Source organism: Candidatus Kuenenia stuttgartiensis (assembly GCF_900232105.1).
GTDB classification, from domain to species: domain Bacteria; phylum Planctomycetota; class Brocadiia; order Brocadiales; family Brocadiaceae; genus Kuenenia; species Kuenenia stuttgartiensis_A.
The window spans coordinates 4,323,487-4,406,153 of record NZ_LT934425.1; the positions used below are offsets into that span (position 1 = coordinate 4,323,487).

Here is an 82,667-nt window from a genome sequence, read left to right on the forward strand (position 1 = left end):
GAGAAGCACAGAGATTTGGTAGAGAGGAGAATTATCAAGGAAGAGCAAATACCGGTAGGGGAAAAGGTATATTCACTGTTTGAACCACACACAGAATGGTTGAGTAAAGGGAAGGCGAATAAGAGGGTGGAATTAGGCCACAATCTGGTGATAGCAAGTGACCAATGGGGGTTTATCGGATATCACCAAGTAGTGGAAAAAGAAGCAGATGTGGCGTTAATTCTGCCGTTAGCAGACAAGCTATTAAATTTGTTTGGTGAAGAAGAGATAGAAAGTATAAGTGCAGACAAGGGTTTTTACAAGAAGGAATACAAGGAACTGATAAGTCTTTATATACCGAAAGTGATCATACCGAAGAAAGGAAAAAGGGGGAGGGTAAGAAGGACAAAGGCACGGAATCTTCTGGAACGATTGAGGAAGTATGAGGGAGATGTGCTGAGGTTTATGGACAATAAAAATGTCCCATTTACGAACAATTTGGCAGAAAACGATATCAGGATGACGAAGGTTCAGCAGAAGATATCTGGCTGTTTTCGTTCTTTGGAATGAGCGAAAATTTTCTGCCGCATCCGGAGTTATCTCTCGACCTGTCGAAAGCAAGGGGTAAATTTGAGCCGGGCATTACAGATGCTATTCCGTGGCGAATTGCCTGATTTTGCTAGCTCGTAGCGACAGTGGGTGAAAATACGCTGAATAGATACGTTTCTTCATGTATTCTTTGTCTAATGTCTTCACCGTATCCCAGTCCAGCTTGAACTCCTTCGCCACATCCTTTACGGTCATAGTACGGCACTTCCGTCCTACAGAATAGGCAAATCGCTTAGTGTAAAAGGGATTGTCCGCAAGCCATTCCAGTTTTTCCCGCTTCACCTTTTTGCACTTCCGACATAATACTCGCCGCACCTCCACTTCCAGGTAAATCCGTGCATCTCCACAGGATAAATCCCGTACCAGACGCACCTTCTTGTCGTAATGACTCCAATGAATCTTTCCACAACACCCACATACCGTTTTTTTTGTGTCCGCTTAAGTCTAAATAACACGTGCCTTCGAGTCTCCAAATATCCCCTTAATTTCTGCTATCGGACTAAACCCGGGGAACCTGTATTCGTCCAGCAGTCGTCTCTTTTTTTCCATGCAAGTATCATACAGTTTTTTTTGCTCATAAAAAACTTCTTTTTCCCCTTATTTTATGCTATGTTGCAGTCAATTCATGACTCATTTTTACCCACTCACTTGCCTGAAGAGCCATATTAAGATGCGACCCCAAGTCTCCATTAGAGTTTTTACGTCTTTTTCCCTTTTCCGTCATTTCTGCTACGGCAACGTTTCATTAAAACATGGCAGAAATTACAAAAAAATCAGGAATGCATCCGTTGATGATATCAACCGTTCGTGGCGTTCAAAGAATGTTGGGTTTCGCTTTGCTTTCTCTTCGAGTCGTGCCTCATCCAACCTGGCTTAATATTTAAGATACGACCCCAAGTCTACCATTTTACCTGCCTGTGCGATGCATTTGACCCTAAATCACCTATTTTATGCAGATTGCCTCTTGATGTGATATGATAAAATGTGCCTTCAAATTCCAATCTCTGACTCTGTTTGCCTTTTTTACAAGGCATTTACAAGAGCTTCTTTTAATACCACCTTTATTTTAGGCTTTTTGATTTCCAGTATAAGCTCAATAACCTCTTTTATATTATGAATGGCCTCCTCTATTGTTTTTCCCTGAGTAAAACAATTTGAGTGTTCCTTGCACTGTGCAATGTAAAACTTTTCCCCCTTGGCTATGGTAACGGTAAATGTTTGCATTGGTATACCTCTTTTTTAGTTAATATGTCTTTTAAATTCTTCCCATTCAATTTGTATTTCTTTGGCGATAGCCCTTGCCGTATCGCGGTCAATTTCTTTGTGTCTGCCTACAGGGATATTTATTTCCCCATTTGTAAAAATAGTATGATTGCCGCCTTCCCGCAAAAATGTAAAACCATATTCCCTTAAAACTTTTATAATCTTTGACCGTTTATAACTCATAAAAAACAATCGCTGTCCCAATTTAACCTGATACATTTTCTTTTTTCTAATGCCATGCGCTTCAAACCAATGCACCTCAGCAAGACGTATAGTATCATCGGTCAAATGAACATGAACAATCCCTGTCAGGGGTTAACACAACGGCAACATTTCATTAAAACATGGCAGAAATTACAAAAAACCAGAAATGCATCCCTTTACATCAACCGTTCGTGGTATTCAAAGAATGTTGGGTTTCGCTTTGCTTTCTCTTCGAGTCGTACCTCAATCCAACTTGGCTTAATATTTAGGATGCGACCCCAAGTCCTCCCTGATTTCTGGCAATGCACATGATAGATTCATTGCTTTCGTTTGCAAAAAAGTAAATCCTCCTACCATTTATGTACAAGATTGTGTGCATTGATTTTCTTCTCCTAATCCGAAGAAAGCAGGGGAAAATATAGGGACACTTCCAATATTTATCCACCAGATTAAGCAAGAAATATGGGAAGTGTCCCCATAAGCGCTAACTTGTTTTAGGTATGCTCGAAGTATTTTGATATCTGTGTTTTTCGGATTCTTGTATTTTCTGCTAAAGAACAAGCAATGTCATTCCAGCACTTAAGAACTTCCTGTAATGATAACGCTGGTTCTATAGCCCGTTTTACTTGATTAGGCATAAAAGCAAATTCACGCCATTTGCTTTTAGTCTTCTTGCTTGACAATGAAGTATCCCCAGGGGGAAAAAGACGTAGCAAAATCTATTAGTTTTTCTGTCAAAAGAGCAACGAATAGTTTGCCATAAAGCCAAGCTTTTGAGCTATCATCATCGTATTTAGGTAAGTGTCCAAATTGTGCTATTTGTTTAAATCTTTTAAAGACCAGTTCAATTTGCCATCGAACTCGATACCATTCTAAGATATCAAAAGCGGTAAATTGATTTTCAGGAAACGTTGTGAATACTATTACGTACTTGGCATAAATAAGGGTCTCCGGTTTTAGTTCAATGCCCTTTTTGCTTGCATGTCTTTTAAGTTTTTTATGAGCTATTTTAATGGCTTCTTCTGTTTTGCGTATTATACAAAGACGACCTTTGACATATTCAGTATTATCAACGTTTGGAATAAAAACGTTCCATGATTTTATAGCAAGGGGTCTTTTTAAATATTGGATTTCTTTCAATAAAGGAAAGGGTTTCTTTTCTTCGCCGAATATCCGTAGAGATTGCGAATTAACTCTAACGCTAAGATAAGCGCCTTTCCTTGTTGCATGATGAATTCCTTGGCCAGTACAGTAACCTCTGTCAGCTATAATATAATCATCTTTTTTCATCGGAAACTGCCGAAAAGATTCTCCTGTGCCTTCTCCTTCAGTTCCCGTAAGTTTAAAGAAATCGCAAGATAATGAAGGAACCTCAATACTATAATGAATGCGCCAAAGACTTCCTGTTTTCCCAGGTTCCTTTACTGTTGTTGCATCAAATAAGCGAAGATGAAAATTATTCCGTTTATTAATTTGGAGGCCACGCTCACGGAATAAAGATAAACATAATTTATATAGCCATTCTTTGCTCTTTTTTAATCGCTTTAATAAGGCAACATCGGATAAATCTGCTAAGTTAGCACGCTTGGCTCGAACTACTGTTTCACGCAATGAATAGCCACATCCTAAATGAATTAATAATGTTCGAAGAAGCTTTTCTTCAGATTTATCCTTGCGCAAGCCTTTTAAAGCATTTGTATCAACGGCTAAACTTTTCCAATCGTTTGGGAAGAAAGTTCTTAGAAGATCCCAATCTTCTCTCATCATGGCTTTATCCTCCTATAGAGTGATTAGCGGGATAATTAATATAAAAATACCATGATGAATAAAATTTGTCAATAAAACAAGTTAGCGCTTATGGGAAGTGTCCCCTAATTCCCCTTCGGCTAATTAAATGACACAGCTAAGATGTTATTTATCAATGATTTTCGTTCTTATCTGTAACAAATAGCTTTATCAATATAATCATTGTTTTAATCTCCACTTCACACACCGTGGTAATATTTCGCTCAATGCGCTTTTCTGCCTTCTGTAGTAAAAACGCATATCTTCCATAACCTCCGTCTCTTTGTCAAGCTTGGTATAATTGCTCAAAATTTGAACATATTTTTAATGATAGATTTTACGGCATTTAGTTCTGCTTCTGCCAATGTTCCCAATGGTTTGATCACGTATTTTTTTTCGATTGTTGCCTGCTTACTAATTCTTATAAAGGATTCCACAAGAAGACCGCAACTTTTCCATTCAACGATTTTATAATCAGTCCCAGTGGTATATTCCTGTGTTGTTATTCTTGCTATGAGAATATCTTGATCCCCCGAATCGTATAAAATAAGGGCAGGCCTTTTAGAAATGTCCTGCAAGTCAGTATGGGGAAATCTCACAAGAATAATTTCGCCAAAGTTATAGGTTGTCATATATGGCATCCTTTTCCGAGTAACCTTTCAGGAACTGTGACATCGCAAAGTTATTCCACGCTGTTTCCTCATCATCAAGCAAAAGCATGATTCTTACCTTTGAATCAGGTTTCAGTTTATCCTTAAGACCTTTTGGAATAGACAAATGCCCATCAGGCAAAACCTCTGCATAATATTCATAAGCTTTCATGTTTTACACTCCTTAAATTTGATGATTAAAATAACATTTTCCCGCTCCGCAAATTGGCAATTATTCGCTCAATGCGTTTTTCTGCTCTTTGTCGTAAAAGACTAATGCAATCCAATACCTCGTTTTTTAAATGGTTAAGATGTGTGCATGTCAAGAATTGCTCGTGTAGTCGCACGAGGCTGTCAAAGTTTTTCATAAGCACATAATATACAAAGATAAGTATCGTGTCCCCCGGAATTCTAATTATAGTCAAAAGCATTTATTTTTAGAAAAACCTGTTTTTTTCTTGCATTTGAATTGTTTCTAGAGTATTAAATTCTGCATGAATCCATTTCTCAGTGAAAAAACCCGAATAGAATTTAAAAAAGCACATAAGAAAGAGCCTCATAGACGTCATGCCGACCGAATCAAAGCTATACTTCTTCTTGATTCAGGATGGAGTTATGAAGAAGTAGCAGAGGCGCTCTTGTTAGACGATCAAACAATCAGGAATTACGAAAAACTATACAAAGATAAAGGTTTTGACGGGCTTTTATCTGACAATTATGTTGGCTGTGTGCCAAAACTCACCTGCGAACAAGAAGAACAATTAAAAGATTATATCAGGAAAAACAACTATAGCGCGGCAAAAGAAATTGTTGAATAAGTGCCTTAATTGTATACTGAAGATTTTCTTGCCTTTCGTGAACCATCTTTCACCCCCCTGCGTATAAATTAACCACAATCTCTTCTTCCTATGTTATATACCAATATTTACCATCTCCCGAGACCTCTACCTCTTCAAGGGTGAACTTATCGCCTACGGCGGACTTTTAATCTTTTCTTATATACTCCATGGTATAATTATTACAACCAGGACATCCAACTTTCGGCATATAATTCTCATAATATTCATTGTTAAATTTCGCCATTCCAATTCCAGCATCCACTATTGCTTCATTCACCAACAGTTCTTTGTTACATACTGAACAGCGGTATTTGTACTCTTCGGGGAGTGGGCCGAATGGTTCCTCCATCCCCTTCTGGTTTGATAACCTTCTCTTCTTTCGGCTCATACTTACCTCGCATTATCTCTTCTATTTCATTATAGATTATTCCGTATTTCGGATGCCATATCACATTAAGTTCCATCTCTCTTCCGCAATGCTCACAAACAAACGGGTCTTGACCCGTACTTGCACGATATCTCTCCTGATAACTTTTTCGCCCGATTATCTTTACCGCGCCTACTACCTCTCTACCTATCCGTTTCAATGCTTCCCGAACTATTACTTTGATCTGCTCATATATCTTCGCCGCCTGCACTCCATAATATCGTATCCTTTTAAAACCCTTCGGCAATACATGCTGGATCATTCTACCTATAAACCGGTACACACTTACACGCTCCTTTTTCACTCTCTGCATCTCGTGAGACCTATAATGATACGTAACCCTTCTTCCATCATACTCATCTATGCGTCTCAATGATATGGGCGGACTTACTACATATTTCGCTACATATCTCGCTAAACTCTCATATCTCTCTGGTACCTCTCCTTTTTGGACATTCGCTACAAATCCTTCGGGATAACACCTGTAACACGCATCCACTATCTTCTCGATTTCTTCCGTATCCAGCTCTTTTCTCATCATCTCCAATAAATACCATTGCCACTTCTTATGCAGCATCTTATACGGTAAATAACTTAAATGCTCCCACCTCTGCCTTTCCTCATCAAGTCCGCCGCTACTTGCTATTATATGCAGATGGGGATTATACTGACCACTTCTACCGTGGGTCTGCAACACTACTATATACCCTCCCTTGAGTGGCCTTTTGCTCACTTTAGGCACTGTCCAAAAATAATTTGGTATTTTTATTAATTTAGTTAAGTGAAATTGTATAATTCCAATCTGGCAAGACACTGTGTTTGTTTATGTTTATTTCTTTCATTTGGTCATCAGTGATTTTGATTCCTTTTTGGTATTCTTTCTCGTTAAGAATGGTTTGTACGAGAAGACCCGCTGTTGTTGTAGTGCCAGCAATTAAACTTAGCATAACATCATAAGACCTCAAAGGATTCCCCTCCCAATTTTTACTGATAAAACTAAACAGACGATGTTCTACCGGATTCCATTTTGATGCTCCTGAGGGATAGTGGCAAATCCTGATGGAGAGTCCGTAAACTTTACAAATATTTTGATAAAGCGCATATTTCCACAACCGGGGACGAAATCCGTTGCTCCCTCCTGCGTCACAAAGAATAAGGAGTTCTTTTGCGCATGGATACCTCTTCCAACCAAATTCATCCAGCCAAATCTTAATTGACTCGACTGCAAATTCCGGTGTGTCATAGGACGTACCAACAATAACTGTCCCTAAATTAGTCAGCAATTCATAGATACCAAACGGACATCCAACACCAATTGCCTGAGAACGAAAATCATGGGCCAAAACTTCATTTACTATTTTTGTCCACGCCTTGCCCTCATTTCTGAAATTACCTATCAATTCCTTTTTCTTACTGTCAACACTGATTATTGGCTGACCAGAATCTTCAAAATACTTTTTTGTCTCATTAATAATTTCAAACTGTCTATTACGGTCCGGATGACGTGTCTCTGCTATCGTTTTGCGATTTACTCTCAGAGAATAATCCATGTCCTTAAGAAGCTTACTAACTGTTGTTGCACATACGCTTACACCTCTATCACCGCATTCTTTTTTTAGAGTACGTGTGCTTCTTCTCGTCCATATTTTTCCTTTACCCATTGGGTCTCCTGCAGTATCGCCCTCCATCAATTCTTCAAGAAGTTTTACCACATCAGTTTTTTTTTAATCGAAGAACGACCTGAACCAACCTTACGTATCCGTCCCGGTGTAATGTTCTTACTCGAAAGTTCCCGACGCCCCTTGGCAATTGTTTTTACATTTATGCCGGTTAGCTGTGAAAGTCTTAAATCGCCGCCATGTCCCAGTTTCATTGATTCTAAACCAAGATAAAGCCGTTTCTGCCTTTCATCAAGTATGGAAAGAAATGTCTGCAGGCAATCCGTAACCACTTCACTCCCAAAGCCGGGAATTAATACCTTTTCTTCCTTACAAGCACACAACATGATTGACTGTTTACGTCTGGCGAGTTGATCCGTACCTAACACCTTGGAGATATACAAATATTCTCCGGCAATCTGCTCGCGCAAGACCCTTCCAGATACCACTAATTGAGTCAGTGCATTAAAGACTCGCACATGTACCAGCGTTTGAAGCTCCGAGGCAAAATAACCTTCCTGGGATTTATTAATGATGGCCTCGAGAGTATCTACAAGACTTCCTTGTTGAGAAAAATATATTTGATTGAAACTCCAAATGCCATATTTATTATAGCTTGCAAGTTCATCCAGTGTATGATATTTGCCCGCATGGGAATAACTCGCACGATGTCCGAGCGATTTTAGCTTCCTGAAAACCGTTGCTTTTGAAGTCGTTCCCAAAGCTTCTCTGATACTGTCCAGAGTTAAAACGACATCCCTGCTGAATAGTCCCAAGAGCTTGCGATGAGAATACTTAGCTAAACGCATAATGACACCATTAGGATTAATACGCCGGATAAAATACCACTTAATCCTAATGTTATCATTATGGCTGGAGGGTGTCAATGCCTATATTTACTAGTTGTAACGGCTATTACCGTGACATACACAAAGACACTGCAACGATACTATTGGTACTATACAATACCATGTTATTTGTAGTCGCTCCCTTACTATAGTCGAATAAATCTGTTTTTCGAAAAACATTCTGGGTAGGGGCGAAGCATTTGCCTGCATATAAGCTAATCTTTACCCACAAATTTCAAGAGCACCGTAGTTGTACGGCCAATTGAGCTGAAGGCTAAGTGGTGTAAAGTTCGTAAGCAACTTCAATATCAGCCAAACGTGACATGCCTCGCCAAAGTACTTCACTTCCGGGATGGCCATCACCACGGCGACCCAGATGACCGCCAAGTTTACCTAAAAGCCGCACGGCATCATTGAGGCTTGGAGGTAAATCAGGAGGCTCCTTGACCTTGTTCGCAAAAGTTGTCAATGCTTTCCATTCAGAATCGCTGAAGTAGACAGTACAAGGGACATCAGGTGTTTCTTGTCCTAAAGTAGTCAGGTAATGGATACGCCAAGCTATAATCATATCAATGGCCAAAGCGTTGCATAGACGACGAGCACTCTCCAACTGCCGGGCCTCGACACGACAACCGCTCTTGATAATACGATGATAACACTCAATACCCCATCGGCGAGCATACCATTCCAAACGTTCGTAAGCATCTTTTTCTTGCTTAACCGCAACTGTGGTTAACAGCATCCATTCTAACCCATCAATTCCGATAGGCGGATTGACTTCCTGCGCCAGCACCGCCCACACCCTGACCGCAGGCATATTCTTTTTTAGCATAGGTGGGCGTAGCGTAACAGGCATCGCCGGTTGCTGTTCCAGTTTAGTCCACAAAAACTCGCATGATTCTTTATCATCAACAACCTTTCTATTGCGCGAACGTTCTGCACGGATCAGCAACTGAGCGCCATCAGGCGTATTATACTGCTCAGCGAATACCTCGTGAATATCGGCCTCACGATCTGCCACAACCACCAGCAAAGATTTGTTTCGACAGCGTTTCTGTACTTGCGATACTGCATGGTAACTCTCCACCCATTTCCAGCTTTCCTTCTCTTCGATAGGCTTCTTGTGTCGTTCATGTTTGCTGCCTATTCCGTCCCGCGCCCAGCATTGCACATTCAGAAGTCCCAAGGGTGTACCACTTTCAGTAAACGCCATCGTATCATGCACCATCAGTCCACGAACTTTTTCACTCTTAGTACCTATCGGCCCTAACCCCTGCGTATTCGGATGTGTGCTATAATTCAGAGTCGTAGTATCTTGCGCTACCAAAACCAAACTATTCTCCTTCACACGCTCTTCCGTGGCCTCATAATGAGCTTGCAATATCGCCTTCCAATCTACATTCTCATTGTCAAGGAATCGGTATGCAGCCTTAGTCGCACTGACTGAACCGCACGCCTGCGGAATGTTTGCCAAAGGTTTGTCATAAAACATACCTGTCATTTCTAAAAGTCTTGAGGTCAATCGTGCATCGCCCAATTTTGTTCCTCCAAGTTCCGCTTCTATCCAATCCCGAGGCTCTTTTTGTGCCACTCTTTGGCGAACATGTACTTTGCCATCGGCACAACAACACAACACCGCCTGCCATTTCTTTTGCAACGGCATAACATAAACGTCTTTGACCGTTGCACCTGTTCCTTTTCGTCCTCGACCTTCCGTGCCTCCTACATACTTCCAGTTAGCTGCCCGATAACAGCTTCCGGAAAACCGTCCTCGTTCCACATAGGTTTCTAAAAGTACAGGACGATATTTATACACTCTTTCCCAATCATCTACCAAACGTGTTTGGCATTTTGCCAATACATGCGATGCCAAACATTTTACTCTTACCGTAGGCGCTATTAAATACCGACTGTTATTGATAACAAACGTATGATTCCGCTTACGTGCTTCCTCCGTCCATCCTATCCACTCGTCGCGACTTTCCACCCGTCTGGCACAGGCACTATAACTTAGCCCTCCTATCCATCCGTAATATTCACTGCGTACAAGATACCGAAGTTGCGCCCCGCATAGGGGCCCACTTCCAAGATAATGATGCGCTTCTAACATGCTACGCCAAAGTTTCGAATGGAATCTCGTTGTAACCCGTATAATCTCTACGTCACCCAACTCCGCTAGCTCGCATGACACTTCCGCAATCGGAGGCGCCTCCGCAGGTTTATTGACTTTTTGAAATGCATAATGCTTGTTCACCTTTGGAAGATTGATCTCTTTACGACGATCCAATTCCAATAACGCCTTGCGACAACTCATCTCTTGCAAACGGCCCGCTTGATTCCTCCAGTCCATCCATTCGCATACCAGACGCGACAGTTTACGACGCGATAGACAGGGTTCCTTTTGGATAGTTTCTGATAAACGCTTTATTACATCATCTGAAAATATTCGACCTCCTACTCTAAGCATGTACACAGTGTAACATACGGTTAACACGGTGTCCAGCAAAAAATATGGGTCATCCCCAGCATATAAGAGAGAGACGTAAAATGCTGTACATACGCCAACCCCGCTATGTTGAAGGAGTTATACTGTACGCAGGCAAATGCTTCGCCCCCATTTTTCAAAAAGCCAAATTACCGCTAAGTTTATAAAACCAGATTTGTTTGACTATATAAAAATCATCCAGACATCTCTCCCCGCATGCCATGAATGCTCCTAACAATTTCTCTGAATTGTTATAAAATATTCTTCGCAACACCGACGGTACCGTTAATACTATATGCCGGTAGATTACTCCCTCATGTAACATCTTGCTTATTTGACTTATCCAATTATCTACATACACTTTACTACACCTTAAACAAAAACTGCTCTTACAACTCATCGGCACTACTCGTTTACCGCGTCCACAACTAAAACACAAATATTCCGTCAATCCCATCTTCTCTGGATCACCACAATTAAGCATCTTCTCCACTACTTCATCATAATAGGTGGTATCATACCTGGGAAACAACTTCTTAAAATTATCCCAATGATCAAAAAATATCTGCTTGAATATATTCCACCCTTGCCTCTGAATTATTTCCATAATCTGATTAGTATAACAACTGTCATATCTATCTACAATATAATATTTTACAACAATACATCCCCGCAAACCCGCATAATTAAAATGAAAATTCCTATACTATCAAGTTATTCGTTTAATTCGGTGCTGGTCCAAATCCTGCGGATTTCAATGCGGCCATGGCCTTTTTCAATTGTTTCGTGCTGAGGGGGGGAAAAGAACTGAGATTCAGTTCCTAGATGGCTTGTTTTATGGTTTTTTGATTATCTTTCACCGTGAATATATATTCTGCCTTTTTGTCTTCTACCAGATAACGGGCGGTTTCCTTTTGCGCATGTAAGGCATCGAAAGTAACGACACGGTCTTTTATGTCTAAATCATCAAACAATACCGGAACCATCGGTATTTCGTTTGTTTTGCAGTCTACCTGAGTTTGTGCGAGAACTATACCCTGTTTATGAAGAAAAGCGGCAAGCAAATGTACCTGTTTGCCGTCAGGCTGTCTTGCACCGCAAAGGGTTTTCCCGTCAACCGCAATGGGCAGGCTTTTATCACCTACAGATTGAAACCAACGCGAGAGGACTTTATCAACTGCTTCTGCATCCACCTGCTGTAAGAAACGCCTGATGGTAGGTTCACTCGGTGGTTCGTATCGTTTCGTTTTTGTATTATAACGGCAGGAGAGACGTTTTAGCATATTTTGCGGACAACGCTTTGCCCACTCTGCAATGGCGGCAAAGCTCCAGGCATTGCAGATGATAGCACAGATAGAAATTGCCAGGATAGAACGTTTCCTGTGGCGAACGCCTCTGGGCATGCGATGTTCAGGGATTTGCTGCAATAATTCGTCAAGAAATTCCGCATCTTTTAAAGATAATTTCATAGGCTTTGTCTCCTTTCTTAATTGTATGGTAAGATTAAGGTTGTTAAGTTGTTTTTGGACTTGTGCATTCAATGAGCGAACAAAGACCATCTTTGGCTTATTGTGCAGAAGATAGCCTTGTGATGATCTGGCAAAACCGGTTGAATGTCCTAAAAAAATCCATCCTGCGGCCTTATAGCAGACGCCTTTAAAAAAACGAGGATCGACAAAGGTCTCCACAAGCCAGATTGGATGCCCATAGACCTTAGTCCAGTCTTGTGATAAGCGCTTAAGGTTAAGAGAAAGAATACGGGAGGCAAGGTTTGGTACGTGTATCTGAGGAAGGATCAGGAAACGTGAGTTGTTTGCTATGAGTTTCAGTCGTTGCGATTTTAAAAATGGCGGCCATCCAATCCACTTATCGCGAACGGTACATTTTAATGCTGCGGCAGCCCAGCCGATCAAGGCAAGCCATTGTCCCTGTGATTCCGCTACGTAGCGAATTGATTCTCCTACGAGAGAATGAAATCCAAGGTAATGATGCTGGCGCATCAGTGTGTCCCAATTTGCCTGGTCGTTTTGTGAAACAGGACGAACGGTAATTGAATGAAGTAGTTCGTTGTGTGTGTTATCGATTGGTGTTGTATGCTGGTTCATGCCCTATAATATAAAATATTTTAGGGGGAATGTCCACGTTTTTTTACATATCTTTGTATATTATGTGCTTATGGAAAACTTTGACAGCGCCGTGGTCATTTATCCGAGGAGCTTTATAAAAAAGGATATGGAGTTTCTTACGAAACAATTCGAGTCATTCTTAAACAACTTGGGTATAGTCTTCAAGGTAATGATAAATCTTTGGAAGATTCTCATCCTGATCGTGATGCACAATTCAAGTATATCACCATGCAGGTAAAAAAGTTTTTAAAAGACAATCTTCCTGTTATTTCTGTTGACACTAAAAAGAAGGAATTGCTGGGAAACTATGCAAACAAAGGGCAAGAATGGCGGAAAAAAGGTTCTCCCCGAAAAGTTAATGGTCGAGATTTCCCTGATCCCAAAGGAAAAGAAATAGGCATCCCCTATGGCATCTATGATCAGGGTAAAATTTAGGAGTGGTCAATGTCGGATGCGATCATGATACCTCAGATTTTGCAGTACAAAGCATTCATAGGTGGTGGACTTATATGGGAAGAAAGATTTATCCTGATGCAAAAAAGCTGTTGATATGTGCAGATAGTGGTGGCAGTAACGGCTATAGAGTTCGCCTATGGAAAATCAAACTACAAGAATTTGCAAATAAATCAGGCATGGAAATTACAGTATGCCATTTTCCTAAAGGAACAATTAAATGGAACAAAATGGAACATAGACTTTTTTCTCATATTAGCATGAATTGGAAAGGTCATCCGCTGACCAGCCATGATGTTATGGTTAATTTAATTGGCGCAACAAAAACAAAAACCGGATTGAAGGTTGGAGTTAAAATTGACAAAAGGAAATATCCAACAGGGATAAAGGTTTCCGATCAGGAAATGGAAAAGATTAATATTGGAAAGCATAATTTCCATGGAGATTGGAATTATACAATTTCAAAAAATTGAGTCATTCACACCTTGTTATCCCATGCCATAGTTGTAAAAGTTATTATCTGACAACCCCTAATTGTACATTGTAGCACAAGCATCCTGCTTGTGGCATTTTACCCTCAAACTGGATACTTGTGTTACTATTCTTTCTCTCCCCCTTCCTGTTAATGATATTTTTACAAAAAATCGGGAATGCTCCCGTACGAAGGTACGAAGTTACGAAGGTACGAAAGATGCACTTGTTTAGAATTTCAAATCATTTTATCATTAGAATTTGTTTCGGATTTCGGATTTCGGATTTCGTGTTTCACCGTTACCGTAAATTATTTTAACATATATCCTCATAGTCACTTAATCATTGTCTATATTTATATTTTTATTGCTCTGTATGTACGTGTTTGATACAATTGCAAAACTTTTTGTAAATAATGGCAGATGCGTTCTCTTTTTAGTATAGAAAAGGAGTTGTTGAGATGGGACTTTTTTTGGGAAAAATCATAGGTCTCTATGAAATTGTTTTGATTATTAGAATCGTACTTTCCTGGGTACCGCATAATCCCTATAACCAGGCAATACAGTTTTTGTATAAAATCACTGACCCCGTATTGAATCCGGTGCGCAGATACATTCCGACGTTCAGAGGCATTGACTTCTCCCCTATCGTGGTATTCATCGGATTAGGGATTGTTAAAAGAATTATTATGGAGATGTTTTGAGGGGTATGCATTATCCCTGTCCGGGAGACAGAGGTTTTAGGCAAACAAAAAGAGATTGAAACCACAGATTGTACCGGTTCATCGTCCAAAATCTGTGGAATCTGTAGTTTCAGTAATTTCTTCTAAAATCTGACTCCTTTGTTAAAGAGAAATTCTCTGTAAAGATATAAATATCCTCTAATTTCGCTTGGAATCTCACCCTCTTCTAATCAATCCTTCTGGAAAATAAACAAAGAATTTTTTTAAGATGTTACCTGACCTGAACAAACTGAAAGTGAAATACAGGGTAAGGCGTTAGACAGGGAAGATACATTCATCATTCGTTAAATGTCATACTATTTTGTGTTCTGTTTTTCTATGATAACCGCTCCAAAAAATAAAATTATTATTTTTGATGTTGACGGAGTCCTTTTCAGAGGACATTTTCTTCTTCATTTATCAAGACGTCTTGGTCTTTTACTTTCTATCCGCACGTTCTTGTTATGCATATTGTTCAACATCGGCAAATTACCCTTCCATACCTTTATAAAAAGGGTATACCGTTCCTTTCGCAATATTCCGCTTGAACAGGCAAGGAAAGTATACGAAGAGATACCTCTTATCCAGAATGCGAAAGAAACAATTGAAATATTGCGGGGGCATGGTTATTTGGTGTTTTTAATAAGCAGCGGTGTTCCTGATGTATTTGTTAAAGACCTTGCAGCAAGGGTATCTGCAAACAATGGATATGGTATTACCGTTGGCATTGACAACGGCGCATTAACAGGGGAAATATACGGACAGCTTATTATGCCCGAGGGAAAGGTAAACATCATTGAAAGTGAATTGCAACACTATGATCTTTCATGGCATGATGTAATTGTACTGGTAGATGACCGCAATAATTCAGACATTTTGCAAAAATCGAATATAGGCATAGGAGTAAACGCTCAGTATTCAATCCGCAGGCAGGCAGATTATTTAATTGATAACAACAACCTGTCTGAACTGTTGGATATTCTGGATATAGCAGATGCAAACACATACAAGGCCCTCTTTTCAGGGATGCGTAAACAATTTGAGCATTCATGGTACCAGGAAATACGCAGAAAACTTTTACACATCATAATTGCACTTGTACCTGTTTTTTCCCAATATATCTTTATAACCACCCTATCGGTGCTTTTTTCCATAGTAGTTTTCTATTTGATTTCAGAGTTTTTGAGGGTCAACGGGCTTTCTTTTCCCCTGTTAGGCCTTGTTACGAAATCAAGTATACGTAAACGGGAGGAACGCGGCATTGCTTTTGGACCTATCACCTTAATATTGGGCGCAGCTTTTTCCATATTGATTTTCCCAAAAGAAATAGCAAGCGCTGTTATATGGATCGTCGCCTTTTCCGATGCTGCCGCAACTCTGGTGGGGAAAAGTATCGGGAAAATCAGGATACCTTATAACAGGCAAAAAAGTGTAGAAGGGTCTTTGGCGGCGCTGGCTGTTGCCATAATTTGCGGATGCATCTTCCTTCCTATTGCGCCAGCCTTAATTGCCGCCTTTGTTGCATGCTTTATTGAATCATTACCGCTAAGGGCAGCAGATAATTTACTGATGCCTGTTGGCGCCGGATTGATATTATTGTGTTTTTGAAATCCTGAAACATACATCTATGTACATTAGAAAGCCCGAATTGGTTGCCCCTGCAGGCGATATGGAGAAACTTAAAACAGCCATTGAATATGGCGCTGACTCTGTATACATTGGCGCAGAAGGTTTTAATCTTCGGATGGGCGCGGAAAATCTTACTATGCAGGAAATTCGAAATGCCGTTGATTATGTTCATGAAAAAGAGAAAAAAATATACGTTGCGCTCAATATTTATGCACGGAATTATCATATTCGCCGCATTGTCTCTTGCGTGAAAGCACTTGCGGAGATACCGGTAGATGCGGTAATCGTGTCTGATCCGGGAATTTTATTAACGATAAAAGAAATAGCTCCTCACATAAAAATCCATCTTAGCACACAGGCAAACACCACAAACTTTAAATCACTCGAATTTTGGCGTCAACAAGGTATAAAAAGAGCCGTCCTTGCCCGTGAATTAACACTTGGAGAAATTGAAGAAATTATTGCCAATACCGCAGTAGAGACCGAAGTATTTGTACATGGTGCTATGTGTATGGCGTATTCAGGGCGTTGTTTATTAAGCAGCTATATGTCAAACCGGCATGCAAATTTAGGCGATTGTTCGCATTCCTGCCGTTGGAAATATGTGCTGAAGGAAGAAAACCGGCCTGGGGAAACATTTCCTATTATTCAGGATGAAACAGGCACTTACATTTTAAGTTCAAAGGATTTATGCATGCTTGAATATATTCCAGAATTAGTGTCCGCAGGTATTACTGCATGGAAGATTGAAGGACGCATGAAGAGCCAATACTATGTAGCCTCCGTAACAAGAATCTATCGCGAGGCATTGGACCGTTATTTTTCTGACCCTGAAAATTACGTAATTGATGAGCAATGGTTATCTGAACTGGAAAAGACGAGTCATCGTGAATTTGGCACCGGATTCTTTCTGGGATATCGTGAAAATAATCCGCAAGTCAGCCACCAGGACCATGCCTATATTAAAGAATATGAATTCCTGGGGATTATTAATAATGTATCTAATGATAACATCGCAGAAATATTAGTAAAAAATACCATTAAGGAAAATATCCCTATCGAAATAATGGGCAAGAAATTAAAGGACGATTTTGAAGAGCCGTACCTGAAGATGAGGAATGAATTGAATGAACCAATAAAAATAGCGAATGCCGGACAGAAAATATTCGCAAAATTATCGCAGCCCGTTCATAAATATTTTATACTAAGAAAATGTGGTTAATTTAAAATCTAAATCGTTCCCGTGGCGGCTGGAGTTCCCCCCCATGCCGCCTCTGAATTAAATGTAATATGATAGTAATCAACGTTTATTTTCTACATTTTTATTAAAAGAGAAAGAATATTAGAAATGAACCAAAAAATAGCCCTACTCCTTGTTTTATTAATAGTCTTTACTGGATGCAGCAGCAGTTCGAAAGAATATTTAAATAATCTATCGCCCTTTAAAAGCGAGGGGAAAACGCTCGAACCAAAGAAAGGCGCAAAGGTTACTGAGGCAGACAAATATGAACAAATATTTGTCTGTTCCGGAGACATTAACGTTGCCTATCAAAATATGGGGCAGGTGAGCCTTGGTGAGTATGGGTTTTCAGGGCATGATGTCCTGGCAAAAAAAATAAAAGAGAAGGCATTTCTGGTTGGAGTACAGGCGGTAATAAATGTGCAATATGATACAGGATACGCAAAAACCTACCGGTCTTACGGAGAACTTGGCGGCACTGATTATGGTGTAAATAAGACATCGTGGGTGAAGGGGACAGGCATTGTTCTTATAGAAAAACATGATCCCATTGGTTTAATTGTATGCAGCCTGACCAGGGAAAACAAAGAATGGTTTCGGTTTAAACCTAGTCAAAGCGGCGTTCTGGTTGTCAGCGTTCTTGAAGGAAGTGTTGCTGCAAAAGCGGGGATTAAAACGGAGGATCTCATTATGGACTGGAACGGAGAAAAAATTACGACGAAAAAACAATTTGCCATGTTAACGGAAACTTCCGCCAACAAAGAAGCAAAACTTACTATACTGCGTTCAGATGGCATTATTGTTGTTACTTTGCGTATTCCTGAACACGATTCTACCATTAATACTTCGCAGGTATCTGAACCATTGCGTAAGGAGATCGCTTCAACCCCGGTAACTGCCCCGCACAAACCGCCTATAAGAAAATCTGAATTAAAGTCCGCAGAGGTACACAATGAGATTGGCGACCTTTTACTGCGAAAGGGAATGTATCAGGAAGCAATGGAAGAATACAAAAAAGCTGTTGAAGCCGACCCATATAAAGCGCTCTCTCATTTTAATCTGAGCATCGCATATGAAAAGCTGGGTTTAAAAAGGGAAGCGGATGAGGAGTTTGCCCTTTATAAAAAATTAAAGGTGCAAAAAAATTGAATTGATATCATGAAATAAAAAATATGAAGAAATTACTGGTAAGTACTAATAACCATTTTTGTTGTAAAAAATATATGCCTTTCATTTTATTAAAAAGCATTTTTCTCTTTTTTTTAACGATATCCTCTTTTTGCCTGCTAAAAGAATCCTTTGGCGAGAATCTACTCAAAAATGGCGATTTTGAAACCGGCAATACTTCGGGCTGGATATGTTGGGAAACATTTCCATGGGACGGCGATGGCATTCCGGTGAAACATCCAGCAAGAGTAGATATTCATGTTCCGGGGACAATAGGAGTTCCCACACCACCGGCAATAAGCGGTTTATACGCTTTAACACAAGAGGTAACCGCTGAAGGAACAGCCCGCGGCGGTATTTATCAGGAACTGAATATCAATGCACATTCTACCTATGTGCTGACGGGTAGCATGGCATTCTACGGTGATAATATTGGAGATATTACTATTATAGGCTTACTTGACGGGCAGTGGAACCCTGTAAATACTTCAACCACTCCTTTTAAATTTTATATTGGCGGCGACACGGTTTCTTCATGGACTAAATTTTCACTCTCAATTATTCCGTCAAAAAATATTATTACCGTATTTACCGAAACATGCCAGGATTGGGGATATGGGTATGTGGCAGGCTGGTATGACAATCTCTCCTTACAATTTGTCTACGAAAACAGCAAACCTTTCTCATCGGAAAAAACTCCGCCAGAAGTCCAGAAGTAATAATAAAATCCAATCCAATCCAATCAGAAAATTCAATAGCATTTAACATCCTGAAATAAGACAATGAGTAATGATTAGTAACACTTTAGTTCTATGAAAAATAAAAAATGCTTGTTCCCATCACGGCGCTGTCAAAGTTTTCCATAAGCGCATAATATACAAAGATATGTAAAAAAACGTGGACATTCCCCCTAAAATATTTTATATTATAGGGCATGAACCAGCATACAACACCAATCGATAACACACACAATGAACTACTTTGTTCAATTACCGTTCGTCCTGTTTCACAAAACGACCAGGCAAATTGGGACATACTGATGCGCCAGCATCATTACCTTGGATTTCATTCTCTCGTAGGAGAATCAATTCGCTACGTAGCGGAATCACAGGGACAATGGCTTGCCTTGATCGGCTGGGCTGCCGCAGCATTAAAATGTACCGTTCGCGATAAGTGGATTGGATGGCCGCCATTTTTAAAATCGCAACGACTGAAACTCATAGCAAACAACTCACGTTTCCTGATCCTTCCTCAGATACACGTACCAAACCTTGCCTCCCGTATTCTTTCTCTTAACCTTAAGCGCTTATCACAAGACTGGACTAAGGTCTATGGGCATCCAATCTGGCTTGTGGAGACCTTTGTCGATCCTCGTTTTTTTAAAGGCGTCTGCTATAAGGCCGCAGGATGGATTTTTTTAGGACATTCAACCGGTTTTGCCAGATCATCACAAGGCTATCTTCTGCACAATAAGCCAAAGATGGTCTTTGTTCGCTCATTGAATGCACAAGTCCAAAAACAACTTAACAACCTTAATCTTACCATACAATTAAGAAAGGAGACAAAGCCTATGAAATTATCTTTAACACCGATTTTCACACACACATAAACCATCATAATACACCCCTTAAAGTCGTCTGTGTTTGAAGGCTGCAGAGCGATGAATTTATTTTGCCCTTACCTTGTAAACTTATATTACAAAATAGTCTATGCCTTGTATTTCATTACTTGCCTGTTAGTAGTAACAAATTACATTTTTAAATCAGGGCATTTTTGCATTATTCGGGAATTTCAGCAAATTTTGGGATTTTAGGGTGATAATATGATGAACAAAATGCTTGATTGATGATTATAAGTGTGCTACAATTCTGAATATTAACCAATTAGCAAGCGCAAATACCTCTCAAATAGAAGGTATTTGACGGTATTATCAGTATTCAGCAAGAATATTACAAATGCATAATCATCATAATAACACCCTAATACATGGCAAACTTAATCTAGTTTCATATTTCAATAATCCTGTTTCACAAAGACAAAAACAATATGAAGCAGTAAGGGCCATTGTAATTGACAAACAGGCAGTTGAGACTGTAGCAACAAAATTTGGTTACAAGCCAGGCACGGTTTATTCTTTAATGAGAGACGTTAATGCAGGGAAAATAGAACTTTTCCCTATCGTGCGAAAGGGCCCTAAAAAGAAAAGGACTACTTGTGATGTTCAGGATAAAATTATCAAATACAGGAAACAGGGACTATCGACAACCGACATCCATAGCCGCCTTGCGGAAGAGGAGATCAATATATCTGCAATCACAGTAGAACGTATTCTGAAAACCGCAGGGTTCGGCAAACTAAAACGCAGAACGAATAATGAACTTGGAAAAACTCTTAAAAACAAAATCATACCGGAACGTTCGGAACACCTGGATTTTGAGATACTCGAATATCTTAATGTGGATTGCCCCACGGCCGGGGTTTTCTTTTTTATCCCTTATATCATAGAATCCGGTATCCTTGATTTGTTGCAGGAATGTAAGTTGCCTGAATCAAGCGATATTGGATCGACGCAAGCCTGTCTTTCCATGTTACTGCTGAAATTAATAGGCGAGAGGAGGCTGACCCATATTTGTGCTTATGACCAGGAACCTGGCTTTGGAGTTTTTGCCGGATTAAACGTTCTTCCGAAGCCTACATACATGAACACCTATTCATGCCGTTGCTCTGAAACTCAGTTGATGAATTTGCAAAGCAAAGTTGTTTCGCTTTTCAGGAAAAAGTATCCGGACTTTTATAGTAGCGACTATATAAATCTTGATTTTCACTCGATCCCGCATTATGGGGATGAATCCGAAATGGAAAAGATCTGGTGTGGGTCTAAGGGTAAGACCATGAAAGGCGCTAATACCATCATTGCGTCTGATAGTAAAAGCAATGCAGTTTTATATACAAGAGCTGATATACTACGGCGCGAAGAGTCGCAAGAGGTTAAAAAGTTTGTAAGTTACTGGAAAAATATAAAAGGCAATGTTAGCGAAACACTTGTTTTTGATTGCAAGTTTACGGCTTACAATATCCTTGACGATCTTGAAAATGACAAGGTAAAGTTCATAACGCTTCGTAAACGTTATGCCGGCCTTGTGAAGGAAACATTGGTACTTCCAAAGGAGGTATGGAAAAAAGTTTATATTCCGGTTCCAAAGCGAAAGTATAAAAACGTCTCAGTTTATGAAAGCGAAGTCAGGCTTAAAGATTGTAAAAACATTTTCAGGCAAATAGTGGTGAAAGATCACGGACGGGAGAACCCTACATTTATTTTAACCAATAGCAAAGAGCTGTCCTTACAAAGGGTATTGGAAGTTTACGCTAAACGATGGCGGATAGAAAACAAAATAGCCGAACTGGTAATGTTTTTCAATCTGAACTCTCTGTCTTCACCTATTATGATCCGTATTCATTTTGACATTCTATGGACAATGATTGCTGATACCCTGTATCATCGATTCGCATGCGACCTGAGACGTTTTGAAAATAATCTTGCCCCTGCAATATTCAGGAAGTTTATTGATATGCCGGGGAGGGTCGTTTATGACGGTGGTAAGTTTTTTGTGAAAATAAGAAAAAGAGCACATACTCCGGTTTTGATGGAAGTAAAAAAATTACAAACTCCATTCGCTGTTCCATGGCTTGGAGGAAAATCTATTGAAATTGTCTGGACGGCATGATTAGGGTGTTTTTATGATGGTTTTCATGCCTGTGAAAATCGGTGTTAAAGACCTGTCCATAATTCAAATTCGGGACTTTTGTCATAGGGCAATTTCTAATACCTGTGCATCAGGATTATACCTCATATCATCGTCAACAGGTTCAAGATATAATTCAATGGCTTCTCTGATATTTTTTAACGCCTCTTCCTTCGTATTGCCCTCGCTTATATAGTCAAACAAATCAGATTTTCGAAATTTGCTCGCCAATAATTTGAAAATTTTCAGTTAAAAGAGTAGACAATTCATCTGTATACTCGTTAATATTTTTGAAAAAACTTAAACATTTGTTTTTAAACTTCTCATAAGTATCATAATACTTGTTATACAATATTTTTTTGCGAAAGAATTTCCATAATCTTTCAATGAGATTTAAATTGGGTGAATAGGAAGGGAGAAATTTGATCTTTATTCTCGAATTTGCAAGGTATTCTTTGACCAACTTAGACCTGTAATATTTAGCATTATCAGAGATTATGTAAATAGTACCGGCTTGAGCATACCTTGACTCTATTTCATGGAAAAGCTTTATTGTTGATTGAGCATTGATGCTTTCATCTTCCCGGATTGTTACTTCAAAGGTTTCTATGTCAATAGCCCCGTTTAAATTTATTCTTTTCCTGCCGGTATTAGAGGGTATTTCCTTCTTTTTGCCTTTCTCTATCCAGCAATATGCAGACGTAGAATTGTGCTGTGGATGAACTCCATCCATAAAAAGTATCTTATCTCCGGGGGCTTTCTCTTCTTTGAGTTGTTTGTATTTTTCGATAAATTCTTTTTGTTTTTCAGGGTTTGCTTTGCCTGGAACTATTGTAGTTTTCTTGTAAGTAAAGCCTAATCTATCGAGGGTATGTACCATTCCTTCGGGTGTATAGATTTTGCCTCATCCGCAGAATCTGTGGGTAAGTATTGGTTCCGGCAAATTACCAAGAGTATGATACAAGGCTGTTTGCAGGCATTCCAGAGATTTATAACCATAAGCCTTTCTCATAGTCAGTTTCGCCTTAAGGTTAAACCCCTCAACCGTACCGGAAGAAAGTCTGCCATCAGCCTTGAACCAGTTGAGAATGAGCTGCTTGTGATTGCGCAACATCTTTGCCACTTTTTTCATAGGTTCCAGGTTGGTTTTTAGGGTTCTCGTAATCCAGTTCTCGAGAAACCTGTCTGCATACGCCGGATACTTATACTCCCAAAAACGCTGAAAATCTTCACGCATTAAATATGCCTTTATTGAACTCAGGTTGATCTTAACTATCTGGCTTAACCGTACCGTTTGCTTTTCTGTCAAGTTCTCAGGCCTTTTCAACAGTAACCAACGGCTCTTTTCCAAAACATTGTCTGTGCCTTCATCCTTGAGCTTTTTGACCTCTTCCCTCCGTATCTGGTCTATGGCTTCATTGAATTTCTTCATGATGTGGAAACGGTCAAGAATATTAAGCGCCTGGGAAGCCTTCTTCGCTATCACCTTCAGGTACGGCGACCACATATCGCTGCAAACGAATTTGATTCTCAGACAACGTTCTCTACCTAACTCCATGAAAAACTTCAGCAGGGTCTTTGCCTTCCGCTCAGGGCCACTCCATAAAAGCCTTTTGGCATGCGAATCAAGCTGATATACAAGGGTTAAATACTTGTGGCCACTCCAGACTTGTATCTCGTCTATTCCTATTTCCGTTATATTCTCCAAGTCCCTGTGGGCAAGGCCGTAGGCAACTACAAACTGCACTGCCCTATACACACTGTCCCAACTGGACTTGAATATCTCGGCTGTCTCTTTCCAACTCAGGCGTTTAGCCCATCGAGACAGGAATACCTTGTATGTGGTGGTCATCTGCTCCTTACCTTCTGACCAGGGAATTCGCTCTACATGGATTCCGTCCACTGGACAGGCGGCGCGTCGCGGGGAATATCGGAAAAATACTTGAAACCCCCATAATGGCGGATACTCGTATAACCGGGACGGCTGTGTATCATACCCAGACGCTCTCTTCCCACATACTGAACATTCAGGCTTGGCATTTACCCTCGGCTTTATATCTGCTACTAATGCCTTTCTACCATTTATGACCTCGAAACTGACTGCTTTGTAAACAAATGACTTGAAATTCTCTACCGTATTTAATAATGTCTTTATCTGCATTGCCTCTCCTTTTGGGTTAAGATGCTTTCTTGATAAAAAACATCTTACTCCCTTTGGGATGGCAATGCACCTTTTCTCTTACTAATCCTTACTTATTACCCACAGATTCTGCGGACGAGCCTAGATTTTATTGAATGTCTGTTTTACATATTCAGCAATTTCTTTTGCCGCACTATAGTTGTTTTGCCTGATATGATCTTTTAATTGTTCTTCTTGTTCGCATGTGAGTTTTGGCACACAGCCAACATAATTGTCAGATAAAAGCCCGTCAAAACCTTTATCTTTGTATAGTTTTTCGTAATTCCTGATTGTTTGATCGTCTAACAAGAGCGCCTCTGCTACTTTTTCATAACTCCATCCTGAATCAAGAAGAAGTATAGCTTTGATTCGGTCGGCATGACGTCTATGAGGCTCTTTCTTATGTGCTTTTTTAAATTCTATTCGGGTTTTTTCACTGAGAAATGGATTCATGCAGAATTTAATACTCTAGAAACAATTCGAATGCAAGAAAAAAACAGATTTTTATAAAAATAAATGCTTTTTACTATACAACGGATGTTCACCCCAAGTCAAAAAACAAAAGTGCCGTAAAAGCCTTATATTTATTGACTTTTACGCCGAACAGCAAGCTTTTTTCTAGTGACTACCCGTATGTTCCGGCTTGGCAATACTTCTGGCAACTTTATCTGTAATGCCTCTAATAATTCATGTGATTGTTGCCGCGGACGCGGGATCTTCTGGCAACTAGCTTTTTGGCCTTTGATTGTTACTTCCATCGAACAAATGGTCGTCAATTGTGCGAGACCTTCCTCTACCGTCAAGTCAAAATTCTTCCACGCTCTGCGCAGCCTTCGAATTATCATGTACGCAAGCATTACCACAAACACATGTCCCCGTGTACTATCCTCCTTTCTTACATACACCGGACGAACCTCCAAATTCACCGTCTTACAGTCCCGAAACGCCTTCTCCACTTCCGTTAAATCCTTGTATCGTTCATGTACCAGATTGGTATCCGCCTCGTTCTCCTCAAGATCAGTCTTGATTGCGTAACAACCATCAAGGTATGATGCCTCCTTTAATGCTTCCTCAGCTCTCTCTATCTTTAGCGTCCTATCCTCTTCTTTTATCTGCACCCACCCATCAAGTTTCAATCTCGTTAGCCTTTCCCTTGTTGTTTCCAGGGCCTTCGATACTGACGACTTAGGATGTTCCTTCAGATAACTGTTCTTCTTCACGATGTATTTCTCTATACTCTGTAATTTTGATACACGGGTCTTTGACATCTCTTCCGCCCTTACCGGATTGCGCCTCAGAATATATCTAACCTCATCATCCTTTATCTCGCAGAGCTTTTCTTCGAACAATCCTAATTGCAGTATCCCTTTATTTATCAACGACTCTATCTGCGGCTTGGTTATCGCCGTTATGTAATGAAACCCTTCCGGTAAACTTTCGATTTGCACCGTCTTGATCATCCCACGATCTCCTACAATCGTTACATCTTTGCATCCAAACCGCTCTAATACCTTCTTTACCTGAGATTCAAAGGTCTTCGGATCCTGGGTGTTGCCCCTAAATACTTCTGTTGATACCGGCTCCCCGAATTCATCACAAAGCATACCGATCACTATCTGTTTTTTCCTCTTTTTGCCGTCACGATTATACCCGTACTCACCAAAATGATTCGACTTCCCCTCTAAATAACTGCTCGTCACGTCATACAAAAACAACTTCGGCTTATTGCCTCCTCGTCTTAACTCAAACAGCTTTCGCTCTATCTTTGCCTGATTCTCTGACAACCATGACAAATTATCGTACAGATTGTTCTCGTCAAACCCACGCTTCATATCCAGGACGTCACCCGCAGCATGTATCTGCGCCAGCCTTACTGCAGACAGTCTTGACCCCCGGCCTATTACCCTTGCCATTACTTGCCAAAGCGCCAGCTTTCCTTCAAAGTCCTTTCCCAATGCCTCTTCTATCCCTAATTCCTTTGCCACTTGGTACACGCTCCACGCTGCTCCCACAGACAAACCCTCATGGAGTTTCACCGATTCTGACAATGCGCCCAATGCACAGAGATCGTCTTTATGTGCGAGTGCAAGTCTTATCGCTTCAATCTCCAGGGGAGTGCAATTCGACAGATTCGCAATGGTGCGTTTCTTGACCTTCCCATCCTCACGGTACGATTCCCGCAGAAGGGTAGATCGATAGATTTTTTTACCGGATTTTGACTTGTTCTCTACAATATGCATGTCCACCATTGTACAGATAACAACCATTATCAGTCAAGTATATTGTCGGATAATAACAATATATTAGTGACTACATATTTATTAAAAATACAGCCTTAACAAACTATGTATTAAGCACTTATGCGTTTTGGCAGGGGTGAACATCCGATACAACCGGGAAGTGAAGGAACGATTGCCGTAAATCCCCCTTCATCACTTGGTTCTAAAATTACTTGAATTTTCATTTTTTTATCCCCCCCCAAATGTTTTTTAAATTAACCACGCATATTTCGTCCCATTATCACATTTGGATTGGCAAAAATCATCAATTCCTATCTTTTGCTTCGACGATATTAATTTCCTCATATGTCAATCCATACAGTCTGTAAACAATTTCATCTATCAACTTATCTATCGCCTTACTTCTTGTTTTTAACGGATGTTCACCCCTGCCAAAACGCATAAGTGCTTAATATATAGTTTGTTAAGGCTGTATTTTTAATAAATATGTAGTCACTAATATATTGTTATTATACGACAATATACTTGACGGATAATGGTTGTTATCTGTACAATGGTGGACATGCATATTGTAGAGAACAAGTCAAAATCCGGTAAAAAAATCTATCGATCTACCCTTCTGCGGGAATCGTACCGTGAGGATGGGAAGGTCAAGAAACGCACCATTGCGAATCTGTCGAATTGCACTCCCCTGGAGATTGAAGCGATAAGACTTGCACTCGCACATAAAGACGATCTCTGTGCATTGGGCGCATTGTCAGAATCGGTGAAACTCCATGAGGGTTTGTCTGTGGGAGCAGCGTGGAGCGTGTACCAAGTGGCAAAGGAATTAGGGATAGAAGAGGCATTGGGAAAGGACTTTGAAGGAAAGCTGGCGCTTTGGCAAGTAATGGCAAGGGTAATAGGCCGGGGGTCAAGACTGTCTGCAGTAAGGCTGGCGCAGATACATGCTGCGGGTGACGTCCTGGATATGAAGCGTGGGTTTGACGAGAACAATCTGTACGATAATTTGTCATGGTTGTCAGAGAATCAGGCAAAGATAGAGCGAAAGCTGTTTGAGTTAAGACGAGGAGGCAATAAGCCGAAGTTGTTTTTGTATGACGTGACGAGCAGTTATTTAGAGGGGAAGTCGAATCATTTTGGTGAGTACGGGTATAATCGTGACGGCAAAAAGAGGAAAAAACAGATAGTGATCGGTATGCTTTGTGATGAATCCGGGGAGCCGGTATCAACAGAAGTATTTAGGGGCAACACCCAGGATCCGAAGACCTTTGAATCTCAGGTAAAGAAGGTATTAGAGCGGTTTGGATGTAAAGATGTAACGATTGTAGGAGATCGTGGGATGATCAAGACGGTGCAAATCGAAAGTTTACCGGAAGGGTTTCATTACATAACGGCGATAACTAAGCCGCAGATAGAGTCGTTGATAAATAAAGGGATACTGCAATTAGGATTGTTCGAAGAAAAGCTCTGCGAGATAAAGGATGATGAGGTTCGATATATTCTGAGGCGCAATCCGGTAAGGGCGGAAGAGATGTCAAAGACCCGTGTATCAAAATTACAGAGTATAGAGAAATACATCGTGAAGAAGAACAGTTATCTGAAGGAACATCCTAAGTCGTCAGTATCGAAGGCCCTGGAAACAACAAGGGAAAGGCTAACGAGATTGAAACTTGATGGGTGGGTGCAGATAAAAGAAGAGGATAGGACGCTAAAGATAGAGAGAGCTGAGGAAGCATTAAAGGAGGCATCATACCTTGATGGTTGTTACGCAATCAAGACTGATCTTGAGGAGAACGAGGCGGATACCAATCTGGTACATGAACGATACAAGGATTTAACGGAAGTGGAGAAGGCGTTTCGGGACTGTAAGACGGTGAATTTGGAGGTTCGTCCGGTGTATGTAAGAAAGGAGGATAGTACACGGGGACATGTGTTTGTGGTAATGCTTGCGTACATGATAATTCGAAGGCTGCGCAGAGCGTGGAAGAATTTTGACTTGACGGTAGAGGAAGGTCTCGCACAATTGACGACCATTTGTTCGATGGAAGTAACAATCAAAGGCCAAAAAGCTAGTTGCCAGAAGATCCCGCGTCCGCGGCAACAATCACATGAATTATTAGAGGCATTACAGATAAAGTTGCCAGAAGTATTGCCAAGCCGGAACATACGGGTAGTCACTAGAAAAAAGCTTGCTGTTCGGCGTAAAAGTCAATAAATATAAGGCTTTTACGGCACTTTTGTTTTTTGACTTGGGGTGAACATCCGTTTTAATGGTTCGAGGATTGATATGTTTTTTGTGCAATGATTTTTAAGCAGTTCCTGGGTCTTTCGATCTGATGGGCCTGTAGATACCTTGTTTCTATTCTTCTTGAGATGTTCGAGGTGTCAATTAGAGGTTGGGCGAAGCACACCCAACAAAAAAAGGCATTGATGGATTCTATCCGCTTAACCCATCCTTACCACCCGGCTCAGCACGGCGTGCTTGTGTTCGCGTATGAGGTATTCGATGATATATCGTTGGAACTTCTTTCCCGGTCGTTCAAACATGATTGATCAGTTTTCCTGTCTATCCTCATCCTGTTCAACAAATATTTTAACTACGCGTCCGTTTTCGTAATAAACCAGTGGAGTATGCGTCTGTTTGGCTATTTCCCTTGCTCTTTTTGCCGCTCTTAGCAATGCAGCTTCTACATTCTCAAGGTCTTTGTCATGAATCTGTCTCTTTTTTCCATTCATCTCTTTTCTCCTTCTTCAAGCAGTTTTGGCGTTCTGCCTGAGTTGTCGTAAAGAATCCAGGTATCTACCAACTGCTTGTAAATGTGGTAAAAATTAAACCATCCCTTTCCAAACCGTCGTCTGATAATCTCTTCAGGCACATTATGGCCACCCTGCAAAACCCTCCCTTTTACCCGTTCAATGGCAATCTTTACATCATGAAGACTCAGAAATATCAACTTTACCGTGTATCCCCTCTTTTGCCATTCGGGTATCATTTGTGCATATATTTTACCGCTAAGTGTTGTTTCAAAGGCAAAGCCATCATTACGAAGCAGGTGCGTTTTAATTTCTTCATACATCAGCCTGCCCGCACGGAAAGCTGCATGTTCAGGGAAAAAAGGAGAAAGCCCTGCAGCTATCAAATCAGCATTAACAAAGATGGGACAGCCCGCCTCATTCGGCAGAAACTCTTTGGCAAACGTGGTCTTTCCTGCCCCGTTAGGTCCGGCAATGATAACGATATTCTTTTTTTTTACCATGTTGATCCTTTAAACCATTTTCGGTAATCCGTCGCTTTCCCGTTACACATTTGTGGATGATCGATTTACGATATTGTGCAAGTGTAGGGATTTTATTGCGGAAATTCTGGCGGAAATTCTGAGGACACCATACGTAATATTAGGAATCTTCACTTTTCTTTTGTGGTACCAGGCTTCTGCCGGCGTAGTATGCTCCTGGGACTACCACACGAGCGATCCTAGCTAGCGGGGAATCTTAACCGTTTTTCAACACTGAGTCAATAATTAAGTACGGTGTCCCCTGAATTAAATGATTTTCAAGCAGTTCCTGAGTCTTTCGATCTGATGGGTCTGTAGATACCTTGTTTCTATTCTTCTTGAGAAGTTCAGAGTTGATCAAAGATTAAGTAAGGCACTGTCCAAAAATAATTTGGTATTTTTATTAATTTAGTTAAGTGAAATTGTATAATTCCAATCTGGCAAGACACTGTGTTTGTTTATGTTTATTTCTTTCATTTGGTCATCAGTGATTTTGATTCCTTTTTGGTATTCTTTCTCGTTAAGAATGGTTTGTACGAGAAGACCCGCTGTTGTTGTAGTGCCAGCAATTAAACTTAGCATAACATCATAAGACCTCAAAGGATTCCCCTCCCAATTTTTACTGATAAAACTAAACAGACGATGTTCTACCGGATTCCATTTTGATGCTCCTGAGGGATAGTGGCAAATCCTGATGGAGAGTCCGTAAACTTTACAAATATTTTGATAAAGCGCATATTTCCACAACCGGGGACGAAATCCGTTGCTCCCTCCTGCGTCACAAAGAATAAGGAGTTCTTTTGCGCATGGATACCTCTTCCAACCAAATTCATCCAGCCAAATCTTAATTGACTCGACTGCAAATTCCGGTGTGTCATAGGACGTACCAACAATAACTGTCCCTAAATTAGTCAGCAATTCATAGATACCAAACGGACATCCAACACCAATTGCCTGAGAACGAAAATCATGGGCCAAAACTTCATTTACTATTTTTGTCCACGCCTTGCCCTCATTTCTGAAATTACCTATCAATTCCTTTTTCTTACTGTCAACACTGATTATTGGCTGACCAGAATCTTCAAAATACTTTTTTGTCTCATTAATAATTTCAAACTGTCTATTACGGTCCGGATGACGTGTCTCTGCTATCGTTTTGCGATTTACTCTCAGAGAATAATCCATGTCCTTAAGAAGCCTGCTAACTGTTGTTGCACATACGCTTACACCTCTATCACCGCATTCTTTTTTTAGAGTACGTGTGCTTCTTCTCGTCCATATTTTTCCTTTACCCATTGGGTCTCCTGCAGTATCGCCCTCCATCAATTCTTCAAGAAGTTTTACCACATCAGTTTTTTTTTAATCGAAGAACGACCTGCACCGACCTTACGTATCCGTCCCGGTGTAATGTTCTTACTCGAAAGTTCCCGACGCCCCTTGTCAATTGTTTTTACATTTATGCCGGTTAGCTGTGAAAGTCTTAAATCGCCGCCATGTCCCAGTTTCATTGATTCTAAACCAAGATAAAGCCGTTTCTGCCTTTCATCAAGTATGGAAAGAAATGTCTGCAGGCAATCCGTAACCACTTCACTCCCAAAGCCGGGAATTAATACCTTTTCTTCCTTACAAGCACACAACATGATTGACTGTTTACGTCTGGCGAGTTGATCCGTACCTAACACCTTGGAGATATACAAATATTCTCCGGCAATCTGCTCGCGCAAGACCCTTCCAGATACCACTAATTGAGTCAGTGCATTAAAGACTCGCACATGTACCAGCGTTTGAAGCTCCGAGGCAAAATAACCTTCCTGGGATTTATTAATGATGGCCTCGAGAGTATCTACAAGACTTCCTTGTTGAGAAAAATATATTTGATTGAAACTCCAAATGCCATATTTATTATAGCTTGCAAGTGTATCCAGTGTATGGTATTTGCCCGCATGGGAATAACTCGCACGATGTCCGAGCGATTTTAGCTTCCTGAAAACCGTTGCTTTTGAAGTCGTTCCCAAAGCTTCTTTGATACTGTCCAGAGTTAAAACGACATCCCTGCTGAATAGTCCCAAGAGCTTGCGATGAGAATACTTAGCTAAACGCATAATGATATCATTAGGATTAATACGCCGGATAAAATACCACTTAATCCTAATGTTATCATAATGGCTGGAGGGTGTCAATGCCTATATTTACTAGTTGTAACGGCTATTACCGTGACATACACAAAGACACTACAACGATACTATTGGTACTATACAATACCATGTTATTTGTGGTCGCTCCCTAAGTTAGTGAAGCCTGTCCTGAGTTTATCGAGGGGTGAAGCAGACCCATCAATCACATTTTCATTTATTTTGATGGGTTCGCGCCAATTAACCCATCCTTGATTGAGTTAATAATTAAGCATGGTGTCCCTTAATATCCTTATTAATAGATTGCCAATTGAAAAATGAAGGTCCCTGCTGACTCAAGAATTGTGTAGGGTCAAGGAATGGCGAGTTGCATTAGGTATCCCCTTGGCTGTTGCTGCCGTTTCCAGCTTTGTGCCCGTTTAGGTTCTCCATAGCACTTTTCCATCCCCTGCCACATCAAACCGTACGTGAGGCTTCGTCGTGAGCTCAGCCGAACGGTTTTCCCTCATACGGCTTCCCTGCTCCCTTCTCAGCAAGGCATTATACACCTATCGATATGGAGCAGCTTTCGGGTAGATATATCCCCTTACTCCACCGCTTCCAGCCGAAACCACTCAGTGCTTGTCAGTCTTCGCCTTGATGTATATCTTCCTCCTCAGTTCCTGCAGACTTATAGAAGCATTTGTCATTCTTCCCTGCCTCACCGCTAAAGAAAGATTTAGAATACAGCAGATCCCCTTCGCTCCGGCAAGGTTATGCTGTCCTTGCCATCTCCACTACTACGGGCTCATCCGCCACCCTCTTGCCTGTCAGTCTACTTCGCCCTTCGACTTATAAGGCTTACATTCGCTCCTGATATTTCTATCAGGGACAAGGAGGGTTTCCCCAGTTGATACTGCTCCCTTCTATCCGTGTCGCCGCTGATACCCCGCCACCGTTCTTTTACCTATTAGCCAGTTTAGGTGCGTGAATTCCGCCTTCGCCTACTATTGACAGGCTCGGCCAGTGGTTCCTGACTTTCACGAGGCTACCTCTACGTTCACGTACGTTACAACCCGGATATTCGCTCGCCGGCCTTACGCCGACTTTGTAGATGGGCTTCAGAAGGCAACGTTTCCATCACCCCCTGCCATCCAAGCTACATGGCTCCGGCTTTTACCACAACGGGACTTTCACCCGTTAGAAAACAGTACCCTTCCCTGGGCACGCCAATAGATTAGGTTTTACCCCAAATGTCTGATTTCATAACCCCATATATTCACTGCATCGAATTATACATTTTCTAAATTTTTTAATGCATCTTCTATTGAAACTTTTGCACTCTCTGCGTGTTTTTTAATTTCTTCGTAATAGGTATCCGCCTTACCTGTGCCTGAGTTTGAAAGTGCAAATTGTGCCTGACTATTTACCTTGTTTATATTTACATACGCCAGACAAATGGCATCAAACTTAGTTTTATCAATCTTAACTATTTCATATTTAAAACTATCCCACAAACTATTAGATAGTTGAATATAGAAAATACTACGATTGTCACCAGAAGTAATCTTTACTTCCTTTGTATCCTCACAATAAGCATCTAATATGGATTTATTCTCTTTTAATTCTGTTTTTATTGCAGATATACTATTTTGAAATGTTTTTTCTTGTTCAGCTTTACTCTCTAATTTGATGGAATAATAAATAGCTACCAATGTAATGCCACCGCCAATTAAAGCACTAATAATTGGTATTATGATGTTTTTAGACCAGTTCCATAAATCATATTTACCTGAGTATATATATGAAAGATATGATAAAAAACCTAAAATTAAAAGCGCGAAAATGGAAATTATTATGCATACTTTAGGTATATTTTTCATAATATGAACGGCTTGTGCCATGGCCTCCAGAGAGTTTCTTTTATAGTTTTTAAACATTGCGTAGACGACAAGGAGAAACATTGCAAATTGTTTTTTAGTAAAACATGATGCAAAATGTTCAAGAAATTTATTTAATAACGATATGTTTGTTCTGAAAATACTCAAATCCTTTGCTCCGGCAATTGATTGTGTAAGAAATTTACAAGTGCAATTAATACCGGAAGTAAAGGCTAAAATCAAAAGTAAATATTTGTCGCAAAGCATTGATAAGTCATAAGTTGTGGCCGACTCTACTTACAACTCAGAAATATTTTTCCAGACGTATTCTTTAACAAAGTAATGTTATTAACTTTCCTTGCAATCTGGCGGTTTGGATAACGCCTATATTGGCTGTAAAAACTTGAATATACGGCTAGAATGCCAGCTTTCCGGCAATCTGTAGGGGCGTATTGCAATACGCCCCCTGCTTTCAGTCGATTAAAATATACCCTTCCTGATTAAATATTTCAAGCCTTCCCTTATTTTTCTTGACAGCCTATCTCATGAGTGAAATAATCACTTACCCCACCAAACTAAGATAATTATTTATGGAGGATAAAGCACATAATAATGAACTTTTTAACGAAAATCTTTCATGTAATCACAATATTATGACAAATAAGATTATAGGGCAGGTAGAAAATGCCTTTATAAAAATAGGCTATAGCAAAAATCTGATACAGAAGGATTATAAATACGTTGATTTATTTTCCTCATGTACGCCTATTCGTACGGTAAATTATGCGCTATTTGGCCAGGAACCTTTTGATTACCGTTCTGCCTGCTTTGGTATCCAAATAGCAGCACCCAATCGTTCTACAGATGATGTAGCAAATGAATTAAAATCGCTTGGAGCGCCTCAGATTTTTATCATTAACAACGGCAAAACTGAACGATGGGCTATAACGGAAAGTGAACCTCTTCTTAAAGATAAGTATGAAACTGCCTGCCTGCCTAATGTCATTGCACAAAACTTGAGAGACTGGGAACCCCAAGCTATCATACGGGCAAAATCGGGATTTGCCCGACCGGGGCCCCGTCAGTTAGATTTTGTTGATATCGGATTACTTCCTGCCATAGACTACAAAGCTTCTCAAAAAATAGACCACTTGCTTCGGGCTGTACTTAATTATGCTGAAGAAGACTTTCATGAACGAGATTTACTATTTGATGCACCTGCGGTTTTTCAAGTTGTCTTTAGTCTTTTGGCTGCAAAAGTACTCAAAGATCGCAATATCTGCAATGCGAAAGGGATTGATTTTTCTATTCCACAAACGGCATTGCAGGCAATATATGAACATTACGGTTTTTCTTTAACTACACCGGCTTCAAAAATTCCAGAACTAACTCTTGAGTCAATATCACAAAAAATTGGGAAGATTTTCCCGCTGAATAATATATCAGTAGATACTCTTACATACATTTATGAAAATACATTTGTCTCTCAAAAAAGCCGTCAAGAACTTGGAATTCATAGTACCCCATCTTATGTTGCTGATTACATTCTTTCGCAAATTCCGATAGAGGATTTACAAAGAGAACAGTGGCACGTCACAGATCCTATGTGTGGGCATGGTATTTTTCTTATTGCAGCAATGAGAAGAATGAAAAGCCTATTGCCAGGAGATTGGGACAGTAAACAACGGCATACATTTTTCATTAAACATTTACATGGAATAGAGATTGACCCATTTTCCGTTGAAGTAGCCCGTATGTGCCTCATGTTAGCTGATTTTCCCGAATCAAATAGCTGGGATTTACAAAGACAAGATATATTTGCCGATAATATCCTCGAAAATAGTATGGCGAAAACTATGATACTTGTAGGCAACCCACCTTTTGAAAACATCAAGGGCAAAAGACCTGAAACCCCAAAACCAGCTGAGCTTTTACACAGAACGCTTCCGATTTTACCAAACAATGCATTAATTGGTTTGGTTTTACCACGTAGTTTTTTAGATGGTTCTGACTATAAAAACGAACGAACTGCCTTGCTCAGTAACTTTAAAATAATTTCCGTTACGTGTCTTCCTGACCGTGTCTTTTTATATTCTGATATGGAAACTACAGTTATTGTTGCCAGAAAACAGCAGGCACGAAAAAACTGGAATATGTTGTATAGAGAAGTTAGGGACAGCGAACGAGATGACTTTCAGATTCGACATGGTGTTACATGGGAAGACAATGTTCCACAATCTTACCTCAAAGACAAAATGCAAGGGCGTCTTGTTGTGCCATTGTTGCGTGAAATTTGGGAACGATTAGAAGGATATACACGTTTTGGTGAAATAGTTGATATAAGCATAGGCGTTCAATATAAACCAAATTTAGGAAAAGAAAGGTTATGTGAAATAATCCGTGATGTGCCTTTTCCTGGTTCAAAACCAGGCATTTCAAAAGTCACAAAAGGATTCATGCAATTCATTGCTGAAGATACAGTTTATATGTCGACAGACAAACAATATCGAAGATTTGAAACATCTACAGCTTGGGAACTACCGTGGGACAAACCAAAGGTTATAGTTCCTGCTTCGCGCATGTCCAGGGGACCGTGGCGATATGCAGCCGCATTAGACAAAAACGGTTGCATTGTAAGCCGAAGATTTTATAGCATTTGGCCAAAATCTAAAACCTTTGATGTTGCTATGTTAGCGACATTGCTGAATTCTCCAATTGCAGTAGCATTCATTTATGCCCATAGCTTTCAAAAGGATATTCCAAAAAGAGTATACACCGATATACCTATTCCCGAAATATCCATTGATACTAAACAAATTATTGATTATCTCGTGAATCATTATTTAAAAGTGTTAAGGAAAGATGAGACAGAAGCCAAGAAAACATTACTTCAGATAGACGCTGAGATACTAAAACTATATAAACTTCCTCCACGATTGGAACGTCAACTTTTAGATATTTTTTGGGGTCACCAACGCCCTGTACCCTTTGAATTTAAAGGCTACATCTCCCCAGAAATCAATGCATGGATTCCTCTTCATATTTACATATCAGAGCAATTTAATAATGCAACACCTGATAAAATTATGGAAAGAATTCCACTTATCCGTGATACTGAGTTTATAAATTATCTTAAAAAACTGGGAACAGAAGAATAAGTGAAACAGGATTACTATCTTCTTGATACAAATATTCTTGGATATCTTGCTGAATTAAAAGTAGGCGGAAATAGTCCTGAATGCAAAGCCTTAGAAAAACATTGGAATGGATTACCGCAACCACATAATACAAGAATTTTTTTATGTCCCATAACCATTGGCGAGGTCGAATATGGGCTTCGTGTCAGGTCTTATAATAGACCGGAACAGCATGAGCAAGCGCGTCAAATATTATCTTCATTTCCTGCTTTTGACATAAATATCAATATAGCACGTGACTGCTATGCCGACCTGCGTGCAAAACTCTTCGATAAATATGCCCCAAGAGATCGAAAAGGAAAAAGTTGTAAAAAGAGGATAAGAGAATGGCGTGATCCTACTACTGATAAGGAATTGCAAATGGATGAGAATGATCTTTGGATTGCTGCTGTAGCAATGGCGCACAATCTTGTGCTTGTGACCCACGATAAAATGAATGCAATAAAAAGCATAACAAGTTCGGATTTACGATTTGAAGATTGGCTAACGTAACGGTTATTGAAAGATTATCCTCCCTCTCCCAGAAATGCCTTATACAGTAAGGCAGGTGTGAATGCTGCTAATTCTGACTCTGTCTCATCCAGTAATCTTCTGCGTTTTTCTGCTTTTAATTTGCCAATAGCGCTATATACTACTATCCATCAATTTCTTGTTTTTTATGCGTGTTTTTCATGCCGCCATTTCCGTAAGTGCTTTAATATCAAGGGCTGAAGCGGTCATCAGTGAACAAGAGAACTTCTGGCCTTTCTCCGTCAAAACATAGCGGTTGGCCCTCGGAACTTTGCGGATTAGACCGTGTGCCCGCAGCATCTTTATCCGTCGGGTCGTTCGTCCGGAATATTTCTTTTGCTGATCCTTGCCGGATTGTTCGGATTCCCGGTAAAGCCACTTACGCAAATCATGGTTGCGGAATCCATTTATCGCGTTTTCGCCTTTGGACAGGAACATCAGCATCTGGTAATCATCCTGCTGCCAGGGATTCAAACCTCGATACCTCTTGCCCTCTTTGACAACCTTGTTACAAGCGCTGCTCACCACTTCTTTCAGTTTCTCCTCTACCTGAGCCGCCGCCAAAGCATCCCCATAACGATCATTGCATTGTTGGCTCACCTCACACCGTCGATGAAGATCGCTTACGCCCTTACGCATCTTCTGCCATGACGCCGGTTTGCCTTCATCATCATTGGGACTCCGAAAGACCTTAAAGTCCCGCGTATTATTGATCGTTGTCTCAATACGCAAGAGACTACCGCTCTTGTTATACATCTTCACTGAATTATAATTCACACTGTGCTTGACCCGTATACCTTCATAGCGTCTTCGATAGTCGCTGATAACCTCATCAGGGGCAGCGCCTGCAAGGTTACGCCTACCCAAATACTTCATCACCGAAGAACTGTCGCAAACCCGCATCGCATGATGAACAAACGATGGAAACAACTCCTCCAATGCCTCAACCGATTTAAACATGATGTCCGTCGCCCACTCCGTCTCATCCGCAGACCAGTAATACTCCGGTTCCAACGGACGAAGAATCTGCGACAATGCCGGGCAACTGCCCAACGCAAGCCCGTTCAGCAGCTTCGCCCAGTCAGTCTTAAGCTGCTCATGGAGCAGAACCTGCGCAGCCGCAATATCCTCTATACGCACAAAACAGTTGCCGTCCTTAACATAATCAATACCTTGCTTCTGAAGTTGCCGCTCCAGCCAATGACGACCATTGAGACAAATGAAAATATTAAACGGCGCCCAACTCTGGATACGAACATGACCAAAACCAAACACTGGATCGTTAAAATAATGATACACAAAGACACACTTGCGGGGCGCCATTACCAACTCGAGCTTCTTGCTGGCCTTGTTGCCCTTGACCATCGGCGCAATACAAGGCTCTACCACACTCAACAGGCAGATGGAACCTTCCGTAATCCTCTTATCCGCCGCGATCTGGCGAGCCAACTTCTCCTTATCAACACCGCTGCTCATCAAATACCGCACCTCGATACCCAAATCTTTCGCCCGCGATTCACAACTGTCTCGCACCTGTGCCGTAAGCCCATTGACCCAACCGGAAAAATCCTTAAGCAGAATTCTCGCTTGGTTCATGAATGTTCCCATCCCACGCTCACTGGCCAACCACCGCAATGTCCCGCGAAAACGAATCCTGTCCAGACCGCTTATTGCACCCACGATCCTGTCTCGATATAATTCCATCAACTTATTCATAAGTAGTGTCCTCCAAATTGTCTGATTACTATTTACGAGGATACTACTATACTTTATAATAAACTAAAAATCACCTTTTTGGTTGCGGCCAAAGGCTGCGCTAGCGTGAGTTTATCACGAAATAAGGTGTAAGACAAAGACATCAAGTTGCAATCCAATGATTTGTATCGGGTTGCGACTTTTTTTGTCTAAAAAATTATGTATACACTGAATAATACTATATTTATATTGCATTATATGCCTGTATATACTATTATACACGGAGTATTAATCTATTACGTATACACTAACAACTAATAGCCATGGCTACCATTCAATCTAAAAACTCCAGAGGTTATAAATATTGGTATATTGTCGAATCGCGGCGCGTTAACGGCAAGCCCAGGCCCATCGTCCTGGCCTATCTTGGCAAGGCAGACGATTTATTAAAACAACTGCAAGGTCTTACCGAAAAATTACGGCTCAAATCTTATTCACATGGCGCGGTAGCCGCATTGCTAAGTGTGGCCAATGCCCTGGACGTCCCTTCCGTGATTAATAAATATATAAAGTCGCCACGGCAGTATTGTGCTAAAAAACCTGTTCGAAATAATCTGACCGCCGGAAGTACCCTCTTGTTGGGTGCCGTGGGGAGAGTGTGTGTGCCTACCAGCAAAAGAGGATGGTGGGATTGGGCAAAGACGACTACTGCCGAATACTTACTCAGACACAGCTTGAGTAAAATAGACAGTCAGCATTTCTGGGATTTGATGGATGCACTTCCTGAAGAATCCATTGCAGAAATCGAGCGCGAATTAATTGAAAAGACATTTAAAACATACAACCTTCAAAGCGACACACTGTTTTTTGATACAACCAATTTTTTCACGTATATCGACACAACTAATCTGCGATGCACTATTGCCCGGCGGGGGAAAAACAAACAAAAGCGATACGATCTCAGGCAGGTCGGGTTGGCGATGGTCGTTACACGTAACGACATGATACCGTTGTTTCACCATACCTATCAGGGGAACATGGCGGATGCAAAGGTGTTCAGCGCGGTTCTTGAGACGATAAAAGACAGGATGACCGGATTAGGTTTCGACAGCAAAAAGCACACTATTGTTTTTGATCGTGGAAACAATTCCATGGACAATATGGCTATTGTAGAGAGATTGGCATTGCATTACGTTGGAGCGCTTACACCGTATCATCACAAGCAGTTGGTAGGGGATGCCATGTGTAATTTCAGGGAATATGACGTTGACGGCAGTAAGATACAGGTGTACCATGACAAACGGGTTATTTGGGGGCAGGAAAGAACCGTTGTCGTATTTATTTCCGAGAAATTAAAGGTTGGGCAATTAAGGGGAATGTCTCAGTCTCTGGAAAAGGCAGAACATCAGTTAAAGCTCTTACAGCAGCATCTGTGTAATCCAAAGGGAAAGATGCGGGACAAAGAGGGTCTGGAGGATACGATAAGAAGTGTAGTGAAATGTCAATTTGCGAAGGATGTTATCGATTGGTCGTTAAAAGAGGTATCTGAAGGCAAGTTTCAATTGAATTTTTCAATCGACCAGAAAAAGCTCGAAGAAATAGAAGGGGAACTGGGGTTCAGGATTCTTATGACAGACCATCACGATTGGGATACCGCGGACATTATAAAAGCCTACTATGGGCAATCAAAAATTGAACATGCCTTTAGAAATCTCAAGAACCCCTATCACCTTGCTTTAAAACCGCAATTTCACTGGACGGATCAGAAAATCAGGGTGCATTTTTTTATTTGCGTCCTCGGATACCTAATGGCGGCGATTGTGTGGTATCAGGCAAAAGCGCACGCACAATTTAGTGGAACGTTAGATACCCTGTTAGACACCCTTAATAATATAAGGCTTTCTGCTATGCTTGAAGAAACAAAGGCCAGAGGGAGAGTTAAGGCTACCTACAAATTGGAAGAAATGTCCGACAAGGAATCTCTGTTGATGAATGCGTTAGGCATTATGGATTTCCACAAACATCGGCTGAAACTTCAAGGACTCAGTGTATACAATTGATGTTGTGCTTAACGCATTGACTGTATTTATGTTACGTTGCTTCATGCCTTATTTTGTGATAAACTCACGCTAGGCATTTCATGGTTAAATTGCCAATATAAAACACGGGGTTCAAGTTGCAAACTTGAACCCGATTGAAGATCGACAATTAAGTATGATGTCCCCTGAATATAACACTTAAAATCAAGAATCTTCTGAATCTTAGGCAGATTCCCAAAATAATTCATCCTTTCGCAAACGCCTCCCGTAAAACCGACTGCATCAGCATTTCGGACTGTTCTTTGCGTTCGGATACTTGTTTTTCTAATTCACCAATCATGGCCATGAGTTTATCCACACGTTCAACAATGGCTTGTTGTTCAGCAAGTGGCGATAGAGAAACTATCAAATTTGAAAGAGATGTGCCATTAACATTTGGCTGTCCCGCGCCCCATGCCGCATCATACAACTGCTCCCAATATTCAGGACTTTCAAGAAAATACTTTAGATACTCAGGGAAAATATTTTTTGAAGGAATAACCCTAATCAAATACGAAGCAAACAAAGACCTGACAGGGATATCTTTGATAAGAAATGATTTCCCAATTGTGCCGCCTGTTCTCGCGATAACAATATCGTTTTCTGATAATATAGTCAAATAAATCTATTTTTCTAAAAACATTACAGGTAGGGGCGAAGCATTTGCCTGCATATAAGAGAGAGACGTAAAATGTTGTACATGCGCCAACTCCGCTATGTTGAAGGAGTTATACTGTACGCAGGCAAATGCTTCGCCCCCACTTTTCAAAAAGCCAGATTACCGCTAAGTTTCTAAAACCAGATTTGTTTGACTATAGATAACTTTTTATGTCTCTTTCCGAATACGCACAACCCGGTACTCCGTCCCAATCAACTCTGTTGTTTTGAATATCCGTTATCCTTAAAAGCCTCACGTCCTTCTTCTCCGGTCTTGCGGAAGCATTAAATCCATAGTGAACATTTAAGCTTACATCCTTCAGCCGACACCCACACCCACCCCTCAGGCAGGTCAAACGGTTTTTCTTCTTCACTGATGGGCGGCAGTGCTTTTTTCTTCTTCATGCTCTTTGTGAGCTTTGTTAGACGCCCTTTTTCGACCTTAATCTTCTCAAGCAGTTTCGAGGCGTGATTCTCTCCGCTGATAAGATCGGGATGCTGTTTGCGCCATTTAGCCGTCAGCTTGCCTTCGATTGCTTCCTGTAATATTCTTCGGCGGAGTTGTTTGATGAGAGAGATTTGGTGGGCTGATTCTAAGTCTTGATCTGCTGAAAGTTCTGATATTGTTTTCAGTTTTTGGCAAATTCTACTTTGTGTCAGAATACCATATTGTGGAATTTTAAAATTTAAAAAATCCTTTTCTTTAAATCTTTTTCGGCTAACACTCGACATGCCACCACTAAGATTATTTATAGCTGTAATATTTTCGGGCAAAAGTATGCCACTAAGAAGGAATTCAGGAAGCAATTTACTCTCAACACAAGTAAAAAGTGGAAATTCATTTGATACCAGACAGCCATCAAATTCATCTGGAATAACTGCAAAAGAACTTTTCCATGCAAAAAGACGATTGTAGATAAAATCTCTCTGTTTAACTTCATATAGCTTAGTTGCTTTTATTTCATTTCCATATTTTTCCTCTCGCAGAAAAACACCTTTTCCATACCACTTTACTCCAAGAAGCCTGTATTTTGTATTTGGATCCAGTCTTTTCTCTCGTGAGACCTCTTTTAAAACGTCTCCAATCCTTACCATATTCCACTCACCCATCTTCCCGCCTCTTTTTCTTCTGGATGCGTTTAGTTGCTTTCTGCTCAATCGCTTTTGTCGCACGATCAAAATCAGAAATATAGTCTTTGTCTCGGTCTTTTTTGTACTTTTTAAATTCGCTTTCAGCCTTTTCAATTGCCTGCTCAGCGCTCACTTTACCGGCATGGGTAAGGAGTTCGTGTTCACTCAGTTTCAAAAACTGGTCAAGTTTCTCTATCCAGTCATTCATCTTCATCAGCCTGCCGTTGGTTGCCTGCAATTCTGCAAAGTCAAGATACAAAGACACGATAAGATTTAAGCGTTTTAACTCATCTTCATTGAGATAGTTTTTTGCAATCTTTATATCCTGTGCGGTAATGTAATTCCCTTTAAAATTGGTTAGACCCATAAGGGGTTTTGTGCTGTCTGCCCGCCTGTCGATAATCTCCGCCGCGGTGTGGCCATGAACAGCATAGTGCATCTTGTTTTGTACAGTAGCAAAAAATTCCGCAGTCAGTTTGTCATCTTTTCTATAATCAATGCTGGTGGCATAAATATCGGTTACTTTCTGATAAAAGTTTCGCTCGCTGCTACGAATATCGCGAATGCGCTGTAAAAGTTCCTGAAAATATCGCGCCTTTTCACCACCTTGTTTTAATCGTTCATCATCCAGAGCAAAACCTTTAATAATGTATTCTTTCAGCCGCTGTGTGGCCCAAATACGAAATTGTGTTCCTCGTCGCGACTTAACCCGGTATCCAACCGAAATAATGACATCAAGATTATAATGCTTCACAACATATTCTTTACCGTCTGTGCCAGTTCGTCGGAATTCCCGACATACTGATTTTTCATCAAGTTCCCCTTCATTAAAAACATTATGTATATGTTCAGTAATGGTTGACCGGCCTTTAGCAAAGAGTTCTGCCATCTGATCTTGTGTAAGCCAGACTGTTTCATCCTCCATTTTTACCTGAATCTTTGTCTGTCCGTCTTCGGTCTGATAAATAATAAGCTGGGATTTATTTTGTGCGTTATCCATTCTCCAACTCCTTTCTTAATTGTTGAAGAAGCTCGTCGCTTTTACGAAATGATTCATGTAGCATCGTTACCAGTTCCGCACTTGAATACACGTGTTTTTCCTCTAAAATATGCGGATTTTTAATGTCGAGGTTATAGTCATTCGCAGCAATCGTATCTATAGATACCTTCCATGCCTGCTCATTTTCTTTGTGTTTCTTCCACCACTTCTTAAGCCCATCAAACTCGCTTTTCTGAATCGGCTTCGTCTTGCTGTATGTCTTAATACCTTCGGGCAGTTTATGTTCCCAATACCAGATTTCTAGAGACTGAGCCCGCTCGTTTAACACCGAAACATCCACTCCGGCCACATATATTTTCTGCCTGGAGTCGGATACTATTTCACCGCCTTGTATGATTGCCGGTTGTGTGGGATATTCAGCCGTTATTTCTTCTTCAAAATCCACAGGCTGGCCGGTTTCAGGGTCAATGACATCCTGGTCTTCTTCGGGATGAATATCCTGATCCGTTAATTCTTTTTCGCCTTTAACCTCTCTGATCATGACGGGGTAGCCGTCAAAAGCGGGGTCAGCGAAAAGGTCTGTCACATTGCGGAAGTCCATAATGGCAAAATATGTCTTGCCATACTCTTCATTTATTAATAAGGGTTTCTAAAATAGCATCAAGCGTTTGTGCAAGATTCAGGAAACAATAACAATACCCCCCCTGTTTTATACGTTCGGAATAACGAACCATCAGATTTTACGCTTCATCTATGGCATGTGGTGCAGGCAATACCAAAAGCGCTAGGGTGTGGAGCTTCTCCCGCCCGGTTACGCGGATGGCACTCATTACAGTTTCCGGTAAATGGCGGGTGCGGAGAATCTATTGCGGATGGGTGTTCGGGATACGAATGGCATACGGTACATGAAACCATTGATATAGGAAAGTGGCAATTTGTGCAATGCCGGTTTCTTGTGTTTGCTCCACCCCATGATGCCGTATGGTTTAGCGGTTTCGTGTTGGAGTGACACCGTTCACAGAAGTCTTCCAGATGACAAACACTGCATTTCTTTCTCTCCCACGATGCAGCAAATCCATGTGTTTTTCTTCTCCATGCATTATTGTGGTTTTTTGGTTTTTGGTCCCTGTGGCAATCGACACACCAGTTGAGGTCAACATGACAGCGGTTGCAGTAGTCTTTGTTGTAATAGAATTCATTCCCATGCTTTTGTATCCATCGCGCATCTTCATGTTTTACCCATCTTTCTTCATGATACAGCGGCATACGATTCTTTTTTATGTGTTTGTGGCAAACATCACAGGCAATGTTTTCTTCACCTCTTTCCTTATGACAGGGGATACAGTTTTTAAACATGTCCGGAAGTAAATCTACGGTAATTGCATCACTCTTTTCGATACCCTCATGGCATGCCTTGCAGTCCACATTATTTTCCAAATGTGTCTTATGGCTGAATTTCAGGTCTTTATATTTTTTCGGAACATTGTGCTTTACCTTGATTTTCATCCCGGGTTTTGTATGACAGTAAAGACAGGATGCCGGATTAGTGGTGTCAAATTTCTTCATATGGCATGAAAGGCACTTTGCCATTTTTGGCCACTTTGGTTCCAAATCTTCTTTGTAATTGTGGCAGATATTGCAATCGCTGAGTCCTCTTTCAATGTGTTTGGCGTGGCTATAATGAATGCCGGACTCTTTACAGCCGCTCAAGAAGGCGAGCGAAGACAGCGCCACGATTAAAAACAGATAATATGGTTTTCTCATAGTATTTTGTTCTATATTTATTAAAAACTCATGCTGTACGAAAGCAATAACTGATGAAACATTTCAGGATCAGTATCGCTGTTTTCTGTCGTCCATCGGAAACTGACGTCTGATTTTTCCGTTAACAAATATTTGATTCTCAGAAAGTAGGTCCTTATATTGATCTTTTGCTCAATATCCCGTGTATACTCATTATCAAGGATTGTCTGCAGGGTATTGCTTCCGTCAAAATTGTATTTATACAAAGAATAACTAGTGCCGCATCCGAGGTCGAACTTGTTTATTTTTTTGTCAAATTCAATTCCAACATCTGCACTGTGGTCAACGCCCTTCGCATCCCAGTATTCAACCGTGAAAGTAATCCTGGAATCTTCAAGAAGAATATTATTTGCCGTAAGGGCGATAAAACTTCTGTAGTAATCGTGATTAAATGAGTTTTCATCATCGTTGTCGAGTACATTCCGGTAATCAAGCCCCCCGGAAATCCCGAATTTTTCCCCGAGCCCCTTATAGCCGGTGAGACTGAAGAGATCAAATGACTCAAAAGTGCCTAGTATCTGATAGAAAGGGGAAATATCATTGCTCTGTTCCGATAGCGAATGGAGGAACCGGTAATACGACAATTGCAGACTTGTATCCCAGTCTATTTTGTCCCATGACACTTTTGTGAGAATATCCTTGGGGAGATTGTTTAAGAGAACGTACCGACCGTAAAAATGCAGGTCTTCATAGAGCCTTTGCCATACGCTGAATCCTATTTCGTCATCATTGCTATGGTCATCATCAACAATACGAATATAATCTAACGAGGCGTGGGTATCGATAAAAGGCCGGAACGCAACGCCGCCTCCGGCAACCGTATCATCATCCGGGCTGCTGTACTGTGACGCCCTTAACCCGCCGAAAACGTGAGCTTCCACCGGGCCTACCTGCTGTTCGTATTTTGCGCCGTCAAATAAAATATTCTCAACGGAATACTGATATTGGCGGCCTAAGCGCAGTTGCGATTTTTCGAGGACAGGGTTTTTGATGTCGGCGTAAAAGTAATAGATGCGGCCGTTGACGCTTTTATTATATGTGTCAAGGATGTCCCTGAACGTGCCATCCCTTGGTTCATGCCCGTCTAAATCCTCGGATAATCTTCCGGAACCGGAAATAGAAACCTTGTTATTAAAAAAATCTTTCGTTTTAAAGCGCAGGCGCTGGTACATATCGTGGTCGTCGTCTCCGCCTGCCCAACGGCCTTCGTACTGGGAGCTGAAATTACCTGAAATAAAATTATTATAGGTAAAGCCGCTTTTCTCTGTCAGCCCCGTAATTAAATTACTATCGGTTACATTTGTTGTCTGGGCGTTAATTTGGGAAGAGAGCGATACTATCAATGCCAGTGCGGCGCCTGCTGCTTTTAAAAACAAGGGTTTAATCTGCTGATTTTTAAAAGGAGTTTTATTCGTATCTAATATGAAAAATGGATTGCAAGAGAGATGATTAATGAAGCAAAAGAGGCGCAATAAGCATCTCATTTGACTGGCGGTATTTTGTATTTTTATTAAAAACGTGTTTATAACTATTATGGGGAAGCGGATTTTCACTTGGAGTGACCAAATATTTTTTTTTATTTTCGGTAAGAGTTCGGTAAGAGCATGTTCTTTCCAATACGATAAAAATAAATCATGCATAATGCATTCAGCAGATATCAATTGCTATCTTTGCGATGTTTAGTACATTTACAGCAAAAGATACCTTTGTAATAAACGAAACGTTTGCTAAAGTTACATAATGCCGTTTCCGTTTTCAACAAAAATCTTGTTTTTGGTTTGTAGATAGTAAACATCTGTTCCTAAAGGAAATAGTATTGCGTTGGTGTTTTTAATACTATAATATCTTTTTTTAAAAACCTCTTCATTTGGTAATATTTTAGTTTTTTAAAAAAGTAGGGGCGAAGCATTTGCTGTAAATTGTCATAAATACCTTCATATCCAAACGGGCAAATGCTTCGCCCCTACACTGCGATTATTGGAATTTTTCAAAAAACTAAAGTGTTACTTTTTTGTAAGTTTTTCTGTAACTATTCAGCGTAAACATTACAGTTTGATACCAACATCTTCGGGAAACTCCTGTTTCTCAAAATAAAATAAGGCGCTGCAATGAAATTTGGCAAGTTTGAAATCTATCCTGTTTCCGATGGTTGCATTTATTTAGACGGCGGCGCTGTTTTTGGCGTAGTGCCAAAAGTCCTTTGGCAAAGAATTCTTCCACCGGACGAAAAAAACAGGGTGCAGTTGTCTTTGCAATGTCCGTTGGTTGTCGCAAAAAAATATAAAATACTGATCGATACCGGGACGGGTTCAAAACATAACGAAAAATTTTGTCAGATGTACAGGTTAGAAAAAAAGGCACCACTTTTGGAATCGTTGTGCAGGTTTGGTTATCAGCCCAAGGATATAGATATTGTCATCAATACACATCTTCACTTTGATCATGCGGGAGGGAATACTACCATCAATGAAAAGGAGGAAATTGTTCCTACATTCCCAAAAGCAACGTATTTTATTCAGAAAGGAGAGTTAGAGGTGGCCTTAAATCCAAATGAAAGGACAAAGGCTAGTTATGTTGCTGAAGACTTTTTGCCAATAGGCGGCACAAAATATCTCCACCTTGTTGACGAAGATGCCGTAGAAGTGGAAAGGGGTATTTCACTAGTAAAAACAGGCGGGCATACCCGGCATCATCAATGCGTCAAAATTGAATCTGAGGGACAAACAGCGTTCTTTCTGGCTGACCTGATACCCACTGCAGCCCATTTGAATTATCCGTATATTACAAGTTATGATTTGTTCCCGCTGGAAACACTGGAAAGCAAAAAAAAGATAATAAAGCAGGCCTTTGAAGAACATTGGCTTTTGATATTTCAGCACGATCCAAAAATACGAATGGGATATCTTAAAAAAGTGGATGAGAGATTTGAGATTGAAGAGGTCAAGGTCTATTGAATAGACCTTGACCTCTTAATTTTTATAATGGATTCTTTTGTTAAACCGGCTGAGCGCCCTTTATCTGTTTTCCTTTTACAATACCGTATGCCCCGCAAATAATTAAATAAAAGCTTAAAGCGGAAGATAGCGCCAACTCCGGCGTGATGATAAAGTAGACAATAGCGGCGGAAAACTCCAAAATAACTGCCTTAATCCCCTGTCTTTTCCCGATTTTGCAGGTAATGTTAAAAAAGGGGATTTTGCTTATCATTAAAACACCCAATGTGAAAACAATGAACGGTAAAAAATTCACGATAATGTCTGTTCCAAACCGTGTGTAGATAAAGTGATGGAGTATGCAAAGCTGTGCCACCGTTCCTCCTGCAAGCGTTGATGGCAAACCTGTGAAAAAGTGCCTGGGCAGTTGTATCGCCTCTTCTTTTTGTGCGTTAAACCTTGCCAGACGATACGCGGTGCACATCATGAAAAACAATCCAAAACCCCATGAAATAACGATAGGACTGTTATTGCACATTTTCGTCATAAGGACAGCCGGCGCAATACCAAACGCCACTAAATCTGCCATAGAATCTAATTGCGCCCCGGTTTTGCTCGCGGTATTCATCAAACGTGCAAGTTTCCCATCAAAACCGTCGAGAATCATGGCAACGATTATAAGCCATGCCGCTATTTCAAGCCTTTGATTTAAAACACACATTATCGACAGAAAACCGCACATAATATTGCCCATAGTTAATACTGTGGGTAAATATTGTTTTATCTTCAAATCAAATATCTCCTTTATTTACATTGTTTAAATCCGCATCCAGCCCGAAGGCTGGACGCTACTTTTTGAAATAATTTCGTTAAACTGTTACGATCAAATATGAATATTCGTTCGCGGTAATTGAGAAAAGCAGATTAATAATTTTCAGGCATTACCATAAGGTATCGTAACAGTGTAACAAAACTTATTCCATTCAGAACTAAAAACTCTTAATTGAAAACATATTTTATAAATACTTTAAATACAGTTAGTTATAAATTAAATAGAGAACATGTAGTTTGTTGCCGTTACAGGCTTAGATCAAATAAATGCAGTAAATATACTGCATTTACGGTATTTTATTACTGCATATGAGATGAGGGTCGAAAATGTAATTGCTCAATAAATTGTGGTGATGGAGCTATTGGTATCTTATCAGTAATTTCTTTTGAATTATCCTGTCAGGCAATGCCATGCCCTACCCGATTATCACCAACCACAACTTGTTGAGAAGTTACATTTTTTAGTCTATTTTTTCTTGACACCATTCTTTTATTGTGATAATTTGTCTCAAACTCATAACTTTTGAACAGTTAGGTATATTTTATTGACGAGGAAACCGGATACTGTAAAAGATTTATGAAATAATGGGAGAGAATGCCGATTGGTAAATATCCTTGCTAAATCTTGAAAATAACTTACAGGAGATAACTGAATGGATGCATACAAAAAGTATTTAGCCGAATTTGTTGGTACATTTGCATTGGTTTTCATTGCCGCTGGCGCTGTGTGCGCTGATTTTTATTTGAAGCAGTCTGGCGGGCAAGGTTTTGGGCTTCTGGGAATTTCAATTGCTTATGGTGTCGTGGTAATTGCCGTTATTTATGCCATGGGCTATGTGTCTGGTTCCCATATTAACCCTGCAGTAACAATATCTTTTTGGATCACGAAAAGAATGGAGCCTAACACTGCAATTATGTACATAATTTCTCAGATCGGCGGAGCTATTTTAGGCGGGTTTGCATTGCGAACTATTTTTCCTGACGCATTAAGTAGTATTCATCTAGGGACGAGCACACTAGCCGCAGGCGTCTCCATTGAAAGAGGCATACTGATGGAATTTATTATATCGTTCCTCCTGATCTTTACCATCTATGGGACACTCGTAGATAAAAGGGCTTCTGGGGGTTTTGCCGGACTAGCGGTTGGGTTGGTAGTATTGTTTGGCTCGCTGGTTGGCGGGACAATTAGTGGCGGGGCAATGAATCCTGTACGCGTTTTTGGCCCTGCGATTGCTTCTGGCCAATTTACTAATCATTACGTTTGGTGGATAGGCCCAATACTTGGCGGTATTGCGGCAGGCATTGTTTATGACAAGCTTTTCGCCGAACGTAAAAAATAACGTGCAGTTGACGAAAGAGGTTTAAATAAGAAATATATAAATAGGAAGACGGCAATAGGTAGCGCATTTACCTATTGCCGTTTTTTCATTGAATTGAAGGGTTGTGCATTTGTTTGATATCGACATAGTTCTCTCCAAAATAAAGCATAAAAACAAAGAGTTTGCCGAGCCTGCCGTTACAACTATTTCCAGGAAACGAACTCCTTTTCACGTATTGATATCCTGCCTTTTAAGTTTGCGGACAAAAGATCAAACCACCAGAGCAGCCTCAGAACGGCTCTTTGCGATTGCGGATAATCCCGAAGATATGAAAAAGATCCCTTCGCAAAAACTGGAAAAACTAATCTATCCGGTAGGTTTCTACCGGAGAAAAGCGGTCACTATTCAGGAAATTTGTGAAACACTTACAAAAGATTACGAAGGTAAAGTCCCCGATGAAATAGATGAGCTGTTGAAACTAAACGGCGTTGGACGAAAAACAGCAAATTTGGTAGTTTCCCTGGGATACAAAAAACCGGGGATTTGCGTTGACGTCCATGTGCATAGGATTACTAATCGTTGGGGCTACATAAAGACAAAAACTCCGGCAGAAACTGAATGTGCCCTCCGCAAAAAACTCCCCGCAAAATATTGGTTGTGTATCAATGATCTTCTCGTTACTTACGGTCAGAATATTTGTGTCCCAATTTCACCGAAATGCAGTCTTTGCCCGGTAAATAGTTATTGTAAAAAAGCAGGGGTAACACGGCACAGATGAATGCGATTTCATAAATAATGCGAAAAAAGGCGATATACATAAATAAGCATCTGCAATGACATTTTGATAGATTGGGAAACAATATGAGACCTCCTTGGATAAGGGCAAAATTCCCGTCAGGTAAAGGTTTCACGGAAATAAGGGAGATACTGCAGGAATATCGGTTGCAGACCGTGTGCGATGCGGCTTTGTGCCCCAATATCGGCGAATGCTACAATCAAAAAACGGCAACGTTTCTAATACTGGGCGGTGTATGTACCAGAAAATGCGGGTATTGTGCCGTTACAAAAGGAACCGCTGCGACACTGGATGAAGAAGAACCATATCGGGTCGCTACGGCTGTCAGGAAAATGGGATTAAAATATGTCGTTATCACATCAGTAACCAGGGATGATATCACAGACGGCGGTGCGGGCATCTTTGCACAAACGATTCAATGTGTTCGTGATTTTGTTAATGATTGCAAGGTGGAAGTATTGATTCCTGATTTTGGGGGTTCCGTTGATGCGTTATGGACGGTATTGGATGCAAGGCCTGATGTTTTAAATCATAATATAGAAACTGTTCGCCGTTTGTATCCAATAGTAAGACCTGGGGCTGATTATGAAAGATCACTGCAATTATTGCGTATTGCAAGTGAAGAGAGGCTGCTTATGCCAACAAAATCAGGGATCATGCTGGGATTGGGAGAACAATGGGATGAGATAACAGAGGTTCTACACGATATTAAAAATACCGGTTGTGAAATAATAACGTTGGGACAGTATCTTCGTCCAAATAAAAACGCCTTACCTGCTAAACGGTATTATACACCTATGGAGTTTGAAAGATTACAACGGGAAGGAGAAAAAATGGGTTTCCGTTGTGTTGAGTCCGGCCCCCTGGTAAGAAGCTCTTACCATGCAAAGGCACAATCAGAGAGTATTTTAGAAAAAAAACCAGAAATTATACAAAAAACCCATAATTAACTCCGAAGGGGTGATATAATTTTATCTTTCATGAAACACCGGACAGTGGCGATTATGTCATCCCTTCGGGATTAGGCGTGGTTTTACCGTGTTTTTCTATAATCATATTACCCCTTCGGGGTTCTCCTTTTTTCCCGGAATTTTTCAAAAAGCTAAAGTGTTACCTTTTTTTGTAACCGTTTAGCTTTTTGAAAAAACACCATGAAAAATGAATAAACAAGCAATTCCTTTATTTAAAGCGCTTACGATAGCCGGCTCCGATAGTATTGGCGGAGCGGGTATACAGGCGGACATGAAAACCATCGCGGCATTGGGAGGATATGCGGCCACTGCAATCACCGCGTTAACGGCACAAAACACGCTGGGAGTACATGCCGTCTATGAAATTCCTGCTTCCTTTGTTGCGCGGCAAATTGACGCAGTAGTATCCGATACTGGCGCCGACATCGTCAAAACAGGAATGTTGTACAGCAAGGATATCATTGAAACGGTTGCCTCCAGGCTCAAACATTATGCGCTTTCACCTGTTGTCGTCGATCCCGTCATGCTGTCAAAAAATGGAGCGGCACTATTGGCCGAAGATGCCATTCCGGCCTTGATCTCTCAATTGTTTCCCTTGGCTTTCATCGTTACGCCAAATATTCCGGAAGCCGCACATATTTCGGGCATAAAAATTCAAAATATCACAGATGCAGAAAAGGCTGCAAAATACATACACAAACTCGGCCCCGCAAACGTACTAATAAAAGGCGGCCATGCTCTGCATTCAAGTGATATAAAGAGCAGCAATACGGTAATTGATATTTTGTACACTGGAAAATCCTTTGCATATATTGAAGGCGAGTATCTCCCCGCAAAACATGTCCATGGTACCGGATGCGTCTATGCCTCCGCAATCGCAGCGTATCTTGCGAAAGGATGCGGCATCGCGGAAGCTGTTCGGCAGGCAAAAAAATTTGTCGTTCTGTGTATTAAAAAATCATTCTCTCCGGGCAGGGGATATGATGTTATGGAGCCGTTTAGTACCTTAGCGCCTTATCAGTAACTTCTTTGCACACTTCCATTCGTCAGTGCGTGTTTTTTGGCAAAATATTTAATGGTGAAATCCGGAATGCTAAATACTAAATCCGAAACAAATTCTAATGACAAAATAATTTGAACTTCTGAACAAATGCATCTTTCATATCTCGCATTTCATGCTTAATATTGTTGCCTGCCTCTGCGTTGTCGCATGCAGACAGGTATGTTTTGGATTTGTTTCGAATTTTATGTTTTGTCATTACAATTTGTTTCATATTTTGTACTTCGAGTTTAGTATTTTTTATACCTTACTTGTTTGGTTCTGGCTATGCCAGTTTAGGGCATTACAATTCCCTTGAATTAGCTTGTTTAGGCTGTTATACTTTTTAAAAGTGGCAAGCCTCTCCTGATTTACATCGCGATAAATATCTCTTTTAAATTCGTTGTTTGTAGGTAATTGAGGAAGCGATAGTATGCAACAAGCCGTTAGCCTGGAATCAAGCGTGCTCGTATTAAACAAGTTTTTCATGGCGCTCCATGTAATCTCTGCGAAACGGGCATTCACATTGCTATGTAAGCACATTGCTGAGGTTGTTTCCGTGGATGAGGGAAAATATAATTCCTATAATTTTGAAAGCTGGAGGGATGTTTCTTCGTACAAGGTCTCGCTCGGTTTAACAGACGACGACACTACGAGTTGGGTAAAAACTGTTTCCTTTTCCATTGAGGTGCCAAAGATTATCCGGCTCTTAACATACGACAAATTTCCTCAATCTTCTTTGAAATTTAACAGAAGGAATATTTTTGCCAGAGATGAAAATAAATGTCAATACTGCAGCAAACGTTTTCCGGTTTCAGAATTAAGTTTTGATCATGTTATACCAAGGGCGCATGACGGAAAAACCACGTGGGAAAACGTGGTATGTGCATGTACTGAATGCAACAAAAGAAAAGGCGGCAGGACTCCTGAACAGGCGGGAATGAAGTTGACCAGAATACCCGTAAAACCAAAACACAGCCCTGTATTGAGATTGAAACTCCGGTTTGAAAAATATGAATCGTGGAAACAATTTTTGGACGAAGCGTATTGGTCGGTTCCATTAAAATAGTCCCCCCCCTACCAAAGCCTTCATACAATAAACTATCGACACAGTAATTAATCCAGCTTTGCCTTGTCCACATCTTCAATAAAAAAATATTATTTGTGTTTGATAAGGAAAGAGCTTTCCGGCATACTGCCTGAGATTCTCCGGCAAATGCTCTATCTGTTATCGAAAATATACGGGTTTTCCATAAAAACTCGTATTTTTTTTTACAGAAAAGGCATTTTGAAAACATACCGGCTGCCCGTGCCAGTAATCAGCGTCGGAAATATTACTACAGGCGGAACGGGGAAAACCCCTGTTGTTGAATACCTGGCAAAATATGCTGGGAAAAAAGGCAAAAGGGTTATTATCATAAGCCGCGGATACGCGCCAATGATGCAACAGGGAAAAGATGCTGCAAGCAATGAAATGTGCAATGATGAACACCTCTTATTTAAAGAGAATATCCCCGGCATAATGAATATATTGGGAAAAGACCGGGTAAAAAGCGGCTGGGAAGCCATAAATCGCCGTCAGGCAGAGTGCTTGTTGCTGGATGATGGTTTTCAGCACCTACGGCTTTTACGGGATATGGACATTGTTCTTATTGATACACTGGAGCCTTTTGGATACGAATACACTTTGCCCCGTGGATTATTAAGAGAACCATTGGAAGGATTAAGAAGGTCAGATCTGTTTCTATTGACTCATACAGACCAAATTAGCCCTGAAAAAAAACAGACGGTAATCAACCGGCTCCGTGAAATTGCAAGAGATGTTCCCGTAATAGAATCAATCCACAAACCAGTGCGTCTGGTTTTAGCAGCCGATGAAAAATCGTTTGGTACTGAATGGTTGGCCGGAAAGAAGGTTTTTGCTTTCTGCGCAATCGGAAATCCGTTATCGTTCAGGAAAAGCCTTGAGAGTTTAGGAGCGATACTGGTTGGTTTCCATGAATTTCCAGACCATCACGCATATACTCCTTCGGATCTGCATATTTTAAACGGCGAAGCCAGATGCGCCTCTCCCGATGCAGTCGTCATTACGCAAAAAGACCGTGTAAAACTAGGAAAAGACCTTGCCCGCTGGACGTTACCGGTATTAACGCTGAAGATGGAGATTTGTATTACAAAAGGAAGTGAAATTTTGCATAAAAAGTTAGATGAGAAATTAAATTGAAAGGAAAAGAATAAATGGCTCATAGTATTAATGAAGAATGTATAAATTGTGCCGCATGTGAAAGCGAATGTCCGGTAGAGGCTATTTCTGAAGCAGGAGATGTGCGGGTAATTGATGAAAGTACCTGTACTGACTGCGGAAATTGCGTCAGCGTTTGTCCTGTAGACGCAATCATTGCCCCATAATCCAGGGGAACTTAAGGGAACCACAGATTTCACAGACTTCGTCGTGATCTCAGTCGAACGATTGCACAGATTAAAAACAGGGTGGCACGGACAAACAAGTTTGTCCGTACCACCCTGTACCTAAGTGTTACAATATTTCTTGTTTTGTCTCATTAATGCCAGGAACAATAGATGGAAAATCAGCATCATTGCGAAATCAGGAAATATACTCCTTTAGATCTTGGAAAGATTAGTACCTATTCAATAACAGAACGACAGAATCTTTCCAATATTCATCTTTTTGCCAAACCAACAGAACCCACTGACGGAATAAAGGCCTTTTTCGAATCTTTGCCAGAAATACTGGCTTCGGCAAATCTGCGCAAGGTTATTGATGCAATAGTCCTGGCGCGACAGAATAAGCGTCCGGTGGTAATGTCATTTGGGGCGCACGTAATCAAATGCGGTTTGTCACCGCTCATTATTGATTTGATGAAACGGAATATTATAACCGCCCTTGCAATGAATGGGGCTGCCGCTATTCACGATTACGAAATATCACTGATCGGCGCAACCTCGGAAGATGTGGCAGAAAGTCTGAGGGATGGAAGCTTTGGAATGACAAAAGAAACTCCTGAAGCATTTCAAATAGCCTCTTCAAGGGGAGCAACTGAGGGCATCGGATTGGGAAGGGCAATGGGAGAAAAGATTATTGCGGATAACAAAGCCTATACCGATCTGAGTTTATTGGCCTGGAGTGCGAAACTGGATATCCCGTCCACCGTACATGTTGCGTTCGGCACAGACACTATTTACATGCATCCTAACATTTCAGGCAAAGACATGGGCGAATCCAGTCATATTGATTTCAGGATACTTGCTTCAATAGTATCCGATTTGGAGGGTGGCGTCTGGCTCAACGTTGGGTCTGCTGTCATCATGCCGGAGGTGTTTCTTAAAGCGCTTACCATAGCAAGAAACGTGGGGAACAAAGTGGAAAATTTTGTAACGGTAAACATGGACATGATCCAGCACTACCGGCCGCAAACCAATGTATTAAAAAGGCCTACCCGTACCGGATACGCACTCACCGGACACCACGAAATCATGTTCCCCCTGCTCAGAATGGGCATTCTTTCAAGACTTGGCTCTGAAAATGAGTAAAAAAAATACCCTATTGAAAATATACCGCAAAATGTACGATTCTCTGGGACCTCAACAATGGTGGCCTGGAGAAACACCGTTTGAAATTATCATTGGCGCTATATTGACCCAGAATACCAATTGGTCAAATGTTGAAAAGGCTATCAATAATATAAAAAAAGTAAACAAACTTACCCCAAAGGGAATACATTCGCTAAGTTTGCCGGAACTGGCGGAACTGGTCAGGCCTTCAGGGTTTTTTAATGTCAAGGCAAAGCGTGTTAAAACATTTGTCAACTGGCTGTTTTCAAAATATGAGGGCAATCTCACCGCCATGTTTCATCAGGACTGCCGGACGCTTCGTGAAGAATTGCTTAGCATAAACGGCATTGGACCGGAAACGGCGGATTCGATTCTGCTTTACGCAGGCAATATGCCTACTTTTGTCATAGACGCCTATACGCACAGGATATTTTCGCGGCACGGCCTTGTTCCTGAAGAAAGCGCTTACGATGAAATGAAATCTTTTTTTGAAGACAACCTCCCCGAAGACACTAAATTATTCAATGAATACCATGCCCTGATCGTGAACATCGGAAAGTTGTTTTGCAAACCCAAAAGGGTGTGTGAACAGTGCCCTCTGCTTGAGTTTTTGTAACTATTCGGAGTAAACACTACGGTCTAACATGATAGCATCAGGCGCTTATCACATCACATCCTTTGTTGCCCAATGGCGCCCATCAGCCGCAACGCTTTTTGGCGTCGGCTGGATGGGATTGTTAGTCAATAATTCCTCACGCCGCGTGTAGCGGCGCCAACTCTTTATTGCTGATTCTCGACAACCCAAGCTTTACCAATACACAGTTAATATCATCAGCAGTTACATTGGATGGCGCCGTGATCTCAATACCTATAGGATTACCGCTTTCACCAAAATCAATAATTAGTCCCTGACCCGCCTTAGCAGTTTTACGGCTTTTCTCCCCTTGCTGACGTGGTAAATACAGATATGCAGCAAGTGGCTGACCGTGACGAAATGTTACTTCAAGATATGGCTCTTTCATTTCATTCCTCCCAAACTGGATATGCAGTAATGACTACGAGTAAATTCGAAGTACTATCTGGTTCAACAATAACTTCCCAGGGATGTTGCAAGTGATGTGTCGTAATAATCCAACGTCCTTCTATTATGTCCTGGTGATACGATTTCGCATGATGTAACATCTTTCTCAGATCAATCTCATTAAATTGACGATCAATCATACGTTTTAGCACATGTGGGCATAGCTCCAATTCCCAATCCCACCAATTTGGCCATTGATTTTTCTTCAAATTCAATCGTTCTTTAAAAATTTTGCAATTCTTTGAGTTTTCTCTCTTAGGCTAACGACCCAGCTCACTTGCCCGCCGGTCACGACCGATAACATGGCCGAAGTTAATAAAGGTGACTTTGTTCAGAGACCCGCCGATGTTCGCGGGTCAAGTGCAGCCGCTGGTTAGCGATTTTTATATGATTCTGTTCAGTCGTTTCCCATTTGCTTTTCTATGGAAGATAATGTTTTTTTGCTCTCTTCCATATCCGGATTGATTTCAATAGCTTTTTTCAGGTAATCAATTGCTTTACCTATATTTTGTTGGCGTAAAGCTGCAATACCTAAATTATGGAAGGCCCAAGCCTTATCTCTATTTGTCAGTTCAAGTTGAATAGATTTTAAAAGAAAACTTTCCCCTTCGGGCATATTCCCACGTTGAATATCAATTGTTCCCATTAGGAAATATGCCAAGCCGAAGTCAGGGATTTTTTTCATGAGACCCTCTGCTATTGCATAAGCTTCATCATATTTACCATCGTTAAAAAGGTTTCTCACGTTGCCAGCCGCCTCACTATATTCTGATAAATAAGAAACACCTTTACTTGCCGCAATCCTACCATCCGGAAGCAGTTTCGGTGAAGTAAGGCTAAGTTTGCCGACCTCAGCCTTTAACTCTTCAATTTTTTGATCTTTTTCTGTTACAGTCTTTTGATATTGATCAATTTTAACAAGAAGATCGTCATTGCTTTTAACAAGACCGTCGATCCTGGCATTCTTTTTCCCAATACTTTCCTGCAGTTGGGCCACATCAGCCTTAATACTAATATTTTGACCGACATAAGTAAGGATCGTGCCAACAGCTATAAATATGATCCCTATTATTGTTATCAAATGCATGGATTTACCTCGCTAGCGTTTAAATCAGAGGCGCGGCTTTTTGCGTCCCCTGCATTTTTTTGTTGGGCGCTAACTCCACCAAATCAAATCAGATGTTGAGTATTCTGCCCCCATTTCTTTACTTGGTGTATATGCCTGTAGGCACTCAAGTAGAGACTTTGAAACACCATTGCCATATGGGTTTGATATAAAAACTTTGGGAGGATATTCACCGTCCCGTCCATAATCTAAAGGTCTGTCACCTGCAGCCCTCATTAATTGGTGCAAATGTCTAATTAACACAACCCCATCTACATTTGGAAATGTATTTTTATCTGGGTCAAAGGAGTTTGGAGTAAAAAGACCACTCTTCTCGTGGAGTAAAGCAGAAATGGGTTCGTAAATAAAATCATCCCAGACAACGACAAGGACTCCACTGAACTCAGGATTTTCTTCTTTGAAAGGCCTAAACTTACTCTCTGCACTTATAAGAAAATCCTTCAAAGGATTATCGCGAGGGTAAGTAATTCCTTTTTCGGCATCTGGTAACTGCTCAATTTCATCATTTGTGAAATTTCGAGCAGAGAGCTGGGTCGGGTTGCTTTGTAGAATTTTGATATGCGAAAGCAAGGACGGTGCTTTAACTTCAATACCAAATGTTTTGCTTCCTCCTTCAATGTTCAACTCTGGTTTTTTTTTACTTGTTTGGGTTGTTGGTTCCCACTGAAAAATTGCTTCAAACGGCCACTCGTATGTTAATAATTTATGGATAACATGAAGTTCTGAAATTCTTTGTAATAACTGTTCGTAGTGTGACTCATATTTTTCTCGCCCAGAAATGGATGCTATTGCATCAATAAATCCCTTAGCAAAACCGGGTAGTTTTTTATTACAGTCTATACATGCATTGACAATTGATTGTGCAAATGGATGATCAGAACCCCTACGGCGATAATCAAAATGATATGCGTAGTAGTGCCAATTCGAAAAAATTTTTGATTCGAATATGTGTTGATACAAATCATCTTCGGTAAGGGTGTCTTTCATTGTTTGGTCCATTTATTTGTATTTAAAACGCCCAACCATTGATTATCACAATCAATTGCCCTGATAACTTGATAAAAGTACTATTATCAGGTAAAATTATTATGTAAAAAATTACCTTATAATTTTACTTCATAGACAATATAGCTTAGGAGAAAAAGATGTCAATCAAAAAAGAGAAAAGGTTGCTCGATGAAGTGAAAGATATAATGAGGCTTAAGCATTATTCCATCCATACAGAACGATCATACTGTGATTGGATTAAACGATATATTCAAAATACCACCGAATGACCAGTAGAGAGGATTTAAAGGACAGTGAAGAAAAAATAGAGCAATTTTTGATCCACCTTGCCGTGAAATCTGGCGTTGCCCCTTCTACCCAGAACCAGGCTATGAACGCACTTGTATTTTTGTACAAGAAAGTTTTAAAAGTATCATTAAAAGAAGAGATTAATGCTATACGTGCACAGAAGAAGATGAATATTCCAGTAGTCAAACCGATGGAGTCAAACCTTATCTATTGACAAAAGAGTCGATAGCATAATCGCTCCGGATAGCTCTGTGAGGGACGATAGAAGGCAATTCTTGTTGAAAAGGATTCCTGTCTTTTAGGGCTTTCGCGTTATATCCACTTAAACCCTGTTAAGATTACTATGAAAAAGTGTTAAGGAATGTCAAGCCTGACAAAACAGAGCCATCAAAATCTTAAATGTATGATCGTTTTGGTGGAAAACACTTTATTGTCAATAGGTTAGGTTTGACCCCGCGAATTCCTCAGACCACCGCAATGTTCACATTGCAGAAGTGTAAACATGCACCTCTTCATCAAGGCGATTCTTTAATCTATCTTTTTCTATTTCAAGATCATATCTTGCTTGAAGATTTATCCAAAACCTTTCTGAAAGACCAAAAAACCTTGATAGTCTTAAAGCTGTATCTGGAGTTACAGAACGTTTGCCCTGAACAATCTCATTTATTCTGCGTGCAGGTACATTAATATCTTTAGCCAGCCGGTACTGACTAATACCCATGGGTTTGAGAAATTCTTCCATCAGAATTTCACCTGGATGAATTGGATCTAATATCTTTTTTGCCATCGTTACCTCCTAATGATAATCTACTATTTCAACGTTGTAAGCATCTCCTCCACGCCATTCAAAACATATACGCCATTGATCATTAATACGGATACTATATTGCCCATTCCTATCTTTCGATAGTTTTTCAAGATGATTATTCGGTGGTATACGTAAATCCATCAGGATTTCAGCACCTTCAAGTATTTCAAGTTTTCTTCGGGCAGTTTTTTGTATATCCCGTGGAAGTTTGAGTGATATTCGACGATTGAATATTTTCTCTGTTTCTTTGCAAGCAAAGTTTTTTATCATTTATAAGATAGTATTGCATCTCGTTAATAATGTCAAACGTTATTATCACTTCTTTAACATAACGGGAAGTTCGGCGGCGCGGGTCAACGCGTCCGCGGTAACGCTTGGTTATAACTTTAATATCTCATTTTTAAATATTCAGTTACTTGAAATTTCTTCATATATGGTTTTGACCTTATGTCATTCATTAATTCCCAATAACAATGTTTAGCAAAATCACCCTTTATTTCGTCTGGATATGTGTAGTGATACCTTTTAATATCTTTGCTTGGTTCATAAACTATGGGGCGGTGGAATTCTGGTTGAAGATACTCATAGATACCCCACCTTATATTATTGAGAAACTCAGCTATCGCACTGCTATGATAAGAAAAGATATCATCATGAAACCATTGATAAAATTCTTCAATAATAACCAGCGCGTTATCATCGCTTAAAGTAATTCCGTTTCTATTGAATATTGTTTGTAACTCTTTTACTACCCCCGAAAGGCGGCTGAAATTATGTTTTGAGATATTTCCACAAATTTTAATAAACTCGACTCTTTTTATAGATAAATTGGTTTCTAATTCTATTGAAGGGAGCCATATTTTTTCCACAACAACTTCTATTGAAAGCCATTGCCTAAAATCGCTGACACAATTTTTAAGGTTTTCGATTGAGTTGTTTTGTTCAAATTTGGGTGAATCACAAACTGATTGGAGAGCACTAAGATAAGTTGATTGTTCACCTAATACCTTTTTATCAGAACACGAGAGGAAATCGACAAGAATGATATTGAAAAATTTTTTATGGGTCCTTGACGAAAATTGAAATTGAGAATAAGGATCATTTCCTATCACGTTCCCTATTTCAAAATTAACCATTTCATCAATAAGCTCTTTGACAGCCTTAATAATAATCACTTCGCGTTCAGTATCGGTAAATTTCATTTCCATATGTTATAACATGAATTAGCCGTACTAATAGCCGTCTTATAAGACGGCTATTAGTACGGCTAATATTTTCACCGGTGACTTATTATACGGCTATTCGGGCATATAATAACGTTCACGAATATTTTGCCGGTAATATATCTTAAATTATCTAAATACTGCAATATTTTTTTTCAAAGTAAAAATTACCTCTAAGTCTAAACCTACATTACTTGATGAGGTGCATGATGCAAACCGGGTAAAGCGCTATAGCATGGGAACAGAAAAGAGGTGTGTTAACGGGATTAAACGCTTTATCATTTTTCATGGAAAGCGGCATCCGTTACACATAGGAGAACATGGAGTCAGTAGATTTCTTTCTCGTCTTGCAATTAAGAAACAAGTGTCTGCTTTCACACAGAATCAGGCATGAAGCGTCATTGTATTTCTTTATCAGGAAGCGCTTAAACAAGAACGCGGATAAGCTCTATTGTCTTGATACCGCTTCTGCAACATAGAGTTTTCTTGATATGATAACCTAAAAATAAGTCTCTTTTGTAGTACGAGTCAGGGAGAATGACTCCTTTGAGATAATCAAAAGAACATACACTAAGGATCTAAAACATCAACAGTGGTTTATGGAATTATATAACCATTACCCTCTCGGGGGAGAGATACGTTTTCATTTTTCAACACAACTTCACACTATTTATCCCTCCCACTTTTTTCTGATACCACAAAAGGAGGCATTGGAATGTTTTTGATAACATCCGGCGATTCCCAATCATGTAACAAACTATCAAACATACACCTATTCTCGCCTCGAACATAATAAACACCTGGCGGCAAATAGCACCCTTTATCCATACACATCAGGTGCCTCCTTTCCGGAAAAAAGTGGTAAAAAGTAATGTGTTTCAATACCGGGCAAAAAACGCGCAGACGCGGGTACACTGGTACAGAACAAGAAATGTTACGCTGTCTGCGCAAAAAAAGTCGGTAAAAGTTTGCCAGTGTACCTGGGTATCTTCTCTAAGAAACAATTCGATAAAGTAATTTGTTCTAATTCATAAAATTTTTTTAGAATTAACGAAAGCTAAATTTCCATCGCCATTCATTGTGAACAATTATAAGAATTCTCACGCCACCTTCTGTTATCCTATTTTTCTTTTTCTGACAATACTAATTCAAAAACAATGTAATGCAAGATGAATAGTTGTCAAAATTCAAGTTTTTTTAACACGATACCTTTAGAAATTTATTTTGGTTTTGGAAACCAGAATTAAAATGGACATGCCATAAGCGCACAAATTAATGGCCAAGACCAAGGCCATGTAAAGCATTCCTGCCAGCGGGAAAAAAACAAAAACTAAAACACCCATGATCAGAGTAACAATCCCGGCGATCAGCATCCAACCCCAGCGTGGAGAAGGGCGGAATGCAAAGGCCATAACGATTTCAAGCGAACCTTCCAAAAGGAGAAATACACCGATCAGGATACTGAGTCCCATAAGCCCTGCGGCAGGAAAAAGCAGCATTATTCCTCCCGCGATGACAGAGAGGATACCGGATAACAGCAATAGCCAACGCTCACGCCGTTTAAAAAACGCAAAGACCTGAAAACCACCGCTCAACACCAACAAAATACCGACCAGAATATTGATGCCAAGCGCTGTCGCAAAAGGCAAAAACGCCGCTAATAATCCGGAGAGTAAAAAAACAATGCCTTCAAAGATATACCAACCCCGCTGTTTTGAGATTTCTTCCTTACGCCTTTGTTTCAAGGCTCCAAGGTCAATTTCTTCTTGTTTAAATTCGTAGAATACAAACATGTTTATCTCCTTTCTGTATTGATAGAGGTTATCTCCTGAAACGGATTTCTTTTTCCCCTTGGATTTCTTCGCTGTTTTCTTGCCGGGTTTGCTTTTTTTCCATGACAACCTCTTTCTTTTTCTTGTCATAGGAGATAACAACGAAATCACCGGGCTTAAAACTTTGCCCCAGCATCTTTTCCGCCAGACCTGCTTCGACTTCTGAGCAAATGTAGCGCTTCAGCTCACGCGCACCAAATTCAGGTTTAAATCCGATATCAGACAGATAATCGATCAGGCTATCATTAAAGTCCAGCGTGATCTCCTGAGCATGGGCAAGGCGTTTAACCCGTTCCATCTGCAGGGCTATAATATCTCGAATCTGCTCTTTGCAGAGAGAGTGGAAGACAATGATCTCATCAATCCGGTTGAGAAATTCCGGACGGAACCGATGTAGCAGCTCATCCATCAATCTTGATTTCAGATCATCATAGGAAAGCTGCTCCTTTTCTTCTTTTCGGGAATTTTCCTGAATGAGATGAGAACCGATATTACTTGTGGCGATAATAATCGTATTGGAAAAATCAACCATGCGTCCTTTTCCATCCGTTAAACGTCCGTCATCAAAGACCTGCAACAGGATGTTGCAAACATCAGGGTGCGCTTTTTCAATCTCATCCAATAGCACTACAAAATAAGGGCGTCTGCGCACACGCTCGGTGAGTTGTCCCCCCTTCTTCATAACCAACATAGCCTGGAGGGGAACCTATCATACGCGCCACGGCATGTTTTTCCATGTATTCAGACATATCAATACGCACCATGGCATCTTCATCGCCGAATACCATTTCAGCCAATGCCTTGGCAAGCTCAGTCTTACCGACACCCGTCGGACCCAAAAACAAGAAGCTGGCAATTGGTTTACTGACTTCACATAAATCGGCGCGAGACAGGCGCACGGCAAGGCTCACAGCTTTGACAGCCTCTTCCTGGCCGATGACACGCTCATGGAGTTTTTCTTCCATTCTCAGGAGTTTTTCCCGTTCTTCTGCCGTGAGATCACTGACCGGGATACCGGTCAAAGAGGATACGATTTCAGCAATATTCTGCATTGTAACAACCGGCGTTTCGCTGCTGCGGTTTGCTTGACATTCCTTATCCTGTTCATCGACATGCTTTTTTTTGACTTCAATATTGGCATGTATTCTTTGGCCTTCTCATAATCCTTTCGTGTATTTGCGGACTTTTCCTCTCGTTCCAGGGCCTTGACTTCATTTTGCATCTTCAGAATTTCTGATGGGCGAGAAGTTGCGCGAATACGCACACAGGAAGCGGCCTGATCAAAAGGTCTATCGCCTTATCCGGCAGATAGCGATTTGTCACGTAACAATCGGACAATTCAGCCGCCGCTGCAATCGCCTCATCTGAAAGACTGACCTTCTCATGCGCTTTTTCGCGCAGCTTTTTGCAAAATATCCTTGGCATCGTCACTCAGGTAATTGTCCAGGTCTACAGACTCGCGGTCACCAAGATTTTGGTGTGCACGGTGGGAGATATCCGATGGCTCATGACCAATAACACTGTCGAAAGGATCTCGGCCACCAAAAAAAGTATCAAAAAGTGAACCGCCAAACATGGATTCAAGTGGTGAACGGAAACCACAGCCGCTGCGGCCACCCGCTCGATGCAGCAATTTCTGATAATGGTCATCGCAGAGCTCTCTGGTTTTACGAAGGCCGTTTTCAATAACTTTTGCACGATAGGCGGCTGGTGCACTGCAAACATCAAATCTTCCGTTGCCCATAATATTAATCCTTTCTTTGTGTAGTATTAGAATTATCGGTCGAGTAGACGGCTTGAGTACGCCAGCCGTCTACTCGATCGAATTATCACATGTGCCGTTTACTCTTCTAACATATGTGGAATAATTTATTTGTCTTTTTGCCTTCTTTTGAAATATAAATATTTAACAAGCGATCATGTTTTTCAACCTTTATCTTAATCGGGATCGACATGTTCAGGTAATCTCATTGTACTTGTAAAAAACTGTGTAGCATCTTTAAACATACTATCAAGCGAACGCCGGTGCAAGTAAGGCATGTGCCCACCATGATATACTTTGAATTATACCTAAATCCTGCAAACGATTTTCGCAATGCGAAAAAGGGATGTACTGTCTCCATCTGCGGTATACTTACCACTCTCAAAAGACTAAAAAAACGAAATACAACGTCGGTTTTCTACTGAAAAACTACATCCAGTGACATGCGTTCCCACTTTTCCCATTCCTCCTGATGGAGAAATTTCTCCGGCAATTTTAATGTCATCTGCCGGCTTCTCTCCACCAGTTTCCCTGCCACACGGATTAACCACAGTCTCATCGTCTTTACTTCCCACTGTTGTATCACTCCACCACTGAGCAATCCCATCCACTTCAAAAGATTATACGCTAACACCGCACACTGAAATAGCGCAGCATTGGCCAAAAATTCACCCGTACGTATGTGCCCCGCATTCATCTGTCCTTTACTCTCTTCTATCAAAGTCTCGCAGGTAGCCCTCTTTCCATAACAACGATGCGCTTCCATCGGACTTAACCGCTCCGTTGTAACGTAACAAAAATACTCATACACGGACACTTCTACTAATTTCTTTTCTCTTTTGACCAATTGCCGCACTGCCACAAAACGTCTCGCACGATCCCACCCTGCACATCGATACCAAAATTCAGCCTGTTCCCATCCTGGCTCCCCTTTCACCTCATTCCATTTCTGCCCTTCAAGCAATCCTTCCAGATTCTTCAGCTTTACCTTAATCAGATATCCCGCCAATATTGACTCAAGGTATTCAAGTAATTCTCCGGTAAAAAAACCGCTGTCTCCCCGAAATACCACCCTTACCCCCTTATTCATGTACGCCATACATTCCTTCATGAACTCTACTACTCCGTTACTCGTGTAGGCGCTTCCACAGCGGAACCAACTATGTAATACCTCCTTTGTTTCTGCAATAAATGCCATTAAGGGATGATACGCCTTCTGCCCCTTCTTGTGCGGATTATATCCTACCTCTGCACCCTCCTGTTTCCCATATACACCATCTACGGTAGAATCAACATCTATCCATACTTCGCAAAGAGCACTCCTGAGTTTATGGCCTGATCTCACCGCACGCTTCCATATCTTTCCCCTAAACCGGTGGATCACCCCCGTCAGTTCCACTATATCTCCCTGACTCGCCAGCTTCATAATACGTCCTATCGTAGTATCTACAGGTACCTCTTTCCAACCGGACATCTTCTTCAATACCTCATCTGTACACACCTTCATCACCTCTACCATCGATGTCGCCCCTGCTATCAACCCTATCACTACCATTTGTACCGCATCGACAAACTGATACCGGGCATTTGCTCCACGATCCTTATGGACCGCTTCATGGACTCTCTCCCGGAACATCAGCTTACCCATAAATTCAATACCGGTAAAAGCCCTGCATGTACCGTTAAGCCTTTCCCGCTCATCTCTGCCTTGATTTTCGGTTGTCTTTTGCTGTATTTTTTTGCTATATTCTTCATCGAAATGGTGAATCTCCTTTCAGGTGTTTTTTGTTATCAATATACCGCCGAATACCTTGGAAATCCTACCATTTCAATCCTATTCCTGCAACAAGGCTTTGCCTTGTTTGCAGGATTTAGGTTATATATTATCGCTAATCTCAGGATCCAGATCCATTTGCTTAATCGTAATCCAGGTAGCATAATATGGAGTTACCAGATCAAATACACCATGAATGATTAATACCTGCATATGGGGATTTATGCACATTGCCTGCTTTAAGTCCGCTACAGCTTCGGCAAACCCTTGTTGCCCCTGAATACCCGACCACCAGTTCCACGATTTGAACACCTCCTCATTTAAGAGGAGATAGGGTAACTCAGTCTTAAAATCCAAATGGTCACGCACATAGGTATTGAAGGCTGCTGTTACTGGTGCATTGAGCCGGTCGAGATACGGATCGCCACCAGCAAGCATCTGTCTTGCAGGATCAGAATCGACAAGTTTAATCGACCCATCGTATAAACTCACCAAACGTCTCTGGTCTGACAATAAGGCTTTAGCGAAGCGAGCCGGTGGGACGCGTCCTGCCCAACGATGCAGGATGTCCGCATGTAATCCCATCATGTTGCTCGATTGCTCAATCCAATCCGGCAGCAAGTCACCACCGGCTAATCCGGTTAAATATTCTGATAAGGCGAAACGCTCCACTTCACCAAGCGAAACACGGGGGTTATCAGCTTTATACGTTATCATGTCACTGCGTTCATGGAATGCCGCCACTGCAGTGTAGCTCGGCAGCAAGGCCACCCAAGGCCACAGGCTTCGTTCGCTGCCCCAAAGCAACCCAAAATCAATCGCCGGAGAGATGAGTACCAACCCACTTGGCACAATGCCAAAATCTGACTGAAGCAGTTTTGATAAACGTGCGACCCTAAAACCGCCATAGCTTTCTCCGGCAAGAAAAATTGGCGAAAGCCAACGTTCCTCCTTGGTCAGATAAGTGCGAATAAAGCGGGCCAGAGAGTCGGTATCTTCCACCACGCCCCAGGCGTATTTACCTATCGATTTTTCCTTCGAAGGTCTCAACTTCCGCCCTTTATTGTTTTCGGTGTCATCCTTAATCTCACGACTGTAACCCGTTCCAACAGGATCTACAAAGACCAGATCCGTAAACGATAGCCAACTCTTTGAATTATCGAGTAATCGGGCTGGCATATGGAGTACCTTTCCATCGTCACTGAACTCGACGCGTTTTGGACCTAAAGCTCCCATGTGCAGATATGCCGAGGCAGCACCTGGACCACCGTTGAAAACAAAGGTCACCGGCCGTGGGTAATCATGTTGTTCGTCAGCGGTATAACTGATATAAAAAATCCTGCTGACTGGCTTTGCCTCCTTATCCGTTATGGTCAGCGATGCTGCGGTGGCAAAATACTCCAGTGTTTTATCCGCTGTCGTCAGAGTATGTTGGGTAACGGCCCTGTTCGATGCGTCAAGAACACGCTCTTCGGCCTGCTGTTTTTCCACCTCAACCTTCTTGTTGTCTGGCACACCCAATACAATAGACGTATACATAAAGCAAACACAAATCAGCGTAAAGGCTGATATTGTGAATCGATTAGTGCTTCCTAATGTGTTAAACATTTTTAACCTTGTTCTAATGTAATCCATGGAAAAAGGCAGTCAAATCGACCGATCTTTTGAAATGGCATGATTCGGTAAAACTTACCAACTTAACACCACATACTGCTGCGCATTGCCTCTCCGAAGGAGCAGCAGTATACTTTTATCATCGCTGCTCTTCTCGACCGCACGCTTGAACTCGGCAGCATTTTTCACGGGTTCGCGATCCACCTGCATAATCACAGTGCCAGGCTCAATGCCTGCCATTGCAGCAATAGATCCTGGTCTGACTTCCGTGACCACAACACCTTCCCCCATTTTGACTCCAAATTGTTCAGCCAACTGCGGGGTTAGCGTTTGTACCGTCAGACCAAGTTTCTCGGCGCTTTGCGACGAAGTCTGTGCAGCCAGTTTTTCTCTGGTGAGCTTGCCGATTGTCACAGTAAGCGTCATTTGTTTTCCTTCCCTCAGGATAGTCAACTCTTCCGTGCTGCCCGGCTGAGTGAGTGACACTCTGTTACGGAAACTGCCGACATTTGTTACCGGTTCCCCGCGATATGCAATGATTATATCCCCTTGACGCAACCCTGCCATATCAGCCGGTGAATCGTCTGAAACCTGAGAGACAAGTATACCCTTGACCTGTTCAACACCGAACGACTTTGCAAGATCAGCGGTAAGCGGTTGAATCACAATACCAAGGTAACCACGCGTTACTTCTCCTTTATCGATCAACTGATCGGCGATCTCCCTGGCAAGATTGATAGGAATCGCAAATCCCACACCCATATATCCGCCACTGCGGCTGAAGATGGCGGTATTGATGCCTACCACCTCAGCATCCAGATTGACCAGTGGACCACCAGAGTTACCGGGATTAATCGCTGCATCTGTCTGGATGAAATCTTCATAATCGTTAATACCAATACTCGTACGCCCCTTGGCGCTCACCACACCTACGGTGAGGGTATGACTCAGTCCAAATGGGTTGCCAATGGCAACAACCCACTCCCCAACCTCCAGCTTGGAGGAATCACCCAGTTTTGCCGCCGGCATACTGCTAGCCTTGATTTCTATAACCGCCACGTCTGACTGGGGGGTCCCGACCTGTAATTTTAGCGTTATATTCAGAACCATTCTGGAATTGCACCCGGATAGTATCAGCATTTTCCACAACGTGATTATTAGTAAGGATGTATGTTTTGTCAGACAGCAATCCGTCCTTTACCTCGAACACAAATCCGGAACCCTGTCCAATAATACGGTGTTCACTTTGAGGTTTATCAGAAGGCGGTGTCCGAGGAATACCGGGGAATGGTTCACCAAAGAAACGTTTGAAAAACTCATCCCCAAAGGGCCATGAATCGCCAAAGGGTAACCGAAACCGTGTTCTCGCCGAATCAGATACTTTCGATTCAACCTGTATCATTACTTTGTTAAAATAATATGCAAAACAACCTTAATTCCCTCTATTTAAAAGGATTTATGCTTTGAAAAATCCTTGATTAATACCATACAATAAGTAGGATGCCGAACGCAAAGGCATACAAAATATATCACTTTATGAACGGTTTCAGTGGTTTTTAACAAAGTAATGCTGTATGAAAACCACAGATGGCGATACTTCCCGTGCCACAGATGCAAAGGCCTTACCGGTCTGGCGCAGGTCTTTAATACCGTTGTCTTCTAATGCATAGGCTGGCATTACACTAAAACAGAAAAGCGTTACGTGCAGCATCATTAATTTTATCTTCCTCGTATTCTCCTGCATCCTTAATTTCTATTGCTACCGTTGCCGATCTTAATCAGTTTAAAAACTAATCTTGCAAACCTCTCTTTACATAAATTGTCTCCTCTTGCCCATAAATTTCGCCTATCATGGAGGCGCTGTCATTACATAAAAATGCTCCAATAAGCGCCTCCATAATAACCAACAACAACATCATTCTCCCTTTATTTCAATCTTACGCACATTTTCCTGCGCTTTTCCACTCTTAGGCAGATTGATTTTCAACACCCCTTTTTTGAACGAAGCCTTCACTTTTTCCTGGTCAACTTCACAGGGAAGTTGCAGAGAACGGTAAAAGGATCCGTAACTTCGCTCTACATGATAGTACTCTTTGTCCTTTTCTTCCTTTTCCTGTTTCTTCTCCCCTTTAATAGTGAGCACATCGTCTCTTAAAGTAATTTCAACATCATTTTGATCCATTCCCGGCACTTCTGCGATAATCTCAATTTCTTTGTCATTTTCACTTACATCTATCTTCGGTGAAAACTCGGCGAATCGCTCTTCCTTTAATGGGAGGGACGGGAATCTGTCAAACCCTCTGAAGAAATCGTCAAATAATCGGTCCACTTCTCTCTGAAGGGTCGCTACAGGGTGTTGCAGTCCTGATAGTGCAGGCTGCTGTTTTCTTCTATTCCAGGTTATTAAATCTTTCAAGGCCATGGTCGACCTCCTTTCTTATCAATTAAATGTTACATGAATGTACAAAACTTTTTTCTGCATGGTACAATAAAAATCTGAAACAGTCGGGGGAAACAGGACCTTGCAGTTCCTCACATATCAACCATTATTTCTTTCTCTCCTGAGTTTGCTCAGTCTTCTCTTCAGTGTGAGCTTGACCGGTTTCTTTGCTAAACAAATTGACTGCCCGCTCCCAGAACTTGCGAATCTTAGATGCCGCTCCTTTTTCTTCAATCTTTGTCGTCAGCTTGGTGATATCATCCTCAAGCTGTTTCACAATTTTCTTAGCCTCCTCGTCTTCCAGCAGTGCTCGGTATGTTCCCAACTGGATTTGAGCCAGTCTCAAGTTGTCCTGTGCAGCTTCGTGCTTACCCTCTTCAACCATGCGCTCAGCCAGCCTTAACGCATGCTGTACTTCTACAAGCGGATTGTCTACCTCATGGAAAACGAGCTTTACACCTTTCGTCTGCGCAAGGGCCAACTGGACCAGTGCTTCGTCCGGCTTTCCCTTGTCCAATAAAGACTCTGTATGGTTCAATTTTCGCTCAATATAGCTGAGGTCTACAAGCACAGATGTATAAATGACATCAACATCTGCAAGTCGCAGTCCTTTAAGTGCCGCCTCCTTCTCCTTGGCGTCAATGATCGGTTCTACAATTTCCATAGCGATAGTGCCCTCATATAAGGCAATCTTGTCGTCCTGGACCTTGTCAACCTCCCGATAAACCACTTTACCGCTGACATCTTTCACCGATGTCGTCACCGTAGTAACGGGGAGTAATTCCCTCACAACCTGCGTCAGCCTCTGAGCATTCTTGATCTCCGGTTTTGCAGCTTCGGGGTTCTGATCGATGAGACTTTTTGCTGCATTGTTCAGATGATTGACGATACGCGAAGTCAAGAGAGATGCTTGGTGCTTATCCTGCGCAGACAAAGCGCCTTCAGTGTACCGTTCTACGGTTGTCTGATAGCGTTTACCACTGCCAAACGTGATGTATGATTGATCCCGCTGCTCTCCGCCACCCAATGCCTTTTCTGAGGCGATGACAGTCGCGCACATAAACAGAGAGAGAGCAATTAATGCAACCACACCAGAAATTACTGTACCTTTTCGATCATGAAAAAACTTACGAATTACGTTCATTTCTTTCCGTTTCTCCTTTCTCATACTAAAAAGTAATATATTATATTACGACATTACGACATAATATTACGACAAAAAATCCTTCCGTATTCGTTAATACTCACAGGCTGTTTCTCATCTCACCTGGCGTTAACCGCTTCAATCAACCGTACGTCACGCCACTCTCTGTTATCCTATCTGAATCTTCTTTGGTTGTGCTTCCGGCGCCTTTGGCAGTGTCAGGGTCAATACACCGTCTGCCAGTTTTGCATCAATTTTTCCCGTATCAATGATATTTGATACGGTAAATTTCCTGGTATAATGACCTACATTGTACTCGGTATACACCGGATTAAGATGTTCATACGGCGTAAAGTCTATTTTTGCATCAACCTCCAGGACATTATTTTCCAGCACGACATTTACATTTTCCTTTTTCACACCCGGGACATCCATGGTGACGACCAGACTTTTATCGGTTTCAACGATATCCGTCATGGGAATATAATATTTGCCTTGCACCGTTTTCTCTCCCTTATATTCTGTTTTTTCCGGTTTCTGACTTTCAACCGTTGCTACTTCCTTTGTTTCATTACTCATACCATCCTCCTTTCAGGGTTATTATTGAATTGCAATACGTTTTGGTTTCTCTGACTCCGCACGGGGCAGAGAGATTACCAGAAGGCCATCTATATACTCTGCTCTGACCTGATCAGATTCTACGTTAACCGGTAGTCTCAATGTCCTGTCAAATTTGGATGCAGTACGCTCAATACGGTGGTAACTGACATTTTCGCCGTAGTCGATCCTGCGTTCTCCGGATAGCCGTAATATGTTGTTTTTTACCTCTATGTTCAGATCCTCCTTCTTTACCCCTGCTAATTCTGAAACGAGCACCAAATCGCCATCTTTTTCAAAAATATTCATCGGCGGATACACCCCTCTACTGGTCGTAGTATTCTCAAAAAAACCCGTGTCGCGCGCCAGGTCCATTGCCTCCTGAAGCCCTAATAATGTTTCCAATGTCCTTGATAATGGTAACATGACAAATCCTCCTTTCAGTTTCAGAAAAAATCAAATTACTTGACACATCAAAAATAACTCAATACATTTATACAAGAAAACCGGTTTTTCCCTTTCTGACAATGCTTATCGCAACAAATGTGCCAAATTATATAAGTTATTGCTATTTCTAATGTTAGTATATTCTGTCTGTAGAAAAAACATAATATTCCGGGAAAATGGGAACGGTTATTCCCTTTTGTGTGGATTTATATTCCCAAATCAGTTATCATTGTGCGTAAAGACGATGTACTCTTGTGTCAAATGATGGGTAATATCAAAATTATGTGTTCTGTGCTAATGCAGGATGCATTTAAATCGATATACAAGAAACAACACACAATATTATGTTATGACTGTTTGGGAAATACTTGTCTCACTCACCTAAAATCTCATCAATGCAGGTATGAATAAAAAAAAGAATTCTGTTCAAAAATGGCTCGTTCCGTATAACGGCGATAAGACCGATGTTCCGCCTTATTTCTTTACCGATGATGGAAGCATTGACAAATCTATAATAGATAACCTTGATTCAGATGTTATTCTTTTGGACAGAGATCTCAACATTGTACTGATGAATAAGGCAGCGGAAAAGACATGTGGTGTGAGTTTTCACGAAGTAAAAGGTACCAACTATATGGCGTTACGACTGAAATCCTTAGAACAAGAGCTGTCAAAGAACTTGAATAATGTCCTTCAAACGAAGAAAACCTTTAATATTGATGTAAGGACGACCATGATATACACCCATACGATCAAAATCCAGACCATCAAAGAGGTAAAAAGTCCGCTCGATTTCTGAGGAATTCTATGTAGACCAATTAAGGTGCATATCAACCGTTTCAGAACCTACTCTGATAGAAAGGGTATGATCACTGGATGGATAGAAAATAAGAACCTTTACTATTTCAGATTACACAAAATGAATGCATTATTAATAAAAGGCGGTTATGTAGTAGACCCTGCTTCCGACTTTGAAGGATACGCTGACGTTCTTGTAAAAAATGGGAAAATAGAGGCGGTGTCACCCAATATTACCACCAACCCCTCTGTCAGGATTATTGATGCAACGAATAAACACGTCATCCCAGGTCTGATAGAGTGCCATGTTCATTTTCGTGAACCAGGGCTTGAATACAAAGAAGATATCAGAACAGGCTCACGCGCCGCTGCAAAGGGCGGATATACGACAGTGATTTGCGAGCCCAATACAAACCCGCCTATCGATTCCCCCGCCATAGTGGATTTACTCACGGAAAGAATTTTAGAAAAGAGCATAATAAAAGTGTTTGCCAAGGCATGCATTACAAAAGGTTCATTAAGTGAAGAGTTGACGGACATTGCCGCCCTTGCTAAGAATACCCGTATAAAAGCATTATCGGACGACGGCAATCCGGTATTCAACGATGCTTTAATGTGCAAGGCTTGCGAGCTTTCAGTACAACATGCTATTATTATTAGCCCACATTGCGAAGACTCTCCATTTTATTTGAATAAGATAAAAGACATTCCCGGCGCAACCCGTTTCCCAGGCGAACCTTATTCACACGAAACCGATTTTGCCAGGCGTGACATCCGCTTTACGGAACAAGCAAAAGGCCGTCTGCATATTTCCCACATAAGCCTGAAGGATACCTTGGCAGCGATACAACAAGCCAAAGAAAGAGGCATAGGAAAATTCACTTGTGAAGTGACCCCCCATCACTTATTATTGGACAACAGCTTCCGGGATAAAGACGGAAATATGCCCAGGACAAATCCTCCCTTACGGTCCCGTATGGACGTGGAAGCCATGCAAAACGGCTTGGCAAGCGGTATTATTGACGTCATCGCAACAGACCATGCCCCGCACACCGACGATGATTTAAAAAAAGGCGCTACGGGCTTTGTGGGACTCGAAACCGCCCTTGGCGTATTGCTTACTAAACTGGTACATACCGGTATCATTACTTTTAAGGAACTTATCATAAAAATGTCCGTCAATCCTGCACGCATCTTTCAAATAAACGGCGGCAGTCTTGCTGCCGGCATGCCGGCAGATATTACCATAATAGATAAAAACAAGGAATGGACGGTGGACGTTAACGTTTTTGAATCAAAGGGCAGAAACTGCCCCTTTCACGGATGGAAACTAAAAGGACAGGTTTTGACTACTATTGTTAATGGAAAGGTCGTTGTTGATAACTACAAAATAGAATGCTAATCATTATTGACGGCTATAATCTTATCTTTTCCGTGCCGGAATTGGAAAAACATGTGGAAAGGAATTTTATTGAAGCGGTGCGCGATTATGTAATATCCTTCCTCTCACAATACCGGCAGGAAAAGCACTACGATATAATCGTTGTATTTGATGGCACCTATTCAGAAACAAGCTTACCGAGAAGACTGGTTTCCGGGGGGATAAAAATAATTTATTCCAAAACGGGCGTCAAAGCGGACACCGAAATCATGAACATTGCCAGCCATGTGAAAAATCCGAAAGACGTATGTATTGTAACCTACGATAATGAAATAAAAAGACATGTTAAAAAATGCGGCTGCCGGATTTTGGACCCAAAATCACTGTACAGAGAAATCTACGATGTACTCTTTAAAGAGAATAACCAAAAACCCTCAGAACCTGAAAGTAAATGGAAAGGACCTACAGAAGGTGACGCTAAATCGTGGGAAGGCGTTTTTAAGGAAGTCACCCGTGAAGAGGTCGATTTCCACATAAAAAAAACCGGTTTGGCAAACATAAAGAAAAAACAGGTGCAAGTAACATTTGAAAACACCTGTAAAAATGAACATCAGGAAGACTCTCTCCCTGACAATAATACACAATACTGGATTCGCCTCTTTGAAGGATTAGAAAACAATGACCAAAAAAATTAAGATTCACTGGGGTATAAAATGTGCACTGGCATTTGGGTATGCATACGGCATTTATGTAGCATCATCCACAGATACCTCTTCAGTCTCCTTGCCAAACCATATCGACAAACTTATCCATTTTGTTGAATATGGGATATTATGTTTGTTCGTCTGCTGGGTTGTTTCTTCCTTTCAAATCAAATCCGCGAAGATGTTTTATCTGTTAGCCTTCGGTATAACCTCATTGTATGGTATGTTCGATGAATTCCACCAGTCATTCATCCCCCATCGTTCCGCGGATGTACTCGACTGGCTGGCGGACACTGCCGGTGCGGCTACGGCATGTTTTCTATGGCATGTTTTTATCCGTAAAAATAAGGCCAGCAACCGCTTATTGACAGACAGATAATAGCCTTTAGTACCTTATCAGTAATTTCTTTGCACACTTCCATTCGTCAGTGCGTGCTTTTTGGCAAAATATTTAATGGTGAAATACGAATATTTAATTTTTTTATCTGTGCAATTTATGTAATCTGTTGTTCCGCCTTTCGTAATTTTTTCCAGGATTTCGCGAGTTTTTTCAATGAACGCCAGGTATTTAAAGTTTGTTTCTCCTGCCATCCTCATTTTTCTATCGGGATTTTTGTATCTCAACTCATTGCATAACGATTTTGTTTATGACGACGCATACATCATCAAGGAAAACCACTTCATTACCTCACTAAAAAATTTCCCTAAATTATTCCATAAAGATTATTTTTATGTTTCCGGAGAACTCAGTTACCGCCCTATCGTCACCATAACTTATTTTATTGACCATGCATTGTGGAATCTTAAACCCTTTGGCTATCATTTAACCAATACGGTACTCCACACCATCAACGTATTCCTATTTTTCCTCTTTACTAAATGTATTTTCAAGAACCTTCGGCAGGCTTTCATCGCTACGCTGTTCTATCTATCGCATCCTCTGTTAACGGAGACGGTTAATGCAATTTGTTACCGGGAAGATATACTTGTTTCAATTTTTTTCCTTTTAGCGTTTATTTTATTCCTGAAAACAAAAAACCACAGGCAAAGCCACACAAATAGCCACTTTACCCTTTGTTATTTTCTCTCTTGTCTCGCATACCTCATCGCCCTTTTTTCAAAAGAAATGGCGATTACATTCCCAATCCTTATTGTAATCTTCGATCTTTTGTTTTTATCTCAAAACGAAAAAAAATCTGATTCCTTAGCCCCTCTTGCAAAAAAAGTTGCTCGTTTCATGCTCTTTTACAGCGGATATATTTTTGTTACAGGTGTCTATATCTTTCTGAGATTTTTTGCCCTCAGTAATAACTTAAAAACGATAGAAATCTATCCAACAAATATTGCCACCATGACAAAGGTAGTGGCATATTATCTAAAACTTATTTTTTTACCTGTCCCCCTTAACGCGGATTATTACGTACCAGGGCATTTATCTTTTACGTTATCGTTATTTGTGGCTGCCTTGCTGATTACGTGTTTCGTTGTTATTTTTGTACGTTTCTTACGAAGGAATAGATATGTCATTTTTTTTATTTTATGGTTCTTTATCACACTTTTGCCGGTGCTTGGCATTATCCCCATCGGCAACATTATGGCGGAAAGGTATTTGTATGTGCCGATAATCGGCCTTTGTTGCACAATAAGCTATTCCTTTTTGAATAGAAAATTGTCTTATCCTATTGTTGTTGTTTTTGGCGTTATTCTGCTCTGTTTTCAAATTGGAGTGATACACAGAAACCGTATCTGGCGTAACGACGCTACACTATGGTTTAACACATTTCAAAGAGAACCGAAAAGCGCCAGGGCATGCGGCAACCTGGGCAATGCATACTTTAATAACCTGCGGTATGAGGAAGCAATCAAAATGTACCGGCAGGCGCTTGCCCTGGAACACAGCTATCCATTTATCCATTTTAATCTGGGGGCGGCTTATGAGAAAATTAGCCTTGTTGACAAGGCAATAGAAGAATATAAAGCGTCCATCTCAAATCTTAACGATAATACGCTTGCATACAACAATATTGCTATGATCTATGATAAACGAGGACGCCATGATTTGGCTGTCGAAACCTATCTCCTTGCATTAAAAGATAATCCCTATGTACCTTTCGTACACAACAATCTTGGGAATACCTATGAATACACCGGCAACAAGGAAAAGGCACTCGCTGAATACAGGGAAGCGGTAAAACTCGATAACAATTATGCGGACGCCCATAATAATATGGGCGCTGTTTATCTGAAAAGCGGAAACGTTGATATGGCCATTCGTGAATTTGAAAAAGCCATTTATTCAAAACAAGGGCATGTTGATGCGCATTACAATCTGGGAATTGCGTATGCGTCAAAAGGCCTTTTTAAAGAGGCGTCGGAAGAACTAAAACTTTCCCTTCAATATAATCCAAACGACTATTCCGTATACAGGGACCTGGGCGTATTATATTATCAGCACTTTAAAGATATCGATACGTCCCTTTATTATTTAAATGAATCAATCCGCCTGGCGCCGAATCTCGCAGAAAAAGAAAAGGTCGGCAATATAATAAAATCAATTATGACAGCAACTATTGACGCCCCTTAAATCAAAACCAGGTTGTCCCGATGAATAACCTCATCATAGGATTTATAGCCCAGAATCTTGTGAATCGAAGAGGCGCGGCATCCCTTGATTTTTTCTATCTCCTCAGAAGAATAATTGGTTAATCCTCTCGCAAAAACGCCATCATTTTCACCTTTACAAATCGAAACAATATCTCCTTTCTCAAAACCGCCTTCAATCGAAACAATGCCGGATGCAAGAAGGCTCTTCCCCTTCTTCGACAGGGCAGAACAGGCGCCTTCATCAACGAATACAACGCCTTTCGATTTCTTTGAATACCCTATCCATCGCTTTCGGCTTGTCAGTTTTTCATTTTTTGGAAGAAACAACGTCCCGATATCCTCATACTGAAAAATCTTTAGCAACACATTTTCATGTCGCCCGTTGGCAATAATCACTTTTTCACCGGCATTCGTCACAATTGATGCAGCTTCCAACTTGGTACGCATCCCCCCCACCCCTCTCAACGTCTTGGAATTGTAAGCCATTTGTTTGGTTTTATGAGTAATGTGTTCCACTACAGGGATAACATGCGCCCGGCTTTCTCCTTCGGGTTGTTTGTCATACAACCCATCAACTGAAGAGAGAATAACCAGCAGGTCTGCGTCAATAAGATTAGTTACTAATGCGGACAATTCGTCATTATCGCCAAAGGCAATTTCATCGGTCGAAATAGTATCATTCTCGTTTACTACAGGAATCGCATTCATTCGGAATAATGTATGGATGGTATTGCATGTATTTAAATATCTTTTCCTGTTTTCAAAATCTTCCCGTGTAAATAAGATTTGTGCCGCATGATATCCATGCGATTTAAAAAAACTATCATACGTGCTTATTAATTTGCTTTGGCCAATGGACGCAACCGCCTGCAGCTCAGGAAGCGTACCGGGTCTCTTTTGCAACCCCAACTCGCCCATACCGCATCCGATTGCGCCGGAACTTACCACCGTTACATTAAAATTTCTTCTTTTTAACTCTATGACCTGTTCGGCTAACCCTTTTATCTGTTTATTGTCCAAATATCCCGCATTGTCAGTTATCACGCCGGTGCCTATTTTAATAACAATCTTTTTTGTGTCTTTTATGTATTCGTACCGTATGTCTGATATTTCTTTCACAATATTTCCCGTGACGATTTAGATTTTTCGAAAGTTTTTCACCGGATCTTCACTTTTTTGCCTTTTTAATTTTTTCCATAAGTATATCGAGGAACGATTTAAACTGGTCATCTTTTTTCAATTCTTCGTTTATTTTTTTTATCGCAAATATCACTGTCGTATGTTTCTTGTTGCCAAAATAATTCCCTATTTGCTGATACGACCAATCCAACTGATTTTTTATTAAATACATGCATATCTGACGCGGAAACGATACCGTCTTCGCCTTCCGGCTCGAATGAAGGTCACTGCGGCTTATGTTAAAATGCCGCAACACCGCACCCTCTATCTCCTCCACCTTCACTACCTTGTCGTCGCCGTAAAAGAACTCCTTCAACACATCTTTGACAAACGCAATGTCTATCTTCCTGTCATTAAACCTGGCATGTGCCGTCAACGTCACCAAGGCGCTCTCCACCTCTCTTACACTATCATCAAACTTCTCCGCAATATACTCCAGCGCCTCCTCCGGAAAATACACATCGTACTTCGACGCCTTCGTCCTTAATATCAACAACCTCGTCGCATACTCCGGCCTCTCTATACGCGCCACCATCCCTGACATAAACCGGCTCGCCAAATTCTCCTTCAACTGGCTTATCTGCTTCGGATGGGCATCGCTCGCAAATATTATCCGCTTTGACGAATCATACAACGCATTAAACGTATGCAAAAACTCCTCCTGCACTCCCTGCTTGTTGGATAAAAAATGAACGTCATCTATCAGAAATACGTCCACATTCCTGTATCTCTGCCTAAATGACTCCATCTTCCCTTTCTGCAATGCATAGATAAACTCATTCGTCCACTTCTCCGCAGACATATACACCGCATTCACCGTCTGCTCTTTCCTGACCCGATTCCATATCCCCACAAGCAGATGTGTCTTCCCCACCCCTACATTCCCATGAATAAAAAGGGGATTAAAGGGCGGATACTCCTCCTTTATCATTTCAAGGGCCGCCGTATATGCAAGCCGGTTATTGGGGCCTATCACAAAATCCTCCAGCAACAAACCCTTGTTTAACCCCAGTGCTTTCCTCCCCGTATACGCACCCTTCTCATCAACAACATCAGGCTTTTCCGGCAATACGATCTCTTTCTCCTGCTTGTTGTCCAGTATAAACCGTACATCAAGGTCGCTCCTCTTCAGAAACCGCCCTATGTCCTCTTTCAACAAACCGGAAAAATTCTCCTGCAGCCACATCTGGGTAAATACGTTAGGAACGGCAATGCTTGCGTAAGCATCACCTATTGACTCAAGACGGGTATTTTTGAACCACAGATTGAATCGTAATGGGCCTAATTTCTCTCTGACATTCTCAAGAATATCATCCCATATTTTTGAACAAGGTTCCAT

Annotated in this window: 82 protein-coding genes and 6 pseudogenes (1 of these 88 running past the window's edge); 35 read left to right on the forward strand and 53 right to left on the reverse strand. The window is 41.0% G+C overall.

The genetic code is table 11. From position 1 onward, the window contains the following. Positions 1-669: pseudogene (locus KSMBR1_RS20090) on the forward strand (ISNCY family transposase); it begins 864 nt to the left of the window's first position. Here the strand turns inward: KSMBR1_RS20090 and KSMBR1_RS20095 are convergent. The 7 genes and pseudogenes from KSMBR1_RS20095 to KSMBR1_RS20120 form a co-directional block, all read right to left on the reverse strand. Further along, a complete protein-coding gene (locus KSMBR1_RS20095; RefSeq protein WP_157820770.1) occupies positions 631-870 on the reverse strand; it encodes a helix-turn-helix domain-containing protein in 240 nt (79 codons plus the stop codon). The pseudogene KSMBR1_RS20090 and the gene KSMBR1_RS20095 overlap by 39 nt on opposite strands. A gap of 18 nt (positions 871-888) precedes the next feature. Beyond that, positions 889-1,002 (reverse strand): annotated as a pseudogene (locus KSMBR1_RS23840) (hypothetical protein); the annotation flags it as partial. 609 nt (positions 1,003-1,611) lie between these two features. Further along, positions 1,612-1,812 (reverse strand): type II toxin-antitoxin system HicB family antitoxin, encoded by a 201-nt coding sequence (locus KSMBR1_RS20100; RefSeq protein WP_099326860.1) that lies wholly within the window; start codon positions 1,810-1,812, stop codon positions 1,612-1,614. A gap of 15 nt (positions 1,813-1,827) precedes the next feature. After that, positions 1,828-2,139, reverse strand: a complete 312-nt coding sequence (locus KSMBR1_RS20105; protein WP_197705286.1) for a type II toxin-antitoxin system HicA family toxin — start codon at positions 2,137-2,139, stop codon at positions 1,828-1,830. 579 nt (positions 2,140-2,718) lie between these two features. Then, positions 2,719-3,822: an IS4-like element ISCku3 family transposase gene (locus KSMBR1_RS20110; RefSeq protein ID WP_099323887.1), complete on the reverse strand. Its 1,104-nt coding sequence runs from the start codon at positions 3,820-3,822 to the stop codon at positions 2,719-2,721. Positions 3,823-4,145: 323 nt separating this feature from the next. Further along, a complete protein-coding gene (locus KSMBR1_RS20115; protein WP_157820771.1) occupies positions 4,146-4,472 on the reverse strand; it encodes a type II toxin-antitoxin system PemK/MazF family toxin in 327 nt (108 codons plus the stop codon). Then, positions 4,459-4,662 carry a hypothetical protein gene (locus KSMBR1_RS20120; RefSeq protein ID WP_099326653.1) on the reverse strand — a complete coding sequence of 68 codons (204 nt, stop codon included), beginning with the start codon at positions 4,660-4,662 and terminating at the stop codon, positions 4,459-4,461. Before KSMBR1_RS20120 ends, KSMBR1_RS20115 begins: the two co-directional genes overlap by 14 nt. A gap of 322 nt (positions 4,663-4,984) precedes the next feature. On the opposite strand from KSMBR1_RS20120, the gene KSMBR1_RS20125 reads away from it, so the two are divergent. After that, complete coding sequence (locus KSMBR1_RS20125; protein WP_099326862.1) at positions 4,985-5,308, forward strand: helix-turn-helix domain-containing protein; 324 nt, start codon at positions 4,985-4,987, stop codon at positions 5,306-5,308. A 311-nt stretch (positions 5,309-5,619) separates the two neighbouring features. On the opposite strand, the gene KSMBR1_RS20130 is transcribed toward KSMBR1_RS20125, so the two are convergent. The 6 genes from KSMBR1_RS20130 to KSMBR1_RS20155 form a co-directional block, all read right to left on the reverse strand. Further along, on the reverse strand, positions 5,620-6,489 hold the full coding sequence (locus KSMBR1_RS20130) for an IS91 family transposase (protein ID WP_157820772.1): 870 nt from the start codon (positions 6,487-6,489) through the stop codon (positions 5,620-5,622). A gap of 40 nt (positions 6,490-6,529) precedes the next feature. Further along, on the reverse strand, positions 6,530-7,468 hold the full coding sequence (locus KSMBR1_RS20135) for an ISAzo13 family transposase (RefSeq protein WP_099325441.1): 939 nt from the start codon (positions 7,466-7,468) through the stop codon (positions 6,530-6,532). Beyond that, a complete protein-coding gene (locus tag KSMBR1_RS20140) occupies positions 7,462-8,223 on the reverse strand; it encodes a hypothetical protein (protein ID WP_157820773.1) in 762 nt (253 codons plus the stop codon). Before KSMBR1_RS20140 ends, KSMBR1_RS20135 begins: the two co-directional genes overlap by 7 nt. 313 nt (positions 8,224-8,536) lie before the next feature. Further along, positions 8,537-10,729, reverse strand: coding sequence for an IS4 family transposase (locus KSMBR1_RS20145; protein WP_099326865.1), 2,193 nt, complete (start codon positions 10,727-10,729; stop codon positions 8,537-8,539). A 154-nt stretch (positions 10,730-10,883) separates the two neighbouring features. Then, on the reverse strand, positions 10,884-11,354 hold the full coding sequence (locus KSMBR1_RS20150; RefSeq protein ID WP_157820774.1) for a transposase zinc-binding domain-containing protein: 471 nt from the start codon (positions 11,352-11,354) through the stop codon (positions 10,884-10,886). A gap of 214 nt (positions 11,355-11,568) precedes the next feature. Beyond that, positions 11,569-12,852, reverse strand: a complete 1,284-nt coding sequence (locus KSMBR1_RS20155; RefSeq protein WP_099326867.1) for an ISAs1 family transposase — start codon at positions 12,850-12,852, stop codon at positions 11,569-11,571. Positions 12,853-12,960: 108 nt separating this feature from the next. Between KSMBR1_RS20155 and KSMBR1_RS23845 the strand changes: the two are divergent. From KSMBR1_RS23845 to KSMBR1_RS20200, 9 genes and pseudogenes are all read left to right on the forward strand, one after another. Then, a pseudogene (locus tag KSMBR1_RS23845) lies at positions 12,961-13,308 on the forward strand (ISAzo13-like element transposase-related protein); the annotation flags it as partial. A gap of 2 nt (positions 13,309-13,310) precedes the next feature. Further along, positions 13,311-13,799, forward strand: coding sequence for an ISAzo13 family transposase (locus KSMBR1_RS23850; RefSeq protein ID WP_099326869.1), 489 nt, complete (start codon positions 13,311-13,313; stop codon positions 13,797-13,799). Between the two features lie 458 nt (positions 13,800-14,257). Continuing rightward, on the forward strand, positions 14,258-14,500 hold the full coding sequence (locus tag KSMBR1_RS20170) for a YggT family protein (RefSeq protein ID WP_099326870.1): 243 nt from the start codon (positions 14,258-14,260) through the stop codon (positions 14,498-14,500). 357 nt (positions 14,501-14,857) lie between these two features. After that, on the forward strand, positions 14,858-16,126 hold the full coding sequence (locus tag KSMBR1_RS20175) for a haloacid dehalogenase-like hydrolase (RefSeq protein WP_157820775.1): 1,269 nt from the start codon (positions 14,858-14,860) through the stop codon (positions 16,124-16,126). Positions 16,127-16,187: 61 nt separating this feature from the next. After that, entirely contained in the window at positions 16,188-17,369 is a 1,182-nt protein-coding gene (locus tag KSMBR1_RS20180; protein WP_230408026.1) for a peptidase U32 family protein, read from the forward strand. 126 nt (positions 17,370-17,495) lie between these two features. After that, positions 17,496-18,536 (forward strand): tetratricopeptide repeat protein, encoded by a 1,041-nt coding sequence (locus tag KSMBR1_RS20185; protein ID WP_099326873.1) that lies wholly within the window; start codon positions 17,496-17,498, stop codon positions 18,534-18,536. Between the two features lie 23 nt (positions 18,537-18,559). Then, a complete protein-coding gene (locus KSMBR1_RS20190; protein ID WP_099326874.1) occupies positions 18,560-19,273 on the forward strand; it encodes a hypothetical protein in 714 nt (237 codons plus the stop codon). 215 nt (positions 19,274-19,488) lie between these two features. Further along, on the forward strand, positions 19,489-20,163 hold the full coding sequence (locus KSMBR1_RS20195; RefSeq protein WP_099326875.1) for a Druantia anti-phage system protein DruA: 675 nt from the start codon (positions 19,489-19,491) through the stop codon (positions 20,161-20,163). Positions 20,164-20,509: 346 nt separating this feature from the next. Continuing rightward, entirely contained in the window at positions 20,510-22,279 is a 1,770-nt protein-coding gene (locus KSMBR1_RS20200; protein WP_099326695.1) for a transposase, read from the forward strand. 81 nt (positions 22,280-22,360) lie between these two features. Here KSMBR1_RS20200 and KSMBR1_RS20205 read toward each other — a convergent pair whose 3' ends face one another. From KSMBR1_RS20205 to KSMBR1_RS23855, 6 genes are all read right to left on the reverse strand, one after another. Then, positions 22,361-22,528: a type II toxin-antitoxin system HicB family antitoxin gene (locus tag KSMBR1_RS20205; RefSeq protein WP_420886537.1), complete on the reverse strand. Its 168-nt coding sequence runs from the start codon at positions 22,526-22,528 to the stop codon at positions 22,361-22,363. Next, positions 22,503-23,195 (reverse strand): IS630 family transposase, encoded by a 693-nt coding sequence (locus KSMBR1_RS20210; RefSeq protein ID WP_261341116.1) that lies wholly within the window; start codon positions 23,193-23,195, stop codon positions 22,503-22,505. The genes KSMBR1_RS20205 and KSMBR1_RS20210 overlap by 26 nt, the downstream gene beginning before the upstream one ends. A gap of 6 nt (positions 23,196-23,201) precedes the next feature. Continuing rightward, positions 23,202-24,458: an ISL3 family transposase gene (locus tag KSMBR1_RS20215; RefSeq protein WP_099326027.1), complete on the reverse strand. Its 1,257-nt coding sequence runs from the start codon at positions 24,456-24,458 to the stop codon at positions 23,202-23,204. A 120-nt stretch (positions 24,459-24,578) separates the two neighbouring features. Beyond that, positions 24,579-24,929, reverse strand: coding sequence for a helix-turn-helix domain-containing protein (locus tag KSMBR1_RS20220; RefSeq protein WP_099326878.1), 351 nt, complete (start codon positions 24,927-24,929; stop codon positions 24,579-24,581). A 131-nt stretch (positions 24,930-25,060) separates the two neighbouring features. Next, the gene (locus KSMBR1_RS20225) at positions 25,061-26,716 is read right to left on the reverse strand and encodes an IS1634 family transposase (protein ID WP_420886563.1); all 1,656 of its coding nucleotides are present in this window, start codon (positions 26,714-26,716) and stop codon (positions 25,061-25,063) included. Between the two features lie 110 nt (positions 26,717-26,826). Continuing rightward, on the reverse strand, positions 26,827-26,940 hold the full coding sequence (locus KSMBR1_RS23855) for a type II toxin-antitoxin system HicB family antitoxin (RefSeq protein WP_420886538.1): 114 nt from the start codon (positions 26,938-26,940) through the stop codon (positions 26,827-26,829). A gap of 338 nt (positions 26,941-27,278) precedes the next feature. Between KSMBR1_RS23855 and KSMBR1_RS20230 the strand changes: the two genes are divergently transcribed. Beyond that, the gene (locus KSMBR1_RS20230; protein ID WP_420886561.1) at positions 27,279-28,934 is read left to right on the forward strand and encodes an IS1634 family transposase; all 1,656 of its coding nucleotides are present in this window, start codon (positions 27,279-27,281) and stop codon (positions 28,932-28,934) included. A 167-nt stretch (positions 28,935-29,101) separates the two neighbouring features. After that, the gene (locus tag KSMBR1_RS21400; RefSeq protein ID WP_157820776.1) at positions 29,102-29,272 is read left to right on the forward strand and encodes a hypothetical protein; all 171 of its coding nucleotides are present in this window, start codon (positions 29,102-29,104) and stop codon (positions 29,270-29,272) included. Here the strand turns inward: KSMBR1_RS21400 and KSMBR1_RS20235 are convergent, their stop codons facing one another. The 5 genes from KSMBR1_RS20235 to KSMBR1_RS20255 all read right to left on the reverse strand — a co-directional run bounded on the left by KSMBR1_RS20235 (position 29,273) and on the right by KSMBR1_RS20255 (position 34,009). Continuing rightward, complete coding sequence (locus KSMBR1_RS20235) at positions 29,273-29,455, reverse strand: hypothetical protein (RefSeq protein ID WP_099326879.1); 183 nt, start codon at positions 29,453-29,455, stop codon at positions 29,273-29,275. Then, complete coding sequence (locus KSMBR1_RS20240) at positions 29,452-29,976, reverse strand: ATPase (RefSeq protein ID WP_099326880.1); 525 nt, start codon at positions 29,974-29,976, stop codon at positions 29,452-29,454. The genes KSMBR1_RS20235 and KSMBR1_RS20240 overlap by 4 nt, the downstream gene beginning before the upstream one ends. A gap of 426 nt (positions 29,977-30,402) precedes the next feature. After that, complete coding sequence (locus KSMBR1_RS20245) at positions 30,403-31,341, reverse strand: ISAzo13 family transposase (protein WP_099326881.1); 939 nt, start codon at positions 31,339-31,341, stop codon at positions 30,403-30,405. Next, positions 31,335-32,096: a hypothetical protein gene (locus tag KSMBR1_RS20250; protein WP_099326882.1), complete on the reverse strand. Its 762-nt coding sequence runs from the start codon at positions 32,094-32,096 to the stop codon at positions 31,335-31,337. The genes KSMBR1_RS20245 and KSMBR1_RS20250 overlap by 7 nt, the downstream gene beginning before the upstream one ends. A gap of 1,301 nt (positions 32,097-33,397) precedes the next feature. Beyond that, positions 33,398-34,009 (reverse strand): hypothetical protein, encoded by a 612-nt coding sequence (locus KSMBR1_RS20255; RefSeq protein ID WP_157820778.1) that lies wholly within the window; start codon positions 34,007-34,009, stop codon positions 33,398-33,400. A 566-nt stretch (positions 34,010-34,575) separates the two neighbouring features. On the opposite strand from KSMBR1_RS20255, the gene KSMBR1_RS20260 reads away from it, so the two are divergent. Both KSMBR1_RS20260 and KSMBR1_RS20265 read left to right on the forward strand, forming a co-directional pair. Next, positions 34,576-37,143 (forward strand): HsdM family class I SAM-dependent methyltransferase, encoded by a 2,568-nt coding sequence (locus KSMBR1_RS20260; RefSeq protein ID WP_099326884.1) that lies wholly within the window; start codon positions 34,576-34,578, stop codon positions 37,141-37,143. Then, positions 37,144-37,674 (forward strand): type II toxin-antitoxin system VapC family toxin, encoded by a 531-nt coding sequence (locus tag KSMBR1_RS20265; RefSeq protein ID WP_099326885.1) that lies wholly within the window; start codon positions 37,144-37,146, stop codon positions 37,672-37,674. 177 nt (positions 37,675-37,851) lie between these two features. On the opposite strand, the gene KSMBR1_RS20270 is transcribed toward KSMBR1_RS20265, so the two are convergent. Continuing rightward, a complete protein-coding gene (locus tag KSMBR1_RS20270) occupies positions 37,852-39,408 on the reverse strand; it encodes a hypothetical protein (protein ID WP_099323647.1) in 1,557 nt (518 codons plus the stop codon). Positions 39,409-39,710: 302 nt separating this feature from the next. Here KSMBR1_RS20270 and KSMBR1_RS20275 point away from each other — a divergent pair, with 302 nt between their 5' ends. After that, a complete protein-coding gene (locus KSMBR1_RS20275; RefSeq protein WP_099323573.1) occupies positions 39,711-41,447 on the forward strand; it encodes an IS1634 family transposase in 1,737 nt (578 codons plus the stop codon). 223 nt (positions 41,448-41,670) lie between these two features. On the opposite strand, the gene KSMBR1_RS20285 is transcribed toward KSMBR1_RS20275, so the two are convergent. The 6 genes from KSMBR1_RS20285 to KSMBR1_RS20310 form a co-directional block, all read right to left on the reverse strand. After that, positions 41,671-42,084 carry a restriction endonuclease subunit S gene (locus KSMBR1_RS20285; RefSeq protein ID WP_157820779.1) on the reverse strand — a complete coding sequence of 138 codons (414 nt, stop codon included), beginning with the start codon at positions 42,082-42,084 and terminating at the stop codon, positions 41,671-41,673. Between the two features lie 323 nt (positions 42,085-42,407). Further along, positions 42,408-43,232, reverse strand: a complete 825-nt coding sequence (locus KSMBR1_RS20290; protein ID WP_099326888.1) for a restriction endonuclease subunit S — start codon at positions 43,230-43,232, stop codon at positions 42,408-42,410. Beyond that, a complete protein-coding gene (locus tag KSMBR1_RS20295) occupies positions 43,225-44,253 on the reverse strand; it encodes a virulence RhuM family protein (protein ID WP_099326889.1) in 1,029 nt (342 codons plus the stop codon). Before KSMBR1_RS20295 ends, KSMBR1_RS20290 begins: the two co-directional genes overlap by 8 nt. Continuing rightward, positions 44,246-44,854 carry an N-6 DNA methylase gene (locus KSMBR1_RS22570; protein WP_230405648.1) on the reverse strand — a complete coding sequence of 203 codons (609 nt, stop codon included), beginning with the start codon at positions 44,852-44,854 and terminating at the stop codon, positions 44,246-44,248. The genes KSMBR1_RS20295 and KSMBR1_RS22570 overlap by 8 nt, the downstream gene beginning before the upstream one ends. A 146-nt stretch (positions 44,855-45,000) precedes the next feature. After that, positions 45,001-46,017, reverse strand: a complete 1,017-nt coding sequence (locus KSMBR1_RS20305; protein ID WP_099326890.1) for a cytochrome c3 family protein — start codon at positions 46,015-46,017, stop codon at positions 45,001-45,003. Positions 46,018-46,037: 20 nt separating this feature from the next. Next, a complete protein-coding gene (locus KSMBR1_RS20310; protein ID WP_157820781.1) occupies positions 46,038-47,432 on the reverse strand; it encodes a hypothetical protein in 1,395 nt (464 codons plus the stop codon). Positions 47,433-48,164: 732 nt separating this feature from the next. Here KSMBR1_RS20310 and KSMBR1_RS20315 point away from each other — a divergent pair. Then, positions 48,165-49,010, forward strand: coding sequence for an MBL fold metallo-hydrolase (locus KSMBR1_RS20315; protein WP_099326892.1), 846 nt, complete (start codon positions 48,165-48,167; stop codon positions 49,008-49,010). 40 nt (positions 49,011-49,050) lie between these two features. Here the strand turns inward: KSMBR1_RS20315 and pssA are convergent, their stop codons facing one another. After that, positions 49,051-49,779 carry a CDP-diacylglycerol--serine O-phosphatidyltransferase gene (pssA, locus tag KSMBR1_RS20320; RefSeq protein WP_157820782.1) on the reverse strand — a complete coding sequence of 243 codons (729 nt, stop codon included), beginning with the start codon at positions 49,777-49,779 and terminating at the stop codon, positions 49,051-49,053. 694 nt (positions 49,780-50,473) lie between these two features. Here pssA and KSMBR1_RS20325 point away from each other — a divergent pair. From KSMBR1_RS20325 to KSMBR1_RS20365, 9 genes are all read left to right on the forward strand, one after another. Continuing rightward, positions 50,474-51,160 carry an MIP/aquaporin family protein gene (locus KSMBR1_RS20325; protein WP_099326894.1) on the forward strand — a complete coding sequence of 229 codons (687 nt, stop codon included), beginning with the start codon at positions 50,474-50,476 and terminating at the stop codon, positions 51,158-51,160. Positions 51,161-51,269: 109 nt separating this feature from the next. Further along, positions 51,270-51,917, forward strand: coding sequence for an endonuclease III domain-containing protein (locus KSMBR1_RS20330; protein WP_099326895.1), 648 nt, complete (start codon positions 51,270-51,272; stop codon positions 51,915-51,917). An 83-nt stretch (positions 51,918-52,000) separates the two neighbouring features. Then, positions 52,001-52,885 (forward strand): lipoyl synthase, encoded by an 885-nt coding sequence (lipA, locus tag KSMBR1_RS20335; RefSeq protein WP_099326896.1) that lies wholly within the window; start codon positions 52,001-52,003, stop codon positions 52,883-52,885. Positions 52,886-53,093: 208 nt separating this feature from the next. After that, entirely contained in the window at positions 53,094-53,930 is an 837-nt protein-coding gene (gene thiD, locus KSMBR1_RS20340) for a bifunctional hydroxymethylpyrimidine kinase/phosphomethylpyrimidine kinase (protein ID WP_099326897.1), read from the forward strand. A gap of 448 nt (positions 53,931-54,378) precedes the next feature. Next, a complete protein-coding gene (locus KSMBR1_RS20345; RefSeq protein WP_099326898.1) occupies positions 54,379-55,014 on the forward strand; it encodes an HNH endonuclease in 636 nt (211 codons plus the stop codon). Between the two features lie 99 nt (positions 55,015-55,113). Further along, on the forward strand, positions 55,114-56,169 hold the full coding sequence (lpxK, locus tag KSMBR1_RS20350; protein WP_157820783.1) for a tetraacyldisaccharide 4'-kinase: 1,056 nt from the start codon (positions 55,114-55,116) through the stop codon (positions 56,167-56,169). Between the two features lie 14 nt (positions 56,170-56,183). Then, complete coding sequence (locus KSMBR1_RS20355) at positions 56,184-56,354, forward strand: 4Fe-4S binding protein (RefSeq protein WP_099326900.1); 171 nt, start codon at positions 56,184-56,186, stop codon at positions 56,352-56,354. A gap of 171 nt (positions 56,355-56,525) precedes the next feature. Then, positions 56,526-57,497: a GSU2086 family protein gene (locus KSMBR1_RS20360; protein WP_099326901.1), complete on the forward strand. Its 972-nt coding sequence runs from the start codon at positions 56,526-56,528 to the stop codon at positions 57,495-57,497. Further along, a complete protein-coding gene (locus tag KSMBR1_RS20365; protein ID WP_099326902.1) occupies positions 57,490-58,134 on the forward strand; it encodes an endonuclease III domain-containing protein in 645 nt (214 codons plus the stop codon). The genes KSMBR1_RS20360 and KSMBR1_RS20365 overlap by 8 nt, the downstream gene beginning before the upstream one ends. 136 nt (positions 58,135-58,270) lie before the next feature. Here KSMBR1_RS20365 and KSMBR1_RS20370 read toward each other — a convergent pair whose 3' ends face one another. The 4 genes from KSMBR1_RS20370 to KSMBR1_RS20385 form a co-directional block, all read right to left on the reverse strand. Further along, the gene (locus KSMBR1_RS20370; protein ID WP_099326903.1) at positions 58,271-58,540 is read right to left on the reverse strand and encodes a DUF2283 domain-containing protein; all 270 of its coding nucleotides are present in this window, start codon (positions 58,538-58,540) and stop codon (positions 58,271-58,273) included. Between the two features lies 1 nt (position 58,541). Next, positions 58,542-58,751, reverse strand: a complete 210-nt coding sequence (locus KSMBR1_RS20375; protein WP_157820789.1) for a hypothetical protein — start codon at positions 58,749-58,751, stop codon at positions 58,542-58,544. A gap of 245 nt (positions 58,752-58,996) precedes the next feature. Next, positions 58,997-59,686, reverse strand: a complete 690-nt coding sequence (locus tag KSMBR1_RS20380; RefSeq protein ID WP_099326905.1) for a tetratricopeptide repeat protein — start codon at positions 59,684-59,686, stop codon at positions 58,997-58,999. 69 nt (positions 59,687-59,755) lie between these two features. After that, positions 59,756-60,712: a hypothetical protein gene (locus tag KSMBR1_RS20385; RefSeq protein ID WP_157820790.1), complete on the reverse strand. Its 957-nt coding sequence runs from the start codon at positions 60,710-60,712 to the stop codon at positions 59,756-59,758. Positions 60,713-60,870: 158 nt separating this feature from the next. On the opposite strand from KSMBR1_RS20385, the gene KSMBR1_RS22810 reads away from it, so the two are divergent. Both KSMBR1_RS22810 and KSMBR1_RS21415 read left to right on the forward strand, forming a co-directional pair. Next, on the forward strand, positions 60,871-61,002 hold the full coding sequence (locus KSMBR1_RS22810) for a phage integrase N-terminal SAM-like domain-containing protein (protein WP_157820792.1): 132 nt from the start codon (positions 60,871-60,873) through the stop codon (positions 61,000-61,002). Continuing rightward, positions 60,999-61,235, forward strand: coding sequence for a phage integrase N-terminal SAM-like domain-containing protein (locus KSMBR1_RS21415; protein WP_157820793.1), 237 nt, complete (start codon positions 60,999-61,001; stop codon positions 61,233-61,235). Before KSMBR1_RS22810 ends, KSMBR1_RS21415 begins: the two co-directional genes overlap by 4 nt. 267 nt (positions 61,236-61,502) lie before the next feature. On the opposite strand, the gene KSMBR1_RS20400 is transcribed toward KSMBR1_RS21415, so the two are convergent. The 3 genes from KSMBR1_RS20400 to KSMBR1_RS20410 all read right to left on the reverse strand — a co-directional run bounded on the left by KSMBR1_RS20400 (position 61,503) and on the right by KSMBR1_RS20410 (position 63,031). After that, complete coding sequence (locus KSMBR1_RS20400) at positions 61,503-61,808, reverse strand: HigA family addiction module antitoxin (RefSeq protein ID WP_099326907.1); 306 nt, start codon at positions 61,806-61,808, stop codon at positions 61,503-61,505. A 9-nt stretch (positions 61,809-61,817) separates the two neighbouring features. Further along, entirely contained in the window at positions 61,818-62,099 is a 282-nt protein-coding gene (locus KSMBR1_RS20405; RefSeq protein ID WP_099326908.1) for a type II toxin-antitoxin system RelE/ParE family toxin, read from the reverse strand. A 116-nt stretch (positions 62,100-62,215) separates the two neighbouring features. Continuing rightward, positions 62,216-63,031, reverse strand: coding sequence for a hypothetical protein (locus KSMBR1_RS20410; protein ID WP_157820795.1), 816 nt, complete (start codon positions 63,029-63,031; stop codon positions 62,216-62,218). Positions 63,032-63,287: 256 nt separating this feature from the next. Here KSMBR1_RS20410 and KSMBR1_RS23860 point away from each other — a divergent pair, with 256 nt between their 5' ends. Further along, positions 63,288-63,446: a phage integrase N-terminal SAM-like domain-containing protein gene (locus KSMBR1_RS23860; protein WP_099326910.1), complete on the forward strand. Its 159-nt coding sequence runs from the start codon at positions 63,288-63,290 to the stop codon at positions 63,444-63,446. Next, positions 63,373-63,531 (forward strand): hypothetical protein, encoded by a 159-nt coding sequence (locus KSMBR1_RS21715; RefSeq protein WP_169703313.1) that lies wholly within the window; start codon positions 63,373-63,375, stop codon positions 63,529-63,531. Before KSMBR1_RS23860 ends, KSMBR1_RS21715 begins: the two co-directional genes overlap by 74 nt. A gap of 732 nt (positions 63,532-64,263) precedes the next feature. Here the strand turns inward: KSMBR1_RS21715 and KSMBR1_RS20420 are convergent. The 12 genes and pseudogenes from KSMBR1_RS20420 to KSMBR1_RS20465 form a co-directional block, all read right to left on the reverse strand. Then, complete coding sequence (locus KSMBR1_RS20420) at positions 64,264-64,845, reverse strand: HdeD family acid-resistance protein (protein ID WP_157820798.1); 582 nt, start codon at positions 64,843-64,845, stop codon at positions 64,264-64,266. Positions 64,846-64,873: 28 nt separating this feature from the next. Then, positions 64,874-65,575 (reverse strand): AAA family ATPase, encoded by a 702-nt coding sequence (locus tag KSMBR1_RS22225; protein WP_420886576.1) that lies wholly within the window; start codon positions 65,573-65,575, stop codon positions 64,874-64,876. Continuing rightward, positions 65,565-66,255, reverse strand: a pseudogene (locus KSMBR1_RS23865) (hypothetical protein); the annotation flags it as partial. The gene KSMBR1_RS22225 and the pseudogene KSMBR1_RS23865, both read right to left, overlap by 11 nt. 10 nt (positions 66,256-66,265) lie before the next feature. Continuing rightward, the gene (locus tag KSMBR1_RS20430) at positions 66,266-66,628 is read right to left on the reverse strand and encodes a hypothetical protein (protein WP_099326912.1); all 363 of its coding nucleotides are present in this window, start codon (positions 66,626-66,628) and stop codon (positions 66,266-66,268) included. 436 nt (positions 66,629-67,064) lie between these two features. Then, positions 67,065-68,401: pseudogene (locus tag KSMBR1_RS20435) on the reverse strand (IS1380-like element ISCku8 family transposase). A gap of 121 nt (positions 68,402-68,522) precedes the next feature. Next, positions 68,523-70,028: a S10 family peptidase gene (locus tag KSMBR1_RS20440; RefSeq protein WP_157820800.1), complete on the reverse strand. Its 1,506-nt coding sequence runs from the start codon at positions 70,026-70,028 to the stop codon at positions 68,523-68,525. Between the two features lie 81 nt (positions 70,029-70,109). Beyond that, a pseudogene (locus tag KSMBR1_RS20445) lies at positions 70,110-71,439 on the reverse strand (DegQ family serine endoprotease); the annotation flags it as partial. Positions 71,440-71,580: 141 nt separating this feature from the next. Next, positions 71,581-71,748 carry a hypothetical protein gene (locus KSMBR1_RS21420; protein ID WP_157820801.1) on the reverse strand — a complete coding sequence of 56 codons (168 nt, stop codon included), beginning with the start codon at positions 71,746-71,748 and terminating at the stop codon, positions 71,581-71,583. A gap of 201 nt (positions 71,749-71,949) precedes the next feature. Beyond that, positions 71,950-72,456 (reverse strand): Hsp20/alpha crystallin family protein, encoded by a 507-nt coding sequence (locus tag KSMBR1_RS20450; RefSeq protein ID WP_099326914.1) that lies wholly within the window; start codon positions 72,454-72,456, stop codon positions 71,950-71,952. A gap of 124 nt (positions 72,457-72,580) precedes the next feature. Next, a complete protein-coding gene (locus tag KSMBR1_RS20455) occupies positions 72,581-73,618 on the reverse strand; it encodes a YfdX family protein (protein ID WP_157820803.1) in 1,038 nt (345 codons plus the stop codon). 168 nt (positions 73,619-73,786) lie between these two features. After that, complete coding sequence (locus KSMBR1_RS20460; RefSeq protein WP_099326916.1) at positions 73,787-74,197, reverse strand: Hsp20/alpha crystallin family protein; 411 nt, start codon at positions 74,195-74,197, stop codon at positions 73,787-73,789. A gap of 21 nt (positions 74,198-74,218) precedes the next feature. Further along, positions 74,219-74,641, reverse strand: a complete 423-nt coding sequence (locus KSMBR1_RS20465; protein ID WP_099326917.1) for an Hsp20/alpha crystallin family protein — start codon at positions 74,639-74,641, stop codon at positions 74,219-74,221. Between the two features lie 424 nt (positions 74,642-75,065). Between KSMBR1_RS20465 and KSMBR1_RS20470 the strand changes: the two genes are divergently transcribed. The 5 genes from KSMBR1_RS20470 to KSMBR1_RS20490 all read left to right on the forward strand — a co-directional run bounded on the left by KSMBR1_RS20470 (position 75,066) and on the right by KSMBR1_RS20490 (position 80,129). Then, positions 75,066-75,461 carry a PAS domain-containing protein gene (locus KSMBR1_RS20470; protein WP_099326918.1) on the forward strand — a complete coding sequence of 132 codons (396 nt, stop codon included), beginning with the start codon at positions 75,066-75,068 and terminating at the stop codon, positions 75,459-75,461. Positions 75,462-75,581: 120 nt separating this feature from the next. Continuing rightward, complete coding sequence (locus tag KSMBR1_RS20475) at positions 75,582-76,862, forward strand: dihydroorotase (protein WP_157820806.1); 1,281 nt, start codon at positions 75,582-75,584, stop codon at positions 76,860-76,862. Next, positions 76,856-77,536: a YacP-like NYN domain-containing protein gene (locus KSMBR1_RS20480; RefSeq protein WP_099326920.1), complete on the forward strand. Its 681-nt coding sequence runs from the start codon at positions 76,856-76,858 to the stop codon at positions 77,534-77,536. The genes KSMBR1_RS20475 and KSMBR1_RS20480 overlap by 7 nt, the downstream gene beginning before the upstream one ends. Continuing rightward, on the forward strand, positions 77,520-77,924 hold the full coding sequence (locus tag KSMBR1_RS20485; RefSeq protein WP_099326921.1) for a VanZ family protein: 405 nt from the start codon (positions 77,520-77,522) through the stop codon (positions 77,922-77,924). Before KSMBR1_RS20480 ends, KSMBR1_RS20485 begins: the two co-directional genes overlap by 17 nt. A gap of 174 nt (positions 77,925-78,098) precedes the next feature. After that, positions 78,099-80,129 (forward strand): tetratricopeptide repeat protein, encoded by a 2,031-nt coding sequence (locus KSMBR1_RS20490; RefSeq protein WP_099326922.1) that lies wholly within the window; start codon positions 78,099-78,101, stop codon positions 80,127-80,129. Here KSMBR1_RS20490 and proB read toward each other — a convergent pair. Both proB and dnaA read right to left on the reverse strand, forming a co-directional pair. Then, positions 80,126-81,268, reverse strand: coding sequence for a glutamate 5-kinase (gene proB / locus KSMBR1_RS20495; RefSeq protein WP_099326923.1), 1,143 nt, complete (start codon positions 81,266-81,268; stop codon positions 80,126-80,128). The two genes, KSMBR1_RS20490 and proB, sit on opposite strands and share 4 nt — an antisense overlap. Positions 81,269-81,317: 49 nt before the next feature. Further along, positions 81,318-82,667: a chromosomal replication initiator protein DnaA gene (dnaA, locus tag KSMBR1_RS20500; RefSeq protein WP_099326924.1), complete on the reverse strand. Its 1,350-nt coding sequence runs from the start codon at positions 82,665-82,667 to the stop codon at positions 81,318-81,320.

Excerpts from the sequence above, each read along its gene's own strand:
- KSMBR1_RS20100 (WP_099326860.1), bottom strand. The coding sequence starts at position 1,812 with ATGCAAACATTTACCGTTACCATAGCCAAGGGGGAAAAGTTTTACATT.
- KSMBR1_RS20110 (WP_099323887.1), bottom strand. The coding sequence starts at position 3,822 with ATGATGAGAGAAGATTGGGATCTTCTAAGAACTTTCTTCCCAAACGAT.
- KSMBR1_RS20115 (WP_157820771.1), bottom strand. The coding sequence starts at position 4,472 with ATGACAACCTATAACTTTGGCGAAATTATTCTTGTGAGATTTCCCCAT.
- KSMBR1_RS20120 (WP_099326653.1), bottom strand. The coding sequence starts at position 4,662 with ATGAAAGCTTATGAATATTATGCAGAGGTTTTGCCTGATGGGCATTTG.
- KSMBR1_RS20125 (WP_099326862.1), top strand. The coding sequence starts at position 4,985 with ATGAATCCATTTCTCAGTGAAAAAACCCGAATAGAATTTAAAAAAGCA.
- KSMBR1_RS20140 (WP_157820773.1), bottom strand. The coding sequence starts at position 8,223 with ATGCGTTTAGCTAAGTATTCTCATCGCAAGCTCTTGGGACTATTCAGC.
- KSMBR1_RS20145 (WP_099326865.1), bottom strand. The coding sequence starts at position 10,729 with ATGCTTAGAGTAGGAGGTCGAATATTTTCAGATGATGTAATAAAGCGT.
- KSMBR1_RS20150 (WP_157820774.1), bottom strand. The coding sequence starts at position 11,354 with ATGGAAATAATTCAGAGGCAAGGGTGGAATATATTCAAGCAGATATTT.
- KSMBR1_RS20155 (WP_099326867.1), bottom strand. The coding sequence starts at position 12,852 with ATGAACCAGCATACAACACCAATCGATAACACACACAACGAACTACTT.
- KSMBR1_RS20170 (WP_099326870.1), top strand. The coding sequence starts at position 14,258 with ATGGGACTTTTTTTGGGAAAAATCATAGGTCTCTATGAAATTGTTTTG.
- KSMBR1_RS20175 (WP_157820775.1), top strand. The coding sequence starts at position 14,858 with ATGATAACCGCTCCAAAAAATAAAATTATTATTTTTGATGTTGACGGA.
- KSMBR1_RS20180 (WP_230408026.1), top strand. The coding sequence starts at position 16,188 with ATGGAGAAACTTAAAACAGCCATTGAATATGGCGCTGACTCTGTATAC.
- KSMBR1_RS20185 (WP_099326873.1), top strand. The coding sequence starts at position 17,496 with ATGAACCAAAAAATAGCCCTACTCCTTGTTTTATTAATAGTCTTTACT.
- KSMBR1_RS20190 (WP_099326874.1), top strand. The coding sequence starts at position 18,560 with ATGAAGAAATTACTGGTAAGTACTAATAACCATTTTTGTTGTAAAAAA.
- KSMBR1_RS20195 (WP_099326875.1), top strand. The coding sequence starts at position 19,489 with ATGAACCAGCATACAACACCAATCGATAACACACACAATGAACTACTT.
- KSMBR1_RS20200 (WP_099326695.1), top strand. The coding sequence starts at position 20,510 with ATGCATAATCATCATAATAACACCCTAATACATGGCAAACTTAATCTA.
- KSMBR1_RS20215 (WP_099326027.1), bottom strand. The coding sequence starts at position 24,458 with ATGCAGATAAAGACATTATTAAATACGGTAGAGAATTTCAAGTCATTT.
- KSMBR1_RS20220 (WP_099326878.1), bottom strand. The coding sequence starts at position 24,929 with ATGAATCCATTTCTCAGTGAAAAAACCCGAATAGAATTTAAAAAAGCA.
- KSMBR1_RS20225 (WP_420886563.1), bottom strand. The coding sequence starts at position 26,716 with ATGCATATTGTAGAGAACAAGTCAAAATCCGGTAAAAAAATCTATCGA.
- KSMBR1_RS23855 (WP_420886538.1), bottom strand. The coding sequence starts at position 26,940 with ATGAAAATTCAAGTAATTTTAGAACCAAGTGATGAAGGGGGATTTACG.
- KSMBR1_RS20230 (WP_420886561.1), top strand. The coding sequence starts at position 27,279 with ATGCATATTGTAGAGAACAAGTCAAAATCCGGTAAAAAAATCTATCGA.
- KSMBR1_RS20235 (WP_099326879.1), bottom strand. The coding sequence starts at position 29,455 with ATGAATGGAAAAAAGAGACAGATTCATGACAAAGACCTTGAGAATGTA.
- KSMBR1_RS20240 (WP_099326880.1), bottom strand. The coding sequence starts at position 29,976 with ATGGTAAAAAAAAAGAATATCGTTATCATTGCCGGACCTAACGGGGCA.
- KSMBR1_RS20250 (WP_099326882.1), bottom strand. The coding sequence starts at position 32,096 with ATGCGTTTAGCTAAGTATTCTCATCGCAAGCTCTTGGGACTATTCAGC.
- KSMBR1_RS20255 (WP_157820778.1), bottom strand. The coding sequence starts at position 34,009 with ATGGCACAAGCCGTTCATATTATGAAAAATATACCTAAAGTATGCATA.
- KSMBR1_RS20260 (WP_099326884.1), top strand. The coding sequence starts at position 34,576 with ATGGAGGATAAAGCACATAATAATGAACTTTTTAACGAAAATCTTTCA.
- KSMBR1_RS20270 (WP_099323647.1), bottom strand. The coding sequence starts at position 39,408 with ATGAATAAGTTGATGGAATTATATCGAGACAGGATCGTGGGTGCAATA.
- KSMBR1_RS20275 (WP_099323573.1), top strand. The coding sequence starts at position 39,711 with ATGGCTACCATTCAATCTAAAAACTCCAGAGGTTATAAATATTGGTAT.
- KSMBR1_RS20290 (WP_099326888.1), bottom strand. The coding sequence starts at position 43,232 with ATGGGTGAGTGGAATATGGTAAGGATTGGAGACGTTTTAAAAGAGGTC.
- KSMBR1_RS20295 (WP_099326889.1), bottom strand. The coding sequence starts at position 44,253 with ATGGATAACGCACAAAATAAATCCCAGCTTATTATTTATCAGACCGAA.
- KSMBR1_RS22570 (WP_230405648.1), bottom strand. The coding sequence starts at position 44,854 with ATGGACTTCCGCAATGTGACAGACCTTTTCGCTGACCCCGCTTTTGAC.
- KSMBR1_RS20305 (WP_099326890.1), bottom strand. The coding sequence starts at position 46,017 with ATGAGAAAACCATATTATCTGTTTTTAATCGTGGCGCTGTCTTCGCTC.
- KSMBR1_RS20315 (WP_099326892.1), top strand. The coding sequence starts at position 48,165 with ATGAAATTTGGCAAGTTTGAAATCTATCCTGTTTCCGATGGTTGCATT.
- KSMBR1_RS20325 (WP_099326894.1), top strand. The coding sequence starts at position 50,474 with ATGGATGCATACAAAAAGTATTTAGCCGAATTTGTTGGTACATTTGCA.
- lipA (WP_099326896.1), top strand. The coding sequence starts at position 52,001 with ATGAGACCTCCTTGGATAAGGGCAAAATTCCCGTCAGGTAAAGGTTTC.
- thiD (WP_099326897.1), top strand. The coding sequence starts at position 53,094 with ATGAATAAACAAGCAATTCCTTTATTTAAAGCGCTTACGATAGCCGGC.
- KSMBR1_RS20345 (WP_099326898.1), top strand. The coding sequence starts at position 54,379 with ATGCAACAAGCCGTTAGCCTGGAATCAAGCGTGCTCGTATTAAACAAG.
- KSMBR1_RS20355 (WP_099326900.1), top strand. The coding sequence starts at position 56,184 with ATGGCTCATAGTATTAATGAAGAATGTATAAATTGTGCCGCATGTGAA.
- KSMBR1_RS20360 (WP_099326901.1), top strand. The coding sequence starts at position 56,526 with ATGGAAAATCAGCATCATTGCGAAATCAGGAAATATACTCCTTTAGAT.
- KSMBR1_RS20365 (WP_099326902.1), top strand. The coding sequence starts at position 57,490 with ATGAGTAAAAAAAATACCCTATTGAAAATATACCGCAAAATGTACGAT.
- KSMBR1_RS20370 (WP_099326903.1), bottom strand. The coding sequence starts at position 58,540 with ATGAAAGAGCCATATCTTGAAGTAACATTTCGTCACGGTCAGCCACTT.
- KSMBR1_RS20380 (WP_099326905.1), bottom strand. The coding sequence starts at position 59,686 with ATGCATTTGATAACAATAATAGGGATCATATTTATAGCTGTTGGCACG.
- KSMBR1_RS20385 (WP_157820790.1), bottom strand. The coding sequence starts at position 60,712 with ATGAAAGACACCCTTACCGAAGATGATTTGTATCAACACATATTCGAA.
- KSMBR1_RS22810 (WP_157820792.1), top strand. The coding sequence starts at position 60,871 with ATGTCAATCAAAAAAGAGAAAAGGTTGCTCGATGAAGTGAAAGATATA.
- KSMBR1_RS21415 (WP_157820793.1), top strand. The coding sequence starts at position 60,999 with ATGACCAGTAGAGAGGATTTAAAGGACAGTGAAGAAAAAATAGAGCAA.
- KSMBR1_RS20400 (WP_099326907.1), bottom strand. The coding sequence starts at position 61,808 with ATGGCAAAAAAGATATTAGATCCAATTCATCCAGGTGAAATTCTGATG.
- KSMBR1_RS20405 (WP_099326908.1), bottom strand. The coding sequence starts at position 62,099 with ATGATAAAAAACTTTGCTTGCAAAGAAACAGAGAAAATATTCAATCGT.
- KSMBR1_RS20410 (WP_157820795.1), bottom strand. The coding sequence starts at position 63,031 with ATGAAATTTACCGATACTGAACGCGAAGTGATTATTATTAAGGCTGTC.
- KSMBR1_RS23860 (WP_099326910.1), top strand. The coding sequence starts at position 63,288 with ATGGGAACAGAAAAGAGGTGTGTTAACGGGATTAAACGCTTTATCATT.
- KSMBR1_RS21715 (WP_169703313.1), top strand. The coding sequence starts at position 63,373 with ATGGAGTCAGTAGATTTCTTTCTCGTCTTGCAATTAAGAAACAAGTGT.
- KSMBR1_RS20420 (WP_157820798.1), bottom strand. The coding sequence starts at position 64,845 with ATGTTTGTATTCTACGAATTTAAACAAGAAGAAATTGACCTTGGAGCC.
- KSMBR1_RS22225 (WP_420886576.1), bottom strand. The coding sequence starts at position 65,575 with ATGTTGGTTATGAAGAAGGGGGGACAACTCACCGAGCGTGTGCGCAGA.
- KSMBR1_RS20430 (WP_099326912.1), bottom strand. The coding sequence starts at position 66,628 with ATGGGCAACGGAAGATTTGATGTTTGCAGTGCACCAGCCGCCTATCGT.
- KSMBR1_RS20440 (WP_157820800.1), bottom strand. The coding sequence starts at position 70,028 with ATGTTTAACACATTAGGAAGCACTAATCGATTCACAATATCAGCCTTT.
- KSMBR1_RS21420 (WP_157820801.1), bottom strand. The coding sequence starts at position 71,748 with ATGATGCTGCACGTAACGCTTTTCTGTTTTAGTGTAATGCCAGCCTAT.
- KSMBR1_RS20450 (WP_099326914.1), bottom strand. The coding sequence starts at position 72,456 with ATGGCCTTGAAAGATTTAATAACCTGGAATAGAAGAAAACAGCAGCCT.
- KSMBR1_RS20455 (WP_157820803.1), bottom strand. The coding sequence starts at position 73,618 with ATGAACGTAATTCGTAAGTTTTTTCATGATCGAAAAGGTACAGTAATT.
- KSMBR1_RS20460 (WP_099326916.1), bottom strand. The coding sequence starts at position 74,197 with ATGAGTAATGAAACAAAGGAAGTAGCAACGGTTGAAAGTCAGAAACCG.
- KSMBR1_RS20465 (WP_099326917.1), bottom strand. The coding sequence starts at position 74,641 with ATGTTACCATTATCAAGGACATTGGAAACATTATTAGGGCTTCAGGAG.
- KSMBR1_RS20470 (WP_099326918.1), top strand. The coding sequence starts at position 75,066 with ATGAATAAAAAAAAGAATTCTGTTCAAAAATGGCTCGTTCCGTATAAC.
- KSMBR1_RS20475 (WP_157820806.1), top strand. The coding sequence starts at position 75,582 with ATGAATGCATTATTAATAAAAGGCGGTTATGTAGTAGACCCTGCTTCC.
- KSMBR1_RS20480 (WP_099326920.1), top strand. The coding sequence starts at position 76,856 with ATGCTAATCATTATTGACGGCTATAATCTTATCTTTTCCGTGCCGGAA.
- KSMBR1_RS20485 (WP_099326921.1), top strand. The coding sequence starts at position 77,520 with ATGACCAAAAAAATTAAGATTCACTGGGGTATAAAATGTGCACTGGCA.
- KSMBR1_RS20490 (WP_099326922.1), top strand. The coding sequence starts at position 78,099 with ATGAACGCCAGGTATTTAAAGTTTGTTTCTCCTGCCATCCTCATTTTT.
- dnaA (WP_099326924.1), bottom strand. The coding sequence starts at position 82,667 with ATGGAACCTTGTTCAAAAATATGGGATGATATTCTTGAGAATGTCAGA.